The organism is Lelliottia sp. 7254-16 (genome assembly GCF_002922995.1).
Taxonomy (GTDB): Bacteria; Pseudomonadota; Gammaproteobacteria; order Enterobacterales; family Enterobacteriaceae; genus Enterobacter; species Enterobacter jeotgali.
Genome location: NZ_PQVS01000021.1, coordinates 1 through 89,136 on the forward strand (window position 1 = coordinate 1; position 89,136 = coordinate 89,136).

Annotated in this window: 85 protein-coding genes, 1 other RNA gene, 1 pseudogene and 1 other annotated feature; of the genes and pseudogenes, 46 read left to right on the plus strand and 41 right to left on the minus strand. The window is 53.8% G+C overall.

Features of this window, described 5'->3' with window-relative positions; all coding sequences use genetic code 11:
* Positions 1-504: 504 nt before the first annotated feature.
* The 3 genes from clpB to rluD form a co-directional block, all read right to left on the minus strand.
* On the minus strand, positions 505-3,078 hold the full coding sequence (gene clpB, locus C3708_RS21095; RefSeq protein ID WP_103950175.1) for an ATP-dependent chaperone ClpB: 2,574 nt from the start codon (positions 3,076-3,078) through the stop codon (positions 505-507).
* Between the two features lie 128 nt (positions 3,079-3,206).
* Positions 3,207-3,938 (minus strand): purine nucleoside phosphorylase YfiH, encoded by a 732-nt coding sequence (gene yfiH, locus C3708_RS21100; protein WP_103950176.1) that lies wholly within the window; start codon positions 3,936-3,938, stop codon positions 3,207-3,209.
* Positions 3,935-4,915: a 23S rRNA pseudouridine(1911/1915/1917) synthase RluD gene (rluD, locus tag C3708_RS21105; protein WP_095282961.1), complete on the minus strand. Its 981-nt coding sequence runs from the start codon at positions 4,913-4,915 to the stop codon at positions 3,935-3,937. Before rluD ends, yfiH begins: the two co-directional genes overlap by 4 nt.
* A 130-nt stretch (positions 4,916-5,045) precedes the next feature.
* Between rluD and bamD the strand changes: the two genes are divergently transcribed.
* The 4 genes from bamD (at position 5,046) to pheA (ending at position 7,813) form a co-directional block, all read left to right on the plus strand.
* Complete coding sequence (gene bamD, locus C3708_RS21115) at positions 5,046-5,783, plus strand: outer membrane protein assembly factor BamD (protein ID WP_095282962.1); 738 nt, start codon at positions 5,046-5,048, stop codon at positions 5,781-5,783.
* Positions 5,784-6,052: 269 nt separating this feature from the next.
* A complete protein-coding gene (raiA, locus tag C3708_RS21120) occupies positions 6,053-6,394 on the plus strand; it encodes a ribosome-associated translation inhibitor RaiA (protein WP_095282963.1) in 342 nt (113 codons plus the stop codon).
* Positions 6,395-6,497: 103 nt separating this feature from the next.
* Positions 6,498-6,623 (plus strand) — a sequence feature (Phe leader region).
* Positions 6,499-6,546 (plus strand): pheA operon leader peptide PheL, encoded by a 48-nt coding sequence (pheL, locus tag C3708_RS21125; protein WP_103946649.1) that lies wholly within the window; start codon positions 6,499-6,501, stop codon positions 6,544-6,546. It overlaps the preceding feature by 48 nt.
* A gap of 29 nt (positions 6,624-6,652) precedes the next feature.
* Positions 6,653-7,813, plus strand: coding sequence for a bifunctional chorismate mutase/prephenate dehydratase (pheA, locus tag C3708_RS21130; RefSeq protein WP_103950177.1), 1,161 nt, complete (start codon positions 6,653-6,655; stop codon positions 7,811-7,813).
* Here the strand turns inward: pheA and C3708_RS21135 are convergent.
* Genes C3708_RS21135 through aroF form a run of 3 tightly spaced genes read right to left on the minus strand, consistent with a single transcriptional unit; the run spans position 7,810 to position 10,944 of the window.
* Positions 7,810-8,682: an SMP-30/gluconolactonase/LRE family protein gene (locus C3708_RS21135; RefSeq protein ID WP_103950178.1), complete on the minus strand. Its 873-nt coding sequence runs from the start codon at positions 8,680-8,682 to the stop codon at positions 7,810-7,812. The two genes, pheA and C3708_RS21135, sit on opposite strands and share 4 nt — an antisense overlap.
* A 59-nt stretch (positions 8,683-8,741) precedes the next feature.
* Positions 8,742-9,863, minus strand: a complete 1,122-nt coding sequence (tyrA, locus tag C3708_RS21140; RefSeq protein ID WP_095282966.1) for a bifunctional chorismate mutase/prephenate dehydrogenase — start codon at positions 9,861-9,863, stop codon at positions 8,742-8,744.
* A gap of 10 nt (positions 9,864-9,873) precedes the next feature.
* Positions 9,874-10,944, minus strand: a complete 1,071-nt coding sequence (gene aroF / locus C3708_RS21145; RefSeq protein ID WP_095282967.1) for a 3-deoxy-7-phosphoheptulonate synthase AroF — start codon at positions 10,942-10,944, stop codon at positions 9,874-9,876.
* Positions 10,945-11,156: 212 nt separating this feature from the next.
* Here aroF and C3708_RS21150 point away from each other — a divergent pair, with 212 nt between their 5' ends.
* The 4 genes from C3708_RS21150 (at position 11,157) to C3708_RS21165 (ending at position 13,925) form a co-directional block, all read left to right on the plus strand.
* Positions 11,157-11,531 (plus strand): DUF2799 domain-containing protein, encoded by a 375-nt coding sequence (locus C3708_RS21150; RefSeq protein ID WP_095282968.1) that lies wholly within the window; start codon positions 11,157-11,159, stop codon positions 11,529-11,531.
* A 195-nt stretch (positions 11,532-11,726) separates the two neighbouring features.
* Positions 11,727-12,212, plus strand: a complete 486-nt coding sequence (locus C3708_RS21155) for a YfiR family protein (RefSeq protein ID WP_174348938.1) — start codon at positions 11,727-11,729, stop codon at positions 12,210-12,212.
* Positions 12,205-13,425, plus strand: coding sequence for a diguanylate cyclase DgcN (gene dgcN / locus C3708_RS21160; RefSeq protein WP_095282970.1), 1,221 nt, complete (start codon positions 12,205-12,207; stop codon positions 13,423-13,425). Before C3708_RS21155 ends, dgcN begins: the two co-directional genes overlap by 8 nt.
* A gap of 14 nt (positions 13,426-13,439) precedes the next feature.
* A complete protein-coding gene (locus tag C3708_RS21165) occupies positions 13,440-13,925 on the plus strand; it encodes an OmpA family protein (RefSeq protein ID WP_103950179.1) in 486 nt (161 codons plus the stop codon).
* A gap of 3 nt (positions 13,926-13,928) precedes the next feature.
* Here the strand turns inward: C3708_RS21165 and C3708_RS21170 are convergent, their stop codons facing one another.
* The 7 genes from C3708_RS21170 to ffh all read right to left on the minus strand — a co-directional run bounded on the left by C3708_RS21170 (position 13,929) and on the right by ffh (position 19,392).
* Positions 13,929-15,296, minus strand: a complete 1,368-nt coding sequence (locus C3708_RS21170; protein ID WP_103950180.1) for a PepSY domain-containing protein — start codon at positions 15,294-15,296, stop codon at positions 13,929-13,931.
* 58 nt (positions 15,297-15,354) lie between these two features.
* Positions 15,355-15,759 carry a DUF2946 domain-containing protein gene (locus C3708_RS21175; RefSeq protein ID WP_103946487.1) on the minus strand — a complete coding sequence of 135 codons (405 nt, stop codon included), beginning with the start codon at positions 15,757-15,759 and terminating at the stop codon, positions 15,355-15,357.
* 128 nt (positions 15,760-15,887) lie between these two features.
* Positions 15,888-16,235: a 50S ribosomal protein L19 gene (rplS, locus tag C3708_RS21180; RefSeq protein WP_095282974.1), complete on the minus strand. Its 348-nt coding sequence runs from the start codon at positions 16,233-16,235 to the stop codon at positions 15,888-15,890.
* 44 nt (positions 16,236-16,279) lie between these two features.
* On the minus strand, positions 16,280-17,047 hold the full coding sequence (gene trmD, locus C3708_RS21185; protein WP_095282975.1) for a tRNA (guanosine(37)-N1)-methyltransferase TrmD: 768 nt from the start codon (positions 17,045-17,047) through the stop codon (positions 16,280-16,282).
* A 31-nt stretch (positions 17,048-17,078) separates the two neighbouring features.
* Complete coding sequence (rimM, locus tag C3708_RS21190) at positions 17,079-17,618, minus strand: ribosome maturation factor RimM (protein ID WP_095282976.1); 540 nt, start codon at positions 17,616-17,618, stop codon at positions 17,079-17,081.
* Positions 17,619-17,633: 15 nt separating this feature from the next.
* Positions 17,634-17,882, minus strand: a complete 249-nt coding sequence (gene rpsP / locus C3708_RS21195; protein WP_095282977.1) for a 30S ribosomal protein S16 — start codon at positions 17,880-17,882, stop codon at positions 17,634-17,636.
* A gap of 148 nt (positions 17,883-18,030) precedes the next feature.
* Positions 18,031-19,392: a signal recognition particle protein gene (gene ffh, locus C3708_RS21200; protein ID WP_095282978.1), complete on the minus strand. Its 1,362-nt coding sequence runs from the start codon at positions 19,390-19,392 to the stop codon at positions 18,031-18,033.
* A gap of 166 nt (positions 19,393-19,558) precedes the next feature.
* Between ffh and C3708_RS21205 the strand changes: the two genes are divergently transcribed.
* Complete coding sequence (locus C3708_RS21205; RefSeq protein WP_095284347.1) at positions 19,559-20,350, plus strand: inner membrane protein YpjD; 792 nt, start codon at positions 19,559-19,561, stop codon at positions 20,348-20,350.
* Between the two features lie 18 nt (positions 20,351-20,368).
* Entirely contained in the window at positions 20,369-21,658 is a 1,290-nt protein-coding gene (locus tag C3708_RS21210) for an HlyC/CorC family transporter (protein ID WP_095282979.1), read from the plus strand.
* A 55-nt stretch (positions 21,659-21,713) separates the two neighbouring features.
* Here C3708_RS21210 and grpE read toward each other — a convergent pair whose 3' ends face one another.
* Entirely contained in the window at positions 21,714-22,307 is a 594-nt protein-coding gene (grpE, locus tag C3708_RS21215) for a nucleotide exchange factor GrpE (protein ID WP_142503618.1), read from the minus strand.
* A gap of 121 nt (positions 22,308-22,428) precedes the next feature.
* On the opposite strand from grpE, the gene nadK reads away from it, so the two are divergent.
* The 3 genes from nadK to bamE all read left to right on the plus strand — a co-directional run bounded on the left by nadK (position 22,429) and on the right by bamE (position 25,534).
* Complete coding sequence (gene nadK / locus C3708_RS21220; protein ID WP_015960089.1) at positions 22,429-23,307, plus strand: NAD(+) kinase; 879 nt, start codon at positions 22,429-22,431, stop codon at positions 23,305-23,307.
* An 85-nt stretch (positions 23,308-23,392) separates the two neighbouring features.
* Positions 23,393-25,054 carry a DNA repair protein RecN gene (recN, locus tag C3708_RS21225; RefSeq protein ID WP_103950182.1) on the plus strand — a complete coding sequence of 554 codons (1,662 nt, stop codon included), beginning with the start codon at positions 23,393-23,395 and terminating at the stop codon, positions 25,052-25,054.
* A gap of 138 nt (positions 25,055-25,192) precedes the next feature.
* Positions 25,193-25,534 (plus strand): outer membrane protein assembly factor BamE, encoded by a 342-nt coding sequence (bamE, locus tag C3708_RS21235; protein ID WP_095282982.1) that lies wholly within the window; start codon positions 25,193-25,195, stop codon positions 25,532-25,534.
* 63 nt (positions 25,535-25,597) lie between these two features.
* Here bamE and C3708_RS21240 read toward each other — a convergent pair whose 3' ends face one another.
* Positions 25,598-25,885: an RnfH family protein gene (locus C3708_RS21240; RefSeq protein ID WP_103950183.1), complete on the minus strand. Its 288-nt coding sequence runs from the start codon at positions 25,883-25,885 to the stop codon at positions 25,598-25,600.
* Positions 25,875-26,312: a type II toxin-antitoxin system RatA family toxin gene (locus C3708_RS21245; protein WP_199184176.1), complete on the minus strand. Its 438-nt coding sequence runs from the start codon at positions 26,310-26,312 to the stop codon at positions 25,875-25,877. Before C3708_RS21245 ends, C3708_RS21240 begins: the two co-directional genes overlap by 11 nt.
* 162 nt (positions 26,313-26,474) lie before the next feature.
* Between C3708_RS21245 and smpB the strand changes: the two genes are divergently transcribed.
* The 4 genes from smpB to C3708_RS21265 all read left to right on the plus strand — a co-directional run bounded on the left by smpB (position 26,475) and on the right by C3708_RS21265 (position 32,098).
* Complete coding sequence (gene smpB / locus C3708_RS21250; RefSeq protein WP_095282985.1) at positions 26,475-26,957, plus strand: SsrA-binding protein SmpB; 483 nt, start codon at positions 26,475-26,477, stop codon at positions 26,955-26,957.
* Positions 26,958-27,056: 99 nt separating this feature from the next.
* Positions 27,057-27,420: a transfer-messenger RNA gene (gene ssrA, locus C3708_RS21255) on the plus strand.
* A 193-nt stretch (positions 27,421-27,613) separates the two neighbouring features.
* Complete coding sequence (locus C3708_RS21260) at positions 27,614-28,804, plus strand: integrase domain-containing protein (protein ID WP_103950184.1); 1,191 nt, start codon at positions 27,614-27,616, stop codon at positions 28,802-28,804.
* 9 nt (positions 28,805-28,813) lie between these two features.
* On the plus strand, positions 28,814-32,098 hold the full coding sequence (locus tag C3708_RS21265; protein WP_158251377.1) for a P-loop NTPase fold protein: 3,285 nt from the start codon (positions 28,814-28,816) through the stop codon (positions 32,096-32,098).
* A gap of 199 nt (positions 32,099-32,297) precedes the next feature.
* On the opposite strand, the gene C3708_RS21270 is transcribed toward C3708_RS21265, so the two are convergent.
* The 3 genes from C3708_RS21270 to C3708_RS21280 are packed head-to-tail and all read right to left on the minus strand — an operon-like array spanning position 32,298 to position 33,855.
* On the minus strand, positions 32,298-32,864 hold the full coding sequence (locus C3708_RS21270) for a phage polarity suppression protein (protein ID WP_103950186.1): 567 nt from the start codon (positions 32,862-32,864) through the stop codon (positions 32,298-32,300).
* Positions 32,861-33,124 carry an ogr/Delta-like zinc finger family protein gene (locus tag C3708_RS21275; RefSeq protein ID WP_059291258.1) on the minus strand — a complete coding sequence of 88 codons (264 nt, stop codon included), beginning with the start codon at positions 33,122-33,124 and terminating at the stop codon, positions 32,861-32,863. The genes C3708_RS21270 and C3708_RS21275 overlap by 4 nt, the downstream gene beginning before the upstream one ends.
* Positions 33,121-33,855 (minus strand): glycoprotein 3, encoded by a 735-nt coding sequence (locus C3708_RS21280; protein ID WP_103950187.1) that lies wholly within the window; start codon positions 33,853-33,855, stop codon positions 33,121-33,123. Before C3708_RS21280 ends, C3708_RS21275 begins: the two co-directional genes overlap by 4 nt.
* A 562-nt stretch (positions 33,856-34,417) precedes the next feature.
* Between C3708_RS21280 and C3708_RS21290 the strand changes: the two genes are divergently transcribed.
* The 7 genes from C3708_RS21290 to C3708_RS21320 all read left to right on the plus strand — a co-directional run bounded on the left by C3708_RS21290 (position 34,418) and on the right by C3708_RS21320 (position 38,963).
* Positions 34,418-34,684, plus strand: a complete 267-nt coding sequence (locus C3708_RS21290) for an AlpA family transcriptional regulator (protein ID WP_103950188.1) — start codon at positions 34,418-34,420, stop codon at positions 34,682-34,684.
* Complete coding sequence (locus C3708_RS21295) at positions 34,681-35,235, plus strand: host cell division inhibitor Icd-like protein (protein WP_103950189.1); 555 nt, start codon at positions 34,681-34,683, stop codon at positions 35,233-35,235. Before C3708_RS21290 ends, C3708_RS21295 begins: the two co-directional genes overlap by 4 nt.
* On the plus strand, positions 35,228-35,524 hold the full coding sequence (locus C3708_RS21300) for a Derepression protein (RefSeq protein ID WP_103950190.1): 297 nt from the start codon (positions 35,228-35,230) through the stop codon (positions 35,522-35,524). The genes C3708_RS21295 and C3708_RS21300 overlap by 8 nt, the downstream gene beginning before the upstream one ends.
* Positions 35,517-35,966, plus strand: a complete 450-nt coding sequence (locus C3708_RS21305) for a hypothetical protein (protein ID WP_103950191.1) — start codon at positions 35,517-35,519, stop codon at positions 35,964-35,966. Before C3708_RS21300 ends, C3708_RS21305 begins: the two co-directional genes overlap by 8 nt.
* Before the next feature lie 71 nt (positions 35,967-36,037).
* Positions 36,038-36,298 (plus strand): hypothetical protein, encoded by a 261-nt coding sequence (locus tag C3708_RS21310; RefSeq protein ID WP_103950192.1) that lies wholly within the window; start codon positions 36,038-36,040, stop codon positions 36,296-36,298.
* Positions 36,295-36,615: a DUF5375 domain-containing protein gene (locus tag C3708_RS21315; RefSeq protein ID WP_103950193.1), complete on the plus strand. Its 321-nt coding sequence runs from the start codon at positions 36,295-36,297 to the stop codon at positions 36,613-36,615. Before C3708_RS21310 ends, C3708_RS21315 begins: the two co-directional genes overlap by 4 nt.
* A gap of 14 nt (positions 36,616-36,629) precedes the next feature.
* Positions 36,630-38,963: a primase-helicase zinc-binding domain-containing protein gene (locus tag C3708_RS21320; protein WP_103950194.1), complete on the plus strand. Its 2,334-nt coding sequence runs from the start codon at positions 36,630-36,632 to the stop codon at positions 38,961-38,963.
* A gap of 432 nt (positions 38,964-39,395) precedes the next feature.
* Here C3708_RS21320 and C3708_RS21325 read toward each other — a convergent pair whose 3' ends face one another.
* Positions 39,396-40,025 carry a DNA-binding protein gene (locus tag C3708_RS21325; protein WP_095282986.1) on the minus strand — a complete coding sequence of 210 codons (630 nt, stop codon included), beginning with the start codon at positions 40,023-40,025 and terminating at the stop codon, positions 39,396-39,398.
* 250 nt (positions 40,026-40,275) lie between these two features.
* Between C3708_RS21325 and C3708_RS21330 the strand changes: the two genes are divergently transcribed.
* Together C3708_RS21330 and C3708_RS21335 are read left to right on the plus strand one after the other, a co-directional pair.
* Positions 40,276-40,632 carry a hypothetical protein gene (locus C3708_RS21330; RefSeq protein WP_103950195.1) on the plus strand — a complete coding sequence of 119 codons (357 nt, stop codon included), beginning with the start codon at positions 40,276-40,278 and terminating at the stop codon, positions 40,630-40,632.
* A 258-nt stretch (positions 40,633-40,890) separates the two neighbouring features.
* Positions 40,891-41,451, plus strand: coding sequence for a YceI family protein (locus C3708_RS21335; protein WP_103946505.1), 561 nt, complete (start codon positions 40,891-40,893; stop codon positions 41,449-41,451).
* Here the strand turns inward: C3708_RS21335 and C3708_RS21340 are convergent.
* Genes C3708_RS21340 through C3708_RS21350 form a run of 3 tightly spaced genes read right to left on the minus strand, consistent with a single transcriptional unit; the run spans position 41,446 to position 43,313 of the window.
* Positions 41,446-42,234: an anti-sigma factor gene (locus C3708_RS21340; RefSeq protein WP_103950196.1), complete on the minus strand. Its 789-nt coding sequence runs from the start codon at positions 42,232-42,234 to the stop codon at positions 41,446-41,448. The genes C3708_RS21335 and C3708_RS21340 overlap by 6 nt on opposite strands.
* Complete coding sequence (locus C3708_RS21345) at positions 42,231-42,707, minus strand: sigma-70 family RNA polymerase sigma factor (RefSeq protein WP_233210441.1); 477 nt, start codon at positions 42,705-42,707, stop codon at positions 42,231-42,233. The genes C3708_RS21340 and C3708_RS21345 overlap by 4 nt, the downstream gene beginning before the upstream one ends.
* A 60-nt stretch (positions 42,708-42,767) precedes the next feature.
* Positions 42,768-43,313: a tetratricopeptide repeat protein gene (locus tag C3708_RS21350; RefSeq protein ID WP_103946508.1), complete on the minus strand. Its 546-nt coding sequence runs from the start codon at positions 43,311-43,313 to the stop codon at positions 42,768-42,770.
* Between the two features lie 783 nt (positions 43,314-44,096).
* Between C3708_RS21350 and C3708_RS21355 the strand changes: the two genes are divergently transcribed.
* The 5 genes from C3708_RS21355 to nudI all read left to right on the plus strand — a co-directional run bounded on the left by C3708_RS21355 (position 44,097) and on the right by nudI (position 60,671).
* Positions 44,097-55,268, plus strand: coding sequence for a BapA/Bap/LapF family large adhesin (locus C3708_RS21355; protein ID WP_103950197.1), 11,172 nt, complete (start codon positions 44,097-44,099; stop codon positions 55,266-55,268).
* Between the two features lie 71 nt (positions 55,269-55,339).
* Complete coding sequence (locus C3708_RS21360; protein ID WP_095282993.1) at positions 55,340-56,743, plus strand: TolC family outer membrane protein; 1,404 nt, start codon at positions 55,340-55,342, stop codon at positions 56,741-56,743.
* On the plus strand, positions 56,740-58,926 hold the full coding sequence (locus C3708_RS21365) for a type I secretion system permease/ATPase (RefSeq protein WP_103950198.1): 2,187 nt from the start codon (positions 56,740-56,742) through the stop codon (positions 58,924-58,926). Before C3708_RS21360 ends, C3708_RS21365 begins: the two co-directional genes overlap by 4 nt.
* A 10-nt stretch (positions 58,927-58,936) precedes the next feature.
* On the plus strand, positions 58,937-60,106 hold the full coding sequence (locus C3708_RS21370) for an HlyD family efflux transporter periplasmic adaptor subunit (protein ID WP_095284348.1): 1,170 nt from the start codon (positions 58,937-58,939) through the stop codon (positions 60,104-60,106).
* A gap of 139 nt (positions 60,107-60,245) precedes the next feature.
* Entirely contained in the window at positions 60,246-60,671 is a 426-nt protein-coding gene (gene nudI / locus C3708_RS21375) for a nucleoside triphosphatase NudI (protein WP_103946511.1), read from the plus strand.
* Here nudI and C3708_RS21380 read toward each other — a convergent pair.
* Entirely contained in the window at positions 60,625-61,377 is a 753-nt protein-coding gene (locus C3708_RS21380; protein WP_233210440.1) for a helix-turn-helix domain-containing protein, read from the minus strand. The two genes, nudI and C3708_RS21380, sit on opposite strands and share 47 nt — an antisense overlap.
* Before the next feature lie 93 nt (positions 61,378-61,470).
* On the opposite strand from C3708_RS21380, the gene C3708_RS21385 reads away from it, so the two are divergent.
* A complete protein-coding gene (locus C3708_RS21385) occupies positions 61,471-61,890 on the plus strand; it encodes a nuclear transport factor 2 family protein (protein WP_103950199.1) in 420 nt (139 codons plus the stop codon).
* On the opposite strand, the gene C3708_RS21390 is transcribed toward C3708_RS21385, so the two are convergent.
* The 4 genes from C3708_RS21390 to C3708_RS21405 all read right to left on the minus strand — a co-directional run bounded on the left by C3708_RS21390 (position 61,887) and on the right by C3708_RS21405 (position 64,738).
* Positions 61,887-62,405: a DUF6622 family protein gene (locus C3708_RS21390; protein ID WP_103950200.1), complete on the minus strand. Its 519-nt coding sequence runs from the start codon at positions 62,403-62,405 to the stop codon at positions 61,887-61,889. The genes C3708_RS21385 and C3708_RS21390 overlap by 4 nt on opposite strands.
* Before the next feature lie 79 nt (positions 62,406-62,484).
* On the minus strand, positions 62,485-63,666 hold the full coding sequence (locus C3708_RS21395) for a PLP-dependent aminotransferase family protein (protein WP_095282997.1): 1,182 nt from the start codon (positions 63,664-63,666) through the stop codon (positions 62,485-62,487).
* 100 nt (positions 63,667-63,766) lie between these two features.
* Positions 63,767-64,216 (minus strand): DUF421 domain-containing protein, encoded by a 450-nt coding sequence (locus C3708_RS21400; protein WP_095282998.1) that lies wholly within the window; start codon positions 64,214-64,216, stop codon positions 63,767-63,769.
* Positions 64,217-64,225: 9 nt separating this feature from the next.
* On the minus strand, positions 64,226-64,738 hold the full coding sequence (locus C3708_RS21405) for a hypothetical protein (RefSeq protein WP_103950201.1): 513 nt from the start codon (positions 64,736-64,738) through the stop codon (positions 64,226-64,228).
* 83 nt (positions 64,739-64,821) lie between these two features.
* Between C3708_RS21405 and C3708_RS21410 the strand changes: the two genes are divergently transcribed.
* On the plus strand, positions 64,822-65,199 hold the full coding sequence (locus C3708_RS21410) for a hypothetical protein (RefSeq protein WP_103950202.1): 378 nt from the start codon (positions 64,822-64,824) through the stop codon (positions 65,197-65,199).
* A 193-nt stretch (positions 65,200-65,392) separates the two neighbouring features.
* Positions 65,393-65,953 carry an Ail/Lom family outer membrane beta-barrel protein gene (locus C3708_RS21415; protein ID WP_103950203.1) on the plus strand — a complete coding sequence of 187 codons (561 nt, stop codon included), beginning with the start codon at positions 65,393-65,395 and terminating at the stop codon, positions 65,951-65,953.
* Between the two features lie 70 nt (positions 65,954-66,023).
* Here the strand turns inward: C3708_RS21415 and C3708_RS21420 are convergent, their stop codons facing one another.
* Positions 66,024-66,911 carry a LysR family transcriptional regulator gene (locus C3708_RS21420; RefSeq protein ID WP_103950204.1) on the minus strand — a complete coding sequence of 296 codons (888 nt, stop codon included), beginning with the start codon at positions 66,909-66,911 and terminating at the stop codon, positions 66,024-66,026.
* Positions 66,912-67,009: 98 nt separating this feature from the next.
* On the opposite strand from C3708_RS21420, the gene C3708_RS21425 reads away from it, so the two are divergent.
* Positions 67,010-67,612, plus strand: coding sequence for a short chain dehydrogenase (locus C3708_RS21425; protein WP_095283003.1), 603 nt, complete (start codon positions 67,010-67,012; stop codon positions 67,610-67,612).
* Here C3708_RS21425 and C3708_RS21430 read toward each other — a convergent pair.
* The 8 genes from C3708_RS21430 to C3708_RS21460 form a co-directional block, all read right to left on the minus strand.
* Entirely contained in the window at positions 67,606-68,340 is a 735-nt protein-coding gene (locus tag C3708_RS21430) for a bifunctional 2-polyprenyl-6-hydroxyphenol methylase/3-demethylubiquinol 3-O-methyltransferase UbiG (protein ID WP_103950205.1), read from the minus strand. The two genes, C3708_RS21425 and C3708_RS21430, sit on opposite strands and share 7 nt — an antisense overlap.
* Positions 68,341-68,586: 246 nt before the next feature.
* Complete coding sequence (locus C3708_RS23735; RefSeq protein ID WP_158251378.1) at positions 68,587-68,739, minus strand: hypothetical protein; 153 nt, start codon at positions 68,737-68,739, stop codon at positions 68,587-68,589.
* Positions 68,740-68,868: 129 nt separating this feature from the next.
* Positions 68,869-70,248: an amidohydrolase family protein gene (locus C3708_RS21435; RefSeq protein WP_103950206.1), complete on the minus strand. Its 1,380-nt coding sequence runs from the start codon at positions 70,246-70,248 to the stop codon at positions 68,869-68,871.
* A 23-nt stretch (positions 70,249-70,271) separates the two neighbouring features.
* Positions 70,272-71,222 (minus strand): carbamate kinase family protein, encoded by a 951-nt coding sequence (locus C3708_RS21440; protein WP_103950207.1) that lies wholly within the window; start codon positions 71,220-71,222, stop codon positions 70,272-70,274.
* 260 nt (positions 71,223-71,482) lie between these two features.
* Positions 71,483-73,027: a xanthine permease gene (locus tag C3708_RS21445; protein WP_103950208.1), complete on the minus strand. Its 1,545-nt coding sequence runs from the start codon at positions 73,025-73,027 to the stop codon at positions 71,483-71,485.
* 11 nt (positions 73,028-73,038) lie between these two features.
* Positions 73,039-74,454, minus strand: a complete 1,416-nt coding sequence (locus tag C3708_RS21450) for a DUF1116 domain-containing protein (RefSeq protein WP_174348941.1) — start codon at positions 74,452-74,454, stop codon at positions 73,039-73,041.
* The gene (gene fdrA / locus C3708_RS21455) at positions 74,454-75,995 is read right to left on the minus strand and encodes an acyl-CoA synthetase FdrA (protein WP_103950209.1); all 1,542 of its coding nucleotides are present in this window, start codon (positions 75,993-75,995) and stop codon (positions 74,454-74,456) included. Before fdrA ends, C3708_RS21450 begins: the two co-directional genes overlap by 1 nt.
* A gap of 107 nt (positions 75,996-76,102) precedes the next feature.
* Positions 76,103-76,708, minus strand: coding sequence for an ankyrin repeat domain-containing protein (locus tag C3708_RS21460; protein ID WP_103950214.1), 606 nt, complete (start codon positions 76,706-76,708; stop codon positions 76,103-76,105).
* Between the two features lie 368 nt (positions 76,709-77,076).
* Here C3708_RS21460 and C3708_RS21465 point away from each other — a divergent pair, with 368 nt between their 5' ends.
* Positions 77,077-78,006: a LysR substrate-binding domain-containing protein gene (locus C3708_RS21465; RefSeq protein ID WP_095283010.1), complete on the plus strand. Its 930-nt coding sequence runs from the start codon at positions 77,077-77,079 to the stop codon at positions 78,004-78,006.
* 3 nt (positions 78,007-78,009) lie between these two features.
* Here the strand turns inward: C3708_RS21465 and C3708_RS21470 are convergent, their stop codons facing one another.
* Positions 78,010-78,168, minus strand: a complete 159-nt coding sequence (locus C3708_RS21470) for a YqaE/Pmp3 family membrane protein (protein ID WP_095283011.1) — start codon at positions 78,166-78,168, stop codon at positions 78,010-78,012.
* A gap of 220 nt (positions 78,169-78,388) precedes the next feature.
* Here C3708_RS21470 and C3708_RS21475 point away from each other — a divergent pair, with 220 nt between their 5' ends.
* Complete coding sequence (locus C3708_RS21475; RefSeq protein ID WP_095283012.1) at positions 78,389-78,568, plus strand: hypothetical protein; 180 nt, start codon at positions 78,389-78,391, stop codon at positions 78,566-78,568.
* Between the two features lie 39 nt (positions 78,569-78,607).
* Here the strand turns inward: C3708_RS21475 and stpA are convergent, their stop codons facing one another.
* Positions 78,608-79,012 carry a DNA-binding protein StpA gene (stpA, locus tag C3708_RS21480; protein WP_095283013.1) on the minus strand — a complete coding sequence of 135 codons (405 nt, stop codon included), beginning with the start codon at positions 79,010-79,012 and terminating at the stop codon, positions 78,608-78,610.
* A gap of 643 nt (positions 79,013-79,655) precedes the next feature.
* Here stpA and alaE point away from each other — a divergent pair.
* Entirely contained in the window at positions 79,656-80,105 is a 450-nt protein-coding gene (gene alaE, locus C3708_RS21485; protein WP_095283014.1) for an L-alanine exporter AlaE, read from the plus strand.
* 32 nt (positions 80,106-80,137) lie between these two features.
* Here the strand turns inward: alaE and C3708_RS21490 are convergent, their stop codons facing one another.
* Entirely contained in the window at positions 80,138-80,482 is a 345-nt protein-coding gene (locus tag C3708_RS21490) for a DUF2002 family protein (RefSeq protein ID WP_095283015.1), read from the minus strand.
* A gap of 160 nt (positions 80,483-80,642) precedes the next feature.
* Here C3708_RS21490 and C3708_RS21495 point away from each other — a divergent pair, with 160 nt between their 5' ends.
* The 8 genes from C3708_RS21495 to proX all read left to right on the plus strand — a co-directional run bounded on the left by C3708_RS21495 (position 80,643) and on the right by proX (position 88,668).
* Complete coding sequence (locus C3708_RS21495) at positions 80,643-80,972, plus strand: DUF883 domain-containing protein (RefSeq protein WP_095283016.1); 330 nt, start codon at positions 80,643-80,645, stop codon at positions 80,970-80,972.
* A gap of 246 nt (positions 80,973-81,218) precedes the next feature.
* Entirely contained in the window at positions 81,219-81,473 is a 255-nt protein-coding gene (gene nrdH, locus C3708_RS21500) for a glutaredoxin-like protein NrdH (RefSeq protein WP_095283017.1), read from the plus strand.
* On the plus strand, positions 81,470-81,880 hold the full coding sequence (nrdI, locus tag C3708_RS21505; protein WP_095283018.1) for a class Ib ribonucleoside-diphosphate reductase assembly flavoprotein NrdI: 411 nt from the start codon (positions 81,470-81,472) through the stop codon (positions 81,878-81,880). Before nrdH ends, nrdI begins: the two co-directional genes overlap by 4 nt.
* Entirely contained in the window at positions 81,853-83,997 is a 2,145-nt protein-coding gene (nrdE, locus tag C3708_RS21510; protein WP_103950210.1) for a class 1b ribonucleoside-diphosphate reductase subunit alpha, read from the plus strand. Before nrdI ends, nrdE begins: the two co-directional genes overlap by 28 nt.
* Before the next feature lie 9 nt (positions 83,998-84,006).
* Positions 84,007-84,966 carry a class 1b ribonucleoside-diphosphate reductase subunit beta gene (gene nrdF, locus C3708_RS21515; RefSeq protein WP_103950211.1) on the plus strand — a complete coding sequence of 320 codons (960 nt, stop codon included), beginning with the start codon at positions 84,007-84,009 and terminating at the stop codon, positions 84,964-84,966.
* 434 nt (positions 84,967-85,400) lie between these two features.
* Complete coding sequence (gene proV, locus C3708_RS21520; protein ID WP_103950212.1) at positions 85,401-86,603, plus strand: glycine betaine/L-proline ABC transporter ATP-binding protein ProV; 1,203 nt, start codon at positions 85,401-85,403, stop codon at positions 86,601-86,603.
* A complete protein-coding gene (gene proW, locus C3708_RS21525; protein ID WP_095283022.1) occupies positions 86,596-87,663 on the plus strand; it encodes a glycine betaine/L-proline ABC transporter permease ProW in 1,068 nt (355 codons plus the stop codon). The genes proV and proW overlap by 8 nt, the downstream gene beginning before the upstream one ends.
* A gap of 9 nt (positions 87,664-87,672) precedes the next feature.
* Positions 87,673-88,668: a glycine betaine/L-proline ABC transporter substrate-binding protein ProX gene (gene proX / locus C3708_RS21530; RefSeq protein ID WP_095283023.1), complete on the plus strand. Its 996-nt coding sequence runs from the start codon at positions 87,673-87,675 to the stop codon at positions 88,666-88,668.
* Positions 88,669-88,788: 120 nt separating this feature from the next.
* On the opposite strand, the pseudogene C3708_RS21535 reads toward proX, so the two are convergent.
* Positions 88,789-89,136 (minus strand): annotated as a pseudogene (locus C3708_RS21535) (IS481 family transposase); the annotation flags it as partial.

The window sequence follows — 89,136 nt, forward strand, 5'->3', positions numbered from 1 at the left end:
GGCCTGCCGCCAGCGTTCAATCTGAGCCATGATCAAACTCTTCAATTTAAGTTTGATGCTCGTGAATTAAACTTCGTAATGAATTACGTATGTTCACTCAGAGACTTTGGTATTCATTTAGCGTCTTTCGACGTTTAGAATCCATGTCACTTTGAGTGCCCACACAGATTGTCTGATAAATTGTTAAAGAGCAGTGCAACGCGGCTTTCGCTCACCGTTGCGAGGTCCCGTATAATACGTTTTCCTCATTCAGAGTCAAGCGTTTAATTTCGCTTTTCTCTGTCGGCGTTCATCGCTGAACCCCTTCTGTCCCGGCGGCTTGTGTGCCGTTGTTCCGTGTCAGTGGAGGCGCATTATAGGGAGTTATTCTGAGGCTGCAAGTGTAAATCAGAAAATAATGACTGACCGCTCACTTTCCAGGCAAATATTATCCCAGATATTGAGTTTTGCCTGGTTTTTAAACAAAAACGAGCCCCGAGAGGCTCGTTTTTGAGGTTTTGTGACTTACTGCACTGCCACAATTCGGTCTTCATTCACTTCAAGGCGAATCACTTTTCCAGGAATCAGCTCCCCGGAGAGGATTTGCTGCGCCAGCGGGTTCTCGATCTGCTGCTGGATAGCACGTTTCAGAGGACGCGCCCCGTAAACCGGATCGTAACCATTGGCACTCAACAGTTTCAGCGCCTCGTCAGAGATGTGGATTTCATAGCCACGCTCTTCAAGACGTTTATACAGACGCTGCAACTGAATCTGTGCAATAGAAGCAATGTGTTTTTCCCCAAGCGGGTGGAACACGACCACTTCATCGATACGGTTAATGAATTCCGGGCGGAAGCTATGGCTAACCACACCCAGCACCAGATCCTTCATATGACCGTAATCCAGTTCACCGAAACGTTCCTGAATCAAATCGGAACCCAGGTTCGAGGTCATGATCACCACAGTATTGCGGAAATCGACCGTTCTCCCCTGCCCGTCAGTCAGACGACCATCGTCCAATACCTGCAGCAGAATGTTGAACACATCCGGGTGCGCTTTTTCCACTTCATCTAATAAGATGACGGAATAAGGACGACGACGAACCGCTTCAGTCAGATAACCCCCTTCTTCATACCCGACATATCCTGGAGGCGCACCGACCAGACGCGAGACCGAGTGTTTCTCCATAAACTCAGACATATCGATACGCACCATTGCGTCATCGCTGTCGAACATAAAGTTCGCCAGGGTTTTACACAGCTCGGTTTTACCTACGCCGGTCGGCCCCAGGAACAGGAACGAACCAATCGGGCGATTAGGATCTGACAAGCCCGCACGACTACGACGAATCGCATTCGATACGGCCTCAACAGCTTCATCCTGGCCGATCACACGATGATGGAGGTCATGCTCCATACGCAGCAGTTTTTCACGTTCCCCTTCCAGCATGCGGGCAACAGGGATACCCGTCCAGCGTGCCAGAACGTCTGCGATTTCCACATCCGTCACTTTGTTACGCAGCAGACGCATGGTTTTGCCTTCTGACTGCGTCGCCATCTCCAGCTGTTTTTCAAGTTCCGGAATTTTGCCGTACTGCAACTCTGACATGCGTGCCAAATCGCCCACGCGACGCGCCTGCTCAATGGCAATTTTCGCCTGCTCAAGTTCAGCCTTGATCGTCTGGGTGCCAGAAAGTGAGGCTTTTTCAGCCTTCCACTCTTCTTCCAGGATGGAGTACTGGCGCTCTTTATCGTCCAGTTCTTCATTAAGCATATCCAGACGTTTTTTACTCGCTTCATCAGACTCTTTCTTCAGCGCCTGCTGTTCAAGCTTGAGCTGAATGATCCTGCGGTCGAGTCTGTCGAGTTCTTCCGGTTTGGAGTCTATCTGCATACGAATGCTGGACGCCGCTTCATCAATCAGATCGATGGCTTTATCCGGCAACTGTCTGTCGGCAATATAACGGTGAGACAACGTTGCCGCCGCCACGATAGCCGGGTCCGTAATCTGCACGTGGTGATGCAATTCATAACGCTCTTTCAGACCACGCAAGATAGCGATGGTGTCTTCCACCGTTGGCTCAGCCACGAACACTTTCTGGAATCGACGTTCCAGCGCAGCGTCTTTCTCGATGAACTGGCGATACTCATCCAGCGTCGTCGCGCCGACGCAGTGCAGTTCACCACGAGCCAGGGCTGGTTTCAGCATGTTCCCGGCATCCATTGCGCCATCGGCTTTACCGGCACCGACCATGGTGTGCAATTCGTCGATAAACAGAATGACATTGCCTTCCTGTTTCGACAGATCGTTAAGCACGCCTTTTAAACGCTCTTCGAATTCACCGCGGTATTTTGCCCCCGCCACCAGCGAACCCATATCCAGCGCCAACACGCGGCGGCCTTTCAGCCCTTCCGGCACTTCGCCGTTAACAATACGCTGCGCCAGCCCTTCAACGATGGCAGTTTTACCGACGCCCGGTTCACCAATCAGTACCGGGTTGTTTTTGGTACGACGCTGCAGTACCTGAATGGTACGGCGAATCTCTTCGTCACGACCGATCACCGGGTCAAGCTTGCCTTGTTCAGCACGCTCAGTCAGATCGACCGTATATTTTTTCAAAGCCTGACGTTGGTCTTCGGCTCCTTGATCGTTCACGCTTTCACCTCCACGCATTTTTTCAATCGCCTGAGTCACATTGGCGGTTGTCGCACCGGATGATTTCAGCAGATCGGTCAGCGTACCGCGTGATTCAAGCACCGCCAGAACAAACAGTTCCGACGAGATAAAGTTGTCCCCACGTTTTTGCGCCAGCTTGTCGCAAAGGTTCAGCACGCGCACCAGATCCTGAGACGGCTGAACATCCCCACCGGTGCCTTCCACCTGTGGCAGACGGCTCAGTGCCTGATCGATAGCCGTGCGCAGCTCGCCAGCATTAATGCCAGCCGACGTGAGTAAAGGACGTACCGATCCCCCTTCCTGATTCAGCAAGGCGCTCATTAAATGAAGAGGTTCGATAAATTGGTTGTCGTGCCCCAGTGCGAGAGACTGGGCATCGGCGAGAGCAAGCTGGAATTTATTAGTAAGACGATCCAGACGCATAACTCCTCCCATAACAGGTCAAATTTGCTACTGGAGATTAAATGAGGTCATCCCTCAATTATTCAAGGTTAATGACCTGAAATATGCGAAAAGAAAAGGCGCGTGCCGGATCGTCTTGATTCGTTAGGTTATATCACCCAAATAAAACTTGCCATACGACCGGTGGTGTTGTCGCGACGATAAGAGAAAAAATCACCCTTTTCGGTGAAGGTACAGCGATCGCCACCGAATATCTGCGTCACCCCAACGTTGCCCAGACGCTGGCGGGCAAGTTGATAGATATCAGCCAGATATTTATCACCTTGCGGCCGGAATGCGCTGACGGCTTGCGGATCTTTTTCGATAAACGCTTCGCGCACCTCAGGACCGACTTCAAAAACCTTTGGACCGATGGCCGGACCAAGCCAGGCCATGATATTGCCCGGGGCGTCTTCAAAGCAGGCGATTGTCTCTTCCAGCACACCCGCGCACAGCCCCCGCCATCCGGCATGGGCGGCGGCGACTTCAGTACCCGCACGGTTGCAAAAGAGAACAGGCAGGCAGTCGGCGGTCATCACAGCACAAACTGTCCCTGGCGTATTGCTGTAGGACGCATCGGCACGTTTAGAAGCGTAGGGTTCCCCCGTCAGCCTCAACACATCATTGCCATGCACCTGCTCAAGCCATACGGGTTTTGACGGCAAATGTCCTGCCGCAAACATGCGCTTGCGATTCTCGTCAACGTCTTCAGGGTTATCACCGCAGTGAGCCCCCAGATTCAATGACGCCCACGCATCGTGGCTCACGCCACCGACACGGGTTGAGCTACAGGCTGCCACGCCTGCAGGAATTGGCCACTCCGGGACAATCAGTTTGGTCATAACCAGTCCACTTTATCCTTATGTTCTTCAAAGTCTGCACGCATTGCAGCAATGAGATCGACCATATCCTGTGGGATTGGCGCATGCCATTCCATTTCGATACCGGTGACCGGATGATAAAGACGCAGCATCGTTGCGTGCAGCGCCTGACGGTCGAATTTACGCAAGGTGCTGATAAATTCTTCCGACGCGCCCTTCGGCGGACGCGGACGGCCACCATAAACCTGATCGCCCACCAGCGGATGAGTGATATGGGACATATGCACACGGATCTGGTGAGTACGGCCCGTTTCCAGACGCAGACGCAGACGCGTATGAATGCGGAAATGTTCCATGATGCGATAGTGCGTCACCGCAGGTTTCCCCATCGGATGCACAGACATATGGGTGCGTTTGGTCGGGTGACGGCTAATAGGCTCTTCAACCGTGCCGCCTGACGTCATGTGACCAATCGCCACGGCTTCATATTCACGGGTGATTTCACGCAGCTGCAGCGACTCAACCAGACGCGTCTGGGCAGGAACCGTTTTCGCGACCACCATCAAACCGGTAGTGTCTTTATCCAGACGGTGAACGATGCCCGCACGCGGTACGTCAACAATCGGCGGATAATAATGAAGAAGCGCATTCAGTACGGTGCCATCTGGATTACCTGCACCCGGATGTACGACTAAACCGCGCGGCTTGTTGATCACCAGGATATCGTCATCTTCATAAACGATTTCCAACGGGATATCCTGCGCCTCGAAACGGACTTCTTCTTCTATTTCAGCATTGATGGCGACGGCTTCCCCACCTAACACTTTCTCTTTTGGCTTGTCCCATACTTTGCCGTTTACCAGCACGCGCTGGTCAAGAATCCATTCTTTTATGCGTGAACGTGAATAATCAGGGAACATTTCGGCCAAAGCTTGATCTAAGCGTTGACCGAGCTGATTTTCGGAGACTGTTGCGGTGAGTTCTACTCGTTGTGCCATAGACTGCTTCTTCGTTTAACGTTGGGTTTTACGGCTTTGCCGTATAATATAGTGTGCTATTGTAGCTGGTCTTAATCGGGAGCAGGAAAGAGATTCTCCCGGACAAACATTTGAGGAAAGTCAAAACGTCATGACGCGCATGAAATATCTGGTGGCAGCGGCCACGTTGAGCCTGGCTTTGGTGGGCTGCTCCGGTTCAAATGAACAGGTCCCTGACAATCCGCCGAATGAAATCTATGCGACTGCACAACAAAAACTGCAGGACGGTAACTGGAAACAGGCGATAACGCAACTGGAAGCGCTGGATAATCGTTATCCATTTGGTCCGTATTCCCAGCAGGTACAATTAGATCTCATCTATGCCTACTACAAAAATGCCGATCTGCCGCTGGCTCAGGCTGCCATCGATCGCTTCATCCGTCTGAACCCGACTCATCCGAACATCGATTATGTCATGTATATGCGCGGACTGACCAACATGGCGCTGGATGATAGCGCTCTGCAAGGTTTCTTCGGTGTTGATCGTTCTGACCGTGACCCGCAACACGCGCGCGATGCATTCAATGACTTCTCCAAGCTGGTGCGTGGCTATCCGAACAGTCAGTACATTACCGATGCCACCAAGCGTCTGGTATTCCTGAAAGATCGTTTGTCCAAGTATGAATACTCTGTTGCTGAGTACTATACGCGTCGTGGCGCATGGGTGGCAGTGGTTAACCGCGTCGAAGGCATGCTGCGTGACTATCCAGATACACAAGCCACTCGTGATGGTTTGAAGCTGATGGAAAACGCATACCGCCAGATGCAGATGAACGCACAGGCTGAAAAAGTCGCGAAGATTATCGCCGCGAACAGCAGCAATACCTGATCGTTTCCAAAATGCAGAACGGCAGCCCAAGGGCTGCCGTTTTTTTATCCGTTATGGCCATCCGCTGAAGCGGTTTAGAGCCGACCAATCCTATCAACTATGGCTGCAATTCCCGACTTCGACAAGGTAAAAATCGCCTGTTCCTGCCTTTCCTCACAAAAAAGCTTCCTTGACAAAAAGTGACAAAATAACGTGATTTAAATCACACATTTTGACATTAGGACAGGTATGCTGGAATCACCAAGACGGAAAGACAAGAGGTAAAATTTATGACAATGAACATTACCAGTAAACAAATGGAAATTACTCCGGCAATCCGCCAGCACGTCGCAGACCGTCTCGCCAAATTGGATAAATGGCAAACTCATTTGATTAACCCGCATATCATTCTGTCTAAGGAACCACAGGGTTTTACCGCTGACGCAACTATCAATACTCCAAACGGCCACCTGGTCGCCAGCGCTAAACACGAAGATATGTATACCGCTATCAACGATTTGATCAACAAGCTGGAACGGCAGCTCAATAAAGTGCAACACAAAGGCGAAGCCCGTCGCGCCACAACATCGGTGAAAGACGCAAGCTATGCCGAAGAAGTTGAAGAAGAGTAATCCTTTAAATTGAGTGTACCGCCAACGCGCCTCCGGGCGCGTTTTTTATTGACAGGATGAAAACAGTACGGGTACTTTAATGGTATCAATCACAGGATGAACCCATGACACGCACACCGTTTTTCTTCGCATTCTTTTTTACCTTCCCCTGAATGGGAGGCGTTTCGTCGTGTGATAAAGAATGCGAAGACGAACAACAAGGCCTCCCACACCGGGGGGCCTTTTTTATTGATAACAATAAACTAAACAGGCAACGCTATGACATCGGAAAACCCGTTACTGGATCTGCGAGTAAAAATCAGCGCACTGGATGAAAAACTGCTGGCGCTGCTCGCCGAACGCCGCACCCTTGCCGTCGAAGTGGGTAAAGCCAAGCTTGACTCCCACCGCCCGGTGCGCGATATCGACCGCGAGCGCGATCTGCTGGAGCGCCTGATCGAGCTGGGTAAAGCACACCACCTGGATGCTCATTACATCACCCGCCTGTTCCAGCTTATCATCGAAGATTCCGTACTGACCCAACAAGCGCTGCTGCAACAACATCTGAATAAAACTAATCCGCACTCCGCACGCGTGGCGTTTCTCGGGCCAAAAGGGTCTTACTCGCATCTGGCCGCACGCCAGTATGCCGCTCGCCATTTCGAAGAATTTATTGAAAGCGGCTGCGCAAAGTTCGCGGATATTTTTAATCAGGTCGAAACCGGACAAGCTGATTACGCTATCGTGCCGATTGAAAACACCAGTTCCGGTGCGATTAACGATGTGTACGATTTGCTTCAACACACTAGCCTGTCACTGGTTGGCGAGCTGAACATTCCAATCGATCACTGCGTACTGGTTTCTGGCTCAACCGACCTGAGCCAAATTGATACCGTCTACAGCCATCCACAACCGTTCCAGCAGTGCAGCCAGTTCCTGAACCGTTATCCACACTGGAAAATTGAGTACACCGAAAGCACGTCTGCGGCGATGGAAAAGGTGGCGCAGGCGAACTCTCCACGCGTAGCCGCGCTCGGTAACGAAGCGGGTGGCGCGCTGTATGGCTTGCAGGTGCTGGAGCGAAATCTGGCTAACCAGACACAGAACATTACCCGCTTCGTGGTATTGGCGCGTAAAGCGATTGATGTGTCCGATCAGGTCCCGGCGAAAACCACCTTACTGATGGCGACAGGTCAGCAGGCGGGTGCACTGGTTGAAGCCCTACTGGTGTTACGTAATCACAATCTGATCATGACCAAACTGGAATCCCGTCCGATCAACGGGAATCCGTGGGAGGAGATGTTCTATCTGGATATTCAGGCCAACCTGAAATCGGCATCCATGCAAGACGCCCTGCGTGAACTGGCCGAAATCACCCGTTCGATGAAAGTGCTGGGCTGCTATCCGGGCGAAAACGTCGTGCCGGTCGATCCGGTTTAACGCTCGACGAACCGATTTTTCTTCATTCCTGCCACGCTAACTGGCAGGGTGAAGATCGCACCTGATAGCGGATACTCCGCGACTTCCTGGCTATCCATGTTCTCGCGCGTGGTGGTGATAAACAGCGTTTTCATATCATCGCCACCAAAACAGACCATCGTCGGGCAACGCACCGGCAGGCGGTACTCTTCCAGCTGTTCCCCTTGCGGTGAGAACCGTGCAATGCGCCAACCATCAAACAACGCGCTCCAGTAGCAGCCTTCAACATCCATCGCGGCACCGTCTGGGATTCCTTCCCCTTCTTTGAATCGGCGAAACACTTCGCGCGATCCCGGCTCGCCCTGCTCATCCAGCGGCGTACGGTAGATAACGCCATTGGGCGTATCCGAGGTAAACATCCACTGATTGTCCTGACTAAAGGCCAGCCCATTATGTCCGTGAATATCGCACTGGATCACTTTCGGCGTTAAGTCGTTATCAATACGCATCAGCATCGCGCCGTTATAATCTCCAGGCCCCCAAAAGGTGCCTGCGTAAAAACGCCCCAGATGATCGGTGCCACCGTCGTTAAAACGGGCCAGCTGAGGATTCGACGGGTTATCACACACTTTACGCTGGAGCAGCCCGTGCTTATCGGTCAGCCAGATCGCGTTACGCATCGCGACGATAAATCCGCCTTTTTCACGCAAGGCAAAACAGCCAACTTCTTCATGGAATGAGAGAACAGTATGTTTAGCCGAAGAGAGATGATAACGATGAATCTCGCCTTCCAGAATATCGGCCCAATAGAGTGCGTTCTCGCTCTCACTCCAGGTCGGACATTCCGGTAAGTGCCCAGTGTAATCGAATAAAACCTGCAGTTCCGCCATGACAAATCCTCAAATGAAAAAAGCCAGCAGTGCTGGCTTTTAGTATATACATCATTAGATTACTGGCGGCTATCGTTCGCCTGGCGCAATAAGGTGCGGCTCTCATTCTGGAAACGCTTCGCGTAATCACCGAACCAGTGTTCGACCTTACGGAAACTGTCGATAAAGGCCTGCTTATCGCCCTGTTCCAGTAACGCTATCGCCTCACCAAACCTCTGGTAGTAGCGTTTGATCAGCGCCAGATTATTCTCTGACGACATAATAATATCAGCATACAGCTGAGGATCCTGGGCAAACAGACGCCCGACCATTGCCAGCTCCAGACGGTAAATCGGAGAGGAAAGCGCCAGCAACTGCTCCAGTTGTACATTCTCTTCAGCCAGATGCAGGCCGTAAGCGAATGTCGCAAAGTGGCGCAGCGCCTGAATAAACGCCATGTTTTGATCGTGCTCAACCGCGCTGATGCGGTGCAAACGCGCGCCCCACACCTGAATCTGTTCCAGGAACCACTGATAGGCTTCCGGCTGACGGCCATCGCAGTAAACGACAACTTGTTTCGCCAGGCTACCACTGTCCGGGCCAAACATCGGGTGTAAGCCCAGCACCGGTCCGTTATGCGCCGCGAGCATCGCCTGTAGCGGACCATTCTTCACGGACGCCAGATCCACCAGAATACAGTCTTCCGGCAGAGGCGGAAGTTTTCCGATAATGGCTTCGGTCACATGAATTGGCACGCTGACGATGACCATGCCCGCATCGGACATTAACTCTGGCGCTCGCGCCCAGTCTTCTTTTTCAAGAATGCGTACCTGATAGCCAGAAAGCGTCAGCATCTTCTCAAACAGACGCCCCATCTGACCGCCACCGCCGACGATCACCACCGGGCGCAACGACGGACAGAGGGTTTTGAAGCCCTTATCGTTTTCGCTGGAGTAGGATTCACGCATCACGCGGCGCAGGACATCTTCAATCAGATCGGGGGAAACCCCCATCGATTGCGCCTCATCACGACGAGAGGCCAGCATGGACGCCTCGCGCTCCGGGACGTAAATCGGCAAGCCGTATTTGCTTTTGACTTCGCCGACTTCCGCAACCAGTGACATACGGCGCGCCAGCAAATCCAGCAGCGCCTTATCCACTTCATCAATTTGATCGCGTAATGCGGTCAATTCTGCAACCATAACAAACCTCTTAAGCCAGACGCGTCGCCAACTGGCCGTTCAAATCTTTGTGGATCTCACGCAGCAGCGCGTCAGTCGCTTCCCAACTGATACACGCGTCCGTGACGGAGACACCGTGTTTCATTGCACTGCGCGGCTGTTCGGATGACTGATTACCCTCGTGGATATTACTCTCAATCATCAGACCGATAATCGAACGGTTGCCGTCTTTGATTTGCGCGACAACGGATTCCGCTACCGCAGGCTGGCGACGGTAATCTTTATTGGAGTTACCATGGCTGCAATCTACCATCAGAGCCGGGCGCAGTCCCGCCTGTTCCATCTCTTTTTCACACTGCGCGACATCCGCCGGGCTGTAGTTTGGTGCTTTACCGCCGCGCAGGATCACGTGACCATCCGGGTTGCCCTGAGTTTGCAGAAGGCAAACCTGACCGGCCTGGTTGATCCCGACAAAGCGGTGCGGCATCGCCGCTGCACGCATGGCGTTAATCGCGGTGGCCAGACTGCCGTCAGTGCCGTTTTTAAAACCAACCGGCATCGACAGGCCAGACGCCATCTCGCGGTGAGTTTGTGATTCTGTGGTGCGCGCACCAATCGCGGACCAGCTAAACAGATCGCCCAGGTATTGCGGGCTGTTCGGGTCGAGCGCTTCTGTCGCCAGCGGCAGCCCCATATTCACCAGGTCTACCAGCAGACGACGCGCAATCTTCAGACCGGCTTCCACATCAAACGAGCCATCCATGTGCGGATCGTTAATCAATCCTTTCCAGCCCACGGTGGTACGAGGTTTTTCAAAATAGACGCGCATGACCAGGTAGAGGCTATCGCTGACCTCCTCTGCTAATGCTTTAAATCGACGAGCGTATTCAATCGCGGTTTCAGGATCGTGAATAGAGCAAGGCCCGCACACCACCAGCAGACGCGGATCGCGACCGGCAATGATGTTTGAAATGGTCTGGCGGGAGTGCTCGATCTGAGCCTCTTGTTCAGTGCTCAGCGGGAATTCCTGCTTTAGCTGATCTGGCGTGATCAAAACCTGTTCGTCGGTAATATGTACGTTGTTCAGCGCGTCTTTTTGCATGATGGTGATCCTGTAATGCTCGTTTGCGATAGTGTTTTCCTCGATGAGGTGAACATACAATATCACACGAAGTAAAGATTTCAATCCAAAATACGTAAACATTATTTTACGACTGGCGATTTTTAGCAAAAAACATCCGATAAAACTGTAAACTTAAAATTACACATCGCTTTTTCTTAGCCAGGCTATGCTGAAGAAAAAGGAGAATGACAATGCGTCTAACTGTTTTCGTACTACTGTCTCTACTTTTGACAGGCTGTCAGATAAACCCCTACACCTTCCAGCCAACCTGGACCGGCACTAGTTGGTTCACTGCCGGTAAGGAAGATGCCATGAATGGCGCGTCGGTAAAAAGCAATGAAACACTCGCGGATAATTTTAACGATCCAGACGTAAACCGCAGTGAATACCTGCGTGGTTACGCAGACGGACAGAAAAAAATATGCACTGAGGATTTTGTCTACGCCTGGGGCGTGTCCGGGAAAGTATTTCCCGCCAGTTGCGATACCGCAGAAAATGCAGACCTGTTGCGCAAATCCTGGCAAAAAGGAATGGATGAAGGAATGCGGGGATCAAGACTTAATTAATTTAATAACATAACTATTTCATCCAGTTGCGATTTGGATTTGGCTTAAGTCACCATAAATTCCACATAATGACTGTTTAGGTAAACAATGGTATTCTGCCCGCAATATTTAAGGACATATATTTCCAGAGCGGTATGGCGGATTCTGGTGAGACATTTTTTTTCGATCCCTTTGTGCCATGTGTTGCTGGCGCTCATGCTGTTGATTGTCGGCGGGCAAACCCATGCAGAGACAGTGACGGAAACAGATAAGTCAGTACGTGCGATCGTCTCTGGCATTGTCAGTTATACCCGTTGGCCAGCGCTTTCTGGTCAGCCTAAGCTCTGTATTTTTTCATCATCCCGTTATGCTCAAGCGCTCAGTGAAAGCACTTCGGTCTCATTGCCGTACACGCCACAGATTGTTCATACTGAGTCAGAAGCATTAAATGCCACCTGTGATGCCGTTTATTTTGGAAATGAATCGCCTGCTAATCAACTTGAATTATTCAGGAATTATCAGGGCAGAGCGTTACTATTAATCGCCGAACAAAATGCTGAATGTGTTATTGGCAGTGCCTTTTGCCTGATTATTAATGAAGAAACAGTTAGATTTTCTGTCAATCTGGATGCACTGTCCCGCAGTGGCGTAAGAGTCAATCCGGATGTGTTAATGCTTGCCCGGAATAAGAAGCATGAATAAGGAATTTTCTTCAACGCCACGCCCAACGTTTAAAAGAACGCTGAGGCGCATCAGTATGATTAGCGTAGTTATTACCATGACGCTAATATGGTTATTATTGTGTATTGCGTCGGTAGTGACGTTAAAACAATACGCACAAAAAAATCTCGAATTAACCACTGCCACCATGAGTCGTAGTCTCGAAGCCTCTCTGGTTTTTAATGATGCGACAGCGGCCGGAGAAATCCTTGCCACACTTGGCAAACAGGGTCAGTTCGCCGTTGCAGAAGTGCTCGACGTCCATCATAAGCGTTTTGCGTCCTGGTCATGGAACCCTGATGATAATCCCGACACCCTGGGAACGTTGGTGAGCCGTCTGCTCTTTCCCGTCCCGGCCGTGCAACCGGTGATGCATAACGGCAACGTTATTGGCGAAGTCCGTATCACCGCACGCGACAGCCTGATTAGCCATTTTATCTGGACATCTTTCGCCGTATTAACGGGTTGTATTTTCCTCGCCGCTTTTGTGGCACTGGCCATCACCCGATCGTTACATCATGGGATCGTCACGGCGCTGCAAAACATCACCGAGGTGGTACATGACGTCAAAACGAATCGTAATTTTTCGCGTCGGGTAGACGAAGAGCGCATCGAGGAATTTCACCGTTTCGGCCAGGATTTCAATAGCCTGCTCGACGAAATGGAAGAGTGGCAGCTTAAATTACAGGCCAGAAATGCGCAGTTGATGCGTACCGCTATGCACGATCCACTGACAGGGCTTGCCAACCGCGCCGCTTTTCGCAACAGCATTGCTGCGCTAATGAACGATTCCTCTGCACAGTTCAACTCAGCCCTGCTGTTTCTGGACGGTGATGACTTCAAACAGATTAATGATACCTGGGGACATGCGGCGGGCGATTGCGTGCTGATTGACGTCGCCAGCAGAATGGTCGAGTTTGGCGGCCAGCGCCATCAGTCCTACCGTCTCGGCGGCGACGAATTTGCCATGATTCTTTATGGCGTTCACTCGACGACCGACGTACAGCAGATCTGTAATGCGCTATCACAGCAGTTTCTGCTGCCGTACGATCTGCACAATGGACACACCGCAACAATGTCTCTCAGTATTGGTTTTGCTCTGACGTGGGAAAATACCTCGGTTGAGGCATTGCTGGAGCAAGCCGATCGCAATATGTACCAGGCGAAAAAGCAGCGCTCAAAAATAATATCGTAAAAAAGGAACACATTATGTTAAAGCGATACCTCGCTCCAGTCTTACTGGCATCAATGATTCTGGCAGGCTGCCAGGCACCGCCCCAGGGAAAATTCACCGCAGAACAGATCGCGGCGATGAAATCCTATGGCTTTAACGAAATGAATGGCGACTGGTCACTCGGCCTGTCGGCCAAAATTTTGTTTGGTAAAAACGAATATCAGCTGCGACCGGAAAGCGAACAACAGATCCAGACGATGGCGACAAAACTGGCCGCAACAGGTCTGGTCCACGCGCGCATGGACGGACACACGGATAACTACGGCGAAGAGAGTTACAACGAAGCGCTGTCCTTAAAACGCGCTAACGTCGTGGCAGATGCCTGGGCGAAAGGGGCCAATATCCCGCGCAGCAACCTCACCACACAGGGATTAGGCAAAAAATACCCGGTTGCGAGTAATGCGACATCACAAGGGCGCGCTGAAAACCGCCGCGTGGCAGTGGTTATCAGCACGCCTTAACCATTATTTGGTGGATTCAGACAGCGACAGCAACGACTGCGCGCGCCAGCGCAACCAGTCAATCAGCACGAAAAAGGCCAGGCTGAACCCCATCACCGGCATCATCATCCCGAGCATGACGCTGATAAATAGCGTCATTCCTCGCCCACTCGCGGGGAGTGACAGCCAACACTGACATAGCGTCAACACCGGATTCCTGGAGGCCAGAGCAGGACGACGCATCCACCACATCCGATATCCCCATGCGATCAATACGCACAGCGACACGCCGAAGACGATCAGTATCAGTTGATTCACCAGACCAAACAGAATCCCCATATGAAAATCAACGCCCCAGCGAGTCAACTTCGCCATCAACGGGAAATCGGCGAAACGGGTTTGGTCCAGGATCTGCATGGAATGCGGGTCAATAGCCACGGCGTCCACCTGCGTTGGCCAACCGCGATCAATCTCAGTGACTGTCCAGGCTTGTTCAGCCATTTTAGCAGGCCTGATTTCCAGCTTATTCGCATCGATACCCGCCTCTCTTGCCACGTGCAGGACGTTATCAAACAGCGTCAGATCCATCGCCATCTCAGGCATCATCATCGCATCATGATGCCCGCGATGCTCAGCATGAGAGTCGACCTCAGCCGCTGGCCCGCGCAGCTGAGTGTTCACCTGCGGTGTGAGCCAGTTCATTTGCGTACGCAGTTTGTCGACGTTCCCACCCGCCCACTGCGACCAGGTAAGGCCGGTGGCAGAAAACAACAACATCCCACCCAACAACGTCCAGCCGAGTGCTACATGCACACGACGGCGACTCTGAAAGGCGTTATTGATTCGCCGTTTAGGGCGTGTGTAAAACCACAGTGCAATCCCACCCAGAGCTGCTATCCACATCCAGGAGGCGGCCAGCTCGCTATACAAACGTCCAAAATCCCCCAACATCAATGAACTGTGCAGATAATCAATTTTCTGACGTAGAGGCAAAATGCCGCTGGTGCCGTAAACCGTCATATCCCCGCGAACCTCAAGACTCACCGGATCGACAAAAATAGCCCGGTTTTCCGATGGTCCAAGCGTCGGGTCAGCAAACATCACGCGCGTCGTTTCCCCTCCAATCAGGCCCGGACGCACGGCTTGCAGGCGTAATTGATCTCCAATAGCTTTCTCCGCTACGGCGATTTGCTCAGCCAGAGGTTGAGCTTCACCGGTGGTGTCGCTATACAGCGCGTGCTTATACAGTATGCTTTCGAGCTGCGGTGTCGCCACATAGAGCGTTCCCGTTAATGCTGCGAAAAAAATGAACGGGCCGACAAACAACCCAATATAAAAATGGAGGCGTCGCAGCAGGTTTCCCCAGGCTGCGCGCGGCGTGCTAGCAGTCATACTTTTCCTTTGTGCAGGCAAAAAGTTATCGATGCGCAAACGCGCATATCTTTATTGTTTAGAGGGAATAAGCAGACAATTGCGGCGGAGCGCGGGTATCGGGAAACAGCCAGGGGAAAAAGTGCCAGTGGTTTACCGCCTGTCGCGTTGGTTTGATACGTTGACGCAGCAACACGGCGCACAGCAGCACAATCAGCGCCAACATCATGCCCGGCACATGCGCCAGTAATACGCAGTATCCGCAGGCCTCAGCATGATCAAGCGGCATCGGCTGTGGCGTTTCAGCATGATGTCCCGCCATCGACATCTGGCTCATATCATGGTGCATACCTGGCATCGCACTCATGGGATCTTTTTGCAGCGAGACGGAAATCAGTGGTGCAACCACGATCAGCAGGATCGCAAACAGCGCGGTCCAGGCCGCTTTGCGATTCAAGGCTGACAGATGCGGTGCGTTATTCACTGACCCTCCACTAGAGAGCCGGTATTGTAAATGATTTATGACGGAAGAGTTACAGGCGGAGTGAATTGGCATAAAAAAGGGCCGGCCTTGCGGCCAGCCCTTTTAACAGGATGTTGCTTAAGCGAGTCTTAGTTCAGACGCTCTTTGATACGAGCAGACTTACCAGTACGCTCACGCAGGTAGTACAGTTTAGCTTTACGTACAGCACCACGACGTTTGACAGTAATGCTGTCAACTACTGGAGAGTGAGTCTGGAAGACACGCTCAACACCTTCGCCGTTGGAAATTTTACGAACAGTGAATGCAGAGTGCAGACCGCGGTTACGAATAGCGATAACCACGCCCTCGAATGCCTGCAGACGTTTTTTGGAACCTTCAACAACCCATACTTTCACTTCCACGGAATCACCCGGACGGAATGAAGGTACGTCCTGCTTCATCTGCTCTTGTTCAATTTGCTTAATAATGTTGCTCATAATTTAATCTCTTATCCTGGGTAAACTGATATATCGGGAGCGTATTACGCTTGCCCATCATGTTTATGTTGCTGTTGTGCGTGCTCTTTTTTGAACTCCGCCAGCAACCTTACTTGCTCTTCAGTCAGAGCCAGGTTTTCCAGAAGTTCAGGTCTTCTAAGCCAGGTTCGGCCCAGCGACTGCTTCAAACGCCAGCGACGTATCTCGGCATGGTTTCCCGACAGCAATACCGCCGGTACTTCCATCCCTTCTAACACTTCAGGGCGGGTATAGTGTGGACAGTCCAGCAATCCATCAGCAAAAGAATCTTCTGTTGCTGAAGCTTCATGGCCCAGTACACCCGGAATAAACCGGGCTACGGAGTCAATCAGCGTCATTGCCGGTAGCTCACCACCGCTGAGAACGTAATCGCCGATTGACCATTCTTCATCAATTTCGGTCTGAATTACGCGCTCATCTATCCCTTCATAGCGACCACATACCAGAATCAGTTTCTGATTCGTGGCCAGTTCGCTTACGCCTGCTTGATCAAGCTTGCGTCCCTGAGGTGACAGATAAATCACCTTTGCGCCTTCACCTGCCGCGGCTTTTGCTGCATGGATGGCTTCCCGTAAGGGTTGAACCATCATTAACATCCCCGGTCCGCCGCCGTAAGGACGTTCGTCCACGGTACGGTGCCGGTCATGCGTGAAGTCACGAGGACTCCAGCTTTCGATGTTCAGCAGGCCTTTTTTTACTGCCCGGCCAGTTACCCCGTAATCAGTAATCGCGCGGAACATTTCAGGAAACAGGCTAATAATGCCAATCCACATAGCGCCGTCTTTTACCGTTTATCCGGAGAATTTAAAAACCAGGATCCCAATCTACTTCGATTGTTCGAGTAGTGAGATCGACTTTCTTGATAACCTGCCCATCGAGGAACGGAACCAGCCGCTCCTTGATGCCAAACGCATCTTTCAGGTTTGCCTTAATGACGAGAACGTCATTTGACCCGGTTTCCATCATGTCGATGACTTTGCCCAGGGCATAGCCTTCAGTAGTGACCACCTGGCAACCCATAAGGTCTTTCCAGTAATAATCACCCTCTTCCAGCGAAGGCAGTTGCGATGAATCGACGACAATTTCGCAATTGGTCAGCAGATTCGCCGCATCGCGATCGTCAACGCCTTTCAGCTTGATCACGATATCCTGATTGTGGTGACGCCAGCTTTCCAGCTCGACCGTTTCCCACTTACCGGCTTTCTGGATCATCCAGGGCTGGTAATTAAAAATGCTTTCAGCGTCTTCAGTGGAGGAAAACACTCTGAGCCAACCACGAATACCGTAGCAAGAACCCATTTTTCCCAATACGATCGGTTCAACAGGTGCTTTATTGCTCATCATGACCACCGTGACAGATTAAGCTGCTTTGTTTGCTGCTTTGATAAGCGTAGCAACGCGATCGGAAACAGTAGCGCCCAGGCCAACCCAGTGAGCGATACGATCCAGATCCAGACGAGTTTCTTCTTCAGAACCGCTAGCAATCGGGTTGAAGAAACCAACGCGCTCAATGAAGCGACCGTTGCGTGCATTACGGCTGTCAGTAACAACAACCTGGTAGAACGGACGCTTTTTTGCGCCGTGACGTGCTAAACGAATAGTTACCATAACATCCTCTTGTGTGAATAAAACACAGGGCCCCATCGAGGAACGGAGCCCAGTGTCATATTAAAAGCCCGAAAATTTTACTGATTTCTGGGGAAAATGCAATCAACAGTTACTCAGACTGCTGTAAATGGCAGGCAAGCCAGGCCAATCAGCGGCCCGGGAAGCCTGGGGGCATCATCCCTTTCATGCCTCGCATCATTTTCGCCATTCCGCCCTTCTTCATTTTCTTCATCATGCGCTGCATGTCGTCGAACTGTTTCAGAAGGCGGTTTACATCCTGTACCTGCATCCCGCAACCGGCGGCGATGCGGCGTTTGCGCGAACCTTTGATGATTTCTGGCTTGGCGCGCTCTTTCAGCGTCATCGAGTTGATGATCGCTTCCATACGCACCAGCACTTTGTCATCCATTTGCGCTTTGACGTTATCTGGGATCTGACCCATGCCCGGCAGTTTGCCCATCAGGCTGGCCATGCCACCCATGTTTTTCATCTGGCGAAGCTGTTCGAGGAAGTCGGTCAGGTCGAAACCGTCACCTTTCTTCAGCTTGCTTGCCAGCTTCTCAGCCTGCGCGCGGTCAACCTTGCTCTCGATATCTTCGATCAGCGACAGCACGTCGCCCATACCAAGAATTCGGGAAGCAATACGATCTGGATGGAACGGCTCCAGCGCTTCGGTCTTCTCACCGACGCCGAGGAATTTGATCGGCTTACCGGTGATGTGACGGATAGAGAGCGCCGCACCACCGCGAGCATCACCGTCCACTTTCGTTAATACAACGCCGGTCAACGGCAGCGCTTCATTAAACGCTTTTGCGGTATTTGCCGCATCCTGACCGGTCATCGCATCGACAACAAACAGGGTCTCAACCGGATTAATCGCGGCGTGAACCTGTTTGATTTCGTCCATCATCGCTTCGTCAACGTGCAGACGACCGGCGGTATCCACCAGCAGCACGTCGTAGAATTTCAGCTTCGCTTCTTTCAGCGCCGCATTAACGATGTCCACTGGCTTTTGCGCAACGTCAGACGGGAAGAAATCTACGCTAACCTGCTCAGCCAGAGTTTCAAGCTGTCGGATTGCCGCCGGACGATAAACGTCGGCAGAAACAACCAGGACTTTTTTCTTATGCTTTTCGCGCAGGAATTTACCCAGTTTAGCGACGCTGGTGGTTTTACCCGCACCCTGCAGGCCCGCCATCAGCACCACCGCAGGTGGCTGCGCGGCCAGGTTCAGAACCTGGTTTTCTTCGCCCATTGCCGCAACCAGCTCGCTGCGCACAATTTTGACGAACTCCTGACCTGGGGTCAGGCTTTTGTTCACTTCATGACCAACCGCTTTCTCTTTTACACGGCTGATAAACTCGCGCACAACGGGCAGTGCCACATCGGCTTCGAGCAACGCCATGCGGACTTCGCGCAGCGTTTCTTTCACATTGTCTTCGGTAAGGCGCCCACGGCCGCTGATGTTGCGCAGCGAGCGCGACAAACGATCGGTTAAATTATCAAACATTGTCTCTCGCCTGAGGGTGAAACGTTAGGTCGCGTCAGCGACACATACACAGAATTTTGCCGCAGTATAACATGAAGGCGTCTTTGTTGTTATGCAACGGTTGGAGCGCGCGTCACGTAACGTTATACTGCTTCTCTTTCTTATTAAGACAACTGTCGACGCCTATATGCCTGTTTTCGCACTGATCGCCCTTGTTGCCTACTCTTGCAGCCTTGCGCTGATTATCCCTGGCCTGTTACAAAAAAACAGCGGCTGGCGGCGTATGGCTATTTTGTCGGCAGTGATCGCGCTGGTAAGCCATGCGTTTGCGCTGGAATCGCGCATTATTCCGGGCGACGGCAGCGTACAAAATCTGAGTGTCCTGAACGTCGGCTCACTCGTCAGCCTGATGATCTGTACGGTCATGACCATTGTCGCTTCCAAAAATCGCGGCTGGCTGTTACTGCCGATTGTCTACGCTTTTGCGCTGATTAACCTGGCGTTTGCCACCTTCGTTCCCAACGAATTCATCACCCATCTTGAAACCACACCGGGCATGATGGTGCATATCGGCCTGTCGCTGTTCTCTTACGCTACGCTGATCATTGCGGCGCTGTACGCCATGCAACTGGCGTGGATTGACTACCAGCTGAAAAACAAAAAACTGGTTTTCAACCAGGAAATGCCACCGCTGATGGTCATTGAGCGTAAGATGTTTCACATCACTCAAATTGGCGTTGTTTTGCTGACGCTAACGCTGTGTACGGGTTTGTTTTACATGCATAACCTGTTCAGCGTTGAGAATATCGATAAAGCGGTTCTCTCTATCATTGCGTGGTTTGTCTATATTGTCCTGTTATGGGGCCATTATCATCAGGGCTGGCGCGGTCGTCGCGTCGTCTGGTTTAACGTAGCGGGCGCTGGCATCCTGACCCTGGCCTATTTTGGCAGTCGCGTCATACAGCAGTTCGTCGGCTAAGCAACAAAGGAGTTCCCCCTGGAACACATCTCCACCACCACGTTGATCGTCACGCTGATCGTCATGGTGGTTATCTCCGCCTACTTCTCAGGATCGGAAACCGGCATGATGACCCTCAACCGCTACCGGTTACGTCATCGTGCTAAACAGGGTAACCGCGCAGCCCGACGCGTCGAAAAGCTGCTGCGTAAACCCGATCGCTTGATTAGCCTGGTGCTCATCGGCAACAACCTCGTCAATATTCTCGCCTCCGCGCTGGGTACCATCGTCGGGATGCGTCTTTACGGCAATGCGGGTGTCGCCATTGCGACCGGCGTTCTGACATTCGTGGTGCTGGTATTTGCTGAAGTCCTGCCTAAAACCATCGCCGCACTGTACCCAGAGAAAGTTGCCTATCCGAGCAGTTTCCTGCTGGGGCCGCTGCTGATCCTGATGATGCCGCTGGTCTGGCTGCTGAATATGGTCACCCGTTTGTTGATGCGCATGGTCGGGATTAAAGCCGACGTGGTCATCAGCAGTGCCCTGAGCAAGGACGAACTGCGCACCATCGTGCATGAATCTCGCTCGCAGATTTCTCGTCGTAATCAGGACATGCTGCTGTCGGTGCTGGATCTCGAAAAGGTCAGCGTCGATGACATTATGGTGCCGCGCAATGAAATCGTCGGGATCGACATCAACGATGACTGGAAAGCCATCGTCCGCCAGCTAACGCACTCCCCGCATGGCCGTATCGTGCTTTATCGTGATTCACTGGACGACGCCATTAGCATGCTGCGCGTACGCGAAGCTTATCGCCTGATGACGGAGAAAAAAGAGTTCACCAAAGAGGTGCTGCTTCGTGCCGCCGATGAACTTTACATCATTCCTGAAGGCACGCCGCTCAGCACGCAGCTGGTAAAATTCCAGCGCAATAAAAAGAAAGTCGGCCTGGTGGTCAACGAATACGGGGATATTCAGGGGCTGGTGACAGTCGAAGATATTCTGGAGGAGATTGTTGGCGACTTTACGACGTCAATGTCTCCATCGCTTGCCGAAGAGGTCACGCCACAGAACGACGGTTCGGTATTAATCGACGGCAGCGCCAACGTGCGCGAGCTCAACAAAGCCTTCAACTGGCAGCTGCCTGAAGACGACGCTCGCACCATTAACGGAATGATTCTGGAAGCACTGGAAGAGATCCCGGCCTCCGGCACCCGTGTGCGCATCAGCCAGTACGATATTGATATCCTGGACGTGCAGGACAATATGATCAAGCAGGTGAAAGTCATCCCGATAAAACCGCTGCGGGATAGCGTAGCCGAACGGTAATGTGTAGGCCGGGTAAGGCAAAGCCATCACCCGGCACTACTCAAGCTAAAGCAAATTACGCCTTCGCTTTTGCAACAGTCACCATTGCAGCACGAATCGTACGACCGTTCAGCGTGTAACCTTTCTGCATCACGGCAAGCACATTGCCTGCGGTGACATCTTCAGATTCAACCATTGCAATCGCCTGGTGAACGTTCGGGTCCAGAGCGACGTTGGTATCAGCCACCACTTCAACGCCGAACTTACGCACTACATCCAGCATGGATTTCAGCGTCAGTTCCAGGCCTTCGACCATCGCAGCCATGTCTGGGTTGGCTTTATCAGCCACTTCCAGCGCACGATCCAGGCTATCAATCACCGGCAGCAGTTCGTTGACGAATTTCTCCAGCGCGAACTTATGCGCCTTCTCCACGTCCAGCTCGGTACGACGACGCAGGTTTTCCATTTCCGCTTTGATACGCAGCACGCTTTCGCGCTCGCGATTCTGGGCTTCAGTTAACTGAGCTTCCAGATTCGCAATTTTCTCATCGCGCGGATCCACCTGCTCAGCAGAAGCATCCGGCTCAACAGCCTCAACTTCTTCATGCTGTTCCATGATAATTTCTTCCGGGGCTTGCCCCTCAGGCGTTTTCTGTTCTTTACTACTCATGAATTTCTCCGCGTTTTTCTGCATTCATCTCGCTAACTTCGCTTATTATGGGGATCAGTTTCCGGGATTCAAGGGAACAAAGCATATTGTCACCATCATTCGGCACAAGGACCTCCAGAAAATGAATAATCATTTCAAGTGTATTGGGATTGTCGGACATCCACGTCACCCTACCGCGCTGACGACACATGAAATGTTGTATCGCTGGCTGTGCGCGAAAGGTTATGAAGTGATGGTTGAACAGCAAATTGCGCAGGAATTGCAGCTCAAAAATGTGAAGACCGGTACACTGGCTGAGATCGGCCAGCAGGCTGATCTCGCGGTCGTGGTCGGCGGCGACGGCAACATGCTCGGCGCTGCCCGCACGCTGGCGCGTTACGACATTAAAGTCATCGGTATCAACCGTGGCAATCTCGGCTTCCTGACCGACCTCGACCCTGATAACGCTCATCAGCAGCTGGCGGATGTCCTGGATGGGCATTACATCAGTGAAAAACGCTTTCTGCTCGAAGCGCAGGTCTGCCAGCAGGATTGTCAAAAACGGATTAGTACGGCCATCAATGAAGTGGTCCTGCATCCTGGCAAAGTCGCGCATATGATTGAGTTCGAAGTCTATATCGACGAAGTCTTTGCCTTCTCGCAACGTTCTGACGGGCTTATCATTTCCACACCGACCGGTTCTACCGCCTATTCCCTTTCCGCTGGCGGTCCGATCCTGACGCCCTCTCTGGATGCCATTACGCTGGTGCCAATGTTCCCGCACACCCTCTCGGCCCGCCCTTTGGTTATCAATAGTAGCAGCACCATCCGTCTGCGCTTCTCGCACCGCCGCAACGATCTTGAAATCAGCTGCGACAGCCAAATTGCACTGCCAATTCAGGAAGGTGAAGATGTCCTTATCCGCCGCTGCGACTACCATCTGAATTTGATCCACCCGAAGGACTACAGCTATTTCAACACCCTAAGCTCAAAACTCGGCTGGTCAAAAAAATTGTTCTAAAGTCGCACTCAGCACTTTACTGTATAAAAAACCAGTTTATACTGTATGAAAATACAGTTATGGTTTTTCATACAGGAAAACAATTATGCTGGCACAACTGACCATCAGCAACTTCGCCATTGTTCGTGAGCTTGAGATCGACTTCCAGAGTGGAATGACGGCTATAACCGGTGAAACCGGAGCCGGTAAATCTATTGCCATTGATGCGCTCGGATTGTGTCTCGGCGGTCGTGCAGAAGGCGACATCGTGCGCACCGGCGCCAGTCGAGCCGATCTCTGTGCACGCTTCTCTTTGAAAGATACCCCTGCCGCTCTGCGCTGGCTTGAAGTCAATCAGCTCGAAGATGGACGTGAGTGTTTACTTCGCCGCGTCATCAGCAGCGACGGGCGCTCCCGTGGTTTCATTAATGGCACTGCGGTTCCTCTTTCGCAGCTTCGTGAGCTGGGCCAGTTACTGATTCAAATTCATGGTCAGCACGCGCATCAACAGCTCATCAAACCTGAACAACAAAAGGCACTGTTTGATGGCTACGCGGGTGAGCACGCGCTCACTCAGCTGATGGCAGAACATTATCGCCTTTGGCATCAAAGCTGCCGTGAACTGGCGCAGCATCAGCAGCAGAGTCAGGAGCGCGCCGCACGTGCTGAACTGTTGAACTATCAGCTTAAAGAACTGAATGAATTTAACCCGCAGCCGGGCGAGTTTGAGCAGATCGACGAAGAGTACAAACGGCTGGCTAACAGCGGGCATCTGATTTCAACCAGCCAACAAGCACTCAATCTGCTGGCGGATGGCGAAGACATCAACCTGCAAAGCCAGCTCTATTCCGTGCGCCAGCAAGTCACTGAACTGGTCAGTCTCGACAGCAAACTGTCAGGCGTGCTCGAGATGCTGGAAGAAGCTGCCATTCAGATTTCCGAGGCAGGTGAAGAACTGCGCCATTATTGCGAGCGCCTGGATCTCGATCCCAATCGTCTGTTTGAGCTTGAGCAGAGAATTTCCCGCCAGATTTCACTGGCACGTAAACACTACGTCACGCCGGAAGAACTGCCGAATTTTCACCAGTCGCTGTTAGATGAACAACAGCAACTCGACGATCAGGCCGACTCGCATGAAACCCTGTCGCTGGCAGTGAATGTTCATCATCAGCAGGCTCTGGCCACGGCGAAGCAGCTTCACGCGGTCCGCCAGCATTATGCTCAGGAACTGGGTCAGCACATAACAGACAGCATGCATGCGCTATCGATGCCACACGGCATCTTTACCATCGACGTCAAATTTGAAGTTAATCATTTAACGGCAGAAGGCGCAGACCGCATCGAGTTTCGTGTGACGACTAACCCAGGCCAGCCTTTACAGGCGATTTCCAAAGTGGCCTCCGGGGGCGAACTCTCGCGTATCGCTCTGGCGATTCAGGTGATCACCGCACGTAAAATGGAAACCCCGGCGCTGATTTTCGATGAAGTGGACGTGGGGATCAGCGGCCCGACCGCTGCCGTTGTCGGCAAACTGCTCCGTCAGTTGGGCGAATCCACCCAGGTAATGTGTGTGACCCACCTTCCGCAGGTGGCTGGCTGTGGGCATCACCATCTCTTTGTCAGCAAAGAAACAGACGGTGAAATGACTGAAACGCACATGCAGCCATTGGATAAAAAAGCTCGGTTACAAGAACTGGCTCGGTTACTTGGCGGCAGTGAAGTCACTCGTAATACGCTGGCCAACGCGAAAGAACTGTTGGCTGCATAAACTTTTTCGGGTTCTCAGGGTCATACTGAACAACAAAAACGCCGTCAGACCGGTTTCAAAGTGGGGCAAGGTCTATTATCATCGGCATATAACATATGAGCCGCGTATTGCTCGGGCCCGAAAAGGAATCAAATCACTATGCGCTGTAAAACGCTGACCGCTGTCGCAGCGGTTCTTCTGATGTTGACCGCAGGTTGTTCCACTCTGGAGCGAGTGGTTTACCGTCCTGACATCAACCAGGGGAACTACCTCACACCTAACGATGTGTCTAAAATTCGTGTCGGCATGACGCAACAGCAGGTCGCTTATGCACTGGGAACCCCGATGATGTCCGATCCGTTCGGCACTAACACCTGGTTCTATGTTTTCCGCCAGCAGCCTGGCCATGAAGGCGTGACTCAGCAGACGCTGACCCTGACCTTTAACAGCAGCGGTGTGTTAACCAACATTGACAACAAACCGGCGCTCACTAAAGAGTAAGGTTTCAGAAATGCAAAAAGGTGCTCACTGAGCACCTTTTTTGTGTCTTTACGATGTTTAGTTCTACTTCCCAGCTTTCTCCGCACGCTGACGGCGCAGCTCTTTAGGGTCGGCAATCAGCGGACGATAAATCTCAACGCGATCGCCGTCATTCACAACGTCACTCAGCTTAACCGGACGGCTGTAAATACCCACTTTGTTTTGAGCCAGATCGATATCACTGCGCAGCTCAAATAGACCAGAGGCGCGAATTGCTTCTTCAACGGTGGCCCCCTCTTCGAGTTTCACGCGTTGCAGATATTGCTTTTCAGGCATCGCGTAAGCCACTTCCACCGTGATTTTAGGCGACACTGTAAACCTCTTTAGCACGCACGGTGAATGCCTGAACCATATTGGAGGCCAGTTCTTTAAAGATGCGGCCAAACGCCAGTTCGATCAGCTTATTGGTGAACTCGAAATCCAGATGGAACTCGATGCGGCAGGCATCAGCGCTCAGCGGCGTAAACTTCCAGCCTCCCATCAAGGTTTTGAACGGCCCGTCGACCAGATGCATCAGAATACTTTGATTATCGGTCAGCGTATTTCGAGTAGTGAATGTCTTACTGATCCCTGCTTTGGACACATCCACCGCCGCCGTCATCTGCGTCGGGCCAGCATCCAGCACCCGGCTACCGGTACACCCCGGGATAAACTGCGGGTAGGACTGAACGTCATTCACTAACTGGTACATTTGTTCCACACTGTAGGGGACAAGCGCAGTACGGCTAATCTGAGGCATAGCATTTTCCATCGTCACACAACGGACAAATAATAACATTTATCCCCTGTTAAAAAAACGCTAAGGCGTATCTCGTGCTAAGATAGCGCGTTGGACCTCACAGGATGCAATCGCAATGAGGTTACTTTTTGAACTCAGATTACCTATGGCTTCACGACACTTATGACGAAGAAAAAAGCACATAAACCTGGCTCGGCAACCATTGCGCTGAACAAGCGTGCCCGCCATGAGTATTTCATTGAAGAAGAATTCGAAGCTGGTCTTGCGTTGCAGGGCTGGGAAGTCAAATCCCTGCGTGCAGGGAAAGCAAACATCAGCGACAGCTATGTGATCCTGATTGATGGCGAAGCCTTCCTGTTTGGTGCGAACTTTACGCCGCTGGCCGTCGCCTCTTCGCACTACGTTTGCGACCCGACGCGCACGCGCAAACTGCTGCTGAACCAGCGCGAACTGGCTTCACTCTTTGGCCGCATCAACCGCGAAGGTTACACCGTCGTCGCCCTGTCTCTGTACTGGAAAAATGCCTGGTGTAAAGTGAAAATCGGCGTGGCTAAGGGTAAGAAACAGCATGACAAACGTGACGACGTAAAAGACCGTGAATGGCAGGTCGACAAAGCGCGTATCATGAAGCACGCAGGTCGTTAATTTCTGCCTGAATTTTGTACTTTTCAAAGTGATTTAAGAACTTATCGTTCCACGCTGGCATCACCAATGCCAGTTCTGGTATACTGAGTTCAACACATTGGGGCTGATTCTGGATTCGACGGGATTTGCGAAACCCAAGGTGCATGCCGAGGGGCGGTTTGCCTCGTAAAAAGCCGCAAAAAAATAGTCGCAAACGACGAAAACTACGCTTTAGCAGCTTAATAACCTGCTAAGAGCCCTCTCTCCCTAGCTTCCGCTCTTAAGACGGGGATCAAAGAGAGGTCAAACCCAAAAGAGATCGCATGGATGTCCTGCCTGGGGCTGAAGTGTTAAAACTAATCAGGCTAGTCTGGTAGTGGCGTGTCTGTCCGCAGGTGCCAGGCGAATGTAAAGACTGACTAAGCATGTAGTACCGAGGATGTAGGAATTTCGGACGGGGGTTCAAATCCCCCCAGCTCCACCAAAATCCTTCGAAGATGATTCCAGAGTCATCCGTAGAAGTCCTGAAAGCCCGCACAGCGCAAGCCCTGCGGGCTTTTTTGTGTCTGTAATCGTCCGAGACGATCCGTCTGAATCCAGTAAAAATTGGTACACGTTTAGGTACACGCTATACTGTAGTCCAATAAACGTGTACCAATTATGGAAGGGATCCAGACATGGCGCGCATCACACGCCCTCTAACAAATAACGAAATCCTTAAAGCTAAACCCCGCGAAAAAGACTTTACCCTCCACGATGGGGATGGCCTGTTCTTACTCGTCAAAACCTCTGGTAAAAAACTTTGGCGTTTTCGCTACCAGCGACCAAACAGTGCCAGCCGCACAAATCTGAGCTTTGGCGCATATCCTGCCCTTACACTTGCAGCAGCACGCCAGATACGCGATCAACATTTGTCTCTCTTAGCACAGGGCATCGATCCTCAGCAGCAACAAGAAATTGTCTCAGAGCAGCGCCAAATAGAGCTAGACAGCGTTTTCTCTACAGTTGCTGCCAATTGGTTCCAACTTAAGAGCAAAAGTGTCACACCGGATTATGCAAAAGACATTTGGCGCTCTTTAGATAAAGACGTGTTCCCTGCTATTGGGGAGATACCAGTTCAGGAGATCAAAGCTAGAACGATCATTGAAGCACTGGAACCAATCAAAGCGCGTGGTGCACTGGAAACAGTTCGCCGTCTGGTACAGCGTATTAATGAGATTATGATTTATGCGGTAAATACAGGCCTGCTTGATGCGAATCCAGCGTCAGGCGTAGGTATGGCTTTTGAACGGCCGAAGAAGCAAAACATGCCGACGCTTAGACCAGAGGAGTTACCAGAGCTTATGAGGACGTTGGTGATGTCGAACCTCTCAGTTCCAACTCGCTGTTTGATTCACTGGCAACTACTCACACTTGTGCGTCCCTCGGAGGCTTCTGGCACTCAATGGGAAGAGATCGACTTAGAGAAGGAGCTATGGAGGGTACCAGCTGAAAGGATGAAAGCGAAGCGTGAGCATATTGTTCCTTTATCGGCTCAGGCGCTAGAGATTTTGGCAATTATGAAACCTATTAGTGCTCATCGTGATTATGTTTTCCCGAGCAGAAATGATCCCAAGCAACCGATGAACAGTCAGACTGCTAATGCAGCTTTAAAGAGAATCGGATATGGTGGTAAATTAGTTGCACATGGATTACGCTCGATTGCAAGTACTGCGCTAAACGAACATGGTTTTAACAGTGATGTCATTGAAGCAGCCCTAGCTCATAGCGATCCAAATGAAGTACGGAAAGCATATAACCGCTCAACCTACCTTTCTAGCCGTGTTGAAATGATGCATTGGTGGGGAAACTTTGTATATAAGAAATAAGGGATGATAATGGAATTCAAACTTTATGATGAAACACCTGCTCAGCAGGATCTTTTCGATGGGCAGAACCACTCAAACTTAGCTGACAAAATATCATCTATTTTGTTAATCAAAGATATTAATACAATTGGTCTAGATGGTTGCTTGGGGTCGGGTAAATCAACTGTATTAACGCTTATAAAGCAAAACCTAAAAGATCAACCGAAAATTACATTCATAGACTTTGATGTTGAGCTTTATCATCACGGCTCTACAAAAAAAGCGCTAATTAACATTCTCTATGATGGTATGAAACCAAAAGTTAAAGATTATATTCTTGGGGCATTTGGAGACTATAAAAATTTTGCATTAGGCAATAAATTTTCATATGAGAAGCATCAGAAAAGCTCTATGAGCGCTTGGACTTTTTCATTCATATTTACTAGTTTATTATCACTTCAGAGTTTTAGGTTTTTCCTTCTAGACCTCTCTAAACTTCTCAATAATGAAGCATATAGCAAGCTCGCGTTAACTGTTGAATCATTATTACTTTTATCCCCACTAGCTATACTCTCACTTTTCTTTGTCTTTAGAGACAAAAATAATTCTATAAATTTCTCAGACATTATAAAAAAGAATAGTCTAGATACTATAACAGAAACAGTTCTTATATCTAAGGAAGTCGGAGCTTTAGAACTAAAAAGCGCATTAAATGGTTTTATAAAATGTGTTGACGATCATACTTTTGTATTAATAATTGATAATCTTGACCGTGTCTCGAAAGAAAAGGTTAAGGAGATATGGAGCGACATTGAACTAATAACGCACAACTCAAATTCTAAATTAAAAATAATAATACCATACTCAGCAGAACATCTATCCAAATCTCTTTCAGATAAAGATAATAATGGAGAAGAAGGTATGGAGTTTTTGTCAAAGAGGTTACCAGTAACGTTTAGAGTGCCTCCGATAATTTCTACGGGTTGGAGAAGCGCCTTCGATTATTTTTGGAAAGAGACCTTTTCTAGCAATTACATTAATCAGTCAAAAGAAATATCTCAATTAATAGAAACATGGCTTCCTGCCAATTACAAACAAGTTACCCCTCGTTTTTTAAAAAGACTTATTAATGATATAAATATCAGTGTTTTCACAACACCCAAAACAGTTTCTCCAATAGCAGCATCTTTTTATTTACTCGCTTGCAGATATAATAGCAACCCTTTCTCTTGGGCAACTTTAAATTATGAAAGCGAGAATGTTGATGATTTTTTGAAATTACACAATGTTTCTGATGAGTACTATAAAAAATATTCTTTAAGCTTCCCTCAGTTACAAAGACTATATGAAAACAATAAAAATAGTTGGCTCGAAGACATTTTATGCTTGCATTTTCAAACAAATGAAAACTTAGCCAAAAGTGAATTAATAGTCGAACCATTGCTAGTTGCCATAAATCAAGAAAATGCCATCGACTTTTTCCGCTTAACTGATACCTATGGTTTCGATTCGCTTTGGAAAGCAGCATTAGATAAAACTGAACCAACAAAGTGGATAAAAATCCTCTCAGAAACCGATGATAATCATCTTGTGATAAGTCAAAATATTATTAATGATGTTGTTAAAGCACTAAACACTAAAGAACTCACAATTGAGAAAAAAACCCTCGATTTAGATTTAATTCGGTCATTAGAGAAACTTAATGGGAAAAATATCGATTTCCGAGGAACATATTTCACAAACATTCGATCGCACATATTAGACTCAATCACATCTTACAATGAAAAATATTTACGTAACGAGATCGGTGAAATTGGATTAGATAACTGTGAAAATACTATAAAGATTGCTAATAGTTTTTGTGCTATAGATGAAGAACAATTAGTATCTAATTATCTTAGTTCAATGAATAACCTATCAGGTGACTTCTTTGGCAATGTCCTTTATGAGCATATATTTGATTGTCCTAACCTGCTGCTCAATACGATACAACTTAATGAAAGTGAATTAGTAAAATCCCTTCATTGTTTAATCTCTAAAATCCCCAACTTCAACATATTCGACCACTTCTATATTTCGAGGTTACGAATTGATTTAGAAGCATTAACAACACAGATAAATTCTAAGGCATTTCATGAAGCTGAGGCACTTGCAATATCATTTGAAAAAGATGAAACCGATCTGAGTTTAAGAGACGCCAACCTATTACTGTTATCAAACTCATATCATAAAAAGAACCTTTCAAATGTGGCAAGTGCTCTAGATACACTAAGAGAAGACCACACTGCAAACTTTTTATGTTTTTTCATTTTAAATGCTATCGAATCTAAAACTTATGACATCAGCAGTGTTATCATTAATAATTCAATCGATGAAAGCATATTTGAAGACTCCATTTTCAAAGAAACCTTGTACAACTACCTGTTATTTAGCACTTCCTTTGAAAATATCATTCAGTCCCTCAACGATACTGAAATAACTAACTATGTTTTAGAACCTGTTAGATTAATATTGGACAACCAAAAAGTTTCAAGAATAAATATTAGTAGTTTCATTAAAACCAGCTACTCAATTTTAGCCGCTTACTACGGTTCTGATATTACATTGTCATTCTTCAGTGGATGGGATTTACCATGTTCCAAAACAATCAAAGACAAACAAAAATGTAGTATCGATAACATGGATGCTTTATTTATTGATGATCTATTGGCATCTACAAAACTTCCACTATCTCATAAGGCATTGATAGATGTCGCAAAAGAAAAGCTTTCAGTCACGACGGATATGCACGCAATGTTCCTTAAACTTGAAAGCAATCTTAAAAGCATTATAAAATACTGTGCTGAGAACTCTATAAGTCTATTGAGGAATGGCAGCGAGATATTTACATGGTGGTTCACTGAGACTCCGCACAATGAAATTATTAAAGACGTGAATTCCCGCCTGATATTTAACGTCCTAACGGAAAAAGAAAAAAGATTAACCCTAGATAATTTAACCGACCTTATTTATCAAAGAGATTTTGATATCAAAAAACAGATTTTATTAATTGAGAAATTTGGTGATGTAATATCATTACAAGATTCTGATAAAAATTTGATCAACCGAACAATCATCCGGCTATTTCCATATGCGGTCGAATCTATCAGCCTTTCTAATTGGCTTGATAAACAGAATTTCAACTTCTCTCGCTGGAAAGCTGATGACAAGGAAACTGTTCAATCCATAATTTTATCTAATCCAGATAAGTTCCCACTGAATGCGGCAAAACTACAAAAGACTAAGAAAAAGAAAAAGAATGAGTTAGTGTCATAAGCGCGCAATGCTCTCCCCGCCACGCCTGCACGCTTAAAGGGTCGCTTTTAATGCAGGTGCATCAGCAGTCTCAGGCCGCGCCAGAGCTGGTGCTGGCGAGGGAGGCGGGGATGTGAAAACGCATGCAAAACCATGCACCTTACGCATGCATGGCTTAATTCGGGGGAATTGGCGGGATTTACGGGGATTTTCTGACGGGCTACTGCCCGGCCAGTTCTGCACGTTTATTCACGTAATTCTGGTTTTGTGCGGGTGTATATTTTTCACGATTATCATCCCGTGAAGCCGCGTCAGGCCTGAATCCGATGGCCGTTAAAATGTCATTATCCTGTGCGCAATAATTAATTTTTTCACCGGCGGCCAGCCACACCGTCAGCGCTTCACGCAGGTAATCGACTGAATGCTGCATCACGCAGCGTGTGACGGCGGGATTCTGGCTGTTATAAGCCATTAATTCAGGCGCAAGCGCGGCGGCCAGCTCTGCACCGTGCGCCTGCATAAAATCATTCAGCCGGTCACGGATACTGATGCGCTGCACGTTCTCATGCGAGCGAATATAGCGACCGGCCGCCTGATTAATTTCCCACGTTTTCACGTCGATAATCTCGCGCAGGGTTTGCAGACTCCGGGCGCGGCTGTCATTACCGGTGGCAGTGAGTTCGCGGTATTCCTGTTCAGCCCCGGCCAGCTCCTGTTTACGGTTCAGCCAGGCAGCTTTATTCTTCAGGCAGTCTTCAAAAGCCTGCTGTAATGTCACGGTGGTCACGGGCGTTTCTCCTGATTATGGCGGAACGGTGAGCTGTAGCAACCCTTTACCATACGGGGCGACATCGGGATATCCGGCTGGGTCTGAGGTTTAAAGCTTTCAGGCGGTAACCGGATAATTTCTTCAATCGACTCGATGCTGCGAAAAGTGGATGAGCATTCGATATTGGTGCACTGGTGGTAGCGCTGTTTGACGTTATCCGAGAGATACCGGCTTGTACGCGCATGCGCCGCTTTTTTGCAGAACGGACAGTGCATCATTCCAGCAGCCCCCGCGCTTTCAGGTTAGCTTCACGCTCACGCAGTTTGTTAAAGTAGGTCTGACGCTGACCGTTGGTCACTGCCACGCCGTAATTCATGTGCGCCAGTGTCTCAGCCGACAGCCCGGCTTTAAACAGCACCGGCTCATCCACCAGACGAATGTGACAGTCCTTCACCGCACGCTCAAGCCACGTTTTCACTTCCTGCATGACCGCTTTATCGGGTTCGACATAGCCCTGAATCCCGACGGTGTTCGCGAGCGGGTTCCCCAGCGCCAGCATTTTCAGTTTCATCGCCCGGACAAGCGCCCCGCATGTATCACGCAGCGCATTATCCAGCTCTTTTCCGGCATACTCGCTCAGCACATTGTGATGCGCCTGACGGTATTCTCTGGCCGTGATGTCACAGGAGCCTTTCAGGCGGTCTTTGTCATAAGCCAGTACCTCAGCCAGCCTGTCGCATTCCTGCGCCAGCTCACGGGAAGCCACACGCGCCAGATGCTGCTGTTTCAGCTCATCCGTCAGCAATGCCCCACCGGCACGGAATGCCGCGCGCCATCCGCTGGTCTCGCTGCCGCTTTCCTTTTCAAGCTCCGCTTTCTGTTCGGCGGTTCGGGTCATCGCTGTGGTGGTGTCATCCATCTGACGGGCGTTTTCAAGATGGGCGGCTCTGGCCGCGTCCAGTTTCCGGAATGCCGGTTTCAGGTAATCAGGGATAGTGGTGGTGCTCATTGTGTGTCTCCTCAGACGTGTCAGGTTGAGGAGATTCTGCCGTGCGCCACACAACAACTCGACTCATTGCCGTTGTGGCAGGAATGGCACAGACGGGACTTTCAAAAGCAGGCTTGCCAGAGAAAGGTCGCAGGAAAACCACCCTCTCTGTTTGTTTTTTTAGTATTAACTATTCACTACTGTTCACTGAATATAGAAATACAGTTAATACAGTAAGTTAAGAGGTGAACAGTTGAGAGTGAAGTGTTCACCGACTGTTCACTACTGTTCACTACTGTTCACTGAGTGGATATAACGCATTTCTCTTTTTGATGGTTTATACCTATTAATAAATAGAGAATCCTCCTTTTTACGAAACAAAAGGGTATATCTGTCTCCACTCAAGACCACTAGAGACCACTAAAGACCATTCGAACTTTTTTCGTATAAAATTCATCCGTGTAGTTTGAACTCTTACACAATTCTCCCTTGTTGCATTCAGGGAAAATATTCACAAAATAGAGAGCTACCCGATTCCGGACGGATAAGTTCGGATCTCTGTGGATATTAATGAGGTAGCGTTATGCACACGGCTTTATCAGTACCAACTTCCCTCTCTGGCGCACATTTAATGCCAGTTTCAGCCCCGACTCAGGAGCGTTTTTTACGCCTCCCGGAAGTGCTCCATCAGTGCGGCTTATCCCGTTCCACCCTCTACGATTTGATCGCCCGTGATGCGTTCCCGGCACAGGTTAACCTCGGGGGGAAAAACGTCGCCTGGCTCCAGTCCGAAGTGACCGCGTGGATGGTGGAGCGCATCGCTCACCGCAACCGGAAATGCGACGCATGAATCAGACACGTTTTCAAAAAGCCCCTTTTTCTGGCTTGCATCTGTTGTGTGTTTCCTGGTACAGTTTTCCTGCTGTCGCAAAATCGGCAGCCGGGATTTGCAGCCCGTGTAATTCACAGGCGACACAACACGCGCCTTGCGTGTTTTTTTACGTCGTAGCTCAGGCACACCTATATTTCGGGCTGTGGTGTTTACACCGTGGTTCCAGTCAAATAATGGTGGCTCGAGTGGGGCAGTCTTCGGACTGGCCGGTATTCTGTGAAGCCGGTACTGCAAACCCTGTTCGGGTCACCACCAATGAGATTTGCAGCTCCGGTGGTGGCGTTAACCGCTATTCACAGGAGGTTGCCCAAATGGCTACAACCCTCACACAGTCACACTCAGAATTTATCTTTGTGTTTGCCGCCGTTCGCCGCGCAGATCGCAAGCCCCGTATCTGTATGCTCCGCACCGTTGCCGGTGACGAACAGACAGCCCGTCTCTCTCTCGTTCGTGACTACGTGCTTTCCTTTGCCGCCCGTCTGCCGGTTGCTGAGGTGCGCCATGCATAATCAGTCTGCCCCTCAGACCGCCTCAGCGTGTCGTGACAGCCTCAGCACCATCAGTGAGCACCTGAGTCTCGAATCGTTTCATAAACTCAATCGCGCCTGTGAAACCCTGCATTATTTCGGCAGTGATTTAAGACGCCATGAGATTAACGGACTCAGCCAGCTTTATACCCCTCAAATCCTGAGTTACGTGCACGAAGATATCAGTCACGTTCTGGAAGAACTCAAGGCCAAGGGGCTGTGTCGGGATTTTATCGCGCCGTCAGTGAATGGAGGTGAGCACCATGTTTGACTTCCCTCAGCCGGGTGAAAAATACCGATGTTCAGGCTTTCCTGACGTGGTGGTGTCGGTCGTGCTGGCCGACGGTATACCGTGGGATATGCCGTACCGTTGTCCGGGGCTGGTCTGGAATCCGTACCGGCGCACCTACACCATTCTTATTCGTATTATTGCCGGTGGCAAAATGGCAGAAATACCACTCGGTCGTTTTTTGCGGGACTTTACCTGCGAGCGCCCCGATTTATTTAAGCGCAGCCCTGATAACCGTCACGCCGTTTTACGCGAAATCGCCGCCGACCCGGAATTACAGAAATACCGGGCGCGTAATATCGATATTTATCCGGGCGATATTTCCCCGGCCAGACGGCCAGCGCCGGTGGCGCGCAAATGGCGGAATCATTTCGCTGCGGAAACAGAAATTAAACCGGATAACAGCTACCGCCATTATCTGTAATTAAAAACGACACCCAAAAATAAAATGTGCGTATCTGCGCAGGGATACGCACGTGCTCAGGAGACGGAATCATGCCTGTTAATACCCCGGCCTTAATACAAAAAGAGCGCCTTGCCGCGTTCAGTCAGAATGACCTCGAATGTCTGGAGCACCTCCGCAATGTCGGCCAGTTCGTCGGCGATATGATGCAGGAAACAGAGAGTGCGACGGTTCGCCGTGACCCGGCGCACCCGTCGCAGCTCGCCTCGGTGATTTACCTTATGACCGTCCAGCTCGACGGCGTGGTCGACCGCTGTGGCCAGCGCTGGCTGAGCGGGGAGGATAACGCATGAAAAAGCCCTTACCGCCTGTATTACGCGCCGCCCTGTATCGTCGTGCCGTCGCCTGTGCCTGGCTGAATTTGTGCGCCCGTCAGCACCGCTACCCGCAGCTCTCCCTCGATGCGCTGGAAACTGCCATGGCCGCCGAGCTGGAGGGTTTTTATATGCGCCAGCATGGCGAGGAAAAAGGCCGTCAGATTGCCTGTGCGTTACTGGAAGATTTAATGGAAGCCGGACCACTGAAAGCCGCGCCGTCGCTGTCTTTTCTGGGGATGGCCGTCATGGATGAACTCTGCGCCCGTCATATCGCCGCGCCGGTTGTGCACTGAGGGAGAAAATAACAATGAAAATGAACGTAACCGAAACCGTAAAACAGGCGTGCGGCCACTGGCCGCGCATTCTCCCGGCGCTGGGTGTGAAGGTGATTAAAAACCGGCATCAGGCCTGTCCGGTGTGCGGCGGCTCTGACCGCTTTCGCTTTGATGATAAAGAGGGGCGCGGGACGTGGTTCTGCAACCAGTGCGGCGCGGGTGACGGGCTGAAGCTGGTCGAAAAGGTGTTCGGTGTGTCGTCCACTGAGGCCGCCGGGAAAGTGAGCGCCCTGACAGGTAGCCTGCCGCCGGTTGCCCCGGAGGTGATTGCGGCCACTGAGGCCGAAACCGACGCCAGCCACAAAGCCGCTGCCGCGCTTGCCGCGTCACTGATGGACAAAGCGCGCACGACCACCTGCAACGCCTACCTGATCCGCAAGGGCTTTCCCGCGCGGGAATGCCTGACGCTGACTACCACGCACAAAACCGGCGGCGTGACGTTCCGCGCCGGTGATGTCATCGTACCGCTGAAGGACGAGACCGGCGCACTGGTTAATGTCCAGCTTATTAACGCTGAGGGGCTTAAACGCACCCTGAAAGGGGGGCAGGTAAAAGGGGCGTATCATCTTATTGAAGGGAAAAAAGAAGCGGGAAAACGCCTGTGGATAGCGGAGGGTTACGCGACCGCGCTCACCGTGCATCACCTGACCGGCGAAACCGTGATGGTGGCGCTCTCGTCCGTGAACCTTCTTTCTCTGGCGAGCCTTGCCCGGCGTCAGCACCCGGCCTGTCAGATTGTGCTCGCCGCCGACCGCGACCTCAGCGGGAACGGCCAGACGAAAGCCGTAGCGGCCGCACAGGCCTGTAAGGGAATCGTTGCCCTCCCGCCGGTATTTGGTGACTGGAATGATGCGTTTATGCAGCAGGGCGAGGACGCCACGCGCAAAGCGATTTACGGTGCCATACGGCCAGCGGCGCAAAGCCCGTTCGACACCATGAGTGAGGCAGAATTTACCGCCATGAGCACCAGTGAAAAAGCGATGCGGGTGCATGAGCATTACGGCGAAGCGCTGGCCGTGGATGCGAACGGCCAGCTCCTCTCCCGCTATGAAGCCGGGACATGGAAAATCATCCCGCCGTCGGACTTTGCCCGAGATGTGGCCGGGCTGTTCCAGCGCCTGCGCGCCCCGTTCTCGTCGGGGCGAATCGCCTCCGTGGTCGACACCCTGAAACTGATTATTCCGCAGCAGGCCGCCCCGGCGCGCCGTCTGATTGGTTTTCGCAACGGCGTGCTCGATACCCTCACCGGCGTATTCAGTCCGCACAGCAAATCGCACTGGCTGCGCACCCTGTGCGACGTGGATTTTACCCCGCCGGTGGAGGGCGAAACGCTGGAAACCCACGCGCCAAACTTCTGGCGCTGGCTCGACCGTGCGGCCAGCGGCAACGCTGAAAAACGTAACGTGATACTCGCCGCGCTGTTTATGGTGCTGGCGAACCGCTACGACTGGCAGCTCTTTCTCGAAGTGACCGGACCCGGCGGGAGCGGAAAAAGTATTCTGGCCGAAATTGCGACCATGCTCGCCGGGGAGGACAACGCCACGTCAGCGACCATCGAGACGCTGGAATCACCACGTGAGCGCGCGGCGCTGATTGGCTTCTCGCTGATACGCCTGCCTGACCAGGAGAAGTGGAGCGGGGACGGCGCGGGACTTAAAGCCATCACCGGCGGCGATGCCGTGTCGGTTGACCCGAAATACCGCGATGCCTATTCGGCTTATATCCCGGCGGTGATTCTGGCCGTGAACAATAACCCGATGCGCTTCACTGACCGCAGCGGCGGTGTGTCCCGTCGCCGGGTCATCATCCACTTCCCGGAGCAAATCGCCCCGGAGGAGCGCGACCCGCAGCTCAGGGATAAAATCGCACGCGAGCTGGCCGTGATTGTTCGCCAGCTTATGCAGCAGTTCAGCGATCCGATGACCGCGCGCGCATTGCTCCAGTCACAGCAGAACTCCGACGAGGCACTCAGTATCAAGCGCGACGCTGATCCGACGTTCGATTTTTGCGGCTACCTTGAGGCGTTGCCCGAGCCAGAGGGAATGTATATGGGGAATGCGAATATTGTCCCGCGACAGCCGCGCCTGTATCTGTATCACGCCTATCTGGTCTATATGGAGGCGCACGGCTACAAGAACACGCTCAGCCTCACCATGTTTGGCAAAGGGCTGTCATCGATGCTGAAAGAGTACGGGCTGAATTACGACAAGCGCCGGACAAATCAGGGGATGCAGACCAACCTCACCCTCAGGGACGAAAGCAACGCCGACTGGCTGCCCCGGTGCGAAGAAACCACAGCAACATAACCTACCCCGACCGGCATCAGCCGGTCTTTTTCTACCTGTAATCCCGGAAAGTGAACAGTAAAGTGTTCACTGTTCACGGACTGTTCACCTTGTATGTGACTGAAATAAATGAAAAATAATGGCGAGTGAACACTGTGAACAGTTTTCGGTAAAAAAAGTTTTTTTCGCTAAATTCAAAACCACAAAATTTTATCAAACACGATGAAAAGTATTTCACAAGGAAAGCCAGAGCTTCGATGACTTTCCATAATTGGTACACGTTTAGGTACACACCAGAAACCTGAATTGGAAAAAGCTCTTTATTATTAGATGTATAAAAAAATTATTCAGATTCCCCCAGCCCACCAAAATTCTTTGTAGATGGTCACCAGAGCCTGATACGAAGTCCTGAAAGCCCGCACGGCGCAAGCCCTGCGGGCTTTTTTGTGGCTGCTATTCCACTCGCTTGTATGCTGGAACGCGTCGAGTCGTCCCCGTCAGCGTGTCGCTAGCCTCTACTTCCGTGGTGGAAATTCGCATACCGGATTTTCTCAGCGTCGAGACGTCGGCGGCAATACGCTGCATCCCGAACCAGAATAGACCATCAAGCGCCGTGACTTGCAAACCGGCTTCCAGCGCGAGTTTCAGACGTTGGCGCGGGGCTTTGACCTGTTTCGCGATCTGCTGGAACGGCCCTGTTGTGAGCCCTTCTGACGCGATTCGGCGTATACGATTTGAAAATTGATAGCGGAACGCATCCGGTATGCTGCTGAGGTCGGATTTCAGGGTATAAACACAGCCATAACGATTATCACTGATTGTGACTGGTTTACGATTGAGCGTAAGTTCGCTGCGCAAAAGATCGATGATCTGCGGAGCGCGGATCAGCTGAAGGCGGAAGGGAAGCTCAAAGCTCGTCACATAGTCCACATGTTGCAAAGCAAGGTACAATCGAGCCTCACTTCCCGCTTTTGCCTGCCGACACTGTTCAAGCACTTCCGCCCACTGACGGGAGAGGTGATCAGGTTCATTGACTTCGATAAATTGGTATTTTTCTATCTGATAATCGATGCTCGCTGCCATAAATGTTTCTTACCCACGCTTACCCTCAACTTTTCTCACTTTAGCGCATAACGACTACCCCAACGTAGCCAATATCACTGATGTCGTGACGGACGTCTGTAATTGTGAAACTCCGGTCTTGCAGAAGGTATTCACACGATGGATAGAAATCGACCATTGATCTAATACAGTTTTTTCCTAGAGCCATGCCGCTTCGCTCGTGCCATGCTGAATCACGCTCATAACATGAATAACGTTAATTGAGGATATTATGAAAAAGACAATCATCGCATTATCTGCACTTCTGCTGGCTTCTCCTGTTTTTGCCGCAACCACACACGCAACCGACGATACTGTTGCCGCCGCGAAAGCGAATGCCAATGACGCGAAGCAAAAACTGCACGAAGAGCAGAACAAAGGTGAAGAGCTGAAGCTTAAATCTCAGCACGCTGCGGAAGGCAAAAGCGAGAGCTTTGGCAGCAAGGTGAGTGAAGATTCCCAGAAAGCCTGGCATAAAACCAAAGAAGGCACCGAGAAGGGCTGGGATGCCACCAAAGAAGGGACGGAGAAAGGCTGGAACAAGACCAAAGAAGGCGCAGCGTCGCTGGAAAAGAAAGTCACTGAGTAAGTTATCTCCCCCCGAAAAGGCCGCCATCGCGGCCTTTTTTATTTGTAGGCCGCTGCGGCCTGAATTGCCCGGTGGCGCTGCGCTTACCGGGCCTACAACGACAACGACTCGAACCGTAGGCCGGATAAGGCGCAGCCGCCATCCGGCGGAAAACGGCTGTGCCGCCTGACTACACCGGCTGATCATTTCCCCCTTCCTCCCGAATAAATCTCCCTCCCCGCGCGTTTACCCCTTGCCCGCATACTGGAGATCTGCCCGATGATTCGTCCTTTGATATTTGCGCTCGCCCTGCTCTCCCCTGCCCTTTACGCGCAGCCGGTGAGTTACGCCATCAATACCGATAGAACTCCGATTACCCTTTCATGGCATGCGTTCGGCGGCATTCTGTCCTGGGCGAACCTCGATGGTGTCACGGGGGATGTGACCCTAGATCCAGAGAATGAATTTAGCGATCGTATCAACGTCACCATCCCTGTCTCTACGCTGGTCGCATCCAACAGCTTGCTCACCTGGCAGCTGAAGAGCGACATGTTTTTCGATGCCAGCCGCTATCCCAATATTCAGTTCAGCAGCACCCGCGTGGTGGCGCTGAGTGGCGGGCGCTTTCGGGTATTTGGCACACTGAAAGTCAAAGATATCCAGCGCCCGGTGATTCTGGAAGCGACGCTGGAAGAACACAAAATGGATGAATCCATATCGCTTCACGCCACCACAGCCATCTCACGATCCGCGTATCATATGGACAAATTCGCCCTGGTGGTGGATGACCGTATCGCCATTAAAATTGAGATCCAGGCCATTGCCCGCTCCGCGTCATGACAACACAGACTGCAATTGACGCGCACTGGCTTCCAGCTGCGCCGTCGGATTGCGGCCAATCAGCACAAACTGATAGCTCCGACTTTTCCACCAGGCAATATTCATACTGTGCCGTTGCTCATTCTGAATCTCTGCATCATTGCTCTGCTCAAGCGGCGAAATACACAGCGCCATCGGCCCAAAATCCGCATGCATCCAGACAATCTGGGCGATAGAGGTGCTGTCATAGCGCAGCATTCGGATCATCTTCAACTCGGCATTGTGCAGCATCAGCTGCTGCTCACTCACTTTCAGACCGATATCCTCGGCGGTACGCGCGATCCCTCGGGCAATGACGGGCTGCGAACTGTCGACATCCAGCAAGGTTTCAGCGCTGTAGAGCGACATATACTGGGCTTCAAGATCGCGGATATGCGCGTTTTCATCGCGTGCTTCGCCCGATGGCCTCACCAGATAGCCCAGACCCGAGCCGATAACCAGAAAACTCACTGAGGCAGCGATAAGCGCGCGGCGACTCACGCCGGGACGGGATACGGGGCTTTCTGCCAGATATTTGTCCAGGCATTGCTGCATGCGAGCCGAAGGCGCGTCATCCAGCAACGGGGCAAAGGCGCGTTGATAATCCTGATGGCTATTCTTCAGCTCGGTCGTTCGTGCGCTCAGAAACGCGTCAACGTTAAGTTGCTCTTCGAAAGCGCGGGCGTCGGCACTGTCCATCTCACCGTCCAACCAGGCGACTATCGCATCATCGTGATAAGGGGGAGTAAATCGTAACGATTTCAAGAGCGTTTCTCCTTTGCCGCAGGGCGGGCATCCACTGTTTTTGCAAGCGTTGCCCTCGCCGTGGCCAGTCGGCTCATAATGGTGCCGATGGGGACCGCTAGTGTGTCCGCCGCTTCCTGATAGGTAAATCCTTCGACATAAACTAAAAACAGCGTGTTGCGCTGGGCTTCAGGAAGATTATTCACCCGCTGCATGATTTGCTGAAAATGAATGCGTTCCTCATCCCGCGTATGTGTATCAGGCGCAATAAGCTCTTCGCCCGGCACAAAACCCTGCCCCTGACGAACCTGGCGGGCGCGCAGATCGGAAATCCAGATCGAATGCAGAATCGAGAACAGCCATCTGTCAATTCGGGTGCCAGGCGTGTATTGCGCGCTCCTTTCAAGCGCGCGAACACAGGTCGACTGGACCAGCTCTTCAGCCATATCTCGACTTCGCGACAGCACCAGCCCGTAGCGCCAGAGGCGCGTCAGATGTGCCGCCAGCTGCTGGCGAACGTCACTGGTTGCGATTTTTTTGCCCTCTCGCTGATGTCAGGATTCCGGATGCCCGTCAATCGCGGCCTGCAAATCGCGATACTCCTCGCAATTCTGACCGCAAATACCGGCAATTACTTTCAGTTGTTCTTTCGCCAGATCCGGGCGACCTTTCACCATCCATGCTTCACCCAAGTACTCACGGGCTTTGGCATAGTTAGGCTGCAGGGCAAGCGAGCGCTGGTAATAGCCGATGCCTTCATCCGTGCGTCCCAGTTTTCGCGTCGCATAGCCGCGATAATTCCACGCCTCTGCCGTATTGGCATTTTTCAGCGAATCCAGCAGATTCAGTGCCGCCTGATACTCGCCTTTTTTCGCGAGATGATACGCATAGTTGGTTTTGTCCTCATCGCTGAGGCTGCTGGTTTTCTCCGGCACACATTTCTTGCTCACGCTGTCATAGACTTGCCCTGATGGACAGTCTGGCGTCTTGCTTTCAGTATCATTATTGCCCATCGCGAAAGCCTGCGGGGCCTGCAAACAAAATAACAGCACCGGAATCGCAAGGGTGCGGGAAAGCGGGAAAGATGCGTTAGCGTTCATTTTCTACTCCTGGGTCAGTGATGGTCAGGTGAACGAAGAGTAAACGCCTGAGCACCCTGTTCTATTCGGAGTCTGTGCATCATTTATCGATACCGAAAATCATACTTAAGGCGTATGCCATCGGATAATGGAAAGCGATAGATTCAATCAAGAATTAATTCCGCATTAATTACCGCCCCAACTAGCACATTATTTAGCCCACGCCAGTTTTATTTTTAATTCGGTCACAAACATAATATATCTTATAAGTGATGATTTACCCATCCTGAAATAACGCTTTAGCACTTCTTAACTGACTATTTATTTACATTATAAAAACTCAAATATATTCATCCTCTTTCTTAATAACCCTGTCGAACCCGCAAAGAAGAAAAAACCACAGAAGCCATGCACAGCGCGGCCTTGAAGGCATTTAATCTATATATAAACCTGTGTGAGATTATTCAATTCAGAAGAGGTTAACGGGTGGTTACTGGCGCTTCATTTGCATATTACGCTATTTATAGCTATATCATTTTTAGACCGTTTAATTAATATCTCTATAAATCACAGGGCTTTATATAACACAAAAAACGTCGAATACAAGCAAAACACAATCAAATAAATTGATTCATCTGATGTTGCCACCCTATTTGTTGGCGGGCATCGATCGCTCTGAAGAAAAGGACGGTGAGCACTATTTCAAATAAATAGCGACTCCGCCGGGGGCGCTCTTTACCCACAGAAATTATATGGCCTCATCTTGCACGCCATTTCAATAAAAATCTGTTGGGAGTCATCTATATGAGCCAAATCTCTGTTATCTCGAAACTTACTGGCGTGGAAACCACCACCGAAGGCACTCAGGTTACTCTGGATCACTCCTCAATCGTGAAGCTTCACGTCGGCCGGGCCGACATTTCCCACTACACGCGCAGCGGCAACGATCTGATCGTGAGCCTGCACTCAGGCGAAGTCATTACCCTGAAAAACTTTTACCACGGCGATGCGCAGGGCGAGAGCCAACTGGTGTTGCAGGAAGGCAACGGCGCGCTATGGTGGATTGAAGACCCGACCGCCGCCGAGCATTACGAAGCGATTGCCTCGACGGATGTACTGATGGGGGCCTCTGGCGATAACGGCGGCGCAGCCATCTGGCCGTGGGTGCTGGGTGGCGTCGCCGTCGCAGGCGGGATAGCCCTTGCCGCAGGCGGTGGTGGTGGCGGCGGTGGTGGCGGTGATGACAATAACTCGGGTAATCCCGGCAATCCAGGCAACCCGTCGGACCCTGATACCACACCACCTAACGCACCGACCAATCTGCAATTCTCGCCGGACGGTAACACCGTGACCGGGACCGCAGAACCCAACAGTACCATCACCTTAAAAGATGCCAACGGGAATCTGGTCGGCACCGGGAAAACCGGCAGCGACGGGAAGTTCACCATCGAACTGGGTACGCCGTTAACCAACGGCGAGCAGCTTACTGCAACCGCCACCGACTCATCCGGTAACGTCAGCAAAGAGGGCCACGTCACCGCGCCTGACCTGACCACACCTGATGCGCCGGACATTTTGATTGTCAACGACGATGTCGGGGGCGAAACCGGTCCGCTGGAAAATGGCCAGCGCACCGATGATGCCCGTCCGACGCTGAGCGGCATTGGCGAAGCGGGAACCACCATCACCCTCTTCGATAACGGCACCAAAATCGGCACCACAACCGTGGATGCCAAGGGCAACTGGAGCTTTACCCCACCGAATGCGCTGTCCAACGGCAGCCATACCCTGACCTCTACCGCCACTGATGCGGCAGGCCACACCAGCGCGCCGTCAGCCGGGATCACCATTGTGGTCGATACGGTTGCGCCTACGGCACCGGTGATTTCCAGTGTCACCGATGACGTCGACCCGGTCACCGGGCCGCTCAACAACGGCGGCAGCACCAACGATCAGCGCCCACAGTTTACTGGCACCGCTGAAGCGGGTTCAACGGTTACGATTTACGATAACGGCATCGCAATCGGCACGGTAACTGCCGCCGGAAACGGCAACTGGAGCTTTACCCCGTCAGTCAATTTGAGTGAAGGCAGCCACCAGATTACGGTGCGCGCCACAGACGTGGCGGGCAATACCAGCGCTGCCTCGCCGGGCTTTAACATTACCGTTGATATCACCGCGCCTGCTGCGCCGTCCGCTTTTGTGGTCAATGATGAAGTCGGCTCGATCCGCGGTGCGGTTTCCGCGGGCCAGACCACCGATGCCAGCCAGCCGCGTCTGACCGGTCGGGGCGATCCGGGCAGCACGATTATTATTTACGATAACGGCGTGGAAGTCGGCAGAGTGACCGTCGGCACGAACGGCTTGTGGAGTGTGGCTCCGAATGGCCCACTTTCCGAAGGCCCGCACTCGGTCACGGTGCGTGAAATCGACGCTGCCGGGAACCCGAGCGGCTTGTCGCAGGCCATCAACTTTATTGTCGATACCGTAGCACCAGGCCAGCCTGCGATCACCCTCAACCCGGCAGGCACCCAGATAACCGGTACTGCTGAACCGAACAGCACCATTACCATTACCAACGGCACGGGTCAGAGCTGGACAGGCACGGCAGATGGCAGCGGCAACTTCACCATTGCGCTCAGCCCTGCGCAGACCAACGGCCAAACCATTTCGGTCATCGCCTCGGACGCCGCCGGGAACGCCAGTATTCCTGCTACAGCTATCGCCGTTGACAACATCGCTCCGAATCCGCCAACCGGATTGACCGTCGCCGGAGACGGAGCCAGCGTCAGCGGTAGCGCCGAGCCAAACAGCACCGTCACCGTTAAAGATCCTGCTGGCGGCGTGATCGGTTCCGGCACCACCGATGCTAACGGCCATTTCACCGTACCTATCGATCCGCCACAAACCAACGGCGAAGTGTTGCAGGTGATCGCCAGCGATCCAACGGGGAATGACAGCCAGCCAGGTCACGCTGATGCGCCTGACACCACCAAACCGCTGGCACCGGATAACCTGGATGTCTCGGATGACGGGACCACCGTTACCGGCACCGCCGAACCGGGCAGCACCGTCAGCATTAAAGGTCCGGATGGCGTGGAGATTGGTCACGCCACGGCGGGCGATAACGGCGACTTTACCGTCACTATCTCCCCGCCGCAGCTTAACGGCGAGAAGCTGACCGCCGATGCGACGGATCACGCGGGCAACACCGGGCCAACGGCGTCGGTCGATGCCCCTGATATCACCCCACCGCAAGCGCCGGTGATCACGTCGGTGTATGACGACGTGGCCAACGGAATCGGTGACATCGCGAATAACGGCCTGACTAACGACTCTAACCCGACTATTCATGGGACAGGCGAGGCTGGCACCCGGCTCTATATTTACAGCGGGTCAGACCAAATCGGTACGCTGATCATTCCTCAAAACGGCATCTGGGAATACACGCCGTCGGTGCACCTGCGCGAGGGCGGGCATGTTCTGACTGCCACCGCCATTGACGCTGCCGGGAATGCCAGCGGCACCTCGAACAGCTGGAGCATTACTGTCGACAGCGTAGTCCCTGCCGCACCGGTCATTACCTCAGTGGTTGACGATGTTCCAGGCAGAACCGGCCCGCTCGATACGGGAGAAACCACCAACGACTCTCGTCCGACGCTCAACGGCACGGGCGAGCCAGGAGCGACAATCAGCGTGCGTCTTGACGGCGTGCAGATCGGCACCGCTGTGGTCAGCGATGGCGGTTCCTGGACCTTTACCCCGACGCTGGCGCTCCCGGAAGGCGGCCCGCACACACTCACCGCTGTAGCCATTGATAAGGCCGGGAACGTCGGCTCCCCTTCGAACGGGTTTGAGATCATCGTCGATACCGCGCCGCCACCGGCCCCGTCTATCGCGACAGTCACCGACAACACCGGCAGCGTCACTGGCCCGGTCACCAGCGGCACACCGACGGATGAAACCCGTCCAGTGCTTTCAGGCAACGCTCCGCCGAATACGATTATCACCGTTTACGATGGCACCACCCTGCTGGGAACCGCCACTGTCACCGGCGGAACCTGGAGCTTTACCCCAACCACCCCGCTCACCAACGGCACGCACTCGCTGACGGTGGTCGCCACGGATTCCGCAGGCAACTCAACCGCCTCGCCGCCGTTTAGCCTGGTGGTGGACACCATTGCGCCCGCCACGCCGGATACCCCGGATGTCACCGTTAATCCGGACGGCCAGCCTGCTGCGCTCAATCCAGGCGAAGCGACGCGTGATACCACCCCGACCTTAAGCGGCTCCGGTACGCCGGGCGACACGGTGACTATCTACATTGACGGCGTCAAACAGCCCGATGTGGTCACCGTTCAGCCGAACGGAACCTGGACCTGGACGCCAACTCAGGCGTTGCCAAACGGCTCTTACGATGTCGCCCTGACGGTCACCAACAAAGACGGCGCGGGCAACGAGAGTGCGCCATCCCAGCCGGTGACCATCATCATTGACACCGATCCGCCAGCGACGCCGACAGCACCGGTTGTCACCGATAACGTCACCCAAATCACCGGACCGGTCGATAACAATGGCAGCACCAACGATTCGCGTCCGGTGCTGAGCGGCACGGGCGTAGCCAACGATGTGATCATTATTTACGACAGCGTGGGCGGTGCACCTAAGCAGGAAGTGGGTCGCGTCACCGTCGGTGCCGACGGCAACTGGAGCTGGCGGCCAGATACAGCCCTGACTCAAACGACACACGCCTTCACCACTACCGCCACGGACGAAGCGGGGAACGTGTCAGGCACATCGCCAGTTATTACGGTGACCGTTGATACCGAGGCTCCTGATACCCCAGCAATCACCTCCGGGACCGTAGCGAACGGGGGGGCAACGACAGACACCACCCCAACCATCAGCGGCACCGGCACCACCGGTGACACGGTGATTATCTATAACAACGGCGTCGAAGTGGCTCGCGTTCCTGTCACAGGCGGCACCTGGACCTGGACCAGCCCGGAAGCGTCAGACGGCACGCTGAAACTGACCGCCTCCTCCGTCGATGCGGCGGGTAACGTCAGCGGCACCAGCCCGGTTTACACCATCACCGTGGATACCGTTGCGCCAACCACGCCGCAGATTGACAGCATCTCCAGCAGCACTCTGGTAAACGGTACGCTGTACACCAATGACAGCACGCCGACCATCAGCGGGAAAACCGAGATCGGCAGCACAATCACCGTCTCTATCGACGGTGGCGCACCGCAGCAGGCCACGGTGGATGCCAACGGCAACTGGACATTGACCCTGCCGAACGGTTCGGCGCTGAGCGATAACCCGCATACTATTATCGTTACCGCCACCGACGCCGCCGGAAACGCCACGCCGAGCGCGCCTGTGACCGTGACCGTTGATACTATTGCGCCGGACAATCCTTCGGGCCTGGCGATTACCGCTCAGGGCACTCCGCTCACCGGGGTGACCACTGAAGGCGCGACCGTTGTCGTTCGTGACGGCAGTGGCAATGTGATCGGTACCGGCGTCGCCGGGGCGGGCGGGAGCTTCTCTATCGCCCTGAGTCCTGCTCAAACAAGTGCCACCACCCTGAGCGTGACGGCCACGGATGAAGCGGGCAATAACAGCGCCTCTGTCCCTCTGACTGTGACCGATGCACCTGAAACTCTGCCGGACGTGCCCGTTATCACAGCGATTACCGATGATATCGGCACAGTGACGGGTAACGTTCTGGGTAAAACTTCTGATGATACTTCGCCAACAGTTAGCGGTACTGCGCAGGCGGGCACTACGGTATCGCTCTATCAGAATGGAGTGCTGTTAACCACCATTGTACTCGGGGCCACTGAAACGACCTGGAGCTATACCGTGCCGGGCCCGTTAACCAACGGCCAGTACAATTACACGGCCACGGCAACCCTTGATGGTGCCACGAGCGGGCTCTCTCCTGCCGCCACCGTCACCATCGATTTGACGGCACCAAACGCACCTACCCTCGGCGCGGTCACCGATGACGTCGGCCCTGGCACCGGGCCACTCACTAACGGACAAACCACCAACGATAACCGTCCAACCCTGAGCGGCACCGCAACGCCGGGCGACACCATCACCATCTACAACAATGGTACTGCCATTGGCACTGTGGTGGTCGGTTCCACCGGCACCTGGAGCTTTACCCCAGGCGGCGCGCTGGCGGAAGGCAACCACGCTCTGACCATCACCGCCACCGATCCTGCAGGTAATACAAGCCTGCCATCGGGTGCGTTTAACATTGTCGTCGATACCATTTCCACCACCCCGGTGATCGTCGGCGCGGATGATAACGTCGGCACCGTTGTCGGAAATGTCCCAACCGGCGGTACGACCAACGACAGCACGCCGACCCTTTCAGGCACGGCGGAAGCCAACAGCAGCATCGCTATTTTCGAAGGCAACACCCAGATTGGCACCGCCACTGCCAACGGTTCGGGCGGCTGGAGCTTTACCCCGACCACGCCGCTGGGCGAAGGCAGCCACACCTTTACGGTAATCGCGACCGATCCTCAGGGTAACGTCAGCACCAGCTCTAACAGCTACACGGTGATCGTCGATCTCACCCCGCCAGCGGTACCGGTGCTCACCTCCGTTGCCGATGACGTGCAGGGCGGCGCGGTCGGCAATCTGACTTCGGGCCAGCTCACCAACGACGCCACGCCAACCCTGACCGGCACCGGCGTTGACGGCAGCACCATTCACATCCTGAATAACGGCGCCGAAATCGGCACTGCGGTTGTCGTCGGCGGCACCTGGACCTTTATCCCATCAACCGGTCTGGCGGACGGCGTGTACAACATCAGGATCAATGCCACCGATGCGGCGGGTAACGTTTCAGCGAACTCCCCGGTCTTCTCCTTCACCGTGGATACCACCGCGCCTGCGGCACCGGCGCTCACCTCGGTGCAGGACGACGTCGGCCCGGTTACAGGGAATATTAACGACGGCGGCAGCACCAATGACAACCGTCCAACCTTTAACGGCACTGGCGAAATCGGGGCGACAATCACCCTGCTCAGCGACGGACAACCGTTCGGCACTGCGGTGGTCAACTCGCAGGGGAACTGGACCTTCACCCCAACGGCAGCGCTCGCCGACGGCCCGCACACCATCACCATCAGCACCACCGATGTGGCGGGCAATTCCTCTACCACCAATACCACCTTCACGCTGACGGTCGATACTCAGCCGCCAGCCGCGCCGCTGATTATTAACGCCACGGACGACGTCGGCACCGTTCTTGACCCGGTGTTAAACGGCAAAACGACCGACGACACGCGGCCACAGCTGAACGGATCGGCGGCGGCCAATGCCACCATCATCATCTATGAAAACGGCGTGCAGGTTGGCACGGCAACGGCCAACGGATCGGGGGCATGGAGCTTCACCCCGCCAACCGCCCTGAGCAATGGCAGCCATACCTGGACGGCCACCGCGACCGATGCGGCGGGCAACGTCAGCGTGGCATCGCCGGGCTTCACGGTGATTGTGGATACCGTCGCTCCGCTCGCCCCGGTTATCACCCAGGCACTGGACGATGTCGGCACCGTGACCGGTCCACTGAGCAGCGGGCAGACAACGGATGACACCTTGCCGCGTCTGAGTGGGACCAGTGAGCCGAACGCGACCATCAATATCTATGAAGGCAGCACACTGCGCGGCACCACCACGGCGGACGCCAGCGGGAACTGGTCGGTGACCCTGACCACTCCGCTTGGCGAAGGCACGCATAATCTGGTCGCCCAGGCCACCGATGCGGCAGGGAACAACAGCGATCCATCCACACCGTTTGTCCTGAGCATTGACCTCACCGCCCCGACGCTCCCAGTGCTGCTGACGGTGGTCGATGACGTCGGCACCGTGACCAACCTGGCCAGCGGTCAGCTGACCAACGACGCGCAACCGACTCTCTCAGGCACGGCGGAAGCGGGTTCGACGGTGAAAATCTTCGACAATGGCGTGCTGATTGGCACCGTCACCGCCACTGGCGGCGCGTGGTCCTTCACCCCGACACCAGCGCTGAGCGACGGGCTGCATCCGCTGACCATCACCGCCACCGACGCCGCCGGGAACACCAGCGGCCCGACAACAGCCTTTGTGGTTAACGTGGACGCCACCGCGCCAACGGCCCCGGTGATCTCGTCGGTCGTCGATGATGTCGGTTCCGTCACCGGGCCGGTGATTAACGGCAATCCGACCAACGATACAACGCCGACGCTGAACGGCACCGCCGAGGCCAATGCGACGGTACGCATTTACGACGGCGGCGTGCTGATCGGCACCGTCACCGCCGATGGTAACGGTAACTGGACCCTGCCGCAGGCCACGATCTCGTTGACCAACGGACAGCATAACTTCACCGCCACCGCGACCGACGCGGCGGGCAACACCAGCGCGCCGTCATCCATCACCTCGATCGTGCTGGATACCGTCGCACCAGGTGTTCCGGGCACCCTGGCCGTGATCAGCAACGGGACACACGTCACCGGTCTGGCCGAAGCAGGCAGCACTGTCACCATCACCAGCAGCACCGGGACCGTGCTTGGTACGGCGACGGCGGACGGCAGTGGTGCGTTCAACGTCACCATTTCACCTGCACAAACCAACGGCGAAACCCTGCTGGCCTTTGCGACCGATAAGGCCGGGAACGCCGGTGGCACACTTAGCGTGGTCGCGCCGTTCACCAACCTGCCGAATGCACCGCTGATTACCACCGTGAACGACAACGTCGGCACCATCACCGGGAATCTGACCAACGGCAAAACCACCGATGACACCACGCCAACCCTGAGCGGGACGGCGCAGCCGAACTCCACCATCACGCTGTACAACAACGGCGTGGCGATGGGCACGGCGACCGCGGATGTCAACGGTAACTGGACCTTCACCACGCCAGCATTGGGCGAAGGTTCCCACGCCTTTACCGCCACCGCCACCGCCACCAACGTTATCGGCGGCACCGGGCCGGTCTCGCTACCGACGACGGTCATCGTCGACACCATCGCCCCGAACGCGCCGAACGGCACCTTCAACGCCGATGGCAGCGTGCTGACAGGCACCGCCGAAGCAGGCAGCACCGTCACCATTCGTCTGGCGGATGGTTCTACGGTCACCACCACGGCGAACGCCGGAGGCACCTACAGCTACAGCTTCCTCAATAAACAGACGGAAGGTCAGACGCTGCAAATCACCGCCACCGATGCGGCGGGCAACACCTCTACCCCAGGCTCGGCGCTGGCTCCTGTTGTGCCACTTTCCGCGAGTTCGAACGTCGAGGAGCTGGAACTCAGCACCACAGCGACGGTAACGACCGCCCAGTACAGCGACTACGGCTCCCTGCTGGTCGGCGCGCTTGGCAACGTGCTGACGCTGCTCGGCAACGACACGGCGCAGGTCGGCTTTACGGTCAGTGCGGGCGGCAGTGCGGATATCTCGATCAATGCCAACGCCACGGGCGTGGTGCTTTCTCTGCTCAATACTCTGGAAGTGGTGGTGCAGCGCTGGGATGCGGTTAACGGCACCTGGACCACGGTAGTGGATACGGGTCTGCCGCAGTTTGCCAACCTGCTGACCCTCGGGGCGAGCGGCGTCACGCTTAACATGACCGGGCTGGCAGATGGGCAATATCGCGTTCTTAGCTACAACACCAACCTGCTGGCGACCGGGTCGTACACCAGCCTTGACGTGGATGTCACCCAGACCAGCGCCGGGACGGTGACGGGCGTGACCACTCAGTCCGGGAACGTGATTTATGACGTTGACCCGACCACCGGCAGCGACAACGCCCCGGCGGGTACTCGTATCACGGCAGTGACTGATGCGCAGGGCCATACCATCAACGTTACGGCGGATGGCACGGTTATCCAGGGCCAGTACGGTACGCTGACCATCAACCTGAACGGGAGCTACACCTACACCCTAACCAACACCAGCGCCGCCGTTCTGGGGCGGACCGAAAGCTTCACCTACACCATCGGCCATAACGGGGCCAGCGCCTCGGCGCAGCTGGTAATTTCGCTCGGGGCGAACACCGTCACCAACAGTGTCACGGCGGTGGACGATACGGCGAGTTTCACCTTCGATACCAGCGTGCACGCCATCAACAACGGCACCTCGTCCCAGGGCGGCTTTACCGTTGTCGGCGTGAACCTTGGCAACACGCTGGGGCTGAACCTGCTCGACGATCTGAGCAATCCGATCATCTATAACGTGGCGGAAGGTACCACCCGCACCATGACCATCCAGGCCTCCGTGGGCGGCGTGGCGCTGGCCTCTGTGTTCGACCTGTACGTCTATAAATTCAACGAGGCGACGCAGACCTTCGAGCAGATGCGCGTCCAGCCTGGCTGGCTGCGCGCACCGCTGCTGGGCGGAACGTCAGCCACCCTGACGCTCAACCTGCCGGCAGGTGAATACCTGTTCCTGCTGAATACCGCGGCGGGGATCACGGCGCTCACGGCCTACACCCTCAACGTGCTGGAAGACCATGTCTACACCGTCTCAAGCGTCGGCGGCAGCACCACCGGCGATGTGCTGGCGGATGACATTATCCCGGCGGGCACCCACGTCACCTCGGTGAACGGCGTGGCGGTCAACGGGACGGGCGTCACCACCATTCAGGGGGAATATGGCACCCTGACCATTAACGCGGACGGGAAATACACCTACACCCTGAACAGCGGTGTCGGGGCCGATCACATCAAAACGCCGGATACCTTCGTCTACACCGTGACCGCGCCAAACGGCGATAAAGACACGGCGTCGCTGAATATCACCCCAACGGCGCGGGCGATGGATGCGGTCAACGACGTCAGTGCGGTGATGGACGTGACCTCCGTTCACCATACGGCGGCTTATTCGGACACCACCGTCGGCAGTGCCAGCTGGCAGGCAGCGCTGCTGGCCTCCACCCAGGGCAGCGGCAGCGGCACCTTTGTGGTCGACCCGAACACGGCGCTGCATAACGTGGTTCTGCACTTTAACGTCGCGTCGTTGCTCTCTCTCGGCGGGCTGACGGTGGACTGGGTGCTGTCGAACGGCTCGACCACTATCCGCAGCGGTTCGTTCAACGGAGGATTACTGCTGGGCGGTACCGCCACGATTAACCTCAGCGGGCTGGATCTGGATGCGGGCACCTACACCCTCTCCTACACCGGGAAAATGGGCGCGCTGGGTGTGGGGCAAATCACCATCACCCCAGACGTGGTGGGGACCACTTACTCCCTCACCCAGTTCGATTCCACCAGCGGTCACACCGTCAACGGCAACATCTTCGACGGGACAGATTCGCAGGGGGCAATGGATCAGCTGCACTCGGTCGACACCCGTCTGAGCATCACCGGCTTCAACGGCGTGGTCACCACCCTTGATCCGTACACCACCAGCGCCGCTAACGTCACTATTCAGGGACATTACGGCACGCTCTCTATCGGTGCGGACGGGCATTACACCTACACCATGAACACCGGGGTGTCACTCTCGAGCATCACCTCGAAGGAGGTCTTCAACTACACCCTGACCGATGCGGCTGGCAAAACGGACAGCGCCTCGCTGACCATCAACATGGCGCCGCAGTTCATCAGCTCTGAGCATAACGACGTGATCAACGGGACAGCCTACGGCGATACCCTGATTTATCAGGTGCTGAATAACACCGTGGGTAACGCCACGGCGGGCAACAACACCGGGGATCACTGGACCAACTTCTCTATCAGCCAGGGGGATAAAATTGACATCGGCGATCTGCTGGTGGGCTGGAACGGGCAGGCCTCGACGCTGGGGAATTACGTGCATGTCACTACCAGCGGTAACAACACTGTGATCTCCATCGACCGTGATGGTACAGGGACCACCTACACTAATACCACGTTGGTCACGTTGGACGGCGTGCAGAGCAGCTACGACGAACTGGTTAATCAGCACCACAACATCATCACCTGATAGCACAACACAATTGACCCGGGCGTTCAGCGCCCGGGCATAAAGCGGTACTCTTTTATTAGGGATATGACATGGGAATGAAGATGCCTTACTGGTGGCTTTCATGCTGCCTGATATCTGTGCCCGCGCTCGCTGCAAATCCTGCGGGGGTGATCAATACCGGTTTCCTGAGTGAAGAACAGGAACTGCCGTCGCTGAATGGCCGCGTCGCGCCGGTTGCCGGTAACGCCGCGCCCGGCACACTCAAATTGGGCGATGCCGTTAACCGCGCCGTCAGCTGGCATCCGACCATTAGCGAAGCCGTCGGCAAACTCTACGAACAATCAGAACAAGTCGACGTCGCCAAATCGAAATACTATCCGCAGGTCAACGCCGGAATGGATGGCGGCTATAGCCACGACGGCAGCAACAACGGTTTTACCCCTTCATTAGTGCTTTCTCTTTCACAAATGCTCTACGACTTTGGCAAAGTGGCCAGCCAGGTCCGCGCCGAAAATGCAGGCGTAGCCCAGCAGCAGGCTAACGTGCTGGTGAGTATTGATACCATCGGGCACGACACGGCGCTGGCGATGGTGCAGGTGCAAACCTGGCAGCAGATGGTGGAAACCGCCAAAGAGCAGCTCGACGCGCTGTCGTCCATCGGCAATCTCGCCCGCCAGCGTAACGACGAAGGAGCGAGTTCGCTCTCCGACGTGGTGCAGACCGACGCCCGCATCGAAGGCGCTCGCGCTCAGCTGATGCAGTATCAGGCAAGCCTCGACAGCTCCCGCGCCACGCTGATGAGCTTTCTCGGCTGGAACAACCTGAACACCATCAGCAACGACTTCCCAGCCAACCTGACGCGCAGTTGCGATGTCGCTGAGCCGGACGATCGTCTGGTGCCAGCGGTGCTTTCGGCATGGGCACAGGCCAACGTCGCGCAGGCCAATCTCGATTACGCCAATGCGCAAATGACGCCGACCGTGTCGCTCGAACCGGAAGTGCGCCACTATCTCAACGATCGTTACGCGGGCCACGACTCATTGGATCGCACCCAGTATTCCGCGTGGGTCAAAGTACAGATGCCGCTCTACCAGGGCGGCGGCCTCACCGCCCGGCGCAACGCCGCCGGACACGCCGTCGAAGCCGCGCAATCCACCATTCAGCGTACCCGCCTCGACGTACGCCAGAAGTTGCTGGAATCCCGCAGTCAGATAATGAGCCTGATGAGCACTTTGCAAATTCAGGGCCGACAGGAAGCACTCAGCGTCCGCACCCGCGAACTGTATCAACAGCAATATCTCGATCTTGGCTCGCGCCCGCTACTCGACGTGCTGAACGCCGAACAGGAGGTCTATCAGGCGCGTTTCACCCAGCAGCAAACCGCCGGACAAATCCACCAGCTGCAGCTGAGCTGCCTGTACAACACGGGCCTTCTGCGTCATTCGTTCGATCTTGAAAACCGCACCATTCAGACTGTGGAGATCCAGCCATGAAGCACACCGATATCCCGCTGGACGAAAGTATTGCGGAAGAGACGCTGGAACACTGGGCGCAGGCGTTTGGCTATGTTGCCAGCCGCTATCGCGTGGCCTGTTCTCCCGGCGCCCTGGTCGCCAGCGCGCCGTGGCTGAAGGGCAAACCGATGATCCCGGCGCTGACCCAGCTGGCGCGTGAGGCGGGGCTTTCCTTTCAGCTCCTGACCGCCACGGAGCAGTCAATCAGCAGCTGGAAACTGCCGGTGGTGGTTGAGCTAAACGAAGGCAAAATCGGCGTCATTGAGCACTTCGATGGCGACGATACCCTCGATATCAACTTCATCGACACCTCGCCGCACAACAACCGCGTGTCGATGACCGCCCTGCTGCCAGCGATTCGCCACGTGGTCGCCCTGCGCCCGCTGGCGGCGCTGAAAGACAGCCGCGTCGATGCCTATATTTCCAAGTACCGTCCGGACTGGCTCTACCGGCTGGTGATGCGCGACATGCGTCCGTACACCTGGGTGATGCTGGCCGCGCTGTTTATCAACGTGCTTTCGCTCTCCGGGATTGTCTTTTCGATGCAGGTCTATGACCGGGTGATCCCCGCGCAGTCCTACCCAACGCTGTACGTCCTGACCATCGGGGTGCTGATCGCCACTTTGTTTGGCTTTGTACTGCGCATTGCGCGCGGGCACATTATGGATCTACTCGGCAAACGCGCGGATCTGCGCGTCTCGGATCGGGTATTTGGTCACGCCCTGCGCCTGCGTAACAGCGCGATCCCGCGCTCGACCGGGAGCTTTATTTCCCAGCTGCGCGAGCTGGAGCAGATCCGCGAGATGGTCACCTCCTCCACCATTTCAACGATCGTCGATCTGCCGTTCTTCTTCCTGTTCGTGGTGGTGCTGGCGATCATCGCCCCGCAACTGGCGTGGATCGCCCCCGTCGCCGCTGTGCTGATGGTCCTGCCTGGCCTGCTGCTGCAAAAGAAACTTGCGGCACTGGCGAAACAATCCGCCCATGAATCGACCCTGCGCAATGCGGTGCTGGTCGAGAGCGTGCAGGGACTGGAAGACATCAAACTGATGCAGGCGGAAAACCGCTTTTTGCAACAGTGGAACAGCTATATCCAGATAACCGCCGAGTCCGGTCTGCGCACCCGCGAGCTGACGCAAAACCTGATCAGCTGGGGAATGACCATTCAAAGCCTGGTCTACGCCGGAGTGATCGTGGTCGGCGCGCCGATGGTGATCGACGGCACGCTCACCACCGGTTCGGTGGTCGCCGCCTCGATGCTGGCCTCGCGGATGATCGCCCCGATGGCGACCCTGTGCGGCGTGCTGGCCCGCTGGCAGCAGGTGAAAGCCGCCAAAGAGGGGCTGGACAGCATCATGCAGTTGCCGACGGAAAATCAGCGTGAAGAGACGCCGATCCGCCAGGACGTGCTGCGCGGACATTACCTGTTCGATCAGGCGCAATTTCGCTATCACCCGGAAGATCCGCGCATGGCTTTACGCATCAACCGCCTGGAGATCAAACCAGGCGAGAAAGTGGCGATCCTCGGGCGTAACGGTGCGGGCAAATCCACGCTGTTACAGGCGATGTCGGGCGGAATGGATCTGGCGGGCGGCGAGCTGCGCCTCGACAACCTCAGCCTGCCGCATCTCGATGTAGCGGATCTGCGGCGCAACGTCGGCTTTATGACGCAAAATGCGCGGCTGTTCTACGGCACACTGCGGGAAAACATCACCCTCGGGATGCCGCGTGCGACAGATGAAGAGATCTTCGCGGTGCTGGAAATGTGCGGCGCGGCGAGCTTTGTGCAGAAGCTGCCGAAAGGGCTGGATTACCCAATCATGGAGAACGGCGTGGGGCTGTCCGGCGGGCAGCGCCAGTCAATCTTGCTGGCGCGTATGTTCCTGCGCGATCCCAACATCGTGCTACTGGATGAGCCGACCGCTTCGCTTGATGAACACACGGAACGTGAGTTTCTCCAGCATCTCAGCCAGTGGCTCGGGAACCGGACGCTGATCGTCGCCACTCACCGCGTCCCGGTGCTGGAACTGGTGGAGCGCGTGGTGGTGCTGAAAGAGGGCATGCTGGTGATGGACGCGCCGAAAGCGCAGGCCCTGAGCAACAGCCGCATGCAGCAGCAGGCAAACGGACGGGAGTGGAAAAATGAAAATCAGTCAGCGTGACGTGGCGGCAATGGACGATCTCGATAACGCTCTCGACTCCGAAAGCGGCTACTCCGGCGCACGGCGCATCGTGATCCTCTCCCTGCTGCTGTTCGTTATTGTCGGGGTGTGGGCATGGTTCGGCATTCTCGACGAAGTCTCAACCGGGACCGGGAAAGTGATCCCCAGCTCGCGCGAACAGGTTTTACAGTCCCTCGACGGCGGGATTTTAACCGAGCTGAATGTGCGAGAAGGCAATCTGGTGCAGGCGGGACAAGTTCTGGCGAAACTCGACCCTACGCGCTCGGAATCTAACGTCGGGGAAAGTGCAGCGCGCTATCGGGCATCGCTGGCCTCCAGCGTGCGTCTGACGGCGGAAGTGAACGATCTGCCGTTGGTGTTCCCCCCTTCCCTGAAAAAATGGCCGGACCTGATCGCCGCTGAAACCCGGCTCTACACCTCTCGCCGCGCGCAGCTCGATGACACCCAGCGCGAGCTGAGAGCGGCGCTCGATCTGGCGAACAAAGAACTGGCGATCACCCAGCGGCTGATCAAAACCGGCGCCGCCAGTCGCGTGGAAGAGTTACGCTTGCAGCGGCAAAAAAGCGATCTGGAGCTGAAACTCACTGACGTGCGATCGCAGTATTACGTCCAGGCCCGCGAGGCGCTGTCAAAAGCCAACGCCGAGGTAGATATGGTCTCGGCGGTGCTGAAAGGCCGCGAGGATTCCGTGACCCGTCTGACCGTGCGATCGCCGGTGCGTGGGATCGTGAAAAACATCAAAGTGACCACTATTGGCGGCGTGATCCCGCCTAACGGCGAGCTGATGGAGATCGTGCCGGTGGACGATCACCTGCTGATCGAAACCCGCCTGTCACCGCGCGATATCGCCTTCATTCACCCCGAGCAAAAAGCACTGGTGAAGATCACCGCTTACGATTACGCCATCTACGGCGGGTTGAATGGCGTGGTCGAAACCATTTCACCGGACACCATTCAGGATGAAGCCAAGCCAGAAGTGTTCTATTACCGGGTATTTATCCGCACCAGCCAGGATTATTTGGTCAACAAAGCGGGGCGGAAATTCTCGATTGTGCCGGGGATGATCGCGACGGTGGACATCAAAACCGGCGAGAAATCGGTGATGGATTACATGATTAAACCGTTTAACCGGGCGAAAGAGGCGCTGCGCGAACGGTAAGGGTTTAACAAACATGCCCGGTGGCGCTGCGCTTACCGGGCCTACGGGTTTTGTAGGTCGGGTAAGCGTGAGCGCCACCCGACATTTTATTCCCTGAACTCTGCTACAGTACCGCCAACATAAAAATCAGGGAGTGAACATGCGCCAACGTACGATTGTGTGTCCGATTATCCAGAATGACGGGGCGTATCTGCTGTGCAAAATGGCGGCGGATCGCGGGGTGTTTCCCGGTCAGTGGGCGCTGTCGGGTGGCGGTATGGAGCCGGGTGAAACGATGGAACAGGCGCTGCGCCGCGAAATCAGCGAGGAGCTGGGGGATCGCCTTGAGATAACCGAGGTCAAACCTTTCGCCTTTCGCGACGATATCCGGGTAAAAACCTACGCCGACGGCACCACCGAAGAAATCTATATGATCTACCTGATCTTCGATTGCATCAGCGCTAACCGCGACGTGACCTTTAACGAAGAGTTTCAGGAGATCGCGTGGGTGCAGCCGGAGTCTTTGAAAGATCTGGATCTCAACGAGGCAACGCGCGTGACGTTTGCGCAGAAGGGGTTGTTGTAACGCCCCACTGCCCCGGCGTTTTACCGGTATAGGTGCGAAATACCTCGATAAAGGCGCTAACACTGTTATATCCGCACGACAGGGCAATCCACCCCACCGGTTTGCCCTCTTCAAGCCACTCCATCGCCCTGATGACACGGGCCAGTTGGCGCCAGTTCACAAAATTCATTCCCGTTCCGGCTTTGAACTGGCGGTTAAAGGTCCTCACGCTCATCCCGCACTGGCGTGCATACGCTTCCACGGACTGCACATCGTCCACGGCGTTCAACAACGTACGGGCAATTTTCAGCAACCGTGGATGGGCAGGCATTGGCAGGCGGTAGAGATCCTGTTTCGCATGAGCCAACTCATCGGTCAGCAGCGATACCCACCGCATATCAGCTTTTCCACTCGCCTGACAGAGCCGCATAAACAGCGCCTCGGACAGCATTTCCGGTTCGAAGACCGACGGCTGATCGGGCAGCGCAGTGCACAGCGACGAATCGAGATAAAGAGACTGGCCCTCAATGGCGCTTTCCGACAGCGCAGCGTGACGCAGTTCCGCCGGGATCCAGCCGATGTGTTCTCGCGGCACCACCCAGCGCCCTTTACCGCTTTCGATAATCAGCAGGCCCGAGGTAATACGACACAATTGACCGGTAGAATGAACGTGCCAGTCGGTACGATAGCCCGTGGGATGACGAAGGGGTTCAGACGTTAGCATCATTTGACCGAAAATCGTGATTAATTGCCTGATTACAGAAACCACGCCAGATTCTGTCAAGGATAATGTGCTTCACCACGTAAAAGGAGCACAACCATGAATCCACTCATTCACTTGCCATCAGCCGCTAATGAACTGGCGTGTTGCACATTTATGCAGCAGCTCTTAAACGATCTCTTCGCGGGAAAACTGGCTCCGGCGAAAATTTTCTCTGCGGATTATCAGCAGCATACGGATGGCAATACGCTTGATTACGAGGGATTTATTCAGCATCTGAATCACGTCCGCGCCCAGGTTAGCCGTATCGCCTTCAGAGTCGAGCAGGCATGCTGCACGCCACACATGCTGGCAGACCGACATTGTGTCACGGTCACAAAAACCAACGGGCAAACGTCAGACATTGAGGTGTACATGTTTGCCCGCCTGCGTGACGGGAAGATTTGGCGAATCGACGAAGTGACACGCGTGATCAAAGGCGACCATGCCGACAAATCCCTTGCCAGCGCAACGACTTAACTGGCTTGCTGCGGTGCGGCAGAGAGATAAACGCGCACATAGCGGGTGAATTTACCGACAAAGACGCCCGCGAATATCCCACCGGTGATAATCGCAAAGGCACTCATCCCTGGCTGTTGCAGCGTTTCGGGCGAGACGGCGGTCATTACGCCTAAGACATATTTCACACCGAACGCCAGCATCATAAACGGCAACGCCGAGTAGTCTGCCTGTCGATAAATGCTGCGGGGCTGCGCCGCGCGGGCGGTGTTCACTTGCTTAATCAGCAGATAGCCCAGCGCCGCGCCCGCCAGCAGTCCGGCTCCCCACAGCGTGCAGGTCGCGACCGTGAGTTTGCGAAACACCACCAGATCGTAAATATCCCAGATCAGAAAAATGGCGGGAATAATCGCGAGCTTTTCCAGCGTGACGATGGCGGGTTTGCGGGCTTTTATGCCGCGAGAAATGAGAAAAATAAACAGCACCCACACCCAGACGGGCGTCTGAGTGATAACACCGGTGATGAATTCTGTCATGGGTTTTACCCTCAGTAAGATTTTCTCACCGGCTCATTATTACGCACAATGGCGGCGGTGCCATCATGCGTAAGACTGTTCAGAGCGAAATTTTCAGGCGTCGAACGGCCTCTATCAGCTGTTCATCGGTGGGAGTGACGAACGACATGCGAAGCGTCGAACGATCGGGATTGCTGCAATAGAAGAACTCGCCCGGCACAAACACCACGCCGTTCGCCAGCGTCTTCGCCAGCCACTCGGTGGTATTGAGGCCATTGTTGAATTTCGCCCACAGGAACATCCCGCCCTTCGGCTTGTGGAAAGTCAGCACATCGCCCAACTCTTTTTCCAGTTCATCAGCAAAAGTCTGATATTTCTGGCGATAGGCTTCACGGATAAGCTTTATTTGCCCTGCCAGACGCCCGGTTTGCAGATATTCATACGTCATCAGCTGCGACAACGTGCTGGTATGCAAATCGGTGGTTTGTTTGAGATTCACTACCGCCCTTTTCAGCCATTCCGGAACCACCAGCCAGCCGACGCGGGTGCCTGGTGCCAGAATTTTAGAAAAGGTCGAGGTATAGACCACGTTGTGTTCGTTGCCGATGGCTTTGGCGTGGGCCATCAGCGGGCGGAACACGTCTGAGGTGTAGTTAATTTCGCTGTACGGGTCGTCTTCAATAATCACGAAATCGTAGCGTTTTGATAACGCCACCAGCTGCTTGCGGCGGCTTTCAGAAAGCGTCACGCCGCCAGGATTACCGAAGGTCGGCACGATATAAACGGCTTTAATGGTTTTGCGGCTGACCAGCGCTTCCAGTTCATCGACCTTCATCCCTTCGCCGTCTGTCCCGACGGATTCAAGATTCGCCTGGGCGAGGCTAAAGACCTGCAACGCTGCGAGATAGGTCGGGCTTTCCACCACCACCGTATCGCCGGGGTTGATCAACGCGCGGGCCAGAATATCCAGCGACTGCTGCGAGCCGGAAGTGATGACCACGTCATCAGCCTGGCAGGCAATTCCTCGGCCAGTACAGATCTGCCCAATCGCTTCGCGAAGTAAAGGGTAGCCTTCGGTCAAACCATACTGGAAGGCTTCGCCAAACTGTCGGGATAAGACGGCATCGGCCGCAATTTGTAAGCCTTCGTGATCGAATAGATCGGGATTTGGAATGCCGCCGCCGAGGGAAATCACACCCGGCATTTTGCTGTGTTTTAACAATTCACGGATGGCGGAAGATTGCAGGCTTTGCACGCTGCTGGCGAGTTTGTTCTTTGACATACTGTCGTACCCTGTTTTTCTGATTTTTTTATGATGTTCACAGTGTTAGTAACACATGTACGGGGCTTTGATAATCCCCTTTGCCGCTTTTTGCTGGAGTTTACTGATCATCTTTGGGAATGATTGAGATATGCCCGGTACGCTCCAGAATTGCATACTTTATTTTACTGAATTCCGTAATGCCCTGGTTTTGTCGCGCGGCGACCAAAATATCATCGCAGGAAACATCCACTTTTTTGAGTTTATCCGTCAGAGGCATCCCATTTTCGACCAGAATGACCGGGGAACCATCCAAAACCGTTTCTGCGCCAGAGACATACTTCTTCATCAGACCGAATAGAATATCCACCGCAACCAGCGTGACGATCGTCAGCATCGCGCCGGTGACCGAAAAGTCATTCCCCAGCAACGCCTGCTGCGTCGCCTCGCTAATGATCAGCAGTAAGATCAGATCAAAGCTGGTCATCTGCAATAATGCCCGACGCCCGGCGACTTTGAATACCACCAGCAGGATCAGGTAAATCGCCAGTGCCCGAAAGACCATCTCCATATTGCGCTCCTAGGGATAAATAAACTGCCAGAAGCGGATTTCCGGCCCATTATTGAATGAAACCCGGCTCACCGCTTTTCCCGGCGTCGTTGGCGTGACGTACATCGTTACAGAAAAATCACTGTGATTTTTTATTGCGTTATAGACCAGGATAATGGCCTTTCCCTGACTGAACATGCGGTCAGGTTGAGGGGAGATATTGCCGGGCTGGAAATTATCGCTAAAATCACCGTCAAGGCGAAAGACATATTCCCCGGAATTTGAAAAAGGGGCAGTCACCTTGAGTTTACCTTCCGTTTGCAGGCGGCCAAAGCGTTCATAATAAAGTCGTAGCGTATGATTTTTATTTTCTTTCTGCGCGGTGCTGAAATACCCCGTCGAAAAAAAACCGCCCAGTGCCAGCGCTAATATGAATAATAAGACAGCAAACCCGAACTGGCGAAATCGTTCCTCGAAGGTGAGCGCAGCACGATTTTCGTTTACGCCAGGTAATACCTTATGTTCGTCTTTCAGACTCGCCATCTATCACCTCATCCTGATGACTCTAGAAATGACCGGTAATCAGACTTAATATTAAGCCAGATCTGCAGATTAGGGAGTTCAGCATGAAATTATCTCTTGCCGCCACACGATACGGGCTGTCTGGGGCGATTTTGTTGCTCTCTGGCTGCGTGGTGGCGGATATGGATTCGTCCAATTATGCCTACGTTCCGTGGGTTCAGGTCTTCCAGAAACCGGATGCCTCCGGGCGAACCAACGTCTCGCAGCGCAAAGAGGATCTCTACGCCTGCGGCGTTCGTCGGGAAGATAATCTCGATGATAAAAGCTGGGGGCTGAATAGCGCGTATGAAAATGAAACGCCAAAAGAACATCGTGACCGAATGGATAACACGCTAAATTGCATGACGCAAAAAGGCTATAAGGTTTATGGTTTCGATGAATGTGGGCCGCTAAAAAAACCGACCGGATTATGCCCTAATTAAAATTATCCTCCTCCCCTACCAATATAGGGGAGGGATACACCAGGAATATTCCGGTCTTTAAGATTAATCCCCATTTCTTCCCTTGCCAAAAAAAACAACAATTTCACCGCTCCATTTGTCATGGAATATCCATGACGTCTTTGTCGGTTTATCCGGCATGATCACAATAACAACGGCACAAGGATTACGGAAAATGAAAACAATATCTCTGGCGGTATTGGTGGCGGCAAGTCTGGCCAGCGGCGCTGCTCTGGCGGATAACCAAACTGTCTCTGTTGGCTATGCGCAGAGCAAAGTTGAGAACTTTAAAAATATTCGCGGCGTCAACGCACAATATCGCTACGAATGGGATTCCCCGCTGAGCGTGATCGGCTCTTTCACCTATATGAGCGGCAGTGACGATCAGAAATATTATGTCGATTCTGATTCGGTGAAAAATAACATCGACGTGAAATATTACTCGCTGATGGCCGGTCCGGCTTATCGTATTAACGAATATGTTTCGTTATATGCCCTGGGCGGCGTCGCACATACCAAAGCGGATGTGGATACCAAATGGGTGAACGCAGGCGATGGTTATACGCAGAAAGACAGCCTTTCTGAAAAATCGACCTCTTTCGCCTATGGCGCGGGCGTGCAATTCAACCCAACCGCCGAACTGGCGATTAATGTCGGTTATGAAGGCACCAATGCCGATATCGATGGCAGCCATTCCATTAACGGCTGGAACGTAGGTGTGGGTTACCGGTTCTAAGCGGCGTTTGTGCCGGGTGGCGGCTACGCCTTACCCGGCCTACGAGGTCAGTGCGGTATTTTGCAGGGCATTAAACCGCACGAATGCCCTGCAAAATATGCTCAATGTAATGCGTCAATTTCGGTAACGGGCGTAAATCCTGACGCCACAGCATATGCACCGGCCTCGGTTCTGGCGTGTACTTTTCCAGCACGCGGATCAACCGGCCATTCGCCAGCTCTTCCGCCACCAGCACCTCCGGCTGCAACAGCAAACCCGCTCCGGCAACCGCCGCCGTGCGTAATCCATACCCGTCGTTACAGCGCAAAATGGCATCACGTTTCCAGCGCACATCCCCTTCTACACCCGGCAGTCGCCATTCATTGCGCGCGGTCCAGACCGTGTGCGAAAGGCACAAATGATCGACCAGATCGGCAGGCGTTTGCGGCGTTCCGTGCCGCGCCAGATAGTCGGGTGCCGCGCAGATCACCATCCGGTACGGACACAGGTACTTCGCGACCAGATCGTCGTTACGGATATCGCCAATGCGGATCGCCAGATCGAATCCTTCATTGACCATATCGACCATCCGGTTGGTCAGATCGAGTTCAACGCGCACTTCGGGCCAGGCTTGTAAAAACGTCGCCGTGAGCGGAGCGATCACACAACCCCCGAATGAGGTCGGCGCACTGATGCGCAGCGTCCCGGCTGGAGCGGCACGCAAACGCTCGACCGAACTTTCGGCAATTGATACCTGCTCCAGCACCCGTTTCGCTTCATCATAAAATACGCGACCGGCGTCGGTTAAACTCTGACGACGGGTATTGCGCTCCAGCAAACGCGTGCCAAGCTGCGTTTCAAGAAGCTGGATGTATTTCCCGACCATCACCGCCGACATCTCCAGCCGGGCCGCTGCACCGGTAAAACTGCCGCTTTCGACCACGGTAATAAAGGTTTCCATGCCGCGAAGCTTATCCATATTGCAAACCTCTGGTTAGTAATCTTCTAACTTTAGCCCAGTTTATCCGAATTCTGATTTATTAAAGAATGGAGACTCACAACCTGAAGGAGTCTGCTATGAAAATCGTCATTATTGGTGCCAGCGGTACGGTCGGTCGCGCCGTGACCGAAGAGTTGAGCCGTAAACATGAGGTGATCCGCGTCGGTCGCACGCAGGGCGATGAGCAGGTGGATATCACGTCGCAGGAGAGCGTGCAGGCACTGTTCGAAAAAATCGGCCCGGTGGATGCCATCGTGTCTGCCAGCGGCGGCCTGCATTTTGGCCCGCTGGCAACCATGAAAGACAGCGATTTCAACCAGGGCTTGCAGGACAAACTGTTGGGGCAGGTGCGCCTGGCACTCACCGGGCAACATTACCTGAATGAAGGCGGGTCGATTACCTTGATTAGCGGGATCGTGGCCGATGAGCCGATTGCGCAGGGTGTCAACGCCACCACGGTGAACGCCGCGTTGGCCGGATTCGTCCGCGCTGCCGCCTGCGAACTGCCACGCGGAATTCGTATCAACCTGATTAGCCCGACGGTGCTAACCGAATCCGCCGAAGCGTACGACGGATTCTTCCCCGGCTTCGAAAGCGTGCCCGCTGCTCGCGTCGCGCTGGCCTACCGCCGCAGCGTAGAAGGCGTGCAAAGCGGCCAGGTGTACAAAGTCGGTTACTGAGGTTTAACGGCGGCGATCAGCACCAGCATCGGTCGCTCCGCCTCTTCCGCCAGCGCGGGCCAGGCGTCAATCTGCGCCTGCGTTGGGCCCCATTCGTTGACTTCACGAAGCGTTAAGCCTGCTTTTATCAGCGCATTCAGCGTGGTGCCGAGCGTGCGGTGATATTTGATCACCCCATCCGCCAGCCAGTTGCTGACGCGCTGCCCTTCCTGCTGATACTGATTCACGCCCCAGAAACGATCCCCGTTATCATCCGTCAACCACCCCTGGCGCGAGGCGCAGGTGTAGATCGGATGTTCCATCGAAAAGACCAGGCTGCCGCCAGGCTTTAACGCGCGCTGAACATGGCTAAACAATGTATCGAGTTCCGGCAAATAGTGCAGCGCCAGCGAGCTGTAAACCAGGTCGAGACTGTTGTCTGCAAGCGTTAAAGATTCCAGATCGCTGCGTTGATAAGTGATCGCCGGATCGTGAGTTAACTCTGAAGCGCGGGCGAGCATTTTTTCCGAGATATCGACGCCTATCACCTGCGCAGCACCCATTTCGCGCGCGCTACGACAGAACCAGCCGTAACCGCAGCCCAGATCGATGACCGATTTGCCCGACAGGTCGGGCAGCATTTTTTTGAGTACAGGCCATTCCGGTGCGCCGTCCAGCCCCTGTACCGAGCGCGGAAGCTGGGCGTAGCCCTCGAAAAACGCCGGATTGTCGTAGATATTTTGTGCCATCGCAGATCCCTCTTTGTGAATATGCGTAGCAGTATATCGCATGGTATGGGTTTTGTAGGCCGGGTAAGGCATAGCCGCCACCCGGCAGCACGCGGTTGTGCGGACTAAAATGCCCGGTGGCGCTGCGCTTACCGGGCCTACGATTCGTGCTGCTGTTGGTTTTGTAGGCCGGGTAAGGCGTAGCCACCACCCGGCAGCACGCGGCTGTGCGGCCTAAAAGGCCCGGTGGCGCTGCGCTTACCGGGCCTACGGTTCGTGCTGCTGTTGGTTTTGTAGGCCAGGTAAGGCGTAGCCGCCACCCGGCAGCACGCGGCTGTGCGGCCTAAAATGCCCGGTGGCGCTGCGCTTACCGGGCCTACGGTTCGTGCCGCTGTTGGTTTTGTAGGCCGGGTAAGGCATAGCCGCCACCCGGCAGCACGCGGCTGTGCGGACTAAAATGCCCGGTGGCGCTGCGCTTACCGGGCCTACGGTTAGTCCTGCTGTTGGTTTTGTAGGCCGGGTAAGGCGTAGCCGCCACCCGGCGCAACATTAGCTCACGTTACCCCACACCAGATTGCCGTTATGGAACGTGGCGGTACGCGGAGAGATGCGCGCCACGGCTTCTGCGGAACAGGAGGCGTCCACCAGCACAAAGCTGGCGTCATCCTGCGCTTTCGGCCACACGCGCTCGCCTTTATCGTTCAGCGGCAACACGTCGCCAGTGGCAATCCCCAGCGCGCGCGACAGGGTTTGTTCGTTCGGGCGGATATAGAGCTGCGCGTAAAGGTTCGCTTTTTCCAGCATGTCGCCCAGGCCATACGGCGACCAGTGGTCGATCACGCTGTCGGTACCTGTCATCACAAACACGCCTTTATCGCGCAGCTGTTTGAGCGGCATGTGCAGCGTGCCAATCGGCACGGTCGAGGCGATGGTGATTTGCTGTGCCGCCATGCGCGTGGCGATGGCGTCTACCTGCTGCTCGTTGAGCGTCGCCAGCGCAAAGCCGTGGCTGATGGTCAGTTTGCCCTTCAGTTCCGGTGTTTTCTCGACCATCTCGACCATATAATTCACCGCCGCCACGCCTGCCGGGCTGGTTTCGTGCAGATGGATGTCCACGCCCTTGTCGTAATCCAGCGCTATCTGGAACATGGCGTCGAGGGATTTTTCCATCGCGCCGTCGACATTAGTCGGGTCCAGCCCGCCGACGTAGTGCGCCCCGGCCTGCATCGCTTCGCGCATCAGCGGCTCGCATTTAGACAGCAGTAATCCGTGCTGCGGGAAGGCCACGATTTCACAGTCAAAACCGGCTTTACGCCGCGCCAGCACCGCCTGCAGATTTTCCAGATTTTTCAGGCCAGAGGTCGGCTCGATATTGCAGTGGCTGCGGGCGATGGTCGAGCCTTTGGACTGGATCAGATCGATCAGCTTTTCCGCGCGCTCCTGCGTGTAAGGCTGCAGCTCCGGCAGCAATTTTTGCTCAAGGCGGATCATGTCCTGAATCGTCGTTCCCGCCGGGCGATTGAGCGATCGCCACGGGCCGCCGTAGAAGGTTTTGTCCAGATGGATGTGCATGTCGCGCATCGCCGGGAGCATCAGCTTGCCGCCCGCGTTGTAGTGCGAAAGCGTGCTGTCGGCGTGGCTTTTATTGTCGTGCAGAGCGACGATTTTACCGTCTTTAATTTCCAGCGTTTTCAGCTCGGTGCGCGTGCTGGTGGCTACGTCGCCGTCAAAATTAAACCCGGCCTCCAGCAGCACGTTGTCGAGGTAGTAATGTTTCGCAGTGATGTTCATCGGTTTGCCCGTCTCGCAGGTCTCTTTTGCTGTGTCAGCAGCATACGCGACGGAACCGGTCGCGCCAAACAGCGCGCAGGCAGTGACCATTTTGCCGCTCTGGCTGATAAATTCCCGGCGGCTTTTATTCTCTTTCATCTTCTCTTCCTTTTCTGACTTTCTTACGCGTTCACGATGTGGGTGCCGGTCTCTCCGCGCAGCGCCGCAGGCAGGCAATCTGGCGAGGTGATAATGACCCGTTTGCCGCCCTGTTGCAGGAACGCCAGGCTGGCGACAATTTTCGGCAGCATGCTGCCCGCCGGAAAATGGCCCTCTTCCCTGTAGCGCGTCATTTGCGCCACGTTGACGGTGTCGAGCGCCTGCTGGTTCGGCTTGCCAAAATTCACGCACACTTTCTCGACGCCGGTGGTGATCACCAGCACGTCGGCAGAAATTTCACGAGCCAGCAGCGCGGTGGAGAGATCTTTATCAATCACCGCGTCGACGCTTTGATAATCCCCTTCAGCGGTGCGGATCACCGGAATTCCGCCGCCTCCCGCGCCGATCACCACAAAGCCTTTTTGCGTCAGGGTTTTGATGGCATCGGCTTCGACAATGCGCACCGGCTGCGGCGAGGCGACCACGCGACGGTATCCGCGCCCGGAATCTTCGACAAAGTGCCAGTCGGGATGAGCGAGCTGTAGCTCATCGCGTTGAGCTTCGCTGAAAAAGGCACCGATAGGCTTGGTGGGATGGGTAAAACCGGGATCGTTTTGATCCACCTCCACCTGCGTGACTACCGTCACCGCCTTTTGCTCACCGCGCGCGGCGAGACGGTTGTTTAGCGCCTGCTGGATCAGATAGCCGATCCCGCCCTGAGTGTCGGCGACGCAGTTGGCGAGCGGCGTCAGGGGGAGACCTTCGCGCTCGTGGGCGATCTCCGCGCGACGTAAATCGAGGCCCACCTGCGGGCCGTTGCCGTGGGTGAGGACGATGTCGTAGTCGGAGGCGAGCATCTCTAACACCGATTCCGCCACCGCTTTGACTGCCTGCGCCTGATGTTCAATCGACTGGCTGGCGTTATCTTTGATAATGCTGTTGCCACCGATGGCGACGACCATGAGTTCTTTCATGTGTTTTCCTTAGGAATTGTGCGGTCTGGTGCCCTCACCCCGGCCCTCTCCCACAGGGAGAGGGAGAAAAACAGTCGTCCCTCTATCCTAGGGTGAGGGAGAAAACCAGTCCTCCCTCTATCCAGAGGTGAGGGAGAAAACCAGTCCTCCCTCTATCCAGAGGTGAGGGAGAAAACCAGTCCTCCCTCTATCCAGAGGTGAGGAATAAACCAGTTCCCTCTCCCTGTGGGAGAGGGTTAGGGTGAGGGCATCAGGCATTATCAGGACTCTGAAACCGGCGCTGGCGCCTGCGCTACTTCGCGGCTATCCATGATGTGTTTCACCACGAACATCCCGCTCATCATCAGGTACGCGGTGACGAACATCAGCGAACTGCCTTCGGCAAAACCGACCACCGGGGCATGAATCACGCCAAACAGCGCCAGCAGTGCACCGACGGCTGCGGCGATCGCCCCGCGCAACGGTTTATTGAGGATGGCGAAGATGGCGATACAGCCCCACAGCATACTGGCGAGCGGTGCGCCGTTGCCCAGATGCATCAGCCCTTCGTAGTAGATACCTTTGCTGTGCAGCACGTCGGTGCCAATCTTCGCGGCGTTAGTCCCCGCTGCACCCATCACGCTGTTCATCATGGTCAGCGCCCAGTTGGCGATCCACGGGAACAGGCAGATAAAGATGACGGGCACCTCTACTTTAGGCGTTTCCCTCACCACCTGGTTGGCGGTGACCACGCCGATAAACACCAGAATCGGCACGATGGCGGTCATCGGAATGATGGCGAGCATAAAGGCCCCCAGCCCGAACAGCGGCACGATGAACATGGTGACGCCCGACGCCAGGGTGTAGCCGATGCTCGCGCCCATCGCTTTCCATCCCGCGTGGCCGACGTAGACTGTCACCGGGAACGGATTGCCCATCAGACAGCCAAGCATGGAGGCCAGGCCGTTGGCCAGCATCACTTTGCGGGTCGGGTATTCATCCCCTGCCGCGTGGGCGCTTTCGATGTTTTCGAGGTCAAAGATATAGTTCGCCAGCCCCAGCGGGACCGCCGACGCCAGATACGGCAGGGCGTGCGGTAAACCTTGCATGAAACTGTCTATGTGGACTGACGGCGGGTTAAAGCCGAACGAGGACATGGACGCTTTGATCGCTTCCGGGCTTTGCAGGCCGGAGATCCACGCCAGCGCAGTACCGGCAACCAGTAACAACAGGCCGGTCGGAATGCGCGCGAAGATCGGCTTTTTACCAAACCAGTTGATAAAGATCAGCAGCAGCACGATGAAGGAGACCGTCGGCGCTTCGAACGCCTGCAGCATTGGGTTCATCGCCAGCAACAGCAGACCTAAACCGGAGAGGCACGACAGCAGCACGGTACGCGGGATCATCTTGCGAATGGTTTCGCCAAGGAACGAACCGCCCGCCAGAATCATCGCTTCCACGAAGCACCACACCAGACCTATCTGGATGGCAAAATCCGCATCACCAGTCTGCTGATAAACCGGCATAAGTACCAGAAACGTCACGGTGAAAATGGACGGCGCGCTCGGGCCAGACGGCAGCGCCGTCACATCGTTGCGCCCGGTCTGGCGCTGCATTTGCAGGCCAAACCACGTGTAACAGATGCTGGCGACCAGCACCGCCAGCCCGAAGGCTGGCGCGATACGCCCATAAACAATCTCTTTCGGGATGCCGACGACAAAAATGAGCAGCCCCATCATGGTCAACAGATTAGTCAGGTTATTGGTCATGAGCCCGAAATAGGCCGCCCAGTCACCTCTTTTCCACTCCAGTTTCATGCTTTTCATGAATGCTTACCTTATAAAAAGTAGCGATCGCGGAAGGTCAACAGCGCCTTTTCAAAACAGCTAAATGGCGGGTGAACGATGCCCGCCCCAATCATGCCGATCCCGGCGTCTTTGTGGGCGATGGCGGTGTTGATCACCGGCAGAATGCCGCTGGCGGCAACGCGGGTGATATCAATCGCCGTTGGGATGCCCATAAACGAGAGCAGCGGAATGGTGACGTTCGGGTTTTCGCCAAGGGTGATTTCGCGCATCTGGCGCGAGAAGTCGATGGCTTCGTCCACCGTGCCGCCCACCAGCGCGACAATCGCCGGCGCCGTCGCCATCGCAAATCCGCCGATGCCGTAGGTTTCGGTGATGGCGCTGTCGCCGATATCCAGACCGGAATCCTCCGGTTTGTAACCGGCAAACATCGGGCCAATCACCTGCTGCGCCGGGCCGGTAAACCACTGCCCCGGCAGGCCAGAAATGCGCAGGCCAAATTCGTACCCGTTTCGCGCCATCGTCGTGACCACGGTGCTGTACTCGATGCCATGCGCGGCATCCAGCGCGGCTTTGCACATCGCCATCCACGTCGGGCCGGAGAAGTAGTCGCTGCTCGCTACGAACTCGAACACCTGACGCTGCTGCTCTACCGGATAACCGGCCTGAATCAGCCCCGGCGTTAGCGCCTGGATCAACAGCGTGGTGCCTGCGTTGTTGCGGTTGTGGCACTCATCGCCCATGTGCAGCGCCTGAGCCAGCATTAAGCGCAGATCGATTTCGCCGATGATTTTCATCGCATCACGCAGCATCGGGCCGAGCACATCGCGCATCCAGTTCAGGCGATCAATCACGCTTTGATCGTTAGCGCCCATGCGCAGGATTTTCGCCATCTGCTCGCTGAGATTGGTGAACGCACGGTTGCCGTAGGTTTTGTTCTCGACGATGTGCATGAACATCGACGCCGAGGTGACACCCGCCATCGAGCCGACGCAGTCGTGTTCGTGGCACGGCGAGAAGGTGATTTCTCCGGATGCCGCGAGGCGCTCGGCGTCGTCCAGATCGCTTGCCAACCCTTCAAACACCAATGCGCCCGTCACTGCGCCGCGCATTGCGCCGCACATGTTTTGCCACGCCACCGGTGGGCCGGCATGCAGAATGGTGGTGCGAGTCATGCCAGGCACCACGTTGATGGCCTGATCAAAGCCCACCAGCACCGGATGGGACTGAATAATGCGCTCCAGCGCCTGTTTGTTGGCGGCGGCGATTTTTTCGGCAAGCGTGGACTGTGCCAGCTGATCCAGCGCCTCCACCACCTGCATATTGCCCTGCCCCGGCGGCGTCCAGTCGAGCTGCGTGACCGGCACGTGTTGTTTTTTGAGATCGTCGCTGAACATGGCGATACCGACATTAATGACGTTCAGCGGCTGGTTAAATAAGGTTTTCATCAGGCTTTTTCTCCTTTGCAGACAAATTCACGCGCCAGTAATCCGGTATTGGTGCTGCTGCTGGCCCAGATCACACCTGCATTCGTGAGCAACTGGCACTGCTGCGACAGGGACGGGGTATCCAGATCGGTGCCGAGCACGTAGCCGAGGATCTCCAGCGGGCGGTTATCCGCTTTGGCGATAGCCTGCGCCTCTTTGATAGCGTCGATCATCACCCCGACCGGGTCCTCGTGGGAGCCAAAGCCGAGCACGAAATCCATCACGATCACGCCGACTTCCGGGTCGCGCGCCTCCTGCAACAGACGGCTGATGCGGTTGGTCGGGTCGATCATCGGATGCGGTTTGCCGTTGGTGAAATCATCGTCGCCGAAATCAAGGAAGGTATGGGCTTGGCTGACGTTGAGATCGGCCAGCCGTTTGGTCGGATCCGGCTGGATGTTGCTGTAAACGTCGTCGAATTTTTCCAGCGCCGCGAACATCGCTTCGTCGCACAAAGTGCCGCCGCAGAACAGGCCGCGAATGTATTTTTGCTGCGGTGTCAGACGCGTACGGACTTCTTCAATAAGCGGCCAGTTGAGCGGGTGCAGATCCAGCGACTCTTTTTTGATACCGGTGAGGAGGACCGCTTTCAGGGCTGCCTCTTTGGTTCCGCGCGCGAACTGCAGGCCGTCTTCATCGGCGGGCGGTTCGTTGCGCCCGAGGAAACAGACCACCACCGGTTTGCGGCAGGCGCGGGCGCGGGCCAGCACTTTTTCAGCCACTTTTGGCGCAGGCGGTTTAGAGATTAAGGCGATCACCTGGGTGGCCTCGTCGGCTTCCAGCATTTCAATGGCGTCGAGCATCATCAGGCCGCCGATTTTTTCACTTAAATCGCGCCCGCCGGTGCCGATCAATTGCGATATGCCGCCGCCGAATTCATGAATGCGCGCGCTCAGCTCCTGGCTGCCGGTGCCCGACGCGCCCACGATGCCGATCGGTCCGCGACGGACCGCGTTGCCAAAGCACAGCGCGGCGCCATTGATAATGGCAGTGCCGCAGTCCGGGCCCATCATCAGCAGGCCTTTCTCATGCGCCAGCTGCTTGAGCGCCAGTTCGTCATCGAGGCTGACGTTATCAGAGAAGAGCATCACGTTGAGATCGTTTTCCAGCGCCTGGCGCGCTTCGCGGGCGGCAAACAGGCCGTTGACCGAAATCACCGCCAGATTGCTGTCAGGACGATGGGTTTTGGCGCTGGCGAGCGTGGCGAAACGCGCTTCGTGCGCACCGCCGCTCTCTTTGCGGGTAAACAATTCTTCGATGGCCGCCAGGGTTTCGTCATTGGCAGACTCACCTTTAATCACAATCATCAGGTCGCCGTTTTTAGCGTCCTGCAGTTCCGGCGTTAATAAGCCGAGGTTTTTTAATACGCCTTTGTTCATTTCGGTCGCCATCGCCACAAACGCCTGTTCCACACCAGGCAATTTATTGGCTTTGGTCGAAACCGACATCAGCGAAACAGAATCAAAATAAGTGTTCTTTTTAATAACGATTTTGGTGGGCATGTTTCCTCCCGAATGCGGGCAAAAGGGGGCCGCCATCATGATTAAGGCATGATGGTAAACGTGAAAATTTTCAGGTCAGGCAAGCCCGGAAAGGCTTGCCGAATGCATTACGCGCCGGCGGCTAACAGCAGCTCGGCAATGGCGTGATAGCCTTTTTCGCGTGCCAGTTCGAGCGGCGTTTTACCGTATTTGTCGGTCATGTGCGGATTGGCGCCGTGGTCGAGAAGTAATTTGACGATCTCCTGCTGTTTCGGGCCGCCATCGTTGAGCACGATCGCTTCCAGCAGCGGCGTCCAGCCGACAAAGTTGGTGTGATTGACGTTGATATCTGTGCGGGTCAACAGTTCGCGGACAATTTCCACGTGACCTTTTTCACTGGCAGGCGTAATACCCACGCCGCCAAAACGCGACAGACGATCCAAGTCCGGATTCGCGGGCAGGATAATGCGCAGCAGAGTTAGGTCGTTCGTCAGGCAGCTGATTAAGAACGGATTGAAACAGGTCTGATCCTGTTTATCGATATCCGCACCGGCGGAAATAAGAAATTCAACGCAAGGATAATGCTTTTTGAGGCTGGCAGTAATAATGGCGGTTCTTTTCTGGCGATTGGTGGCGTTGATATCCACGCCTTTTTCCAGACAGGCTTTAAGTGCATCCAGATTGCCCTGCTCTGCCGCCAGCAGAAATTCAGTAACGAGTTCATTTGCAGACATATTCAGACTCCGATTTTTCATTTCTGATGACCTGAGAATAGCAACAGCCCAGGGATAAAAGAATCCGCTTAAATTTCATTCATCGTAAGCACATTGATTGTTGAATCAAAATCAACAGTTGAGTCAAAACGTGCGTCGGTGCAATGTTTTTCTTATCTTTCGAGCGCTTTTTCCGCACAGAAGTGCTTTCTGCTTATGGCTCAACACGCCTTTACTGGCGCGGCCTGAAACAAAATCACAGAAGTGTGATTGCGCTCAAATGAGTTGTAACCGCAGTGTTAAATACTGTTCAAAACTGATTGCCGTTTGGGTGGATTACAAATAGATTCAACAATACCGCCGAAGCTGTTGGCATAAGAGAGTGAGCCATGAATTCTATTTTCACTGAAGAGAACCTGCTGGCTTTTACCGCTGCGGCGCGCTTCGGCAGCTTCAGTAAAGCGGCAGACGAACTGGGCGTGACGACATCCGCGATAAGTTACACCATCAAACGGATGGAGACCGGGCTGGACGTCGTACTGTTCGTGCGTAATACCCGCAGTATCGAACTGACGGAATCCGGATTTTACTTTTATCGTAAAGCGACGGATTTGCTTAATGATTTTCACGCCATCAAACGCGGGATTGATACCATTTCACAGGGCATCGAAGCGCGGGTACGCATTTGTATTAACCAGCTTTTATATACGCCGCGCCATACCGCGAGACTGTTGCAGGTATTAAAAAAACAGTTCCCGACCTGCCAGATCACGGTCACCACCGAGGTGTATAACGGCGTGTGGGATTCGATTATTAATAACCAGGCGAATATTGCCATTGGTGCGCCAGATACGCTGCTCGACGGCGGTGGGATTGATTACACGGAGATTGGCGCGATTCGATGGGTGTTCGCCATCTCTCCCCAGCATCCGCTGGCATTTTCCCCGGAGCCTATTGCCGAGAGCCAGCTGCGCCTTTACCCGAATATCATGGTTGAGGATACGGCGCACACGATCAATAAAAAAGTGGGATGGTTGCTGCACGGGCAGGAGGCGATTCTGGTGCCGGACTTTAACACCAAATGCCAGTGTCAGATTCTTGGCGAAGGGATTGGCTTTTTACCGGAACATATGGCGCGGGAAGCGGTGGAAGAAGGCCTGCTGGTGACGCGGCGGATTAACAATCCCCGTCAGGATTCCCGCATGTTGCTGGCAACACAACATGCGGCGACCGGCCAGGTAACCCGCTGGATCAAACAGCAGTTTGGGCCTCAAGGCGTCCTGACCGGGGTTTATAGCGATTTATTGTGGCGAGATTAACGTTTAATCGCGGGACTGCACCCAGAAAGCATGAATAAGCCCCGGAATGTAACCCAAAAGAGTCAGAACGATATTAAGAATAAACGCCCAGCCGAAGCCTTTGCCAAGCAATACGCCCAGCGGTGGGATAAGAATAGTAAAAACGATACGCCAGAAACCCATACATTCTCCATACAAGCTAAACAGGTAATTGTTAAAAAAGATAATTTATCTTTAAGCGTAGTGAGTTTACCGTGGCCTGCCATTCCGCTCGCGAGCTTTTACGCTCCTTTACCCTCTTTACAATCGCACAGACTGGCGAATAAGAGGTATTCGCGCGTTAAGCCTGTACCCTGCTGGCGACGTGGGCTAAGGTAAGAAACACCAAAATGAGGAGGTCACTATGTTTACTGTTGGAGATCTTGTGCAGCCACGTATGGGCGGCCCAAAACTGAAAGTGGTTGAAGTCCATGAGGATCAGATTGTTGCCGTGCAGGCAAGCAATGAGCAAGGCGAGAAATTTACGCTGAAGGCGGCGGATGTGGCGCTGTATAAAGAAGACGGCGATTTCGGCGTCTGCTGAAAGCTCAGGGCGGTGCAATACCGCCCTGATGTAAACCACTTAGATCAGGAAATCATCCAGTGATTGACCGTTTGCCAGCGCATTCGCGATAGGCTTAGGGGTGCGGCCCTGACCGGTCCAGGTTTTTTCTTCACCGTTAACGTCAGTAAAACGATATTTCGCTTCACGTGCCTGACGTTTTTGCGGCTGGCTGGCGCCTTTCAGTACGTCTTTACCCAGCAAATCTTCCGGAGAAATACCGTCTGCTTTCATCAGCTCCAACAGCGCATTAATTTTCTGCTGCTGTTCAGCCTGCTGGCTCTGCATTTCATCTTGCTCATTACGTTTTTCTTCCGTAACGATGCGGAATTTTTCCAGCATTTCTTCAAGCACATCTATAGAGAATTCACGCGCCATTGCGCGAAGGGTACGGATATTATTAAGATTTTGTAACATTGAAGACATATTACTGAAGACCTTTTATGAGTTGATTCAATGAGCAATAGTTCAATATGGTAATCCACTTTACTTTGAATATCCAGCGAGATTCCTCCCAGACTTTTATTAAGGACATTCAAAAATATTTAATTAATTATCCTTACCTTTATTTGCATTCCCCACAATATTGCATTTGTTTATCACACTATTTGTTTTCAAAATGGCGTGTATGGGGGGAAAGACCACGGTTTCGTTTACATAGATGAATAATCATTCACGTGTTAAGCATAGTAAAACAGATCCCATATCAGAATAATTCACCATTAAATGGGCCTTAATAGAACATTAATCACAGACTGCCTGATTTTTATACAACTTAGAGCAGCGTCTGCTGAGAGGGATGCCTTTGCGGCTTGTATCGCAGCGCAAAATACAACTAACACATTGATTTTAAATGTCAATTAATACCGAGAGACACAAAATATCAGGCCGGGTGAAATGCAGACACTTTTAGAGCATTTTATCGACAAAAGGCCATTAAATAAAAATAAATCACTAATTGTGACTTTCAAGGCAGAGATATACTCTATACACGTTAAATAAACCAACCTAAAGCACCGTTCGCTGCGGGTAAAATTTCTGTTTTGTGGTTTTCTCAAGGAGTTTGGACATGTTCTCACCGCAGTCTCGCCTGCGTCACGCAGTTGCAGACACTTTCGCGATGGTTGTCTACTGTTCCGTTGTGAACATGGCGATCGAGATATTCCTCTCCGGAATGTCGTTTGAACAGTCACTTTCTTCCAGACTGGTCGCTATTCCAGTCAACATTCTTATTGCATGGCCGTATGGATTTTACCGTGATGCGGTGATGCGCGTGGCGCGTCGCTTTAGCCCGTCCGGATGGATGAAAAACCTGGCGGACGTGCTGGCTTACGTCACCTTCCAGTCTCCGGTATATGTGGCTATTTTACTGACGGTCGGCGCAGACTGGCATCAGATTGCTGCAGCTGTCAGCTCAAATATTGTGGTGTCGATGTTGATGGGCGCCGTCTATGGCTACTTCCTCGATTACTGCCGCCGCCTGTTTAAAGTCAGCCAGTATCATCGGTCTCAGGCGTAACGTGCTGCGACTGGCCGACGCCAGTCGCGGATTTATTGCGGTTCGCCAAACAAACCTTGCAGAAATCGCTCCAGCGCCATGCGGGAGCTAAAACCGTGCGGAATACCGTAGTGCTGGTGCCGTTCACCCGCTAAGTACAGCGGGAATTGCTCGTAATGATCGCAGGTTTTGATATCTGTGGCCGGCTCAGCAAACGACAAACTGCGGTCTTTTAGCGTGGGATGAATAATCAGCGCAGTGCGCCCCATTCGGGCTTCGCGGTTAACATAAACATAATTATCGCCACGGCGATATCCGTATGTTTTTTGAGTCACTGCATCCATGATGAAACCCGCTTTTTCAAGAACGCGTGCCACCTCATCGGGTCGTAAATACATATTTTATCCTCGTTATCTTTTCCTGCGGGCCAACCTTACAATATTCAGCATTAGCAACGCTTTCAGATAAATCCATAAAGGCCACGATATGTCGTGACTCGCTTCAGATATTAAAATCCTGGGCTAAACTGAGTATGAACGCAAAATTATGGAGGATCGTATGTTTAACAGACCGAACCGAAACGATATTAATGACGACGCTCAGGATATTCGTAACGATGTCAGCCAATTAGCGGACACACTGGAAGATGTGTTGAAATCCTGGGGCTCAGATGCAAAGGATGAGGCGGATGTCGCCAGACGTAAGGCTCAGTCTCTGCTGCGTGAAACCCGCGCCCGGATGAATGGCCGCTCGCGCACATCGCAAGCCGCCTGCGACGCCATTGGCTGTGCCAGTAGTTTCGTTCGCGATAAACCGCTGTATGCCGTGGGGACTGTCGCTGCGGTGGGGATTTTTATCGGTGCCCTGCTAACGCTGCGTAATAAATAACCCTTAAACGCATCATGCATGACCCTCGTTCGCTCTGGCGTTCGGGGGTTTTTATTTTTTTTGGTCAATAAACAACCAAAACCCTTGCACGGCCCGCCCCTCCTCACTTTGACTCGCATCGAGGAAAAATCACGCCATAAATCCCATATCTTGTATGGTTGAAACTTACATCAACTACATCTAGTATTCCTTTTAGCCAGACACCTACAACCCGACGCGTTCAATCGCGCCGTTCCTTCATTCTAAATGGAAATACGAATCATGAGCATTACTATTTACACTCGTAACGACTGCGTTCAGTGTCACGCCACTAAACGAGCAATGGAAAGCCGTGGCGTCGAGTTTGAGATGGTGAATGTGGACTTACAGCCCGATGCGGCAGATACCCTGCGTGCGCAAGGATTCCGTCAGCTTCCGGTGGTGATCGCCGGGGAAACCAGCTGGTCAGGCTTTCGCCCGGACATGATTAACCGCCTGCAAACTCAGGCCGCCAGCGCATGAGTCTGCTCGTCTACTTTTCCAGCAGCTCGGAAAATACGCTGCGCTTTATCGAGCGCGTCGGGCTGCCCGCCGTGCGCATTCCGCTCAACGAGCGCGAGCGTATTCAGGTAGACGAACCTTATATTCTGGTGGTCCCAAGCTATGGCGGCGGTGGGACGGCGGGCGCGGTGCCCCGTCAGGCGATCCGCTTTCTTAATGATCCCCATAACCGAGCGCTGATTCGCGGCGTGATCGCGGCAGGTAATCGCAACTTTGGCGATGCATTTTGCCGCGCCGGGGATGTTATCTCTCAAAAGTGCGGCGTGCCGTATCTCTATCGTTTTGAACTGATGGGGACACAGCAGGACGTAGAAAACGTGCGTAAAGGAGTGAACGAATTTTGGCAACGACAACCGCAGAACGCGTAATGCAGGGATCGACGGATTACCACGCCCTGAACGCGATGCTAAACCTCTACGATCGCGAGGGGCATATTCAATTTGGCAAAGATCATGAGGCGGTGGACGCCTTTTTTGCCGCCCACGTCCGTCCGAACATGGTGCCATTTGCCAGCCAGCAGGCGCGGCTCGACTACCTGGTCAACGAAGGCTATTACGAAGAGCGGGTGCTGACGCGCTACGATCGCGCCTTTGTAGTGAGCCTGTTTGAATGCGCACACGCCAGCGGTTTTCGTTTTCAGACCTTCCTCGGCGCCTGGAAATACTACACCAGCTATACGCTCAAAAGCTTCGACGGCAAACGCTATCTGGAAAGTTTTGAAGATCGCGTGTGCATGGTGGCTTTAACGCTGGCGCAGGGTGATGAAGCCCTGGCGCAGCAGCTGACGGATGAGATCCTTTCCGGTCGATTCCAGCCCGCTACGCCGACGTTCCTCAACTGCGGTAAAGCGCAGCGCGGTGAGCTGGTCTCCTGTTTCCTGCTGCGCATCGAAGACAATATGGAGTCGATTGGACGCGCGGTGAACTCGGCTCTGCAACTCTCCAAACGCGGCGGCGGCGTGGCGTTTTTGCTGTCGAATCTGCGGGAATCCGGTGCGCCCATTAAGCGCATCGAGAATCAGTCTTCGGGAGTGATCCCGGTGATGAAAATGCTGGAAGATGCGTTCTCGTATGCCAATCAGCTGGGAGCGCGTCAGGGTGCGGGCGCGGTCTATCTTCACGCCCATCACCCGGACATTCTGCGTTTCCTCGATACCAAACGCGAAAACGCCGACGAAAAAATCCGTATCAAAACCCTGTCGCTTGGCGTGGTAATCCCCGATATCACTTTCCAGCTGGCGAAAGAGAATGCCGAGATGGCCCTCTTCTCGCCGTACGACATTGAGCGCATCTACGGCAAGCCTTTTGGCGATGTGGCGATTAGCGAGCTGTATGACGAGCTGGTTGCCGACGAACGTATTCGCAAAAAATACATCAACGCCCGCGATTTCTTCCAGACCCTGGCTGAAATCCAGTTTGAATCCGGCTATCCGTACATCATGTATGAAGATACGGTGAACCGCGCCAATCCGATTGCCGGGCGCATCAATATGAGCAACTTGTGCTCGGAGATTTTGCAGGTCAACAGCGCGTCGACGTACGACGAGAATCTGGATTATGCCGACACAGGCAAAGATATCTCCTGCAATCTCGGCTCACTGAATATTGCCCACACTATGGATTCGCCGAATTTTGGCCGCACCGTTGAAACCGCCATTCGCGGCCTGACGGCGGTGTCGGACATGAGCCACATCCGCAGCGTGCCGTCGATTGAAGTCGGGAATACCGCGTCCCACGCCATCGGACTGGGGCAGATGAATTTGCACGGTTATCTGGCTCGCGAAGGGATTTTTTACGGTAGCGCGGAAGGACTGGATTTCACCAACCTCTATTTCTACACCATCACCTGGCATGCGCTGCATACCTCGATGATGCTGGCCCGCGAGCGCAACCAGCGCTTCGCCGGGTTTGAGCAGTCGCGCTACGCCAGCGGGGAGTATTTTAATCAGTATCTGGAAAGCGACTGGCAGCCGAAAACCGACAAAGTGCGCGCGCTGTTTGCCCGGGCCGGAGTCTCGCTTCCAACGCGCGAGATGTGGCAACAGCTGCGCGCCGACGTGATGCAGTACGGCATCTATAACCAGAACCTACAGGCGGTGCCGCCGACCGGGTCAATTTCGTATATCAACCATGCGACGTCGAGCATTCACCCGATCGTTTCAAAAATCGAAATTCGCAAGGAAGGCAAAACCGGGCGCGTGTACTACCCCGCCCCGTTTATGACCAACGAAAATCTGGCGCTGTATCAGGATGCGTATGAAATCGGTCCGGAGAAGATTATTGATACCTACGCCGAGGCCACGCGACATGTGGATCAGGGGCTGTCGCTGACACTGTTCTTCCCCGATACCGCCACCACCCGTGATATTAACAAGGCGCAAATTTACGCCTGGAAAAAAGGCATCAAGACCCTGTACTACATTCGCCTGCGTCAGCTTGCGCTGGAAGGCACCGAAATTGAAGGCTGCGTGTCCTGCGCGCTGTAAGGAGAAAGGATGAAACTGTCACGCGTCAGTGCCGTTAACTGGAATAAGATTCAGGACGATAAAGACCTGGAGGTGTGGAACCGGCTGACCAGTAATTTTTGGCTGCCGGAAAAGGTGCCACTGTCGAACGATATTCCGGCGTGGGCCACGCTCAGCCAAGCCGAACAACAGCTGACAATCCGTGTATTTACCGGATTAACGCTGCTCGACACTATCCAGAACACCGTCGGCGCACCGGCGCTGATGGCCGATTCGCTGACCCCGCACGAAGAGGCGGTGATGTCGAATATCAGTTTTATGGAGGCGGTTCACGCTCGCTCGTACAGTTCGATTTTCTCGACGCTGTGCCAGACCAAAGATGTGGATGCAGCTTATACCTGGAGCGAAGAGAGCGCCTCGTTGCAGCGTAAAGCGCAGCTGGTGCTGGAGTATTATCAGGCCGATGAGCCACTGAAGAAGAAAATCGCCAGCGTGTTTCTGGAATCGTTCCTCTTTTATTCCGGCTTCTGGCTGCCGATGTACTGGTCGAGTCGCGGTAAGCTCACCAACACCGCCGATTTGATTCGCCTGATCATCCGCGATGAGGCAGTGCATGGGTATTACATTGGGTATAAGTATCAGAAAGGGCTGGAGAAAATCAGCGAGGTGAAGCGCGAAGAGCTGAAAGGGTTTGCGCTGGATTTGCTGATGGATCTCTATGATAACGAGCTGAACTATACCGAAGAGTTGTACGCTGGAACGGGCTGGGAAGAGGACGTGAAAGCGTTTCTCTGTTACAACGCCAATAAGGCGCTGATGAATCTCGGCTACGAGGCGCTTTTCCCACCGGAAATGGCGGCAGTGAACCCAGCGATTCTGGCAGCGCTCTCGCCAAATGCCGACGAAAACCACGATTTCTTCTCGGGTTCCGGGTCGTCTTATGTGATGGGTAAAGCGGTGGAAACGGAGGATGAGGACTGGGATTTTTAGATAAGTCTTTCCCCCTCACCTAACCCTCTCCCCAAACGGGAGAGGGGACTGTTCGGTGCGGTCTTTTCCCCCTCGCCCCTTTGGGGAGAGTACCGGGGTGAGGGGAAAATAACGAATCTGAATTTAATATAAACTCCACTTCCTTTCCCATAAATATCCCCCATCATCTATACTGTAATTCCAGCGTCATATTCTCCTGAATTATTCCGATTCAGAAGAAATTCCCCGACCCTGCGGCAAAAAATCTCAGAAAAATTCAACACCCGCTCAGCCCTTTCCTCATGGGAAATTCAGACGATTCGCTAATGGCAAAATTCGTGCCACAGACGCCGCAAGGGTTGTCTCAGATTCTCAGTATGTTAGGGTATGGCCAGTTCATTATTTTTAATGGTATTCATATCGACGCTAATAAATAACGGGAATGACTCTATTGCATGGCAATTAAATTAGAAGTTAAAAATCTCTATAAAGTATTTGGCGAGCATCCACAGCGCGCATTCAAATATATTGAAAAAGGACTTTCAAAAGAACAAATCCTGGAAAAGACAGGATTATCCCTTGGCGTTAAAGACGCCAGTCTGGCAATTGAAGAAGGCGAGATTTTCGTCATCATGGGGTTATCCGGTTCGGGTAAATCCACTATGGTTCGCCTTCTCAATCGCCTGATTGAACCCACCCGCGGACAGGTGCTGATTGATGGCGTGGATATCGCCAAAATATCTGACACCGAGCTTCGTGAGGTGCGCAGGAAAAAGATTGCGATGGTCTTTCAGTCATTCGCGCTAATGCCACATATGACGGTACTGGATAATACCGCTTTCGGTATGGAATTAGCAGGAATCCCTGCAGCTATTCGCCAGGAAAAAGCACTGGATGCATTACGTCAGGTGGGCCTGGAAAATTATGCCCACGGCTATCCTGATGAACTTTCTGGCGGTATGCGCCAGCGCGTCGGTTTAGCCCGCGCATTAGCCATTAATCCCGATATCTTATTAATGGATGAGGCCTTCTCTGCGCTTGATCCTTTAATTCGTACTGAGATGCAGGATGAGCTGGTAAAACTGCAGGCAAAACATCAACGCACCGTGGTATTTATTTCCCACGATCTTGATGAAGCGATGCGTATAGGCGACAGAATTGCCATTATGCAAAACGGCGAAGTGGTGCAAGTGGGCACGCCGGATGAAATTCTTAATAATCCGGCAAATGATTATGTCCGCACCTTCTTCCGTGGCGTGGATATTAGCCAGGTATTTAGCGCTAAGGATATTTCCCGTCGCGCGCTGGAAGGTATTATCCGCCGCACGCCAGGTTTTGGGCCGCGTTCCGCGCTGAAACTGTTGCAGGATGAAGACCGCGAATATGGCTATGTGATTGAACGCGGTAATAAGTTTGTTGGCATTGTCTCCATCGACTCTCTGAAACACGCGCTCAGCGAAAATCAGGGAATCGATGCGGCGTTACTCGACGCTCCGCTTGCCGTGGACGCCGAAACGCCGCTCAGCGAGTTGCTCTCTCATGTAGGCCAGGCGCCGTGCGCGGTCCCGGTCGTCGGAGAAGAACAACAGTACGTCGGCATCATCTCAAAACGCATGCTGCTGCAGGCTTTAGATCGCGAGGGAACAAACAATGGCTGATCAATCAAACCCGTGGGGAACCACAGAGGCGGCGGACAGCGCCGCGCAATCCGCAGATGCCTGGGGTTCTTCTGCGCCCGCACCGGCTGACGGCGGCGGTGCGAGCGACTGGCTCACCAGCGCGCCCGCTCCAGCACCGGAACATTTCAATATTATGGACCCGTTCCATAAGACGCTGATCCCGCTGGATAGCTGGGTGACCGAAGGCATCGACTGGGTGGTCACCCACTTCCGTCCGGTGTTCCAGGGCATTCGCGTCCCGGTGGACTACATCCTGAATGGCTTCCAGCAGATGATGCTGGGTATGCCGGCACCTGTTGCCATCATTCTGTTTGCGCTGATTGCCTGGCAGTTCGGCAGTGCAGGAATGGGGATCGCAACGCTGATTTCATTGATTGTGATTGGCGCAATTGGCGCCTGGTCGCAGGCGATGATTACTCTGGCACTGGTGCTCACCGCCCTGCTGTTCTGCGTAGTCATCGGCTTGCCGATGGGGATCTGGCTGGCGCGGAGTCCGAAGGCGGCGAAAATAATACGTCCACTGCTGGATGCGATGCAGACCACACCAGCATTTGTCTATCTGGTACCAATCGTCATGCTGTTTGGGATCGGTAACGTACCGGGCGTGGTGGTAACGATTATCTTCGCCCTGCCGCCTATTATCCGTCTGACCATTCTGGGGATTAACCAGGTCCCAGCCGACTTGATTGAAGCTTCGCGTTCGTTCGGCGCAAGCCCGCGCCAGATGTTATTCAAAGTGCAGCTTCCGCTGGCGATGCCCACCATTATGGCGGGTGTGAACCAGACGCTGATGCTCGCCCTGTCGATGGTCGTTATTGCGTCGATGATCGCCGTTGGCGGACTCGGTCAGATGGTACTGCGCGGCATCGGTCGTCTCGATATGGGGCTGGCCACCGTGGGCGGCGTTGGGATCGTTATCCTCGCCATTATTCTTGACCGTCTGACTCAGGCTGTCGGTCGCGATTCACGCAGTCGCGGCAACCGTCGCTGGTACAGCACCGGCCCGATCGGGTTGATGACCCGTCCATTCATTAAATAAGGAACAACGATGCGACATAACATCCTTTTTGCCACAGCGTTTGCCACCCTTGTATCCTCCAGCGCATTTGCCGCTGATTTGCCGGGCAAAGGCGTGACCGTTCAACCGATTCAGAGCACTATTTCTGAAGAATCCTTCCAGACCATGCTGGTCAGCCGCGCACTGGAAAAGCTGGGCTACACGGTCAATAAAGCCAGCGAAGTGGATTACAACGTCGGCTATACCTCGATTGCCTCTGGCGATGCGACTTTTACCGCCGTGAACTGGCAACCGCTGCACGATGATATGTATGCCGCAGCGGGCGGAAATAAGAAGTTTTACCGCGAAGGCACTTTTGTGACTGGCGCAGCACAGGGTTATCTGATCGACAAGAAAACCGCCGATCAATACCACATCACCAATATCGAGCAGCTTAAAGATCCGAAGATCGCCAAACTGTTCGATACCAACGGTGACGGTAAAGCCGACATGATGGGCTGTTCACCAGGCTGGGGCTGTGAGGCGGTGATTAATCACCAGAACAAAGCTTTCGACCTGGAGAAAACCGTCGATGTGAGCCACGGTAACTACTCTGCGATGATGGCCGATACCATTGCCCGCTTTAAAGAAGGCAAACCGATTATTTACTACACCTGGACGCCGTACTGGGTCAGCGATGTAATGAAACCGGGTAAAGACGTGGTGTGGCTGCAGGTGCCATTCTCTTCCCTGCCAGGCGAGCAGAAGGACATCGACACCAAACTGCCGAACGGCATGAACTATGGTTTCCCGGTGAACACCATGCATATCGTTGCCAACAAAGCCTGGGCTGAGAAAAACCCGGCGGCGGCGAAATTGTTCTCGGTAATGAAATTGCCACTGGCGGATATCAACGCCCAGAATGCGATGATGCACGCAGGCAAATCATCTGAAGCGGATGTCCAGGGTCACGTTGACGGCTGGATCAAAGCCCACCAGCAGCAGTTTGACAGCTGGGTGAATGAGGCGCTGGCAGCGCAGAAGTAAGGTTTTCCCCTCACCCCGGCCCTCTCCCAAAGGGAAAGGGGGATTAAATTCCCTCTCCCCGTGGGAGTGTACGGTCCGGGGACATGGTAGACAGGTGTTCGGGGACATGGTGAACACTATTTAACATCCTTTACCCATGGTGATCGACTTTTTCTTCAGGTCGATCACCCCCACTTTCGTGCTGTACCACCACACCTCATAACAGCCATCTTCAGCCCCTTCCTTCAGTCCCACATATTCGCCCCTGAACGCTTTTCCTGCCTTCAGCGTTACCCCTCTCAGGCTCAGTTTTCCGCTGATATCCACTTTCCTGACCATCACGCCCTCGTCGTATTCCGGGAGTTCAGCGTGACTGTTGTACTGCCGCGCTGATGGCTGATACCGCGAAGCGGGCACTGCCATATCCAGCGAGGTGTGCGGCCGTTCAAGGTTATAGACGTTGCGCCAGTGGTCAAAGGCACGCTGCAG

What these genes read in the sequence shown, in the direction of transcription:
- grpE (WP_142503618.1), bottom strand. Translation starts at nt 22,307, where the DNA reads ATGAGTAGTAAAGAACAGAAAACGCCTGAGGGGCAAGCCCCGGAAGAA.
- C3708_RS21495 (WP_095283016.1), top strand. Translation starts at nt 80,643, where the DNA reads ATGTTTAACAGACCGAACCGAAACGATATTAATGACGACGCTCAGGAT.
- C3708_RS21165 (WP_103950179.1), top strand. Translation starts at nt 13,440, where the DNA reads ATGTTAAAGCGATACCTCGCTCCAGTCTTACTGGCATCAATGATTCTG.
- C3708_RS21315 (WP_103950193.1), top strand. Translation starts at nt 36,295, where the DNA reads ATGAAAAAGCCCTTACCGCCTGTATTACGCGCCGCCCTGTATCGTCGT.
- C3708_RS21170 (WP_103950180.1), bottom strand. Translation starts at nt 15,296, where the DNA reads ATGACTGCTAGCACGCCGCGCGCAGCCTGGGGAAACCTGCTGCGACGC.
- C3708_RS21385 (WP_103950199.1), top strand. Translation starts at nt 61,471, where the DNA reads ATGAATCCACTCATTCACTTGCCATCAGCCGCTAATGAACTGGCGTGT.
- C3708_RS21335 (WP_103946505.1), top strand. Translation starts at nt 40,891, where the DNA reads ATGATTCGTCCTTTGATATTTGCGCTCGCCCTGCTCTCCCCTGCCCTT.
- trmD (WP_095282975.1), bottom strand. Translation starts at nt 17,047, where the DNA reads ATGTGGATTGGCATTATTAGCCTGTTTCCTGAAATGTTCCGCGCGATT.
- rimM (WP_095282976.1), bottom strand. Translation starts at nt 17,618, where the DNA reads ATGATGAGCAATAAAGCACCTGTTGAACCGATCGTATTGGGAAAAATG.
- raiA (WP_095282963.1), top strand. Translation starts at nt 6,053, where the DNA reads ATGACAATGAACATTACCAGTAAACAAATGGAAATTACTCCGGCAATC.
- C3708_RS21350 (WP_103946508.1), bottom strand. Translation starts at nt 43,313, where the DNA reads ATGAACGCTAACGCATCTTTCCCGCTTTCCCGCACCCTTGCGATTCCG.
- C3708_RS21300 (WP_103950190.1), top strand. Translation starts at nt 35,228, where the DNA reads ATGCATAATCAGTCTGCCCCTCAGACCGCCTCAGCGTGTCGTGACAGC.
- fdrA (WP_103950209.1), bottom strand. Translation starts at nt 75,995, where the DNA reads ATGCCCACCAAAATCGTTATTAAAAAGAACACTTATTTTGATTCTGTT.
- bamD (WP_095282962.1), top strand. Translation starts at nt 5,046, where the DNA reads ATGACGCGCATGAAATATCTGGTGGCAGCGGCCACGTTGAGCCTGGCT.
- ffh (WP_095282978.1), bottom strand. Translation starts at nt 19,392, where the DNA reads ATGTTTGATAATTTAACCGATCGTTTGTCGCGCTCGCTGCGCAACATC.
- C3708_RS21355 (WP_103950197.1), top strand. Translation starts at nt 44,097, where the DNA reads ATGAGCCAAATCTCTGTTATCTCGAAACTTACTGGCGTGGAAACCACC.
- C3708_RS21245 (WP_199184176.1), bottom strand. Translation starts at nt 26,312, where the DNA reads ATGCCTCAGATTAGCCGTACTGCGCTTGTCCCCTACAGTGTGGAACAA.
- clpB (WP_103950175.1), bottom strand. Translation starts at nt 3,078, where the DNA reads ATGCGTCTGGATCGTCTTACTAATAAATTCCAGCTTGCTCTCGCCGAT.
- C3708_RS21295 (WP_103950189.1), top strand. Translation starts at nt 34,681, where the DNA reads ATGAATCAGACACGTTTTCAAAAAGCCCCTTTTTCTGGCTTGCATCTG.
- C3708_RS21325 (WP_095282986.1), bottom strand. Translation starts at nt 40,025, where the DNA reads ATGGCAGCGAGCATCGATTATCAGATAGAAAAATACCAATTTATCGAA.
- nadK (WP_015960089.1), top strand. Translation starts at nt 22,429, where the DNA reads ATGAATAATCATTTCAAGTGTATTGGGATTGTCGGACATCCACGTCAC.
- C3708_RS21330 (WP_103950195.1), top strand. Translation starts at nt 40,276, where the DNA reads ATGAAAAAGACAATCATCGCATTATCTGCACTTCTGCTGGCTTCTCCT.
- C3708_RS21430 (WP_103950205.1), bottom strand. Translation starts at nt 68,340, where the DNA reads ATGGCACAAAATATCTACGACAATCCGGCGTTTTTCGAGGGCTACGCC.
- proX (WP_095283023.1), top strand. Translation starts at nt 87,673, where the DNA reads ATGCGACATAACATCCTTTTTGCCACAGCGTTTGCCACCCTTGTATCC.
- C3708_RS21415 (WP_103950203.1), top strand. Translation starts at nt 65,393, where the DNA reads ATGAAAACAATATCTCTGGCGGTATTGGTGGCGGCAAGTCTGGCCAGC.
- pheA (WP_103950177.1), top strand. Translation starts at nt 6,653, where the DNA reads ATGACATCGGAAAACCCGTTACTGGATCTGCGAGTAAAAATCAGCGCA.
- recN (WP_103950182.1), top strand. Translation starts at nt 23,393, where the DNA reads ATGCTGGCACAACTGACCATCAGCAACTTCGCCATTGTTCGTGAGCTT.
- C3708_RS21490 (WP_095283015.1), bottom strand. Translation starts at nt 80,482, where the DNA reads ATGTATTTACGACCCGATGAGGTGGCACGCGTTCTTGAAAAAGCGGGT.
- nrdI (WP_095283018.1), top strand. Translation starts at nt 81,470, where the DNA reads ATGAGTCTGCTCGTCTACTTTTCCAGCAGCTCGGAAAATACGCTGCGC.
- C3708_RS23735 (WP_158251378.1), bottom strand. Translation starts at nt 68,739, where the DNA reads ATGCCTTACCCGGCCTACAAAACCAACAGCGGCACGAACCGTAGGCCC.
- C3708_RS21365 (WP_103950198.1), top strand. Translation starts at nt 56,740, where the DNA reads ATGAAGCACACCGATATCCCGCTGGACGAAAGTATTGCGGAAGAGACG.
- rpsP (WP_095282977.1), bottom strand. Translation starts at nt 17,882, where the DNA reads ATGGTAACTATTCGTTTAGCACGTCACGGCGCAAAAAAGCGTCCGTTC.
- nrdF (WP_103950211.1), top strand. Translation starts at nt 84,007, where the DNA reads ATGAAACTGTCACGCGTCAGTGCCGTTAACTGGAATAAGATTCAGGAC.
- C3708_RS21205 (WP_095284347.1), top strand. Translation starts at nt 19,559, where the DNA reads ATGCCTGTTTTCGCACTGATCGCCCTTGTTGCCTACTCTTGCAGCCTT.
- C3708_RS21395 (WP_095282997.1), bottom strand. Translation starts at nt 63,666, where the DNA reads ATGTCAAAGAACAAACTCGCCAGCAGCGTGCAAAGCCTGCAATCTTCC.
- C3708_RS21305 (WP_103950191.1), top strand. Translation starts at nt 35,517, where the DNA reads ATGTTTGACTTCCCTCAGCCGGGTGAAAAATACCGATGTTCAGGCTTT.
- C3708_RS21470 (WP_095283011.1), bottom strand. Translation starts at nt 78,168, where the DNA reads ATGGGTTTCTGGCGTATCGTTTTTACTATTCTTATCCCACCGCTGGGC.
- C3708_RS21450 (WP_174348941.1), bottom strand. Translation starts at nt 74,454, where the DNA reads ATGAAAACCTTATTTAACCAGCCGCTGAACGTCATTAATGTCGGTATC.
- C3708_RS21405 (WP_103950201.1), bottom strand. Translation starts at nt 64,738, where the DNA reads ATGGCGAGTCTGAAAGACGAACATAAGGTATTACCTGGCGTAAACGAA.
- dgcN (WP_095282970.1), top strand. Translation starts at nt 12,205, where the DNA reads ATGAATAAGGAATTTTCTTCAACGCCACGCCCAACGTTTAAAAGAACG.
- proV (WP_103950212.1), top strand. Translation starts at nt 85,401, where the DNA reads ATGGCAATTAAATTAGAAGTTAAAAATCTCTATAAAGTATTTGGCGAG.
- aroF (WP_095282967.1), bottom strand. Translation starts at nt 10,944, where the DNA reads ATGCAAAAAGACGCGCTGAACAACGTACATATTACCGACGAACAGGTT.
- C3708_RS21440 (WP_103950207.1), bottom strand. Translation starts at nt 71,222, where the DNA reads ATGAAAGAACTCATGGTCGTCGCCATCGGTGGCAACAGCATTATCAAA.
- C3708_RS21150 (WP_095282968.1), top strand. Translation starts at nt 11,157, where the DNA reads ATGCGTCTAACTGTTTTCGTACTACTGTCTCTACTTTTGACAGGCTGT.
- C3708_RS21360 (WP_095282993.1), top strand. Translation starts at nt 55,340, where the DNA reads ATGGGAATGAAGATGCCTTACTGGTGGCTTTCATGCTGCCTGATATCT.
- C3708_RS21475 (WP_095283012.1), top strand. Translation starts at nt 78,389, where the DNA reads ATGTTTACTGTTGGAGATCTTGTGCAGCCACGTATGGGCGGCCCAAAA.
- smpB (WP_095282985.1), top strand. Translation starts at nt 26,475, where the DNA reads ATGACGAAGAAAAAAGCACATAAACCTGGCTCGGCAACCATTGCGCTG.
- rluD (WP_095282961.1), bottom strand. Translation starts at nt 4,915, where the DNA reads ATGGCACAACGAGTAGAACTCACCGCAACAGTCTCCGAAAATCAGCTC.
- nudI (WP_103946511.1), top strand. Translation starts at nt 60,246, where the DNA reads ATGCGCCAACGTACGATTGTGTGTCCGATTATCCAGAATGACGGGGCG.
- tyrA (WP_095282966.1), bottom strand. Translation starts at nt 9,863, where the DNA reads ATGGTTGCAGAATTGACCGCATTACGCGATCAAATTGATGAAGTGGAT.
- C3708_RS21370 (WP_095284348.1), top strand. Translation starts at nt 58,937, where the DNA reads ATGGACGATCTCGATAACGCTCTCGACTCCGAAAGCGGCTACTCCGGC.
- C3708_RS21265 (WP_158251377.1), top strand. Translation starts at nt 28,814, where the DNA reads ATGGAATTCAAACTTTATGATGAAACACCTGCTCAGCAGGATCTTTTC.
- alaE (WP_095283014.1), top strand. Translation starts at nt 79,656, where the DNA reads ATGTTCTCACCGCAGTCTCGCCTGCGTCACGCAGTTGCAGACACTTTC.
- C3708_RS21155 (WP_174348938.1), top strand. Translation starts at nt 11,727, where the DNA reads ATGCTGTTGATTGTCGGCGGGCAAACCCATGCAGAGACAGTGACGGAA.
- C3708_RS21445 (WP_103950208.1), bottom strand. Translation starts at nt 73,027, where the DNA reads ATGAAAAGCATGAAACTGGAGTGGAAAAGAGGTGACTGGGCGGCCTAT.
- C3708_RS21465 (WP_095283010.1), top strand. Translation starts at nt 77,077, where the DNA reads ATGAATTCTATTTTCACTGAAGAGAACCTGCTGGCTTTTACCGCTGCG.
- C3708_RS21425 (WP_095283003.1), top strand. Translation starts at nt 67,010, where the DNA reads ATGAAAATCGTCATTATTGGTGCCAGCGGTACGGTCGGTCGCGCCGTG.
- C3708_RS21410 (WP_103950202.1), top strand. Translation starts at nt 64,822, where the DNA reads ATGAAATTATCTCTTGCCGCCACACGATACGGGCTGTCTGGGGCGATT.
- C3708_RS21310 (WP_103950192.1), top strand. Translation starts at nt 36,038, where the DNA reads ATGCCTGTTAATACCCCGGCCTTAATACAAAAAGAGCGCCTTGCCGCG.
- C3708_RS21275 (WP_059291258.1), bottom strand. Translation starts at nt 33,124, where the DNA reads ATGATGCACTGTCCGTTCTGCAAAAAAGCGGCGCATGCGCGTACAAGC.
- C3708_RS21435 (WP_103950206.1), bottom strand. Translation starts at nt 70,248, where the DNA reads ATGAAAGAGAATAAAAGCCGCCGGGAATTTATCAGCCAGAGCGGCAAA.
- C3708_RS21380 (WP_233210440.1), bottom strand. Translation starts at nt 61,377, where the DNA reads ATGATGCTAACGTCTGAACCCCTTCGTCATCCCACGGGCTATCGTACC.
- stpA (WP_095283013.1), bottom strand. Translation starts at nt 79,012, where the DNA reads ATGTCTTCAATGTTACAAAATCTTAATAATATCCGTACCCTTCGCGCA.
- nrdH (WP_095283017.1), top strand. Translation starts at nt 81,219, where the DNA reads ATGGAAATACGAATCATGAGCATTACTATTTACACTCGTAACGACTGC.
- C3708_RS21290 (WP_103950188.1), top strand. Translation starts at nt 34,418, where the DNA reads ATGCACACGGCTTTATCAGTACCAACTTCCCTCTCTGGCGCACATTTA.
- bamE (WP_095282982.1), top strand. Translation starts at nt 25,193, where the DNA reads ATGCGCTGTAAAACGCTGACCGCTGTCGCAGCGGTTCTTCTGATGTTG.
- C3708_RS21460 (WP_103950214.1), bottom strand. Translation starts at nt 76,708, where the DNA reads ATGTCTGCAAATGAACTCGTTACTGAATTTCTGCTGGCGGCAGAGCAG.
- rplS (WP_095282974.1), bottom strand. Translation starts at nt 16,235, where the DNA reads ATGAGCAACATTATTAAGCAAATTGAACAAGAGCAGATGAAGCAGGAC.
- C3708_RS21420 (WP_103950204.1), bottom strand. Translation starts at nt 66,911, where the DNA reads ATGGATAAGCTTCGCGGCATGGAAACCTTTATTACCGTGGTCGAAAGC.
- C3708_RS21135 (WP_103950178.1), bottom strand. Translation starts at nt 8,682, where the DNA reads ATGGCGGAACTGCAGGTTTTATTCGATTACACTGGGCACTTACCGGAA.
- C3708_RS21390 (WP_103950200.1), bottom strand. Translation starts at nt 62,405, where the DNA reads ATGACAGAATTCATCACCGGTGTTATCACTCAGACGCCCGTCTGGGTG.
- proW (WP_095283022.1), top strand. Translation starts at nt 86,596, where the DNA reads ATGGCTGATCAATCAAACCCGTGGGGAACCACAGAGGCGGCGGACAGC.
- C3708_RS21400 (WP_095282998.1), bottom strand. Translation starts at nt 64,216, where the DNA reads ATGGAGATGGTCTTTCGGGCACTGGCGATTTACCTGATCCTGCTGGTG.
- C3708_RS21260 (WP_103950184.1), top strand. Translation starts at nt 27,614, where the DNA reads ATGGCGCGCATCACACGCCCTCTAACAAATAACGAAATCCTTAAAGCT.
- C3708_RS21320 (WP_103950194.1), top strand. Translation starts at nt 36,630, where the DNA reads ATGAAAATGAACGTAACCGAAACCGTAAAACAGGCGTGCGGCCACTGG.
- yfiH (WP_103950176.1), bottom strand. Translation starts at nt 3,938, where the DNA reads ATGACCAAACTGATTGTCCCGGAGTGGCCAATTCCTGCAGGCGTGGCA.
- C3708_RS21280 (WP_103950187.1), bottom strand. Translation starts at nt 33,855, where the DNA reads ATGAGCACCACCACTATCCCTGATTACCTGAAACCGGCATTCCGGAAA.